Below are 115343 nucleotides of genomic sequence, written 5' to 3' on the forward strand. Positions count from 1 at the left end.
CGCCGCCTCGTCGGCTGGCACGACCTGACCACAATCAGCGAACAACCGGAGGCAGCGTAATAGCAAGTTGATACTTCAACCGCTCAACTCGTCGCCTGGCCGATGCTTACTGCTTTTCCACCACTTGACCGACACTACCCAATCTACCAGCCGCAATACTTAATCGATTCTCTTCCAGCTTTAAGCCCTCTAATGCCCAAAGCCTATAGATGACCTTATTGGTTGAGAAGACAAATTCTGGACAACTCCGGAAAATCATTCTCCGAACAGCCCCCGGCCCGCTCTTAGTTCTTGATTACCGCGTTGTCAGCTAATCTATTCCCCCCTTGTCGTACATCGTTCTATCTCCGATCGCGCGCCGCGACGATTGACGATCGCACGGCCACAGCGCGCCTTGCTTTCGAACTTGACAACGAGCCGATAACCACTACATGTGGACAGTTGAACATCTTCACAACCCCACATATCGGCATGAGGACATGTCCAAAAAGGTCACGGTAATTGGCGTTATCGGCCAGAAAGGCGGCGGCGGCAAAACCACCATCGCTATAAATCTGGCCGTGGCGGCCGCAAGGCAAAAACTGGCGGCGGTCATAATCGACCTCGACCAACAGACGAACTCAGCCAAATGGCGCCGACGCAGGTCGGACAACGTCGCGGTCGTGCCCACTACTGCGGGTCGAATCCAGGCAACCATCCAAACCGCCGTCACTCACAGTGCCGAATTCATCGTGATCGACTCGCCCGGCCACAATGACAGCGCGGCGACGGAAGCCGTGCGAGCCTCCGATCTCGTAATCCTGCCGGTGGAACCGCAAATGTTTCACTTCGATACCATGCCGGCGATGCGAGATATCGTCCGCATCGGCGGCGACAAGCCTACGTGGCTTGTCGTCAACAAGCTGCACCCCTCAGCCTCGGCACTGGCTGAGAGGCTCAAAAAGATAATCTTTGACACGTATTCTGTTCCCGTTTGTCCGGTGCACTTAAGCCGCTTTGACATTTACGCGACCTCGGCGGACGTGGGCCTGACGCCCGAAGAACAGGATTCAGGCAGCCGGGCTGCGCAGGAAATCCGCGCGCTCTACAAGTTCATAAATCAACAAGTCAACAAGTTGAGAAGTCCACATGTCCAAAAAAATGATGGGCTTGCAGCAAGCGCTTAACAGCGCGGCGACTGCGCAGACAGCAAGGCCGGAAAAGCCACCCCTACAACCTAAGCCCGCGCCCGATAGTACAACCAAGCCGCAAGGGAAGGCCCCGAGCCGGCAAGGTAAGGAGAACATCGGCACCTGGCTTCATCCCGATTTCAAGAAAAGCTTACGCCTCGTTCAGCTTCGCAAGTCCGACAAGGTTTATCTCGATGACCTCGTCGCCGAAGCCCTCAATGACCTTTTCCTGAAGTACAACGTTCCGACGGTTAACCACGACTAACTGCGGACATGTCAACATGCCGATATGTTCACATGTCGGCATGTCTAGGGGCATGGCAGTATCGAACCTTTCTCCTATGAGCGATCTTCATGCTGCGGTCGTCTTCTTGCTTGCATGCAGATATGATAATTTATCAATCAGCCGGGAGAACCCGGCCCATACATGAAGACATTTGGAGAATTAATCGCGGAAGGGCGGAAGCGCGCAAAACTGACCCAACGTGAGTTTGCCCAGCGCATCAAGATGGAGGACGGGCGGCCGATTTCCGCACCGTATCTCAACGATCTCGAGCACAACCTCCGCAAACCGCCCCGCGCCCATCTGATCGACCAATTCGCTGCCGAGCTGAATCTGGAAGGGGACCTGCTCTATTTTGCAGCGAGCCGCCTGACGCCAGATATCGAGCCGAAGGACGCATCCGAGGATCAGGTGCTTGCGGCCTATCGGGCATTCAGGAAAGAGCTCCAGCTGCCTGCGAGAAAGATCGCAAAACCGCGATCGTCCGCACCGAAGCGGTGAAATTGCGCCAAGGGCTGATTCCTTCTTGTTGGGGAGCGAGAGGTTTGTTAACATATCTGCATGCAAGCGGGCACGCCGGAAACCGGAATTAAAGCCCCGCTTGCCTTGCCCATGGCCACTCAGCCCATCATTGCTCCATGTAGCCCGAAACCCTATCTCTCGATTCGTGAGCTCGCCGGGTTCACCCCTTGGAGCGAACAGGCGATCCGGACGATGATGGCAAAGGGCATCTTCCGCGAAGGGGAGCACTTCTTTCATGTCGGCCGGCGCCCGGTCTTTAAATGGGAAGCCGTCGTGCTCTTTATCGAGCGCGGCAACGAACGCGTCGAAGTTTGCATACCCCTACGGCGCGGAGGGTTCGTAGGTGGCTCGCAAGCCTAGAAGGAGCCGACGAGGATGCTGGATCGAAGCGAACCGTAGCGGGTTGCTGCGGCTACGCTTCCGCTGGCGACTACCCGCATTGTCGGGTCTGCATAAGTTCTCGGAGACCACGAGCCTGCTGGATACGGCAGATAATCGAGTGCTGCTGGCGAAACAGGCCGCCATCGTCGGCGCGGAGATTCAGGCCGGCAAGTTCGATTACTTGCGCTGGTTTCCTAACGGGAGCAGGGCAGGGGCATTCGGGCCGCAGAAACTCCCGCCGAGGTCGCTTACTCCCCAACACGTCACAATTGGCAATTACTTCCCTTCGTGGGTAGAGCGAAAGGTCCCTCCTCTCGTGCGTACATCCCGTGCGCGGGATTACCGCAGGCATTTTCAAACCTACATTCTCCCGTTTGTGCAAAACCTTAAGCTCGCTGACCTGTCGGTCGACGATCTCGAATCCCTGAAAAAGCGATTGCTCGTGGAGCGGGGCTTAAGCCTCAAGACGGTTCGCAATGTGATCGACGCGTCGTTGCGAGCAATGATCCGCGATGCGCGCAAATCCGGGATTAACTCCGCTTTTCCCTTTGCGGACGTGGAATGGCCCAGACAAGTCGTGCCCGGACCCGATCCGTTTACGGAAGAGGAGCGGGACCGCTTACTTGAATATTTCGAGCACAAACGCTGGCGGGTAGGGCGATCGTCCGGCTCGTACAGAACAGCGACTTATTTTCCGTATTACGCCTTCCTCTTCACCCTTTTCTACACCGGCTTGCGCCCCTCGGAGGCTGTCGCGCTCAGGATTAAATCCCTCGATTTAGCGCACCACGCCTTATTCATCGAACGTTCGCGGTCTTTAGGCGCCGAGGCCGCTCCGAAAACATCGGCTGCAGCCCGGCTGGTCCGGCTGACACCCCGTAACGTCCAAGTCCTGCGGCAGCTGCAGGAGCCGTTGGCAGAACCCGATGATTACGTGTTCAAAAACATCCTCGGCGCACCCATCGAGCAACGGAGCTTCTACAACTTATTCCGCGCAGCTCAACGGCGGCTTGGTATCCGCTTGCGGGACCTCTACGCCACGAAAGACACGTACGTCTCTGCCGCACTCACCCGCGGGGTCAATCTGACCTGGCTCTCAGAGCAAACCGGGGTCGCCGACATCACGCTGCGCAAACATTACGGGAGGTTCATTCATTCGGACGTTGCGGACACCCTCGAACTTGCCAAGATCGAAGCGACCGCTACGGAAACGGTGCACTTTGCCCCTCGTTTGCCCCTCGCGGAGAGTGCTCTTGGTAAAGATGCCTTAATCTACAAGGAAAAATTGGTGGAGCAGAAGGGATTTGAACCCTCGACCCCCACGTTGCGAACGTGGTGCTCTCCCAGCTGAGCTACTGCCCCACCGAGCGAAGTATCTTACGCCAGCGCTTGAGCAGAGCCAACGCCCCGCGACAATAAGCTGCGGTCGAAGCGTCCGGCCATGAAATGGGTGAGGCGTCCGGGATTTTTGGACGCCTCATCTTGTTCGATTGCGCTGGTTCGATTCGCGCCGGTCCGCCGCGAAACGAACCTACGCGCTCTTCGATCTATTCAACCACGAGGCCTTCAAAATTATCCGATTCGCGCCAGTGCGCGAGCATTTCGTAAAAGGCCACCGCACCCTGCGGATATTGAGAATCAAGAAAACCCTGCTTGGAGTTTTGCCCCTCGCCGTTGTAGTAGCCGGGCGGCAGGTGTTCTGATAATCGGTGATGAAGCTCGGTCCGGTCACGATCTTGACCCATTCCGCCTCGGCCTCGGGAGTCGGTTCTACCGACTTCGCTTCGCGCGCCTTCACTTCGTTGACGACGTGAGCGATGTGCGTCGCCTGCCCCTCGAGCATATAGGTGAAGTTCGGGTCCTCATCCCATTCTTCCAATAATCCGAGAGAGGCCGGCCATTGCGGCCGAAAACCTCGAACTCAGCGCGCCGCGTGTATGAAGTTCCGACCTCGAAGCCGGTCGCGAAGATGAGGCAGTCAACTTCGTATTCGACGCCGTCCACTACCACCGCGTTCTCAGTCGCACGCAAGCGCTTGGCGCGTTCCGCCGCATAGCGTTGGCGCACTTCCGCTGGGTCGAAGCCTAACTGTTCGGGGGTGGGATTCCGCTCGGGCTGCCGTTGGATGCGGATTGCACTTCACTCATCGCGCTGCACTCCTCTTGATCCGTAATGCCGCTGTGCCTGCCGGCCCAATCTACTTCATGTCGATGTCAATCGACATGCTCCACACAGACCCTTTCTTAGCCCCCAAAACTGGCGGCGACGACGCGCTGATGGCCGGCGAGATCCTTGATCGTTGAAAGCGCCGTGGCGCTCCGGTCCTCGAATATGCTGATTATTGCGGCCGCCTGATCCGCCCCGACCTCGACCAAGAGCTGGCCATCGGAGCTCAGGTACGAGTGGAGCTCCGCGGCGATACGGCGATAAAAATCAAGGCCGTCCGCGCCGCCGTCGAGCGCAATGAGCGGTTCGTATTCGGCGATCTCGGGCGCGAGCGCCGCGAGCTCTGACCGCACGATATATGGCGGGTTCGAGACTACGAGATCGAACCGCGCCGCCATGTCGCCGATTGCAGGCCAGAGATCGGACGGCTCGAAACGGATCCTATCGGCGACGCCATGGCGGACGGCGTTGCGCGCAGCGACCGCGAGGGCCGCGCGGGAGATGTCGGTGGCGACGATTTCGACGCGCGGCTCGTTGACCGCGAGCGCGATCGCGATCGCGCCTGATCCGATTCCCAGCTCAAGCACGCGCATGACCGCACGAGTTTTGCCTCGACGCAGGGTTTCGAGCGCGGCGGCGACGAGGGTTTCGGTCTCGGGTCGCGGGATCAGGACGGCGGGGTTCACCTCGAACTCGAGCGAGAAAAATTCCTTCCGGCCCGTGATATAGGCGAGCGGTTCGCGCGTTGCGCGCCGCGCGACGAATGCCTCGAATCGATGCTGCGCAGCGGCCGGAAAATGCCCGGCGAAGATCAGGACTTGCGCGCGCGCGATTTCGAGCGCTGCGGCGGCAAGGATTTCGGCGTCGAGACGCGCGCTCTCGATCCCGGCGGCCGTCAGCGCCGCGGCCGCGGCACGGATCGCGAAACTGACCGAATGCTCAACTCTGATCGGCGGCCTCATGCAGCTATAAGCAATTCAGAGAATTCCTCGACATCAATCTCGACGAGCCGACGCAAGACGCCATCGCCGTTGTCACCGATTCTGTCTATTATGCATGTTAAGTGTTTGCTCGACGGGTCACGAAAACGATCGCGGAAACTTAACCGCCGAGACGGCATGGCTAATGGAACTCCGGAGCACAGTGCGATTGAGTCCCGAGCGTGCGCCGTGAAAAACTTTAACACAGTCATGCGGGCGAAAGCGTAAAGCGATTCGCATAGCGTTTTGCTTTAGCCGGCAGGACTGGATGGGGATGAGTCGCGAGTGGATGGCTCAGGCGTAGCGAGGGGTCACGATGGATGATGCAGCGCTGGGCAGCGGCGGCGAGGTTGGGGCGTTTCCGATCGCGCAGCCGGCGCCGAAATACGATCTCTCGGCGCCAGAGCTTTATCTCAATCGCGAGCTGACTTGGCTGAACTTCAATCGGCGCGTGCTCGCAGAGGCCGAGGACGCGCGCAACCGGCTGCTGGAGCGGGTCAAGTTTCTGGCGATCAGCGCCTCCAATCTCGACGAGTTTTTCATGAAGCGCATCGGCGGCCTCAAACAGCAGGCCGCCAGCGGCGTTCAGGATCTGACGCCCGACGGTCATAGCCCGGCCTGGCAGATCGCCCGCAGTTACGAGCAGGTGCGCGAGCAGGAGCGGCTTCAGCAGGCGGTCTTCAAGCGTTTGCTGGCGGAGCTCGCCGGTTTCGGTATCGAGATTTTGAGCTATGCGAGCCTGACGCTGAGTGAGAAGACGGCGCTGCGTCACAACTACTTTGCTAATGTGTTTCCGCTGATTACGCCACTCGCGATCGACCCGGCGCATCCGTTTCCGTTTGTTTCAAATCTCTCGTTGAACCTGCTGGTCAGCCTGCGCGGAATTCCCAAGGCGGGCGCGACTGACGGTGAAGGCGCGGCGCCGGAGCTCTCTCTGTTTCGGGTGAAAGTGCCGGTGGGCAGCGGGTTGCGGCGTTTTCTGCGCGTCGGCGAGACGCATCGCTTCGTCGCGTTGGACGAAGCGATCGCGAACAATCTGGATTTGCTCTTTCCGGGCGCCGAGATTGCCGCAGTCGAGCTGTTCCGCGTGACGCGCAACGCCAATACGGAGCAGAACGAGGAGGAGGCCGAGGACCTGCTAGCGCTGATCGAAACCGAACTGCGCGACCGCCGGGTCGCGCCGATCGTGCGGCTGGAACTGAGCGATCATTTTGATCCGGTGCGGCGCGGGATGCTCGCTGCGGAACTGGGACTCGACGAGCGCGCGGACGTCTTCGAGAGCGGCGGGATGCTGGCCGTGCGCGACCTGATGGAGCTGACGGCGCTCGACATTCCTGAACTGCGCGACCCGCCGCATCATCCAGTGGACCATCCGCGGCTGCGCGAGAAGCGCAACATTTTCCATATTATCCGCGAGGCCGGCGCGATCCTGCTCGAGCATCCGTATGAATCGTTTTCAAGCTCGGTCGAGCGCTTTTTGCGCGAGGCCAGCACCGATCCGAAGGTGCGCGCAATCAAGATGACGCTGTACCGCACTTCGCACGACGCCAGCCTGCTCGAATATCTGCTCGACGCCGCGCGCAACGGCAAGCAGGTCGCGGTAGTGGTCGAGTTGAAGGCGCGTTTCGACGAGGCGGCCAATATTCGCTTCGCCAATCAGCTCGAGGATTTCGGCATCCACGTCGTCTATGGCGTCGTCGGCCTCAAAACTCATTGCAAAGTGATCCAGGTGGTGCGCGAAGACTATACCGGGCTGCGCCGCTACGCCCATATCGGGACGGGCAACTACCATCCCGGGACGGCGCGGCTGTACGCGGACTTTGGGCTGCTGACGGTGGACGATCAGATCGGCCACGATCTCACTGAGCTGCTCAACTACCTGACGACCGGCTACCGGCCGGGACGTTCGTATCATAAATTACTGGCCGGTCCGGCGCTGCTGAAGCGCTCGTTGATCGAGCGGGTCGAACGCGAGATCGAGCTCAAACGCCGCAGCCCGGCGATGGATTGCCTGATTCAATTCAAGATGAACGCGCTCGAGGACGTCGACGTTACGCGGGCGCTCTATCAGGCTTCGCGCGCGGGCGTCAAAGTCGATCTAATCGTACGCGACACCTGTCGGCTGCGCCCCGGTCTGACGGGAGTTTCGGAAAACGTGCGGGTGGTGAGTATCATCGGGCGCTTTCTCGAACACGGCCGTATCTATTACTTCCGCAACGGCGGCGCCGAGGAGTATTACATCGGTTCGGCCGATTGTATGACGCGCAATCTCGAGAGCCGGGTGGAAGTGGTCGCGCCGGTTGAGAGCCCGAGTTTGCGCAGCGAATTGCGCGCGGTGATCGACGCCCAATTGCAGCCGAATCGATGCCGCTGGGTAATGCAGGCCGACGGTAGCTATACGCACGACGCTTCGGACGAAAGCTGCCAGCAATTGCTGATCGACCTCGCCGAGCGCTCTCGAAAACAGCGCCAGCGCAAGCGCCGTGGCTTCGCGCGGCGCAACCTGAAAAGCTAATCCCAGACGCCGGTAACGCGCCTGTCACGCGTGCGGATCTTTGCGTGCCCCAAGCGTGCGCGCGCAAAATCCTGTGGCTCATCGGCTGCAAGGGGAGCTCGATAATGGCGGAATACGACTACGACCTGGTAGTGATTGGTTCGGGACCGGCCGGTCATCATGCGGCGATCCAGGGGGCCAAGTTACGCAAGCGCGTGATGATCGTCGAGCGCAAGGCGATCGTCGGCGGCATCTGCGTCAATATCGGAACGATCCCGAGCAAGACCATGCGCGAAGCCGTGCTCTACCTGTCGGGCTATCGCGAGCATGGGGTCTACGGCGAATCCTACAAGGTGAAGGAAAAAATTACACTGGCGGATCTGCTGATGCGCGTGGATCCGGTGGTGCGCCACGAGATCGACGTGATGCGCCATCAGTTGCTGCGCAACAATATCGAATTGGTCCACGGCGATGCCGCTTTCGTTGACGCGCATACGCTGACGTTGAATTTCGGCGAGGGCCGCGGCCAGCGCAATGTGACGACGCAGTTCGTCCTGATCGCAACCGGCACCGAGGCGACGCGCGATCCCTTCCTGCCCGACGACCTCACCTGCGTTTATTCCAGCGACAACATCCTGCGCATGACCGAACTGCCGCAGACCCTGGCGGTGGTAGGGGCCGGCGTGATCGGCTGCGAGTACGCGAGCATGTTCGCGGCGCTGGGGGTGCGCGTGACGGTAGTGGACAAGCGGCCGCGCCTGCTGCCGTTCGTTGACGCCGAGGTGATTGAGGCGCTGCATTACCATTTGCGCGAGAAGCGCGTGATCCTGCGGCTCGGCGAAGAGGTTAACAACGTCGAGGTCATCGAGGAGGGGAACGGCAAGCGCGTCAAGACCAGCCTGGTCAGCGGCAAGCAGATCATCAGCGACAAGCTGCTGTCGAGTGTCGGCCGCACCGGCGCGACGCATAGCCTGCGGCTGGAAGCGGCAGGACTGGCCGCCGACGTGCGCGGGCGGCTGGCGGTGAATCAGGTGTTTCAAACCAGCGTGCCGAATATCTATGCCGCGGGCGACGTCGTCGGCTTTCCGAGCCTGGCCTCAACCTCAATGGAGCAGGGGCGGTACGCCGCCTGTCACGCCTTCGGCCAGGAGACGGTGCACGCGCGCGCTGTTCCCCTACGGCATCTACACGATTCCGGAGATTTCTTTCGTCGGTAAGACCGAAGAGGAATTGACCGAACAGAATGTGCCGTACGAGACCGGCAAGGCGCCGTATCGCGAGCTGCCGCGCGGCCAGATCGTCGGCGACAGCATCGGCTTTGTGAAGCTGCTGTTTCATCGCGAGACCCGCGAGCTGCTGGGCGTCCACATAATCGGCGAGGGCGCCGTCGAGCTCGTGCATATCGGGCAAGCGGTGCTGGCGCTGGGCGGCAAGGTGGATTATTTCTCACACCGTGTTCAACTATCCGACGCTCGCACAATGCTACAAAAATGCCGCGTTCGACGGCCTCAACCGCCTCGCGAGTTGAGAGCTGAGTCGGTCCCTCTATCTTTTACCTCGGAGTAGGGAACGCGTGCCGCCGGCTGATCCCTTAATTCACTGGCGTGAGTTTTATGCGTTGATCGGCGGCGCAGCGGCGACGCTCATCGGTCTGATGTTTGTTACGGCGTCGATCGGCGCCGGCGTCATCAGCGGTGAGCGACGAATCGGCATCCCGCTTTTTCTGTCACCGACCGTGGTGCATTTCGGGGCGGTGCTGGTGGTCTGCCTGATCGGCACGATACCGACCGAGAGCCGGGTATCGCTCGCCATTCTTCTGCTGCTCGGAGGGCTGTGTGGGCTCGGCTATGCGTTCTCGGTTCTGCGCCGTATGCGCAAGCATGGGGTGACGGTGAAGATCGACCTAATCGATCGGCTTTGGTACGCGCGCCTGCCGATCCTCGGTTACCTATTGGTCTGCGCCGCGGCACTCGGTTTCGCGACGCGCCGTGAAGGCAGTCCGAATCTGCTGGCGCTTGCCGTGATTCTGCTGCTCCTCGCGGGCATCCGCAACGCCTGGGATATGACCGTCTGGATTACCGAACGCCGTCAAGGTTAGTCTGCGGCCATGGCTGACGAGAATGCATCGGCGAGCCGATTCGCGCGTCTGACTGCGATCGTGCGCGAGCTGCGCGCGAAGTGCCCATGGGACCGCGAGCAAACCCTCGCGAGCCTCGGCAAGCATCTGATCGAGGAAGCCTACGAGGCCGCCGACGCGATCGTGGATGGCGCGCCCGAAGCGATCGCGGACGAGTTGGGCGATCTTGTGACGCAGGGAATTTTCGCAGCGATTATCGCGGAACAGGAAAAACACGCTTCCCTTGAGGCAATTCTTGATGGGGCCGCCGAGAAGCTGATCCGGCGGCATCCGCATGTTTACGCTGGGGCGCCGGCGGCGAATGCGGACGAGGTCATCGCCAACTGGAGCCGGATCAAGCAAGAAGAGCGCAGGAGCCGTGGCGCCAGTTCGGCGCTCGACGGCGTGGTGCGCGCGCTGCCCGCGCTGATGCGCGCAGAGAAGCTCGGTGCGCGGGCTCGCGATGCCGGCATGGACTGGGCGGATATCCACGCGGTGCTCGCCAAGGTGCGCGAGGAGATGGACGAGGTGGAGGGGGCGCTGGCGCGCAACGACGCGGACGCGGCGGCTGAGGAGTTGGGCGACATGCTGCTCGCGCTCGCTAATGCGCCGCGCTTCGTGGGCCATAGCGCCGAGGAGACGTTGCGGCGGGCCTGCGACAAGTTCACCCTGCGCTTCGGCAAGGTCGAGTCGCTGGCCGCGAGTCGCGGCGTCGTGCTCACGCAACTCGACGCGGAACAGCTCGACGAATTGTGGCAGGCGGCTAAGCGCTAGGGGAGCCTTCGCAGAAGTTAAGGTGTGGATTTTGCCGGGCGGCCGCAATTAAAGGATCAGGGATTCCTTGCTACCCTCAGATGACAAAAGTGACTTCGTGCTCGAGAACGCAGCAACGTCGGAATTGACCGGGGCGGCGGCCACTGTTAAAGGTTACGGGTCATGCCGCATATTCCAGTTCATCCCTCAGCCGAGAAGCGCCATCGCCAGAGCGTCAAGCGTCAGGCGCGCAATCGGGTAATCAAAACACGCGTCCGCACGGCCGCCAAGAACGCCGCCGAAGCGATCGCGGGCAGCGATCGCGAGAAGGCGCAGACCGCGTTGCGTACCGCCGCGAGTCTGCTGCAGAAGGCCGCCAGCAAAGGCGCGATTAAGCGCAACACGGCCGCGCGTAAAATCGCGCGCCTCTCCCGCCGGCTCCATCGCGCACAGGCGGCAGCGACTACCTGAGTTCCGGCGCCGCGAACTTGCTTCAGGCGCCGCCAGGCGTAATCAAATCGAGCAGCATCGCGGCGATCGCTGACTCCCGCTCCTTCAGCAGACCCGCTTTGAAGCGCTCGTCGAGCGCGCAGGCGCGGCTGTGCGCCGCGCGCAGCGCGACGAGTCCAAGGATGCGCGCGCCGGCGATCGCGCGCGTCATCATCGAGCTAGAGGGTGGCAGGCCCATCACGCTCGCGATCGCCGCCGGGCTCTCGCGCCGCGCCAGCATCGTGGCGGCAAGCAGCATCCGCCGGATCAGTGGAATTATTTCGACCGCGAGCAATTCGATCGGATCGCGGCCGGTCTGGATCGCGCGGCTCAAAAGGCCGAGGGCTTCGTTGGCGTTGCCGCGCGTGATGGCGTCTGCGAGCTCGAACAGGTCGGGGACCCGGCTCGCGCCCGAGGCGTCGAAGTCTTTGGCTGCCAGCGTCTGACCCTCGCGAGCTGTGATCGCCGCGCGATTGATCGCATTGGCGGCGGCGCAGAGGTCGCTGCCGTGACGTGCTCCCAGCAGCTCAATTGCGGAAGGGGCGAGCTTGAGGCCGGCGTTACGTGCGAAGAGCTCGGCATACTGTGCGAGCTGATTGTCGAAAGGGCGCGCACAATTGACCGCCACGCCGCGAGCCTCGAAGAGCCGGCGGAGCTTTGCCGGCGCTTGGTCGCGCTCGCAGACCAGGGCGAAGCGCACCGACGCGGGCAGCCGCTCGAGTGCGGCAATGAGGGCAGGCTCGCCGCCGGCGTCCGCGCCGCGGGAGCGATCTTCGGCAACATCTTTGGCCACTTCTTCGGCGCCGCCGCGCTCGCGCCAGGCGCGCGTCATGCGGCAGACAACCAGGCGTTTCGGCGCGAACAGATCGCCGCTTTCAAGCTCACCCGTGATCGCGCCGAGATCATCGCCGCCGCCGAGCTGAAAAATGCGGCGGGCGAAGCCTTCGCCGGCCAGACGCCGGCGTAGCGCATCGAGCGCGTACTCGCGGATGAAGACTTGCGGCCCGGCGAGCGCGACTAAAGGAGGCGGCGGGCGCTCCTGAGCGAGGGCGCGCAGGAAGACGAGGGCGGTTTCAGCCGGCACGGCGCGGTGGCTCGGAGCCCTCGAGCATGGCTAGAAGCCTTCACTCATCGAGGCGTAAAGATTCTGCGCCAGCAACTGCATCATCTCGCCCCGCCCGAAACTGCGCTGGGTCTGCGCCAACTGCAGATCGGGCAGCTTGGCGATATCCTGAGCGCGAAGGTTTTGTTGCAGAAAATACGGCGAGGTCGTGATGACCGCTCCGGCTACTACCGGAATCTGCTCGCCGGCATTGATCCCGCTGGATTGCCAAATCACTTGATGGGTGTGCGCATCGGTGAGCTTGGCGTTGGCGCCAATTGACTCCGTGTACGTGATCGGTTCGCCGACGGCGTTGGTGGCGAGCGGAATTGATTGCAGAGTGAGGACTTCGCCGGTCAGCACGAGGTCGGCGTCCGCGGAGGCGTCGACCACCGCCAGCCGCTTGCGATCGGCGATCTCGTCCTTGATATAGCGCATGAGCTGATCGTCGAGTCCGGTGTACTGAGTGTGGTTGTCAAATTTTTCGACGTAAATAGTTTTAGCTTGCGGCGGAAGGCTGCTGCCCGCCGCGCCGAACTGATAGCCGCAGCCGCCCGCCGCCACGACGATCAGAGCGGCGATCGCGATCAGCGCGCCGATCCGATCACGCCTTAGGCGGTTTCGCCGATTGACGCTTTTCACCCTTATCCTTGAGCGCGAGCCGCGTTGCGACCTGGTCGAGCACGCCGTTGACGAAGCGTCCGGATTGGTTGTCGCCGTACGCCTTGGCGAGTTCGATGGCCTCGTCGATCGTGACGCGGGCGGGAATGTCATCGAGGCGGAGCAGCTCGTATATCGCCATCCGCAGAATGTTGTGATCGACGCGTGAGAGCCGGCCGATGGACCAATGCTCGAGCGCGGCGGCCAGATGCTTGTCGAGCGTGGTCTGTTCGCGCCGTACGCCGTCGAGGAGTCGCAGCGCGAAGGTGCGGATGCGATCGTCAGCCGGGAAGGCGTCGAAGAACAGCGCGAGATCTTCGGTCGAGATGTCGCCGCGCATATCGGTCTGGTAGAGCGCCTTGAGCGCAAGCTCGCGGCCGGCGTGTCGAAGTCCCATCGCTTTGCGCCTGCCGCCGCTAGGTGACGACCCGCAGCCGCGTGAACAGATGACCGAGCTTCTCCTGCTTGGTGCGCAAATACTCGATATTGCCGCGATGGGGTGCGATCTCCAGCGGCTCACGGGTGACCTTCACGCCGTAGCGTTGCAGGCTCTCAATCTTGTGCGGATTGTTGGTCAGCAGCCGCACCTCGGCGACGCCGAGGTCGCGCAGAATCTGCGCGCCGATCCCGTAATCGCGCAGGTCCTCTTTGAAACCGAGTTCCAGGTTGGCCTCGACCGTATCGCGCCCCTGATCCTGGAGCGCGTAGGCCTTGATCTTGTTGCCGAGACCGATGCCGCGGCCCTCCTGATGGAGATAGATGATCACGCCCGCGTCGGCGGCCAGCACGCGCCTGATCGATTCGTTGAGCTGATCGCCGCAGTCGCAGCGGCTCGAACCGAAGACGTCGCCGGTGAGGCATTCGGAATGCAGCCGCACCAGAATCGGACGCGCTCCGGCGACCTCACCATGCACCAGCGCCAGATGCTCGCGGCCGTCAACGATATTGCGGAAGACGATCGCCTTGAGCTCGCCGGCCGGGACGCTGAAGCTGCTTTCGCCTACGCGTTGCACCAACAGCTCGTTGGTCAACCGGTAGGAGACCAGGTCGCGCAGCAGGGCAAAGGGCAGCGATTGCGTCTGCGCAAACTCGCGCAACTCCTCGAGCCGCGCGGTCTCGCCGTCGTCGCGCAGAATCCCGCACAACGCCGCCACCGGCCTCATCCCGGCCCCGCGCACGAGGTCGACGGCCCCCTCGGCGCGCCCGCTCCGCATCATCACGCCGCCGCTCAGCGCCATAAGGGGCAGCACGTGACCGGGCATCACGAGGTCCTTGGGGGTTGACTTGTCCGAGGCCAAAACCTGAATTGTCCGCGCGCGGTCGCCCGCCGAGATGCCGGTGGTGACGCCCTCGCGGGCTTCGACCAACGCCGCGGCCTGCTCGAGCGCATCGCCGGCCTGAGTCGAGGGCACCAGTGGGATGCCCAACTCGCGCATGCGCCGTTCCGGCAGCGCCACCGAGACGATCCCGCGGCCATGCTGCGCCATATAATTGACGTGCGCTGCGGTGATTTTTTCGGCGGCCATCACGAGGTCGCCCTCGGCGTCGTCGTTGTCCGACGACGCCATCACCACCATTTTGCCGGCGCGAATATGACTGAAAATGTCTTCCATCGAGATCGCCGATCGGCGGCGCCGATCGTCCGCGAATCAGGATATTACACCCGGCCCGGCGCCGGGCAAAGCCGGTTGGGCTGCGCTCGATCTGCAACTGGGGGTAGTGGCTTGTTGCAACGGACGACTGTGGCTACGCTGCGACCAGCATCCATGGCCCGAATCAAAAAATTGCTGATCGCGAATCGCGGCGAGATCGCTGTTCGGATCATCCGCAGCGCGCGCACCATGGGAATTCGCACTGTGGCGATCTATTCGGACGCCGACGCCGGCGCGGCCCACGCCGCGATGGCGGCGGAAGCGTGCCGAATCGGGCCGCCCGAACCGTCGGCCAGCTACCTGAATATCTCAGCGATACTCGAGGCCGCGCGCGCAACCGGCGCCGACGCGATTCATCCCGGTTACGGTTTCCTCTCGGAGCGCCCCGAGTTCGCACGCGCGGTCAGCGCTGCGGGCCTTATCTTCGTTGGACCGCCCGCCGAAGTGATGGCCGCAGTGGGCGACAAGCTCGCGGCGCGTCGGCTGGCGCTTGGCGCCGGCGTGCCGGTCGTACCTGGAATCGAGACCGCCGATCTTGATTCGGCGCGCTCGTTCGGCGCCAAGGCCGGCTTTCCGATCCTCGTGAAGGCGGCGGCGGGCGGCGGCGGCCGCGGCATGCGCGTGGTTGAGAGCGCGCGCGACCTCGAGGCCGCGCTCGAAGCGGCGTCGCGCGAGGCGGCTTCGGCCTTCGGCGACGGCCGGGTTTTCCTCGAGAAATATCTGGCGCGTCCGCGGCATATCGAGGTGCAAATCCTCGGCGATCATCATGGCGAGGTAATCGCGTTGGGCGAGCGCGAATGCTCGCTACAGCGGCGTCATCAGAAGTTGATCGAGGAATCGCCGGCGCCGGGATTATCCGATCAACTGCACGCGGCGCTGATTGAGGCCGCACTGCGCCTCGCGCGCGCCGCCGGCTATTGCAATGCCGGTACGGCAGAGTTCTTGGTTGACGGTGACGAGTTCTATTTCCTTGAAGTTAACGCGCGGCTGCAGGTCGAGCATCCGGTGACGGAAATCCGCTTCGGCCGCGACCTGGTCTGCGATCAGCTCGAAATCGCTGCCGGGGAGCATGTTACGCCGGCGGCGGCGCCCACCGCGCACGCGATCGAATGTCGAATCAACGCAGAGGACGCGGCGCATCATTTCCGTCCCGCCACCGGCACGGTGCTGCGACTGACTATCCCGGCTGGCCCCGGCGTCCGCGTCGATACCCATCTGGCTGCGGGCGCGGAAATTTCGTCTTACTACGACAGCCTGCTCGCCAAGGTAATCTGTTGGGGTGAGAGCCGCGAGCAGGCGCGCCAGCGGATGCTCGGCGCACTCGACGAATTTTCGCTGCTCGGTGTTCATCATAGCGCGGCTTTTCTGCGCGACGTCATTGCCAGTGAGCCATTCGCCTCCGCCGAGCTTTCGACCCGCTTCATCCCCGATCATTTTCCCGCCTGGCATCCGCACGAAGATCAGCTTAAAGCCGCGCTGATCGCGGCGGCGTTGCAAGGTGACGGCAGATCCGAACTAACGGCGGATCGCGCCGCGCCCGTGGCGGACGGCGCGCGTGCGGCGCGATCGCCGTGGACGCAACTCGGCCAGTTCGAGCCGTGGAGCCGCCGATGAAGCTCCGGCTGTCCGGCGATCCGCGAGAATTCGAGGTCGAAATCGTCTCGCGCACGCCGACATCAGCCCGCGTGCGAATCGACGGCGAGGAGCTCGAAGCGCAGCTTGAGTCGGCCGGGGGCGGTGACATCCTGCGGTTCGGCGGGGTTACTGCACGCGTGGCCGTCGCTAGCCGCCGCGACGCAATCCTCGTCGCCGTGGGACCCGCGCACTTCGAGTTCACCAGCGGCGCTGGCGCCGGCCGCCGACGCGGCCGCGGTATCGCTGCGCGCGAAGTCGTCGCGCCGATGCCCGGCAAGGTGCTGAAAATCCTGATCGCCGAGGGCGATCGGGTCGAAAGCGGAGCGGCCCTGATCGTACTGGAAGCGATGAAGATGGAAACCACGCTAGCCGCCGAAGGCCCGGCGGTGATCGGCAGGATTCGCGTCGCCGCCGGCGCGATGGTGGATCATGGCGCGGTCCTGCTCGAACTCAGTCCGCCGCCGTCAGATTCATAATCGAGCGAATCCGCTCGTCCAGTCCGCTGAGCCACTCAGCGAAGTCGGAGTCGCGTTCAACGACGATTTCGAGCTTGCCGCCGGCAAGTATCTTCATCCGCCCGGGGCTTTCCGTGCGCAGCGGGATCACCAGCGCCTCGCGCGATATACCGAGTGCGTCGGTAATCGTAAAAATTTGCTCAATCTCGTTGAGTGAAACCGCTTTCAGCAAAATCTTACACTCTTCTCGCGCGCTGCGTGAAAAGGCTGTCAAGTTGGAATCTTGACGCAGCTCGCAGACTCGCCTGCTCGCTCCGCTCCGCTTCGCTAGCGGCTGCCCTCTTTACATACGGCGCGCAGAGCCTAAGCTCAAGGAGTGGCGTTGCGGAGGCTCAAGTGTTCGGCACCATCAAGAAAATAATCAAGGACAAGGGCTTCGGTTTTATTGTCCCCGACGACGGCACCGACGAGGTGTTTTTTCATCGCTCGCGGCTCGGCCCGAAGATGTACTTCGAGGATTTGCGAGAGGGCGCGGAAGTCCAGTTCGAGGTTCGCCCGGGCGACAAGGGCCCGCAAGCCTTTAATGTGAGATTGCGCTGACACTATCCGGGCCAGGAGCGGCGGAGTCTGCGACGCGTGGGCAAAGTCAGTTACGACTGTGGCCTTCTCGTTTACCGCTCTAGCGCGGGAAGACGACTCGTTTGGCCTGCTCGAGTGGAAAATCCACCGCGCCGAGGTCATCTTTTCCTCCGATGTTCTGGTTTCCGTAGCCGTCCTCCGTCCCTTCGATTGTTTTGCCTCCAACTATCGTAACTCGAAGCTTGTACTTGGCGTTATCGGCTCCGAGAATATCTATCGCAGTTATCTTGGAATAATCGACCGATTGCCCGCTCTCTAAATGAAGTCCGTCGCCGTACGCGTTGAAGTAGAAGCCATCGTCGTAGACCCACATCGCGGTTCCATCAATTTTCGTGATCACCACGGACTTTGGCGGAGCATTAAGGTTCGGCGGAGGTGAGCTATCGGCGATCGTAGCGGCAGCAGCGCTCGCAATCACAGGTATCCGTTCGGCGAGCTTTTGCACGGTACCCGGCGCGTCGGCGGCGTCCTGATTGGCTTGCTGGGTTTTTTCGCCCACCAACTGCGCCTGTCCCTGCTGTTTGGCGTTGTTGACGGCGGCGACGTTGCTCGCCACCGCCGATACCTGAATCTCATAGCTCATCGTCGTCTTCAGGCAGTCCTGATATTGGGCCGCGTCGATCCGACCGCTCTGCTGCGCAATACAGCAGTTCTTACAGAGTATGCCGAGCCTTTGCGCGCCTTCCGTAAGATCCTGGATCTTGTCGTGCCCGATGACCACGTCGCCATTGGTCTTTAGGAAATGGAGACTCGTGTCGAGTTTGGGCGCCGTCTGCTGGAAGATGGCGTCGCATGGGCCTGGACGGTTGACGTAGATGAAAAACGCGATGACGCCAAGAACGCCCGCTGCGAGCGCGCTCAATAACAGCAGCCGTCCGGCGCTATGGTCGCGCGACTGAGGAGCGGCGTTTTGGGCAGGCGATGGTTGCGAAGGATTCAGCGACGCGCCGCAGTGGCCACAGAATCGAGCTTGGGGATTGGCAAGGTCCCGGCCGCAGTGAGTGCAAACCATCGCCGCACTACCTCCTCCCAAGCGGCCGCGCCGCGCGGCTTGCGGCCAGGTCTTATGAGCGCATCAGTTCGGCTTCATCCTGCGCGAGGGTTGCATAGACTTCGCGATCGATTTGGCGATAGCGCGCGAGGACCTCGTCGGCGCGCTCTTCGTTGCCTTCTTCGCGGGCGATTTCACGCATCTTCTTTTCGATCCAGGAGAGATGCCAAGTCTCGTCCTCGGTGACAGACTTAAGGGTCTCAAGCGTGGAGGCCTCGACATTCGGCAACGCGGCATGCGCCATATAGCGGCTCTGTGCGCGCTCCTCGACGATCACTGTCAGGCCGAGAATCTCGACGATACCCTTGGGCACGCCAGTGCGCAGACCGAGGCGGCGCTGGTAGCCGTCCGCCACTGCGACGGGTGCACCACCGAGGTCGGCAATCTGCCGGGTCCAGAGCCAGGCGTGGCGCGTCTCGTCGGACAGATGCTTCGACAGCTTGACCTGCGAGTCCGCATCCTTGATATGCCCGAGCAGATTAAAGAGTAAACGCGCGCCGCGCAGTTCCGCGTCGCGATAGAAGCTGAAAATCAATATCTGCTTTTCGTTGGCAGACATTGCACTCAAATCCATCAGATTAAGATCTCCTCCGCCACCCCTTTTGCTTGATGGTCTGTATGCTTGCTTGAGCGCCAAACCGTTGTTGCGCGTAGCAGATTGCGTTGCGCAGGTTGGGCGAACGCAGACAAGGCTGTTCCAAGATCAACTATGTGATCCAGCCGGGCCGGTCAATAATGGGTCCGCGCGGAATCCACAAGTTTGACCGGGCAGAAGCGGACGCGAGGCCATCGCTTGCCGCGCCGAAACTCGGAATAATGCCTGCACCCATGCGCTCGATGGCGATAACCTTTGCGAGCCTGACGCTGGTGTCCACCGGATTGGGCGGCCTCGCCGCGATTCGGTTTCGTGACCGGATGCATCTGCTTCTGGGTTTCAGCTCGGGAGCGGTAATCGCAGTGGCCCTGTTCGAGTTGCTGCCGGAGGTCTTCGCCCTCGACGGTGGAGCCCCGGTGATGCCCTTTGCGGCAGTAGGATTCCTTGCGCTGTTCGCGCTGGAGCGTTTCACCGCGATGCATCGGGCGCGCGAGCACGCCCACGCGCGGGAAGCCCACGCGCAGGAGATGGGGATCGTGGTCGCGGCGGGGCTGTCGCTGCATAGCTTTCTCGACGGCGTCGCGATTGGAGTCGGCTTTCAGACTAACGCTCACGTCGGCCTGCTGATCGCGCTCGCGGTGATCGCGCACGATCTAAGCGACGGCTTGAACACGGTGACCGTCGTGCTGGCGCACGGTAATCCGCTCAGACGCGCGTGGCGCTGGCTGCTGGTGGATATGGCGGCTCCAGTCCTGGGGACGGCCACTACGCTGGCGCTCCATCTCAATCACGGGATTCTGCCGTGGCTTCTCGCCTTCTTCGCCGGGTCATTTCTATATGTTGGAGCCTCTGATCTTCTGCCTGAAGCGCGCGAGCATGATTCGCCCCTGGTCGGGATCGCCACTGCCGCGGGGATGCTCGCGATGTATCTGACCACGCGATTGCTGCGCGGCTGAATTGCGCGCGATTTTTTATGGATTAGACGCATGAGGGTTGAACTCAGCGGCGCGGTACTTGCTTCTCGCTCACCTTGTTGTAGAAATACGCCTATCGAAACTTATGCGTTTTCAGGGTTGCAAAAATAAACTAATGGAGCGAGCGGACGAGTCTGCGCTGCATTCAAAGCAAGGATTGAGGCGGCTGTAGGATGGCCCCGACCGCAGACTCGTATTGGTTGGCGCTGCGGCGCGTGCACGGGATCGGTCCGCGCACCGCGCATATTCTGCTCGAGCGCTTCGGCTCGGCTGAGGCGGTTTTCCATCAGACTGAAGGAGAGATTGCCGGCGCCGGAATCTCGCGGACGGCGGCGCGCAATATACTCGAATTCGAGGACTTTGCGCCGCTCGAAAAGGAGCTTTGCGAGCTGCCCAAAATCAACGCCCGATTGGTTCGATGGACTGACGCGGATTATCCGATAAATCTCCGCCACATCGCCGATCCGCCACCCTATTTTTTCCTTCGCGGCGCGATTACCGCCGACGACCCCAAATGCGTCGCCGTAGTGGGGGCGCGCACTGCCAGTGACGGCGGGCGTCGTATGGCGCAAAGGCTTGGGCTGGAGCTCGCGGCGAAAGGTTTCACCGTGGTCAGCGGTCTGGCGCGCGGAATCGATTCCGACGCCCATCAGGGGGCGCTCGACGCGCGCGGCAAGACCATCGCCGTGCTTGGATGCGGGGTCGACGTGATCTATCCGCCTGAGAATCGCAAGCTGGCGGAGGCCATAATCGAAGGGAATGGGGCAATAATTTCCGAATTGCCGATCGGCACACCACCGATCGCCGAGAATTTCCCGGCGCGCAATCGTCTGATCTCCGGCTGGTGCCTCGGGGTGGTGATCGTCGAGGCGGCGGAGAAGAGCGGCTCACTGATCACAGCGCGGATGGCGCTTGAGCAAAATCGCCAGGTCTTTGCCGTGCCCGGCAGCCCGCTGACCGGGAAAACCCGCGGCAGCAATCGACTCCTCAAAGAGGGCGCGCGGCTGGTCGAATGTGTCGAAGACGTGCTTGAGGAGCTGCTCCCGCAATTGGGCGAAGCCGGGAAACTTAGAGCCGGAGGCGGGACCCCTGAGGGAGATCGCAGCAGGCTTGACGAGGGGGCGCTCAAGCAGGAATCGATGGAAGTTCAGAACATCCTGTTGCAGCTTAAGAGTGCTGACAGATTGCATGTTGACGCGCTTATTGAGGCGTGTCGGCTCAACGCGCAAACCGTGCTTAAGTTGATGCTCGAACTTGAGTTGCGCGGGATGGTCGTGCAACATCCGGGTAAGCTTTTCTCATTAGCCTAGGAATCGTGTTCTAGGAAGCTGAAGCAAGAGAGCTGAAGCGAAGGTCTGCGGTGGCAAAAAACCTCGTCATAGTTGAATCTCCCGCCAAGGCCAAGACGATCAAGCGTTACTTGGGGCGCGACTTTACGGTGGCGCCGTCTGTGGGTCACGTCGTCGATCTGCCGAAGAGCCGGCTGGGGGTTGACCTCAAGCACAATTTCGCTCCCGAGTATCAGGTTATCCCGGCCAAGGCCAAGGTGATCGAAGGGATCAAGGAAGCGGCGCAGAACAAGGACAATATCTATCTGGCCACCGATCCTGACCGCGAAGGGGAGGCGATCGCATGGCATATCGCCCAGCAGCTCGGCAACGTTTCCGGCGAAATCCATCGCGTGCTGCTCCACGAGATTACCGAGCGCGCGGTCAAGGAGGCGATCGCCCATCCGTCGCAAATTGACCAGAATCTGTTCGAGGCGCAGCAGGCACGCCGGGTGCTCGATCGTCTGGTCGGCTACCAGGTAAGTCCGCTCCTGTGGGACAAGGTCAAGCGCGGGATCAGCGCCGGGCGGGTGCAGTCGGTCGCCTTGCGGATCATCGTCGAGCGCGAAAAGGAGCGCGAGGCCTTTCGCTCTGAGGAGTACTGGACGCTCGACGCGAACCTGTCCGCCGCCAATCCCCCGCCCTTCAAGGCGCGGCTCTACAGCTACAAGGGCGAGCGCATCGACAACAAGGCGATCAAGCTGGCCAAGCCGGTCGCCGACGATATTATCGCGGCGTGCGAGCGCGAAGCTTTCACCGTCCGCAAGATCGAGCGCAAAGAGGTCCGGCGCAGCCCGACGCCGCCGTTTATCACCTCGCGGCTGCAGCAGGAGGCCTCGCGCAAGCTCTACTTTTCGCCCTCGCGCACGATGAAGCTCGCGCAGCGGCTCTACGAGGGCGTCGAGTTGGGCGACCAGGGCGCGATCGGCCTCATCACCTATATGCGGACCGACTCGCCGCGCGTCTCCGATGACGCTCTTACTTCGGTGCGCGGCTATATCGAAGGGCGCTACGGCAAGGAGTACCTGCCGGACAAGCCCAACTTCTATCGCTCGGGGAAGTCGGCGCAGGAAGCGCACGAAGCGATTCGGCCGACCGCCGTCGAGCGTGACCCGGAGTCGATGGCGCGCTATCTCGACAAGGATGCGTTGGCGCTCTACACGTTGATTTTCAATCGTTTCGTTTCGAGCCAGATGCCGCCGGCGGTTTACGATCGCACCGCAGTGGATATCGAAGCCGACGGCGCGGTCTTTCGCGCGACCGGCCAGGTGATGAAATTCGACGGCTTTATGCGCGTCTATCTCGAAGGTGAAGACGACGCACCCGCAGCCACCGACGAAGAGGCCAACCTGCCAGGGATGACCGAGGGCGAAGTGCTGAAGCTGCTGGGCTTTGTGCCGGAGCAGCATTTCACGCAGCCGCCGCCGCGCTTCTCGCAGGCGACGTTGATCAAGGAGCTCGAAGAGAAAGGGATCGGCCGCCCCTCGACCTACGCCGCGATCATGACGAGTATCCTGAACCGCGAGTACGTCGAAGAGGACGAGAGCAAGCGGCTGCGGCCGACCTCGCTCGGCCGCGTGGTCTGCGATCTGCTGGTCGCGGCTTTTCCGGATATTCTCGAAGCCGGCTTCACGGCGTCGATGGAGCAGGAGCTCGACGGCGTCGAAGAGGGGCGCGAGAACTGGGTCAAAACCCTCAAGCGCTTTTACGGCCCGTTCGAGAAGCGGCTCGGCGAGGCTAAAAAGAAGATGCCCGCGGTCAAGCGCAACGGCCTGCCGACCGATCTCAAGTGCGAGCAGGACGGCGGCGCGATGGTGATCAAGTGGGGCCGCAACGGCGAGTTTCTGGCCTGCTCGAACTATCCCAAATGCACCAACACGGGAGAATTCGGGCGCGACGAGCAGGGCAATATCGTGGCGAAGGCGCCGACTGCGCCGGTGCTCAGCGACGAGACCTGTGAAAAGTGCGGCCGTCCGATGATGCGCCGGCGCTCGCGCTTCGGCGAGTTTCTCGGCTGCTCGGGCTATCCAGAGTGCGACGGGATCAAGCGCACGCGCGCCGCCGCGGCTTCGACCGGAGTAAGTTGCCCGGACTGCAAGGAAGGCGAAGTCCTCGAGCGCCGCAGCCGGCGCGGCAAGCTGTTCTTCGGTTGCGGCCGCTATCCGAAGTGCAAATTCGCGAGCTGGGATCGCGTCGTGCCGAAAGCTTGTCCGAGTTGCGGCTCCGCCTACCTGACCGAGAAGGTGACCAAGCGGGACGGTGCGCGGCTGCTCTGCCCGAACAAGGAGTGCGGCTATCAGATCGCGGCCCCGGAACGCGCGCCCGAAGCAGCGGCTCCTCCGCCACCGCCAAGCGCATAAGCCCGCCACAATGTGCGCCGCGCTTGAGGTTGCGACCCCAAGCCAATCAACTGAAATCGACCCTTTGTGCTCTACATAGTGGCGACGCCGATCGGGAATGCCGAAGACCTCTCGGCGCGGGCGATCCGCGTCCTGCGGGAGGCGGAGCTGATCGCGTGCGAGGATACGCGGCGCTGCGGGCGCCTGCTCGCCGCGCACGAGATCCGCACGCCGACCGTCAGTTATTTCGAGCACAACGAGGAGCGGCGCACGCCCGAACTGGTTGCGCGGCTGGCGGCGGGCGCGATGATCGCGCTAGTAACCGACGCCGGCACACCGGCGATCTCCGATCCTGGCTATCGGCTCGTACGTGCCGCGATCGCAGCCGGGATCCGCGTGACCGCGATCCCCGGAGCGTCGGCGGTAGTTGCGGCGCTCTCGATCGCGGGTTTGCCGACCGATCGCTTCGTCTTCGAGGGTTTCCTTCCGGCGAAATCCGGTGAGCGGCATCGCGCACTCCAGCGGCTGGAGCGGGAGGCGCGCACGATGGTCTTCTATGAAGCGGCGCGGCGGCTAGCGGAGACGCTCGCGGCGATGGCCGCAGCTTTCGGCGGCGCACGCGCCGCCGTCGTGGTGCGCGAGCTGACGAAGACTCATGAGGAGACGGTCCGCGGTACGCTCGGTGAACTCACGGCCCGCTTCAAGCAGACCGCGGCGTTGGGCGAGGTGACGATCGTGGTTGCGGGCAACGACGCGAGCGCGAGCGAGGCCGGTCGCGTGGGTGGTCTCGATGAAGCGGCGGCGCTCGATGTGCTGCGCGCGGACGGCCTTAGCCTCAAGGACGCCAGCGCGGTGATCGCGAAGCTGACCGGCACGAGCCGTCGCGAAGTTTATCAGCGCGGGCTTCGTCGCCGGCCTGGCGAGTGATCTTATGCGCGGCGCTGAAGCAGTCTCCATCGCAGGTGAGTTTTGGATCGTCTCACCGGATCAAAACTGGACAATCTGACATGACCCGTGATTAGCTTCACGGGCATCCGAGAGCCGCTCTACAGCGAATAAACCGAAGTTAGGGGACAGATTATGAAAGCAATGGTGATGGAAGAAGTCGGCAAGCCGATGGTGGTGAAGGAATGGCCGGAACCCAAGTGCCCGCCTGACGGCGCGATCGTGCGCGTCGAGGGCAGCGGCATCTGCCGCTCGGACTGGCATCTGTGGCAGGGCGACTGGGGCTGGATCGGTTTCAAGCCGCGTCTGCCGGCGATCCTCGGACACGAATTCGCGGGCGTGATTGAGGAGGTGGGCACGGAGGTCAAGAATCTGAAGGTGGGGACGCGAGTCGTGGTCCCGCTGGCGCAAGGCTGCGGGGTCTGCGAGGACTGCCGCACCGGCCATTCCAACCACTGCATGGGCACCGGGATGACCGGTTATGCCCGCTACGGCGTTCTCAGTCACGCGGATTTTAACTGCGCGCCGCTGCCCGAACAAATCGGCTTCGTGGAGGCTGCGGCGATGGGCTGCCGTTACGTCACGGCCTTTCATGGAATTCTCGATCAGGGACACGTCCAGGCGGATGAAACGGTAGTGATTTACGGCTGCGGCGGCGTGGGCTTGTCGGCGATTCAGATTGCGGCGGCGCTGGGCGCGCGGGTAATCGCGGTCGATCTGGACGATCGCAAGCTGGAATTGGCCAAGCAGGTTGGCGCAACCGACGTCATCAATGGCAAGACGACCGATCCGGTGCAGGCTGTCAAGGATCTCACGCGCGGCGGCGCTGACGTGAGCGTCGATGCGTTGGGGATCGCCGTGACCTGCCGCAACGCGGTGTTGAGTCTGCGCAAGCGTGGGCGTCATGTGCAGATCGGTCTGACGACGCAGGGCGAAAAGGGCGAAGTCGCGCTGCCGATCGATCAGATTGTGTTCAAGGAGATCCAGTTCACCGGTTCTCTGGCGATCCAGTCGTTCCGTTATCCGGCGCTGTTGAGCATGGTCGAGCGGGGACGGCTGGCGCCGCGAAAATTGATCACCGAGACCATCCCGATCGAAAAGGCCTTTGGCGTGATCGAGCAGATGTCGAAATTCGAGAATGTCGGTATGAGCGTGATTAACCAGTTCTAAGGCGGATGGGCCGTCATCCGTGATCGGGTGACGGCCCGCGCAGCCATCTGACCTTGCCTACAGAATTCTCCCGCCGAGAGATCGCGGATCCCGCAGGGGCCAGCGTCCCGCTTCGACCTGATGCAGGAAGTCGGCGACCAGCGAGTTGAACAGGCCCGGCTCCTCGAGATTGAGGGCGTGGCCGGTGTCCGGCAGTATCACCAATCCCGCGCTTGGGATGGAACGCTTCATCAGGAGCGAGGTTTCGAGGCAAGGATCGTCTTCGTCACCCGCCATCACGAGCGCGGGTACGGTCATTCGCCGCATCGGGGCGACCAGATCAAAGAGGGATGGGCGGCGCTTCTGCACGCCGCGCAGAGTGAGCGCAGAGCCGCGCGCGGAATGCTCGGCGAGCATCCGGCGAAACTCCTCCCATCCGCGCGGGTCCTTGTTCTGCAACTGCACGCGGGTCGGCCCGGTCGCATAGCCGGCTACGGCTTCTTCGAGGCTGAGACTCTCGAAACGCTGCGCGGCCGCTTCCGCTTCATTCTGAAACTGCTCGCGGCGCGCTGGGTCGGCCCCGTAACCGCATCCGCCGATAACCAGTGAAAGGGCGCGTTCGGGATACGCGAGACCAAAGTGCAGCGTGGCAAAGCCGCCCATCGAGATACCGACGATATGCGCGCGTTCGATTGAGAGCTGGTCTAGCATCGCGCGGAGATCGTCACGCGCGCGGTCCTGCGAGTAGCGTTCCGGATCGTCGGGAACGTCTGAAGGCGGGTAGCCGCGAGCGTTGTAGGCGACGCAATGGTAACGGCGCGCGAAGTGACGCATCTGCGCCTCGTAGCTGCGATAGTCACCGGCGAATTCGTGGACGAAGATCAGCGCGGCGCCGTGGCCGGCCTCTTCATAATAGAGGCGGACTTGATCGTCCGTCGTGATGAAGGGCATGGCTCCTCCGGACTTTTGCGGGTGCGGTTCGCGCCGGTCAATCGCTTGATTAGCACAACTATCGACAGTTCAGCGAAGTCCGGCCGCGCGGATTCAAGCCGCCCCGAACGCTTGATGGTGGCGGTGGACTTTCGCGGAATGAAACGGTAAAAGATTTCTGAAAACCGCCCGGATAGCACCTGTCAAAAAACCCAACCAGCGGGTTTTTATGGTCCTTGCTTCCCGGCCTTAGACTCAAGGAGGGCAAGGATGCCCACGAAGTTGTATGTAGGCAATTTGGCCTACTCAGTGACGAATGAAGACCTGGAGGCGCTTTTTACGCAAGCGGGCAAGGTCGATAGCGCAACGGTAGTGATGGACAAATTCTCGGGCCAGTCGCGGGGCTTTGGCTTCGTCGAGATGGCGGACTCGAACGAAGCCGCGCGCGCGATCGAGGAGTTCAACCAGGCGGAACTCAAAGGACGGGCAATCCGCGTCAATGAAGCGCGGCCGCGCGAGGGCGGCGGTCCGGGCGGCCCGCGCGGGGGCGGCGGCGATCGTCGTCCGGGCGGGGGCGCCGGCCGGGGTGGCCGCGGCCGCGAAGGTGCTGGCGCGGGCGGTGGTGGTGGCAATCGCCGCTGGTAGAGAATGAGAAACGTATGAGTATCGGGCGGACACGGTGTCCGCCCGTCCTACATCCACTCTCCGTAATTGGCTGTTATCCCTGTGGAGACAGACCAGGAGTAATCAAGTGCTGAACGATACCGAACAGATCGAACATCTGGAGCTTACGGCCCGACATGCCGGACTGACGTTGCCCGAAACCGTCCTGCCGAAATCACACCATATCGTGATTCACGGGATGAGGTTTCATTACCTGGATTGGGGCGTCGCGGGGCGCCGTCCGATTTTGTTTCTGCATGGCGGCGGCCTGAACGCGCATACGTGGGACGTGGTCTGCCTGATGCTGCGGCGGCAATACCACTGCTTTGCGCTCGATCAGCGCGGTCACGGTGACAGCGAGTGGGAGCCGACTTCGGACTACAGCCACGACAGTCAGGTGCGCGACGTCGCCGGGTTCATCGAGCAGTTGGGACTCGAGCGGCCATTGCTGGTAGGCCATTCGATGGGTGGGTTCGCTGCGATCGGCTACGCGATCGCGCATGCGGCCAAGCTGGCGGGACTGGTGCTGGTGGACGTCGGGCCGGAATTAAGTCTTGACGGAGCTAAACGCATCCGCGATTTTATCGCGCTCGATCGTGTACTCGATTCGGTGGACGCTTTTGTCGAGCGGGCGATGTCCTTCAATCCGCGGCGCAATCCGACGCTCTTGCGGCGCAGTCTGATGCATAACCTGCGCAAGCTGCCGAACGGCAAATGGACCTGGAAGCACGATCCCAATCGAATGTCGATCACGCCGGACTTCGCCAACGAGAGGCTCGAACGGGCGAAACAGATTCAACAGGATCTCCATCGCATCAGCTGCCCGACGCTGATCCTGCGCGGCGAGCGCAGCGATGTCTTCTCGGACGAAAACGCGATCAAGTTCGCCGAGTCGCTGCCGCACGGGCGCTGGCTGAAGGTCCCCGATGCCGGTCACACGATCCAAGGTGACAACCCGCGCGGGCTGCTCGAGGCGCTCGCGCCGTTCATCAGCGAAATCGGCTTCTAGAGCACCGGCGCGCGCGGCGCTGTTCAGGCATTCCTGATCGTCAGGCCGCCGTCCACCGGGATGATCGCGCCGGTGATGTATGAAGCGGCCGGGAGGCAGAGGCTAAAGGTGATGTGTGCGACCTCCTCGGGGTAGCCGTAGCGTTTCAGGGCGGTGCGGCGCTTGGCAAAAATCTCCTTGTGCTCTTCGGGAATCGGATCGGTAAGACCGGTGCGAATCGGACCGGGACAGATGCAGTTGACCGTGATCTTCTCCGGGCCGAGGTCGACCGCGAGCGCGCGCGTCAGGCCGATTACGCCGGTCTTGGCGACGACATAGGGACTGTCGCCGGGGGTGGCGCCGAGGCCCTCGGTCGAGGCGATGTTGACGATGCGCGCGGCGTCGGATTTCCGCAGCCAGGGCAGGGCCGCACGCACCATCAGTTGCTGCGAGGTCAGGAGACCGGCGACTGCGCGTGTCCAGACGGCGTCGTAATTCTCTTCGTCGATACGGCGAAAGGCGGCGAATCCCGCATTGTTGATCAGGATGTCGAGGCGGCCGAAGCGCGCAGCGACTTCGCCGACGACGCGCGTGATCGCGGCGCCGTCGAGCACGTCGAGTGGCCAGCCATGCGCGACGCCACCCTCAGCGAGGATTTCGCCGGTGACCTGCGCGACGCCCTCGGCGCGAAGGTCCGTGACCGCGACCACGGCGCCTTCGCTCGCGAAGAGATGAGCAGTGGCGCGGCCCATCCCGCTCGCCGCGCCGGTAATTAATACGGCCCGGCCTTTCACCGAGCGATCAAGTTTTCTGATCGCGTCCATCGACGTTCTCCGTTATCGTGAGGCGAAATCGGCTTTAATCTATGGTGGAGCGGGCGTGGAAATCAAAGAGATCAAGATGTATTCCGACTACAAGAGTCCCTTTGCCTATCTGGCCTTCGAGCCCGGGCTGGCGCTGGCGCAGCGGTATAATGTGACGGTCCGCTGGATACCCTTCCAGTTGCGCATCAAGGATAAGGGCGAACGGAGTATCTATTCCGAATACAAGACGCGTTATTCATATCTCGACGCGCGGCGCGCGGCCAAGCTGCGCGGATTGGAGATCCACGGCCAGCCCAAAGTTTACGACACGCGGATCGCGCTAATCGGCGGTCTGTTCGCGCAGAAGCACGACCGGCTGCTGGCCTACAACCTGAAAGTGTACGAACTTTTCTGGAAGCGCGAGTTGCAGCCCGACGATGCGGAGCAGATCGCCGCGATCGTGGCGGGGTTGGGGCTATCGGCTGACGGCTATCGGGTGTATCTCGGCGGCGAGGGCGTCGGCGATTATCAGGCGGCTCAGGATGAAGCCGCGGCCGATCATATCTTCGGAGTGCCAATCTTCCTATTCGAACACGAGCCCTTTTGGGGCTACGACCGGATACCGATGCTCGAGCAGCGGCTCACCGAAGCAGGATTGAGGCTTTAGACGCTTAATGGCCGGCGGGGGCCGCACCGCGAGCCGTCTTTTTCAGGAACAAAAATCCCGGGATGAAAATGGCCGCCAGCAGCGCCAGAATCCGATAGATGTCGTTGTAGGCGAGCAGCGATGCCTGTTGCTGCACGCTGGCGTACATCAGCCCATAACCCTGATGCTGGCCACTGATCATACCTTGCATCAGGTTGAAATGGGGTGAACCGGGCATCAGCGGCGCGGTTTGATCGAGCTGCCATGAGCGGAACGGCGTCACATGCTCGGTGAGATAGGCCTGATGCAACTGCTCGCGACTGTTGAGCAGATTGGTGACGAGCGAGATGCCGATCGCCGAGCCGGTATTGCGCATCATGTTGTAAAGGCTCGAGGCATAGCCCATTCGCTCGCGCGAGACGCAGGCGAGCGCGGAGGCTGACATTGCCGGGAAGATCAGGCCGGAACCGAGGCCCGACCAGATCAGCGCCCAGCGCACTTCGGGGATGCCGACGTCGAGGCTCCAATGGCTCATCGACCAGAGCGCGTAGGCCAGGACGAAAAAGCCGACGCCGACGAGCCAGCGTACGTCAAAGCCGCGCCGCGAGAGCTGTCCGAGCGCAAACATACCAACCAGCGTGCCGAAGCCGCGCGGCAGCACCGCCAGTCCCGATTTCCACGACGAGTAACCGAGCAGCTCCTGGAAAAAGAGCGGGTTGAGCAGATTAAGGCCGAAAACCACCAGCATCATGGTCAGGATCATCGTGACGGAGACATCAAACAAGGGAATCGCGAGGATGCGCAGGTCGAGGATGGGTTCGGGGAAGGTTAACTCGCGGATGGCGAGGAGCACCAGCGCCAGCACCGCGACGCCGATAAAGACCCAGACCCAGGTGGCGGCAAACCAGTCGGAGCGCTGTCCGCGATCGAGCACGATCTGCAGCAGGCCGAGGCCGAGCGCCAGATAGATGATGCCCGGATAATCGATGCGGCGCGCGGCGGCCTGCGACTTGCGGATATGTTCGGGATCGTGGACGAAGACGATCACCATGATCGCGGCAAAAATCCCGATCGGCAGGTTGATGTAGAAGTTCCAGCGCCAGGTCCAGTTGTAGGTGATCCAGCCGCCCAGCGTCGGCCCGATCATCGGCGAGGTCAGCAGGCCCATGCCCCACACCGCCATCGCGAGCCCCTGCTCCTCGGGCGGGAAGGTCTCCATCATGATGGCCTGGGAAGAGGGAATCATCGCGGCGCCCGCGGCGCCCTGGAGGAGGCGGAAGATGACCATCTGCGTCAGCGACGTCGCGGCCCCGCACATCCCGGAAGTCACGACGAAGGCGACGACCGAGATGACGAAGTAGCGTTTGCGGCCGAAGCGCGCAGAGATCCAGCCGGTGAGGGGGATCATGATGCCGTTGGCGACGAGGTAACTGGTCAGGATCCAAGTGACTTCGTCGCGGCTGGCGGAAAAGCTTCCCTGCATATGCGGCAGCGAGACGTTGACGATCGAGGTGTCAAGCACCTCCAGTGTCGCTCCGAGCATCACGGCGATCGCGATCAGCCATTTGTGGGTCGCGGGCTTGTCGATTTGCGCGACGCCGCCTGAACTTGGTGTAGGCGAGGAAGCCATGTCAGAAACGCGCGCGCTCAAGCACCGGAGCTCTTTCCGGTGGGAGATTTATCACGGGAACGAGCGGGGGCAACAACGCGGCGGCCAGAGCTGGAGACCCGGCTGCGGCTGCCCGATCATGTTGTTGATACCGGTTCGGGCGCGGTTTCCCGCCAGGCCGGTACAAAGCGGAAGGAATCGCCCTGCTTGACGATCTTTCCGGCCGTGGGCGTCGCGAAGTGAGTGCCCAGCACGATTGTGCCGGTATCCGCGTAGCGCTCGCAGAAAGCGCGACGGGTCTTCTTCGCCTGCGCCTGATCGACGTCAAAATTATCATCCCACTCAGGATAGCGGCATTGAATGGGGTGATGCATCAGGTCGCCGGTAATGACGGCGTTTTGTCCCTGCGAGGAAATGCGCACGGCAAGGTGGCCGGGGGTATGGCCGGGCATCGCCTCGAGCGAGACTTCGTCGGTGAGCTTGCGCTTCTCGTCGACCAGTTCCGCGCGCCTCTGATCGAAAATCGGACGCACCGAATGCTCGACGGGCCCTTTGAAGAAGTCGTCGTTCTGGCGCGAGAAAAAATCCCACTCGGTGCCGCCGATCAGATAGCGCGCGTTGGAGAAGGTTGCGACCCACTTGCCGTCTTTGAGCGTCGTGTTCCAGCCGACATGATCGATATGCAGATGCGTGCAGAGGACGTGATCGATCGCTTCGCAGGAATAGCCAGCCTTGCGCAAGTCGGCGAGGAACGGCAGTTGCATCTTGTTCCAGTCAGGAAAGGCCGGGCGGACCTTGTCGTTGCCGACGCAGGTATCGACGATAATCCGTTTGTTCATCGATTCGATTACCAGCGCGTGGATGCTGAGCTTGATCTTGCCGCCGTCGTCGGTGAAGGCGGGATAGAGCCAGTCGCGTTCCTTGAGCAGATTCTCCGCAGTGGCGTTGGGCAGCAACTGAGTACCGTCCCAGGCGACCTCGGACTCGATTACCCGAGTAACTTTCACGTTGCCGATCTTCCATTGATTCATAAGTTATTCGAGTTCTCCTGCTATTCAATTTGGCTTGGCACGTACTCAACTCGACGAGGCCATCCGCGGCGGGGTGCCGGCCTCCTCGGTCTGCACATACCGGGTGATAAAACGGGGCCGGAAGGCGGAGACAAAGCTGGGCAGGATGATAACCCCGGTGATCGCGTTGGTGCACATCAGGAAGATCAGCAGTTCGGCCATGCGGACGTGGAAGTCAACTGGAGAGAAAGTCCAGATCGAGAGGCCGCCGATCATGACGAACAGGGTATTGAGCACCGCCTGCCCGGTCCCGCGCATCGCGGTGGTGATGGCGGTGGTGATTTCCGCGCCGCCTATCGCTTCGTCGCGGATGGCAGCCATCGTGTAGATGCCGTAATCGATACCTAGTCCGATACCCAGTGAAACGACCGGGATAGTATCGATAGTCAGAGTGAGGTTGCGGGCATTCATGTAGATGAACGCGCCGAAGTTGCCGAGAACACTGGCCGCGATGAAAAGCAGACCTGCGGCGGGCGAGCGAAACTCGATCGCGCAGCAGATGCCGACGGCGATCAAAGTCAAAGTAAGATTGAAGAAGTCGGTACGCTTGAGCACCTGATTAGCAGCGGCATAGAGGCCGGCGATGCCGCCCATGTAGGCGACATGTACCTGGCTCACGCCCGGGTTACCGGCCATGTGAGTACTGTTGAAGTCCCGGATTTCGTCGAGGACGCGATTCAGGGTGTCGTAGGTATGATCGCGCAAGAGCACGCGCACGCAGTTCGCGCGCGCCTGCGAGTTGGGGATAAAGCGCTCCATTTCGCCGGGGGCAGTGCCGGAGAGATAGAGATACCAGAGATTGCCGGAGAGCTGGACTGAATCCGGGACGCGCAGAAATTTGGGGTTCGCGTAGTGGAACATCTGGTTGAAGGGTTTTTCGATGTCCGAGGCGAACGAAATCACCTGCAGCACGTTAGGATCACGCTCGCGCAGGTAGTAGCGCAAATCGTCTGCGGCGCGCAGCGGATCGGGACCCAGCGAAGACTGCGGATTGGGATAACCGGGAGTTTCCAGCACCACCCAGCCTTCATCGACCGGGAACGATTTGGCGATCTCCTGGATGTCGCGGTTGACCTTCGAGTCGGGCCGATAGAGCGGCGTCCCGACAGTGCGATAACCGATTTCGGCGCGCTGGCCGGAGACCAGTCCGAAGACGATGAACGCGGCGGCGCCCCACAGGAGAGTGGTGCGGGCCCAACCCGGATGGACCGGAAAGGTGATGAAGTTGCGCAAGAAGCGGTCCATCAAACCTTCGAGGCCGCCGGAGAGATGCTCGTCGAGTTTTCCTTCGAGTGCAGGCGGCGGCAGATAGCTCATCACGATGGGCTGGAAGACGAAGACCATCAGGAGGCTCGAGGCCACCCAGACCGCTCCGGTCAGGGCTATATGGTGAAGCACCGGGATGCCGCTGAATGAGACGAAGATGATGCCGAAGATGTCGGCGAGGATGGAGACGAGTCCCGGCGGCAGCATCAGGCTAGTCGTGTTAACGACAGCAGTATGGACGTCGCCGCCGGTTTTCTCGATCTCGCTATAGAAGCGGCGCTGCCACTGGATACCGTGGCTGACGTCGCGCGCAGTGAGAATGAAGGGGATAACCAGCATCACGGGATCGAGTTGGTAGCCGATCAGCCCGGTGAAGCCCATGCCCCACAGTGCGGAGAAAGTTCCTGTCATCAGCGGCGCCCACCAGCGCGCGATACCGCGTATGCCGTAGTAATGCACCAGCACGATGACCGCGAGTGAGATGATGATAATCGCGAGGAGGCGCGGCAAATAGTGATAGCCGTAGCCGCGGACGATCGGCTCGCCGGCGACGAAGATTTCATTGTTGGCGTCCTGGTTATCCTGGACGATCTTCTGCACGTCCTTGAAAAACTCAGAGTAGTTGATCTCGGCGTCGTTGAAGGAAGCGGTAACCATCGCGCTCTTGAAATCACTACTCACAAGTTGGCGCAGAGCGTCCTGATGCACGATCACCTTATTCTTGAGCAGGGCGACCCCGTCCGCGGTTTTAGGCACGTCGGGAAACATGTAGGGTTTGCTGATCAGGGCGCCGGACTCGGCCTCGACATAATTGACGCGGAATGACGCGATCGAAAAAACCTCTTCGTGATTAACGCCGGGCAGGCTGTCCATCGCCTGAGTGAGACTTTGCATTTTCTTCAGCGTGGTCTCATTGAAGATATCCCCGTCCTTGACGCGGAGCATGATCGCAAGGGTCTCGGCGCCGCCGAAGGAGCGCTGATATTTCTCATTGAGCAGGATGTACTTGTGGTAGCTGGGAAAGAAGTCGACGAAGCGCGTGTTGATTTGCACGCGCGACGACGCATAGATCATGAAGACGGTTACGACCGATAGTAACAAGCCGATCGGTGCGCGAAAACGCAGGATAATTTTACCGATATTATTGGATGAATGTACCATTGTTATTGCTCAATTCGCCCGTACCGGGGCGGTGTTGCCGGCGTTCCACGCACTCCAGTGCTGGCCGCCATCTTCGCTGCGCATGATCGTACCCGACATCCCCACCGCCAGCCCCAGATGAGGGGAGAAGGCTAATCCGGTGATCGAGTTCGAGGTCGCGCTCTGCCCGGGCAGGACCTCGCCGCGCACCACGCGCGCCGCGACGCCGTCCTGGCCACCGATATAAAGCTCCCCGGAGTCACCTGCGGGCCGCGCCGTAGCGGCGTAAAATGAATGGTGCTGGCCGGCGAGCGCGCCGGGTTTCCAGCTCTTGCCCCCGTCGGCAGTCGTCATATCCTCGCCGTTGAGGCCGAGGACGAGGCCACTCGCGGCGTTCTCGAAAGCTATCGCGAAAAAGGGATCCGAGGTGAGATCACGCTTGCCGCCGGTCTGGAGATTCCAGCTCTTGCCGCCGTCAGTCGTGCGAAGGGTAGTGGCAAATTCGCCGACGACCCAGCCATTATTCGGATCGGTGAAAGCGAGATCGAAGAAGACGATGTCTTCCGGGAACTTGTAGGAATTCCAGCTGGCGCCACCGTCGGCGGTGCAAAGGACGACGCCGTGTTCGCCGGCGGTGCAGGCCTTCTGCGCGTCGATCGCGACCACTTTCAGCAAAGCCGAAGTTAGTTTCGAGTCTTGCGGCTTCCAGGTAGCGCCGCGGTCGTCCGAATGAAAAATCACGCCACCGTCGCCGACGGCCCAGCCGCTCGCGCCGTCGGGCGCGAAGGCCACGCTGTAGAGGTCGTACAGGTTGACGCCCTTCTTTAGCTGGACCCGCTGCCACGTGCGGCCGTGGTCGTCGGAGGTCATCACGAGGCCCTTGTCGCCAACGATTACGGCGCGTTCGGAGGGCAGAATTGCGACGCCGAAATAGTTCTCCCACGTGCGGTCGCGTCCGGCCTCGGCACTGGGCTGCGGGTTTTCCGCAAAGCTCGTCCCCGGTGAAAAGCCGAGCCATAGGGCTGCACACAGCGCGACGATCCAGGCTGATGGCGCGACCCCCATAATCCAACGAAGTCCCCTACTCATTCGTACTCCTAAGGTTTCGCCAAGCTTTTCCGCCGCGGTTCCCCGGACATGAGGCGGGTTGCTCCTTCGAACCGGTTGACTCTTACCTTTCCGCGTCCCTTTGCGTCAAGGTCGCCCAACTTATGATCCCAGGCATTCGCAGGAGGATTTTAGCTGCAAACGCTTCATGCTGATCCGCGCAATCCCATTCAGTCATGGACTTCGGAGGAATTCTCCGAATGAGCCCGCAGGCGGGTCCGGCTGAGCAATCACACCGACCTGGCGCAGATGCGACTGCTGCACGAGTTTGGGCCAAAGCTTTGCCGGTTCGGCGCTGAAGATCAGATCGATGTCGGCGGGCAGGGTTTCCCACGCGCCCTGCAGGATCTCTCCGTGGAGCTGATCGCTTGACCACTGCGCACGCCCCAGCATCAGCCGCTGATCGCCTGACGCGAGGGGCCGGGTCAGCGCAGCCGCGATAGTGCCGAGACCCGTGGCCGCATAGAGATGGCTCGCAAGGCGGGTCGCCCCGACCGGCGGATGGTCACTGCGCATCAGCAGGATCGGCTCGGTATAATCCACCGGTCCGCCGAAGTAGGCCTTATCGTCCGGATGCTTGAGGCCGTCGACTTCGCGGAAGACCTCGCCGACGGTCACTCGCGTCGGCTTATTGATGATGAAGCCTGCCACCAGCGGCGACTCCGAGGGCAATACGAGGATCACGGACTGCTGAAAGATCGGATCTGGGAGATCAGGCGTGGCGACCAGAAAGTATGGTTCAGAGGCGATGTTCGGCGCCGCCGCGGCGAACAGACGGGCGGACATCAGCGATGATCCGGCAAGCATGATCGTGAGTACCCACCGGAGACGGCTCGATCTCAACAGATTAACCTCGGGCATCAACTTATGCTCGGCTATGCAACGTATGTGGCCTGACGCGGATGATAGCCCGATAACCTTGCGAAGGAAAAAGCCTGCTCAAGTGCGACTTCGTATAGATGACGCGCGCGGCGCGAGCTTATTCATGAGGCGAGGTGCCGTGCCTGCGCAACCCTGTCGCGATGAATAGCTGGCGGCGATGGCTGGCGCCATATGGAAAACCGCGGGTCCTGCTCATCCTGCCGCTCGGCTTTGCCAGTGGACTGCCCCTGCTGCTGACCTTCTCGACGCTGTCGGCCTGGCTGGCGACGGTCGGTGTGAGCCGCAGCGTGATCGGCGCCTTCGCGCTGGTCGGCACGCCCTACGCTTTCAAATTCGCCTGGTCGCCGCTGCTCGATCGCCTGCCGCCCCCGCTTCCCCTCGGCCGCCGGCGTGGCTGGGGCGTCACGATCCAGCTCGCCCTCATCGCCGCCGTGCTCGCGCTCGGACGAACGGATCCGCACCGGGACCTCGCCACGATGGCAATCCTGGCGGTGACGGTGGCGTTCCTGTCGGCGAGTCAGGACGTCGTGATTGATGCCTGGCGCGTCGAGATTTTGACTGCCGAAGAGCAGGGTCCCGGCGCCGGGATGATTCAGGCGGGCTATCGGATCGCGATGCTGGTCTCGGGCGCCGGGGCGCTGCTGATCGCGGATCGCGCGGGGTGGTTTGCGGCCTATGCGACCATGGCGGGGTTTCTTACCGTCGGGCTGTGCGTCTTTCTGTTTGGTCCCGAACCGCCCGCACCGGTCATAGCGTTGAGTCAGGAGAGCGCCGGCGGTCTGAGTGCCGTGCAGGAATGGCTGGCGAGTGCGGTCGTCGCGCCATTTGCGGATTTCATGCAGCGGCCGCGCTGGGTCGCGATCCTGCTGTTCGTGATCGTCTTCAAGCTGGGTGAGGCGCTGGCCGGCGTGATGGCGACGCCGCTCTATATCGCGATGGGCTTTTCGTTGGCCGAAATCGCCGCGGTCTCGAAGCTGGTCGGCTTTGCGGCGACGATCGTCGGCTTGTTCGCGGGCGGTGTCGTCTGCGCGCGACTCGGCCTGATGCGCGGGCTGTTGATCTGCGGCTTGTTGCAATCGGCCGGCAACCTCTTCTATGTGGTGCAGGCGCTGGAGGGCCATCGGCTCGACTATCTGGCGCTGTGCGTCGCGATAGAGAACATCACCAGCGCGATGGCCGCGGTCGCCCTCGTGGCTTATCTCTCCGGGCTCTGCTCGCCTGCCTTCACCGCGACGCAGTATGCCCTGCTCTCCTCGCTGGCCGTGGTTGGACGAACGCTGGTGGCGTCGTCGGGCGGGATGCTGGCCGACGAGCTTGGCTGGGTGCGCTTCTTCCTGCTCTCGACCGTGGTGACGATTCCATCGCTGATTCTGCTCGTCTGGATCGCACGAGCGGCCGTGCAGCAGGATTCGTCGGGGCCGCGGCCGCCTCATGTCCGCCAGCTTACGTCGCCGTAAGAGGTGAATAACGAATATAGCGCTCTGAGGAGAATCGTGCTACCTGAAACTTCCAGTCGGATTTCTCGAATCCTGGGAGAGAGACCAATGCGTGCAGCTACCTACGACATCGTAACTATCGGCGGCGGACTCGCCGGCTCGGCATTAGCAAGGGCGATGGCCGACCAGGGTGCGCAGGTACTGGTCCTCGAACGTGAGACGCAGTTCCGTGATCGCGTTCGCGGCGAGAATGTTGCTCCCTGGGGCGTCGCGGAAGCGCGGCGGCTTGGCCTCGATGCGACTCTCCAGAAGGCGAATGTAAATCAGGCACGCTGGGTGATCGGGCTCGGACCAGATCGCGACCTTGTGTCATCCACGCCTCAGGGCCTGCCGTCGCTCACCTTTCACCATCCAACGATGCAGGAGGCGCTGATCGCGGACGCAGCCCAATCCGGTGCGCACATCCGCCGCGGTGTGAATGTGAAATTCGTCACGCCGGGCGCACCCGCGGCAGTTGCGTTCGATTCCGGCGGAGCGACCGAGACCGTCGCCGCGCGGCTCGTCGTCGGCGCTGATGGGCGCTCATCGAACGTGCGCAAATGGGGCAAATTCGCCGAGCGGCGCGATCCCGACCGGCTTACGATTGCCGGTGTACTGTTAGAGGGCGGAGAGGGTTACCGCAGCGATGCCGCCTACTTTATGGTCAATCCAATGATTGGCCAGGGATCGTTTGTCGCGCCACAGAGCGACGGTCGCTTCCGCGCCTATGTCGCTCATCGCACCCATGCCGATCTGCGGCTCCATGGTAGGGATTCGTTGCCGCGCTTCGTCGAGGGATGCATCCAGTGTGGTGTGCCACCGAATTTTTTCACCGGCGCCGACGCGGTCGGGCCGCTCGCCAGCTTCAGCGGAGCGGATAGCTGGATCGATCATCCCTATGCTGCGGGGGTCACACTGATCGGAGACGCGGCTGCATGCAGCGATCCCTCGTGGGGACAAGGACTGTCGCTCACACTTCGCGACGTCCGCGTACTTCGCGATGCGCTGTTGGCGGACAGCGACTGGGATCGCGCGGGTCACGCTTACGCCCGCGAGCATGACCGCTACTATCATTCAGTCCATACGTCGGAGGACTGGCTCACCACACTCTTTTATGATCGGGGCGAACTGGCTGATGCGCGGCGCGCCAAGGCGCTACCGCGGATCATGGAAGACCCGACGCGCGTTCCCGACCATCTGTTCAGCGGGCCTGAGCTGCCGATTGATGACGCGGTCCGAAGACGTTTCTTCGGTGAAGAATGAAGCAGGCGGGTCCGTCAGTTTGGCTCTTCTCAAGAAGTAAGCCGCCGCCTCCGGTTCACTTGCCAGTGAAGCGGCCTGGCCGACGCTCAGCGACGGCTTTTACCCCTTCCTTATGATCGTCGGTTTTCATCAGCCAGGTCTGCTCGTGGAGTTCGTGACGCGTCTGCGCCTCGACGGTATCGGCGAGCTTGTCGCGCAGGGTCGCGCGGGTCGAGATAATCGCGAGGGGAGCGCTCTCGGCGATCTCCGCCGCCAGCGCGTGGGCGTTGGCGCGGAGTCGATCGAGCGGTGAAAGCTGATCGGCGAGTCCCCACGCCACTGCCGTTTCGCCGTCGATCCGGCGCCCGGACAAGAAGAGCAGCGACGCCCGTTGCATCCCGATAAGCCGCGGCAGGGTGTAGGTCAGGCCAAAACCCGGATGGATGCCGATTTTGACGAAATTCGCGGCAAAGCGCGCCTCGGGCGCGGCGACGCGAAAATCCGCGACCAGAGAGAGCCCGAGGCCGCCGCCGATCGCTGGTCCCTGAATCGCCGCGACCACCGGCTTCTTGCAGCGAAAGAGCCGCACCGCTTCGAGATAAAGCGGGTTGCTGCCCTTTGGCGTCTGGCTCTGATTGAGCGGGTTGTTCTCCGGACGGCTCTGAAAGTTCGCGCCGGCGCAAAACGACTTGCCTTCGGCGGCGAGCAGGATGCCGCGGCAGCCGGCGTCCTGATCGAGGGCCTCGAAGGCGTCCGCGATGTTGCGGATCAAGGCGTCGTCGAAAAAGTTGTGCGGCGGCCGATGAATCTCGACGGTCGCTACATAGTCGTTGCCGATCTCGACGCTCACATCACCATACTTGTTCATCGGTTCACCGGTGCGCGAAAAAACTGTCCCAGCTAAGCGTCCGCTAGACAGCCTGTCAACCGCGCCGCCACGTTCAAACTTTTGCCGCGGGCTCGACCCAAGTGCGGCTCAGCCCTTCGAGCAGCTTGACGACCTCGGCTTCATTGGCCGGCGCCTGCTGGAACGCCGGCGTCAGGTAGAGCTCGTCCACGCCGGCGTCACGGTAGCGCTTGAGGTCATCGGGCGTGTTCGAGTTAGTGGGCGTAACCAGGAACTCGAAGGGCGTGGCCGCGCGGCCATGCTCGACCCGCATGCGGCGGATCTTCGCGATCGCCTCGGCGGTCTCGGCGGGAGTCAAATTGAATCCGCACCAGCCGTCGCCATAAACCGCGGCGCGCTTCAGCGCGGCCTCGCTTTGACCGCCGACTAGAATCGGCAGCGCGGCGCCGCTGATCGGCTTCGGATAGCTGAGCGCGCCCTTGAAATTGACGAACTCGCCCGCGTAATCATTCTGCTCGCCCCACAGCCCGCGCATCGCTTCGACGTATTCGCGTGTGCGCTTAGCACGCTTCTCCCACGGGATGCCGAGGGCGACGAACTCCTCGCGCAGCCAGCCGATACCGATTCCCAGGGCGAAGCGTCCGCGGCTCAGATAATCCAGCGACGCGCAGATTTTGGCGAGCAGCAGCGGGTTGTACTCGGGGACGAGGCAGATGCCGGTGGCGAGCCGAATCCTCGACGTGCGGGCGGCGGCATAGGTCAAGGCCAGAAACGGATTGAGCAGCGGGATCGTGGTCGGCACCGGCAGACTCTCGCCGCGCGCGTAGGGATAGTGCGAGGCCTGGCCTTCGACGAACAGCAGATGCTCAGGCGCCCAGAGGGTCGCGAAGTTGAGGCGTTCTGCATGGATCGCGGTGGCGGCGAGAATCTCGGGCTGCGCGAAGTTCGCGATCCCGACGCAAAAAAAGCCGATTTTCATTCTGGTCTTCTCCTTTGTTCTTACCCTTTGGTCTTGCCCGCTTTGAAATTTTCCCGAGCTTAGCCCAATTGTGTCTATTGTCGAAAGCTGGCGGCCATGCGCGCGCGAGTCGCTTCTAAGAATCCTGCGCCGATAGAGTAGCCTCTGACTTATTGAGAGGAGCGAAAGGCATGAAAAATCTTGCAGCCAGGGCGACAGTCACGATAGTGGCCTTGCTTGCCGTGTGGTCGATTGCAGCTCCGGCGCGCGGCAAGATTGTGTCGAAGACGATCACTCTCAACGCCGGCCAAATCGTCTCGCACAGTTTCCTGGTTTATGACGACAGCTTGAAGAGCCGCCGTCCCGGCGTCCTGGTGGTGCCGGAATTCTGGGGCCTGAACGACTACGCCAAAAGCCGCGCGAAGATGCTGGCGCAGCTCGGCTACGTCGCCCTGGCGGTGGACATGTACGGCGACGGGAAAGTCACGACGGACCCCAAGCAGGCGGGGGCGTGGGCCACCGCACTCGAGACCGGTGATCGCGCCGAACTGCGCCGGCGGATCAATGCCGCGCTCGACGAACTAAAACGCGATCCGCGCGTCGATTCCGCTAAAACTGCGGCGATCGGCTACTGCTTCGGCGGCACGACCGTACTTGAGCTCGCCCGCAGCGGCGCCGATCTCCAAAGCGTCGTCAGTTTCCATGGTCACCCGGGGACCGGGGCGGTTGCGCAACCGGGCGCAATCCGGGCGCGGATTCTGCTCTGCGCCGGCGCCGATGATCCTTACGTGCCGCCCGCACAGCTCGAGGCTTTTGAGCAGGAGATGCGAACCGCGGGTGCGAACTGGGAAATTGACATCTATAGCGGCGCGAAACACAGCTTCACAAATCCGGGCGCGGACCAATACCACGTCCCCGCGCTCGCCTATAACCGCGACGCTGATCAACGCTCGTGGGCAGCGATGCGGGAGCTCTTCGACGAGACTTTGCAGTAGTTCGTGCGGATGGTCATCGCGAAGTGATGGCTAACCGCATCGGCCCTGTCGACCAACTTTTTTCAGACTCTACTTATTCTGCCAATTGGGTTGACGCTTCTCGGCGAAGGCGAGGGCGCCTTCGCGCGCGTCGGCGGTGGTTTGCAGCCACTCATAATGTTCGCGCTCGAGGGCCAAGCCGTCGGCGAGAGGTTGATCGAGGCCGTCGAGAGCGACTCGTTTGATCCGCCGCACGGCGAGCGGTGCGCTCTTGCAGATTTCGCCCGCGATCGCTTCGCACTTGCCGATTAGCTGGTTCATCGGCACGACGTGATCGACCAAACCGAGGCGCAGCGCCTCCGGCGCGTCGATCCGATTGCCCGTGTAGAGCATCTCGAGTGCACGGCCGAGTGGGATCAGCCGCGGCAGCCGCTGCGTGCCGCCGCCCCCGGGCAGCCATCCGAGGCGCACCTCACCCAGTCCGAACTGCGCGTGCTCTGCGGCGACGCGGATATCGCAGGCCAGCGCCTGCTCGAGGCCGCCGCCGTTGGCGTGGCCATTGATCGCGGCGATGACCGGCTTGTCGAGCGCCAGCATCACCGGGAACAGCAGATTGTGCGGCTCCTCGCCCGGTCGCTCGACGTAGTTGCTTTTGATGTCGCTGCCAGCGCAGAAGGCGCGCTCACCCGCGCCGGTCAGGATGGCGACGCGGAGCGCGGCGTCCTCCTGAAATTCCGTCCAGACTTCGGCGAGCCGCGCGTAAGACTCGTGGTCGCAGGCGTTCAGCCGTTCCGGCCGATTGATCGTGACGTAGGCGAGCGGCCCGCGTTTGTCGAAGAGAATTTTCATCAAGCAACCTCGATCGGGAATTCGGGCCTAAGAATCCGACCAATGCCGGCGCGCAACGACGGCATCGTCGTTCTAGCGGAGCGTGCGGTAGAAGGCGCGGATGTCCTGCACCAGTTGTTCAGGCTCCTCGCTCGGCGCGAAGTGCCCGCCTGCGGTCATCGGCGTCCAGCGCTTGAGATTGTAGTAGCGTTCCGCCCAACTGCGCGGCGGGATCAGCAATTCGCGTGGGAAGACTCCGATCGCCGTCGGCGCTTCCACCACCGGGGTGCGTGCATGCGCCGGTTTCCATGGATCGTTGCGCGCCTCGTAGTAATAACGCACCGAGGTGACGAAACACTCGGTCACCCAGTAGAGCATCACATGCGTGAGCAGCTCATCTTTGCTGTAGCGCCGCTCGACGTTGCCGCCGCAATCGCTCCAGTTGCGCCGCCGTTCGATGAGCCAGGCGCACAACGCCACCGGCGAATCGTGCATCCCATAGGCCAGGGTCTGCGGATCTCGGGTCTGGACCGCGACATGGCTTACGATCGTCGGTTCGGCTTGCCGTGTCCGCGCCAGCGCGGCCTGATCGTCTGGACCGTAGTCGCTTTCACGCAGACCGCCACCGGTAAAGAAATCCATCGGAATCGCGAGGCTCAGATAGATCCCGATCAGATGCTGCGGATATTTGTGCCCGAGCTGCTCGGTCAGCAGTGCGCCCCAATCACCGCCCTCGGCCGCGAACTTCTGATAGCCCAAAACTTCGCGCATCAAAGTGACCCAGAGGTCCGCGGTGCGCCACCAGTTGATGCCGGGCTTGGTCAGCGGGGTCGAGAAGCAGAAGCCCGGCAGGGAAGGCACGACGACGTCGAAGGCGTCTGCGGGATCGCCGCCAAAAGTGGCCGGATCGCATAGCGGCCGAATCACCTTATGCAGATCCCAGAAGGTCCACGGCCATCCGTGCGAGAGAATCAGCGGGATCGGCTTCGGCCCTTTGCCGGGCTCGTGGATGAAATGGATCGGGACGCCAGCGATAGTCGTCTTGTAGTTGGCGAAGGAATTGATCTCGCGCTCATGCTTGCGCCAGTCGTAGCGATCGAGCCAGTAGTCGACGAGTTCTTTCAGATACGCGCGATTGGTGCCGTAAGCCCAGTTCTCGTTGTTGTAATCGATCGGCCAGCGGGTCCGCGCCAGACGCTCGCGCAGGTCAGTCAGGACGTCGTCGGGCACTGCGATCGTAAAGGGCTCTTTTTGCATGATTGATGCGGTCTCGAGGTTTGAGCCTGTCGAGTTGAGGTGACTTTAACTCACCGCTGAGGCGAGCCGGCTCGGTCGCGTCGAGGCGGCCTGCCGGGCTTCCGTGGCTTCTTCTTCGATACGCTTGTCGAGCAATCGCAGCAGCATCTCGGGACCGGCGTCGTGCACGATATTCACTAGATTGCCGTCGGGCCGCTCCTTCAAGTTCCGATGCTGCGCTTCGAGCACGATAGCGTCCTCTTGAAACGCTGCGTCCACGGTCTCGAAGAGCATGTCGCTCATCCCGGGCGCGTCGGTCGCTTTGCTCGCACCCCAGCTGAAGTAGTACTCACAGGTATCCTCATCGACGGGCGTAACCGCCTGCGACGAATAGCTGTCGAGGAGCATCTGGCCGTTGGACGGGCCGGACGTCGCGGTGCCGGGCGTGAAGACCTTGAAATGAATCACGAAGTTGCAGGGCAAGGTCATCTGCACATCGACGTGCCAATCGAACAGCGCGTCGGGCGGAAAGAGATGCTGGGCAAAGGACGGCGCCGGCACACTATAGAACCAGGCCTCGCTGTTGACGCCGAGTGGCGTCGGCGTGCGCGTCGGTTTTACATCGACCCAGGCGCGAGTGCCGCCAAGGGTTTTGCTGTGGATCCAGTTGGCGTGGCTGAGATCCATCAGATTGGCGATTTCTAGCCGATGATTGGCCTTCACCGTAAGTTTTCCGGTTTTGATATTCCAGTTCGGATCGCTGGGGCCGACTGCGAAACAGATCAGGTTGGGATCGGCGCGCGCGGGATCGCCCATCCAGACCCAAATCCAGTTGTCTTTCTCGACCACGGGTAAGGTGCGCACGCGGGCGCGGGCGGGAATCGCGCGCTGGCCGGGAATCTCGACGCACATGCCGTCGGGGCCAAATTTCATACCGTGATAGAGACAGCGGAGCGCGTCGCCTTCCTTGCGTCCGAGATGCAATGCGGCCTGCCGATGCGGGCAGCGATCTTCCATAGCGACGATGCCGCCGGCGGGTTTGCGATAGAGCACAATCGGTTCATTGGCGAGGCGGCGCGCGAGGAGGGCGTCGCGACCCTGGCTCAGCTCGTAATCCCATCCGGCGCAGTACCACAGATTCCTGGCGAACATCGTCCAGCCCTCCGGCTCCGTCAGATGTGCAAGAGCAGGAGGATTGTCGCCGATCGCAGCGCCTTTCTCAATCGCTGCGCGCTGCGGATTACGAGCGGCTCAGGGGCGAGCTTTCAGCTCGTCGGAGAACAAGGCGTCAGCGTATTGCCGAATCCCCAACAGGCGCTGAAGCCGTCCAAGGTCGAATTAGGAACGGATACATTCGAGTTCTGCCCGCTGGGATTGAACATGACGACGCTGTCGCCGGTGGCGAGATTGGCGGTGGCGCTATTGGCAGTCGAGAAGCTGAAAATCGCCGTGCCGAAGTCCGCCAGCGGCAGGATCCCGCTGAATCCCGTCGGCGCCTCTTCGATCCATTCCGCGGAGAGTTTCGAGGCCTTGTACGTGAAGGTCTGGCTCCAACTGCCACCGGTGGTTTCGTCGGTCATCGCGAGCGTCCACGATTGCTTGCCCTTGCACTTACCGGCGCAATTCAGCGAGGCAGTCATGACATCGCCGGGATTCACCGGCAGCGTGCTGATGACGATCGAAAAAGCCGGCAGCATCTCGTACCACGCATAATATTGGCTGCCGCCGCCGGCGAACGAGTCTGACTCGGTGCCGAGCTGAATCAGCTTGGCGTCGGCGTGCCGGCATTTCGCGCTTTTGCAGTAACCGCCGATCCCGACCCAGTTCGATGAAAAGCTATCAATCCCCTGAGAAATCGCCCCCGGAACCACCCAGGTCGATTGCGCCGCCGTGTAGTGCACCTTGGTCTCGAATTTCGGCAGCGCATAGCCCGACCAGTTGTTGCTCTGCATCTGATTATCGATCGTACGCAGCGCGTCGCCGTTGAAATCGCGAGCGACGTCGATCGGCATATGTTTGCGACCAACCACGGCCTGGCCGGCGCGCGCCGGTTGATAACCGCTCAGGATCGTCAGAGCCAGTAACAGCGCGGCGCCGATTGTACAGATGATCGTTTTCAATGATGAAGCCCCCCGTCAGTTGATCTAGTTGAGATGCCTCCTTACGCCTAGCCGAAAAATCGCGATGCAGCGAGTCGTGTCGGACAGCAGCGCGCTGCTTTGCAGTCGGCGCGCAACCTGAGCTAACGTCTCGCTGATTCGACCGCTGACGACCATCCCGCGACGCGGGACTGGACAGGAGGTGTTGCGATCGCGATGAGCGCTCCCAAACATATGCTCGAAGGCTTCAAAGTCCTCGACTTCACGCAGTTCGTTGCTGGGCCGACGGTGACCAAATTGATGGCCGAGATGGGCGCCGAGATCGTCAAAATCGAACTCGCGCCGGGTGGCGACCTGTGCCGCAACTTCCCCTACGTCAAGGACCTGCGCAGCGCCTATTTCGTCCAGCAGAACCGCGGCAAGCTCAGCCTCTGTCTTGATATCAAGAGTCCAGCCGGACGCGCGATCGTGCGCGAGCTGGTACCTAAGGTTGACGTGCTGGTGCAGAACTACGCACCGGGTGTAATCGGACGCATGGGTTTCGACTACGCCACGGTGCGCGAGCTCAACCCGCGCATCATCATGTGCTCGGTCTCAACCTTTGGCCAAAGTGGACCGCTCGCGCCCGAACCCGGCTACGATTTTATCGGCCAATCTTACGCCGGGGTGACCTCGCTCAGCGGCGAGGCCGACGGCGACTATTATCCCGCGGCGCTGGCGATTGGCGACGTCTCGACCGGGGTGCACGCCTATGCCGCCGTGGCGACCGCATTGTTGCATCGTGAGCGCACCGGCCAGGGCCAGCATCTCGACATTTCACTGCTCGATTCCTACTTCCACTATCACGACATGGCGGTGCAGTTGGTCAGCGCCAGCCACGGCGCGATGCGGGTAACCCGAATGGGTGCGCAAATCAGTACGCTGTCGCCAGCCGGCATCTTCAAGACCAAAACCGGCTCGATCTGGATCTTCGCCTTCCAGAACAATCACTGGGCGAGTCTCTGCGAGCTGATGGGCCGGCCGGAACTGATCAAGGATGTGCGGTGCCTCGAAAACAGTACGCGCGTGGCCAATCGCGACGTCGTCAACGGCGCGATTCAAAACTGGCTGATGACGCTGGCGGGCGTCGACGCCGCCGTCGCACTCCTGCGCAAAGCGCATATCGCCCATGCTCCTGTGCTAACGGTCGAGGAGGCGATGCAGCATCCGCATCTGCGCGAGCGCGGCACCGTGCGCACGGTGCATGATCGGATCATCGGGGATTTTCAGGTGCCGGGCTTCCCTCTGCGCTTCTCGGGCTTTCCCGAGAGTCTCGCGCTCGAGGCGCCCTTTCTGGGCGAGCACAATCGCCGCGTGCTATCGACCTATCTGGGCTACGGCGAGGCGCAGATCGCGAAACTGGAAGGCGAGGGCGTCCTGCACAGCGCCTCGTACTAAGAGAGGAGCCGAGGTAATCATGATTCGTTTGACTTTTGTTCTTAGACGACAGTCTCGTATGTCGCGCGCGGAGTTCCAGAATTACTGGCGCGAGACTCATGGTCCGCTGGTCGCCCGCCACTCGGTCACGCTGAACATCCTGCGCTATGTCCAGCTCCACACGCTCGATGATCCTGTAAACGACGCGCTGGCCGCAGCGCGCGGCGGCATGGAACCGCCGTACGATGGCGTCGCCGAGCTTTGGTGGACCACTCGCGAGGCTCTGGCGGGGAGCTTCGGCAATGCTGCGGGTAAGGCCGCGGCCTCGGAATTGCTCGAAGACGAAAAGCGCTTTATCGACCTTGCGAATTCGCCGATGTGGCTGGCGTACGAATATCCGCAGGTCAATCCGACGCCGGAAGATTTGGTCGCGCGCGAGCATAGTCCGCTGGTGAAGCTGTTTTTTTGTCTGCGCCATCCATCCAATCAGAGCTTGGCGCAGGCGCAGCTCTACTGGCGGACCAATCACGGGCCGATTATCCGCGGCGTGGCGTCCGCCATGCGCATGCGGCGCTATCTGCAAGTCCATCGCTGCGAAGATGATCTCGAACAGCAACTACGGGTCAGCCGCGGAACTCGCGTCGCGCCCTACGACGGCCACGCCGAGGCGTGGTTTGATCGCGCCGATCTGGCGACGCTCGCGGCTTCCGCAGAGGCGAAACGCGCCATGGAGATTGCAGTCGCGGACGAGACTAATTTTATCGATTTTCGGAACTCCGCGATGTGGATCGGGAAGGAGCGCGTCTTTATCGATCGCAGATGAGCGGGAAATGAAGACCATGAACGATTTGCTTGCGACGGCCGATCCCGCGCGCGTCGCGTTAATTGGGGTCGAGCCCGATCGATCTCTGACTTACCGCCAGCTTAGCCGGCAAATCGACAGATTGGCTGAGGCGCTCGCGGCGAGCGGACTCGAGCCGGGCGCGCGGGCCGCAATTGTTCTGCCCAACGGCCCCGAATTCATCGTCGTTTTCCTCGCAGTCCTTCGCGCGCGTCTGACCGCGGCCCCGTACAACGGGGCGCAAGCCGCCGAGTTGGCGACGCTGTGGGAAGATGCCGGAATTCGCGCGGTGATCGCGATGACGGATGACCGCGCATCGCTCGAGACGGCCGCGCGGCTCAACCTTCCGGCCTGGCCGCTTTCCGTCGATTCGAGCGGGCAAGTGCAGCTTGCGGTCCGCTCGCGCGGTGCAGCGACGCGCAAGCTCTCGGGCTCTGACCCAAATCCCGACGATGTCGCGCTCTTTCTCCACACCAGCGGCACCACCAGCAAGCCCAAAGGCGTGCCGCTGACCCATGCCAATCTGATGGCCTCGATCGAGAATATCGCAGGCGGTTACCGGCTGACGGCCGACGATCGCACCCTGCTCGTGATGCCGCTGTTCCACGTCCATGGCCTGATCGGCGCCGCCCTCTCGACCTTGTACTCGGGTGGAACCGTGGTTGCGCCGAGGCGTTTCAGCGCCAACGCATTCTGGCCGCTAGCACGATCTACGGGCGCGACCTGGTACTCCGCCGTGCCGACGATTCATCGCACGCTGCTGCTCCGCGCTGACTCCGATGCACCGTCCAACAGTGGGTTCCGCTTCATCCGATCATGCTCGGCCGCGCTGGCGCCTGCCATGCTCGCGCAGATGGAGGATCGCTTCCAGGCCCCGGTGCTCGAAGCCTATGGCATGACCGAGGCGGCTCATCAGATTGCGACCAATCCACTCCCGCCGGCGCCGCACAAGGCCGGCAGCGTGGGTCTCGGCGGGCGCGTGGAAGTCGCGATCCTCGACGACGGCGGCCTGCCCCTGCCGCCGGAGCGCGAAGGCGAGGTCGCAATCAAAGGTGCCAATGTGATGGGCGGTTACGACCGCAATCCGGCCGCGAATGCCGCGGCTTTCGTCAACGGCTGGCTGCGCACCGGTGATCGCGGAAAGCTCGACGCGGAGGGCTACGTCAGCCTGGTTGGCCGGATTAAAGAGTTGATAAATCGCGGCGGCGAGAAGGTCTCGCCAGCGGAAATCGACGCGGTCCTGCTCGCGCATCCGGCCGTCGCCGAGGCCGCGAGCTTTGGCGTCCCCGACGAAAAGTACGGTGAGGAGGTGAGCGCCGCGATCGTGTTGAAAGGATCGGCGACAGCAAAAGACCTTCAGGCGTTTTGCCGCGAAAGCCTCGCCGATTTCAAAGTCCCGAAGGTGCTCCACATCGTCGCCGAGTTGCCCAAGACCGCGACCGGCAAAGTCCAGCGCAATGTCCTGACGCGAACCTTCACGCCCGCGTAGCCAAAGCCGTAGCTCACAAGCGCACGGGCAAGCTAGGTTCCGATAAATTAACCGTGGCGGTCAAATCTAATCTGTTCGAGGCGGTGTTAAATTACGCCGGCAATGATGGCGGGTTCTGTCGCCGGACTTTGCCGATCTACGACGCCCGCGCCGTCGCGCAGTTGGCGCTCGATCGCGAAGGCTTCGTGTTGGAGCACCGCGCGACCGCCGTCCGCAACTTCTACGATCCTGACGAGGTTCGCGCAGTCTACTACCCCGGGGTCGAGCAATTGCTCCGAGAGGTTATGGGGGCCGCGATGGCCTGCGCCTTCGAACACGACGTGCGCCGCGCCGAGCCTGCGGCGGCGAGCGGTCAGGCCGCGCGCGAACCGGTGCGCGTCGTCCATGATGACTACACCGAAAAGTCGGCGCCGGAGCGCGTTCGCCTGTACCTGCCCGACAAAGTTGATGGCCTGCTCAAGCGCCGCTTCGCGGTGGTCAATGTCTGGCGGCCGCTCCGCGGTCCGGTGCGGGATACGCCGCTCGCAGTCTGCGATGCGCAGACCCTCGCGCCGCAGGATCTCGTGCCGACGTCAGAGGGCGTCAAGCACGAAGTCTATCTGTTCAAATTCCGCCCGGCCCATCGATGGTTCTACTTCCCCGAGATGCAACCCGACGAAGCGATCCTGCTCAAGTGCTTCGATTCAATCAGAGACGGCCGCGCGCGCTTTACCGCGCATACCGCCATCGATCTACCACTAACTCAGCCGCCACCGCCACCGCGCGAAAGTATCGAGGTGCGCGCGCTGGTTTTCTTCTGATTCCTACAGCTCCGTTCCTACAGTTTCATCGACGGCTCGACGAACTCCTTGGCCATGCGTTCGAGGCGTTTCGTCAATTCCGCGACGGTGGGCGGAATATCGAAGACCACGTGCACCACTTCGTCAGCGCCCGCGTCGCGGTAGCGCTTCATGTCGTCGGTGGTCACCGGCTTGTTGTAGGGCGAGACCGAGAGATAGACGTCGGAGCGCTTGCGACCGCCAGCCTTGAGAAGCTCCTCAATCTGGCGGATTTTCACCGCGGCTTCGTCCGGCATCAGGCGAAAGCCGATCCAGCCGTCGCCGTATTCGCCGACGCGGCGCAGCGCCGGACCGCTCTCCCCGCCGAACCAGACCGGAATACTGCGGCCGTTGTGCGGCTTCGGAAAGCTGCGCACTTCCGGGAAGCTGACGAACTCACCGCGATGCGTGCTTTTGGGCTCGCTCCACAGCTTGCGCATCACGTCGATATATTCGCGGGTCCGCTGTGCGCGCCGCTCGAACGACAGTCCCAGCGCCTGAAATTCCTCCGCCAGCCAGCCGATGCCAGTGCCGAGAATAAAGCGGCCGCCACTCAACTGGTCGAGCGTGGCCGCGGTCTTCGCGAGAATCAGCGGATTATGCTCGGGTACCAGGCAGATGCCGGTGGCGATCTTGATCCGGCTGGTGCAGGCCGCGGCAAAGGCCAGCGTGGTAAACGGGTCGGCGAACGGCACATCGGTCGGCATCGGAAACTCGCCGGCCGAGTAGGGGTACTTCGAGCTGAACTTATCGATCAGCACGACGTGCTCGGGCGCCCAGATACTCGAATAGCCGAGCCGCTCGGCGGCCATCGCGACCGGCCTGATCCATTCAGGCGTGGTCAGCGGTCCGATCCCCAGTGCGAAATAGCCAATGTCCATCGTCAATGCTCCTCAGAAATTGTCCTGGTCGGTGTCGTACTGGCGTCAGCCGCTGAAAGCTATGCGCCCACTAAAGCCGCGCGGCGGGCTCAACCCAGTCGCGCGCGATCTGATCGAGATCTTTTTTGCTTTCCTCGGCGGCGCGCGGCGGCCGCAAATTCACCAGCACTACTTCATCGACGCCCGCGTCGCGATAGCGCTTGAGATCATCGGCGGTGATCTTCTTGGTGTAGGGCGAAACTGCCAACTCGACGTCGGAGCGCTTGCGTCCGTTGGCCTTGAGCAGCTCCTCGATGCGCCGGATTTTTGCCGCGGCCTCGTCCGGCGTGAGATTGAAGCCCACCCAGCCGGTGCCGTATTCGGCGACGCGGCGCAGCGCCGGACCGCTCTCTCCGCCGAAGAAAATCGGGACGTTGGCGCCGCTTGCCGGCTTGGGGTAACTGCGGACGTTGCTGAAGTTGACGAAATCGCCGCGATATTCGCTGATTTGCTCGCCCCACAATTTGCGCATCGCCGCGATACACTCGCGCGTGCGATCGGCGCGCCGCTCCCACGGAATTCCGATTGCCTGAAATTCCTCTTCGAGCCAGCCGATCCCGACGCCCAGCACCACCCGTCCACCGCTAAGGAAATCGAGCGTCGCAACGACTTTTCCCAGCACCAGCGGATTATGCTCCGGCACCAGGCAGATGCCGGTGGCGAGACGAATCGTCGAGGTCGCCGCGGCCATCATCGCGAGCGAGATAAAGGGATCGAAGATCGGCGCGTTGGTCTGCGCGGGCAGCGCGCCGTCGGGCGAGTAGGGATATTTTGAGGCATACTGCTCAAGCAAAACGACGTGTTCGGGAACCCATAGCGTCGCGATTCCAACCTTTTCCGCGTGCGCCGCAACTTCCTTGAGCAGGCCGCCACCCGCCATCTTTCCCGTTCCTATCGCAAATAATCCGATCTTCATTTTTAGCGCTCCAATTGAAACCCGCCTTGAGATTGATGCGAGCTTTACTACGACCCTTGCCGCGTCGGCAAGCAGGAGGGTCAGATGCGATTGCGCAGAATCACTCCGCGGGATGGGGCTCCAGATAGACTTGGCCTTCGAGGTAGGCGATCGCGAAGCGCCGCACGTAGTGGCCGATAAGCGTGACCGGAACGATCACTGGAACAATGCCGTTAGTATTCGAATGGTGTTCCGAAGTACGTCAGGATTGCCAGTGCGACAAGGTAAACGCTGATCAGGGACTGTACGCCCGACACCACCCGAACCCATCCGGTAGCTTGCAGAGAATATTGGCGCCGCTGAATCCGCGTGGATCCAGGTGCCGACGTTAAACTCGCGCCAGCCGATACGCGTCGCGGAGAGCAAGCTGAAATAGAACGCCAGCAACAGGAAGCTGAAGTCTGAACTAGCTGATGGAAACCCGTCGGTCAGTTGCTCGGTTCTTTGCTCCCTTCAGCCAGTTTGATGCTGTGCTCGTCCCAGACTGCCCAGATGCCCGCGTTCGGTCCGGGATCGATTTGAGCAAATATATAAACAATTGACAGCATCATCGCCAAGGCGGCGACTATCAAAATTGGACGTCCCGGCGAAATGCCGTACTGGCAAGTCCAATCAAAAAACAAGGTATTGAAGGTTCGTTCGGACCAGCTATGGACGTAGGGTCCACCTGGTTGTTGTGGGTCTCTTCGGCTTAATTCCGAGCGTCTGATGGCGTATGTGAGCTGGTTCTCTTGAGTGCGCAAACCCAGATCTTTGAACTCGCCTCGCAGCTTAACCAGCCCGGCCGGTTGTTCGGTAAATTTGACGAGTTGCAGATTCCGGGCGGTATAAAGGCCAGGAACCGCCTTAGGCGGCGAATTTACGTCAAAGTCGAAGTCTGCATCGGCGACATTCGCAAATGACAGATCCGCGTTGTTCAGGTGTGCATTGTTCAGATGTGCGCCTTCCAGGTGCGCAGATGCCAGATTCGCACCAGTCAGGTCCGCGTTACGCAGGTCTGCGTCGTTTAGGTGCGCGGCCCACAACTGTGCGCCGGTCAGGTCTGCGCTTCCCAGCTCCGCGCCGATCAAGTACGCATTGATCAAATAAGCATCGTTCAGGTGCGCGCCGACCAGCAGCGCGCCTTCCATGTGCGCGCCGGCTAGAACCGCGCCGGTTAGGTAGGCACCCTCCAAGTTCGCACCGTCCAAGTGCGCTCCCGTCAGAACGGCACCATCCATCGCCGCGCCACAAAGATTCGCTCTCCTAAGGTCGGTGAATAGTTTAATATCTAGGAAGCTGTCACCTTTCAACAACTCGGCGCGCTTCTTTAAAATGTCCGCCAGTTCGTCAGGTGAAAGTTTAGGACGGTTTTTGGTATTTGCCGTTGCAAACCGGCATCCCAACGCCCGGCGTGGCGACTTCTGGCGTCAGCGTCGCCGCCATTAGCGTAGCCTGAAAAATCAGCATAACCCCAATGACGAGTAGCTCGATGCGCGAGTTTGCCATGAGGTAGATTCATAGCCGGACGGGCGCGGTCGCGTCGAGCGGCGGCGCCGCTGATTCGCATCGCGACCCGCGGATCGGCGAGGATGGCCGTCAGGTCGTCCGAAGGCGGCGACTCCAGCGTGAGATCATCGGAGCGCGTCGCGCATGGTGTCGCGATCGAATCCCGCGACGATTGCTTTGCCCGCGACCAAAATCGGCCGTTTGAGCAAGTTCGGTTCCTTGGCCATCAGCGCGATCGCCCCGTCGGGCGTGAGGCTCTTGCCTTTTAGGCCTAGGGTTTTGAAGACCGGACTCTTCGGGTTGATGAAGTCGCGCGGGTCGCGTCCGCGAAACAATTCTTCGAGTTCGGCGCGGCTCAGCGGGATTTTGGCATAATCCCGCTCGTCAGCCTCGACCTTCATCTCATCGCGCAAGAAACTTCTTGCGTTGCGGCAAGTTGTTCAAGTGGATTTCCAGAGGAACCGGGTCTTTCTGACGGGACTCATTTGCCGCTCCGCCGCTCCAGCTTTATTCGATCCCGCTGTCGGGAGCTGGTGCGCTCTTTTGAACGGGCAGCGCGCGGCCAACCGGACCGGCGCCGCTATCGATTGGACTCGGCCCCGAAGCGCCCTGCGCCGGAGCAATCGCCGGGGACGACGGCGCACTCGATCCGGAGCGCGCGAAACTGAGGCCGCTGCCGCTCGGATCGCCGCCCGTTGAGGCATCCGATTGCGCCGTCTGCGTGGGCCCGCTGAAATGGACTGGCTTTTTGCCGGTAACCATGTCGGGCGTCAGCACGTAGTCACCGCCCAGCGAACTCCGCCAGATGGTATCGGAGACCTGCTGGTTCCCGCCGGTCAACGCATAACCCGCGCCGCCGGCGATTCCGCCGAGGATACCGTAGACGAGCTTGGCCGGCACGTATAGGACATTGCCGGCGACCGTGCCCGCGCCAACGCCGACGCCCTTCCAGTTCACTCCGCCCTGATCGGGCTGAGCGACCTGAGGCGTGTTTGGTGCGGGCGCGCCCGCACTTTGTGCCATTGTCACCGGAGCGGATCCGGCCAGCAGAGCGATCGCCAACACAGAAATAACTTGGGATTTGAACCGCATGATCTTCCTCCTCTTTCCCCGCCCCTCCCTTCAAGCCACCTGGCTTGAGCTACTCTATTTTCACCACCGCGTCGCGCGGGAGCAAGCCCATCAGATGGTTAAATGCACTATCCAGATAATTGCGATCTTTGGACTCAAGGGTCAGTTTCACCCGATATTCGGGGTCGCCGAGGCGTGGGTAGGAACCAAGCAGCAGCTCGGGATAAGCCCGCATGCAGGCGTTGAGATGCTCGGCGATAACACCCTCGCCGGCGCTGGTATAGATGACGCGAAGGAAATAGGGATCGGTCGCGAAACGATCGAGCAGCGCGGTGAGCTTACGCTGAAAAATCTGCGGAATCCCCGGCAGAATATAGACGTTTTCGACCTGTACCGTCGGGAAGCGCAGATCGTCGGTATCATTGAGAACGGCGCCCTCGGGGACTTCCGCCATCTTGAGCCCGGTCGCGAGGCGCTCGGTGAAATGCGCGCGAATCAGCCGCTCGAGTTCAGGATGCATGACGAGCTTGCGCCCAAACGCGATCGCCACCGCTTCCATCGTGATGTCGTCGTGGGTCGGGCCGACGCCGCCCGAAGAGATAACGAAATTGTGAGTGCGCGCGGCCTGTGCGATTTCTTCGGCAATCGTTTTTAGCTCATCCGGGACGACCGCAATGCGATCAAGCGTCACGCCAATCCGTCGCAGCTCCCGCGCGGCGAAGTAGGAATTGCTGTCCTGGACCTTGCCGGAGAGGATCTCGTTTCCCACGACAATTATCGCGCACGTCCGCTGCCGCATCACCGCCGCCGTTGGCTCCATTATCGCTGCTCGCTCGAAGGTTCCTTAAATCCCTGATGCCCTGACGCGCGCGTCCCCGCCGACAGCGATCATGCGCGCGGCGCGATTCCGGCGATTCGATACGCCGGATGGTCCGCCAAGAGCCGTCGATGCCCGGCGCCGAAGAGGCTTTCGCGCAGGGTCGTACCGTTGATGCCGGTGCGGAGACGCCCGCGGCGGCGCAATTCGGGTATCACGAGATCGGCGAAATCGGTGAAACTGCCCGGCTGCTCGATCGGGACGAGGTTGATGCCGTCAACGTCGGCGTTGTCGGCCCATTGTTCGAGTTCGTCCGCGACTGCGCTCGGATCGCCGACGATCAGACGGATGAGGCTCGCCAGTTTCATCTTCTCCCGCGCGTCGGCCAGAGTGACGCGGCGGCCGAGCTTATCCGCAGAAAACCATCGCGCGGCAGCCTTGATGCCCTCGGAATCGAGCCCTTCGAGGAGCTCGTCGTCGCGATATTGCGCAAGGTCGATCCCCGTCCATCCGCCGAACAGCGCGAAGCCGCCGTCGGGACTGGCGTAGCTGCGCAGGCGATCTTCTTTGCGCCGCGCCTCTGCCGCGCTCTCGGCGACGATCACCGCGACGCCGGCCATCACCTTGACGTGGCGCGGGTCGCGGCCTTCGGCCGCGGCGGCCTCGCGAATCCGCGCGACGCGCGAACGCGCCGCCTCGAATGTCGGATAGGTGACGAAGATCACCTCCGCGTGGCGCGCGCCAAAGCGAATTCCGCGGCCCGATTGCCCGGCCTGCAGGATCAGCGGCGTGCGTTGCGGCGAGGGCTCACACATGTGGGGCCCCGCGACCTCGTAGTACTCGCCGCGATGGTTGATCGGATGGACTTTGGCCGGGTCCGTATGCATGTCGCGTGCGCCGTCGCGCACTACCGCGTCTTCTTCCCAACTCGCCTCCCAGAGCTTGTAGACCACCTCCATGTATTCTTCGGCGCGATCGTAACGCTCGTCGTGCGCGATCATCGGGCCGAGGCCATTACGCGCCGCGCTGCTGAGATACGAGGTCACGACATTCCAGCCGACTCGCCCGCCCGTGAAATGATCGAGCGACGAGAAGAGCTTGGCGGTGTGAAACGGCGGATAGTAGGTGGTGCTGTAGGTCGAGATGAAGCCCAGATGACGCGTCGCCTGCGCCATCGCCGGGAACAACAGGGTCGGATCGTTGCCGGGAAACTGCACGGCGTGGCGAATCCCGGCCTCCGCAGTGCCCCGATAGACATCGTACGCGCCGTGGACGTCGGCGAAGAAAATCGAGTCGAAGCCGCCCCGTTCGAGCCGCTGCGCCAGTTCAACCCAGTGCTCCGTATGCGTATAGCCGGTCGAGGTATGGTCGCGCGGATTGCGATACTGGCCGAACGACTGTAGCGCCGCCGCGCACTGGTTGAAGGCGGTGAGATGAAGCAGTTTCATCAGGATTCGGCGTGCATCAGGATTCGGCGTGATCGATATCGCCCGCGCGCTCCTGGATGAACTCGCGCAGCCGCACCTTCAGCCGCGCTTCGATCTGACGCACGCGCTCGCGGCTCACGCCGAAGCGCGCGCCGACCTCCTGCAGGGTCGGCGGATCTTCGGTCATCAGGCGCGCCGCGAAAATCTCGCGCTCCTTGTCGCTGAGCGTCGCGGCGAACTCCTCGACCTGCTCGTGGGCGAACTTGCGCCACTCGGCGCGCGCCGTGCGCTCCTCGGGATTGAGCTCGGCGGCCGGCAGCAGGTCCATCAGGCTGGTCTCGTCGCCCGGGGTGGCGGGCTGATCGAGCGAGACCTCGTTCTGCCCCATCCGCTCCTGCATCTCGCGCACCTCGCTCTCCTTGACCCCCATGCGCTGCGCGATCAGTTTGGGCTGCGGGGTAAAGCCCTCGGTCTCGAGCCGCTCGGTTTCCTTGCGCAGGTTGAAGAAGAGCTTGCGCTGGGCCTGCGTGGTGCCGATTTTAACCAGCCGCCAGTTGTTGATCAGATAGCGGTAAATGTAGGCGCGTACCCACCAGACCGCATAGGACGGAAAACGGATACCGCGATAAGGGTCGAAGTTCTTGACCGCCTCCATCAGCCCGACATTGCCTTCCTGGATGAGATCGAGCAGATTGCGCGAGGCGCGCGAAAACTCGTTGGCGATTTTAACTACCAGGCGTAGATTTGCGGTCACCAGCCGGTAGGCGTCGGCAGGGTCGTGATGCTCGGCGTAGCGCTGTCCGATGATAACCTCTTCCTCGCGGCTGAGCAGCGGAAAGCGGCGGATCTCGCTCAGATAGCGGCCGAGGGGGTCATAGGGGATGATCGCACTGTCGGGGTCCTCTTGCGCGCCGTCGGCGCCTTCGTCAGCGCCGGCCACGCCGGTATCGTCATCATCGAGGCCCGGCAACCGGCTCTCCGCCACGGCGCTCTCCGCCACCTCCTCGGTGTCGTGGTCGAAAGGAATCGCGGGCGCGCTACCGCTAGCGACATCCTCGACGACTTCGACCGGCACGGCGAGAGTCTCGATTACTTCATCGCGCACGTTCCGGATCGCCGCCTGCGCGCGGCGCCGGGGCTTTTTCGCGATCGGAGGGCTGACGCCTCGTTTACCGCCCGCTTTCCGCGCCATCGTGAAATCCTTGAGGCTGCGTTCGAGGCTCGGGGAACTGTTTAACCGCGTGAATGCGGCGTTACGCGGCTCTTCCGCGCCGTCACTTCGCTTCGGGTTCGACCAGGATGGCCTTGCCCGCGGCGATTTCGCGCAGTGCCGTCACGACTTCTTTGTTTTCCGATTCAACCAGCGGGCGCGCGCCCTTGAGCAATTGTTTGGCTCGGCGGGCAGCGCCCAGCACCAGTTCGAAGCGGTTGGGAATTCGTTCGAGGCAGTCTTCTACAGTGATTCGCGCCATGATCGCTCAATTCTCCGGTCCGCCGCCGCGCTTGTCAAACAGCGGGCGGCGCGCGTCAGCACTCCACTGAAAAACCCATACTGGTCCATTTCGCCCATGAGCCGTCGAACAGCCGCACGTCGTATCCCGCCGCGCGCAAGGCGAGATAACCCAGCGCCGCACGGGGTCCGGATCTGCAATAAGCGACGATACGATCGCTGCTCATGACGCCCGCGCGCGCGATCAGCTCCTCGATTTCACCGCGCGGCTTAAGGATCAGCTCCGGCGGATTCGCCAGATCACGCCAGATCAGGTTGACCGCCCCCGGAATATGTCCCGGCGTGTCCTCGCCGATCACGCGCACGCCGGAAAACTCCTCGCGGCTGCGAAAATCGACGAACTTCATCCCGCTCGCCGCGGTCGCTTCCTCGGCCGTGACCCGAATCGCCGGATTCAAGCGAGCGCTGAAGCGCGTCGGCGCACCGACCACGGGTCGATAGCGAACCTCGCGGCCCGCCGCCTTCCAGCCCTCGTAGAGATTTTCCATGATGTGCACATCGGTGCGTCCGAGATACTCGAGGATCCAGGCGAGCATCGCGGCGTTCTGCCCCTCGGGCGAGTCGTAAAGCACCGGCGTCGCCGCGTCGCCGAGCCCGGCTCCGCCGATAAACTCGGTCAGCGCCTCGGGCGCGAGCAGTCCGCCGTCGGCCCCAAAGGCCTTGTACACCGGCAGATTGATCGCCTCCGGCAGATGGCCCGCGAGATATTTCATCGGGCGTCGCGGGTCGATGACCGTCACGCCGGCGCGCCCGATTTGTCCGGCAACCCACTCAGCTTTCTCCAATTTGGCCACAGCAACACCCTCTATCGACGATCCGGTATTTCGACGGCGCACGCCCAAGGACTGGACGCGCGCCGCCCAACTCTCCTAACCTGCGGACTTGGGCTTAACGCAATTACGCATCATTGCCTGGGAGGGCGCTTCATGGAATTGCTGAAAGATCGAGTCGCGATGATCACCGGCGGAACCGGCGCGCTGGGACGCGCGGTCGCCGACCATTTTCTTGCCAACGGCGCCAAGGTGGTCGTGCCCTGGATCGTCGAGGCCGAGATCCCGCTGTTCCACAAGCGGATGGGCGGCCGCTATCCCGACGCGAACATCATGCTGGGCAAAGTTGATCTTGGCAACGAGACCGAGGTCGCGAAGTTCGTCGGCGAGGCCACGCAGCGCTTCGGGCGCGTCGACGCGCTGGTCAACCTGGTCGGCGGCTTCTGGGGTTTCAAGACCGTCGCCGAGACCACGCTGGCCGAGTGGCAGGCGATGTTCGATCTGAATCTCAAGCCGACCTTCCTCTGCTGTAAGGCGGTCGTGCCGATCATGCAGAAGAACAAGTTCGGCCGGATCGTCTCGGTAAGTTCGCGCACCGGGCTCCTCGGCGCTGGCGAGTTCGCCGCCTACGCCGTCGCGAAGGGTGCGATCCGCACCTTCACTGCGTCACTGGCCGAGGAGGTACTGACCGACAACGTTCTGGTCAACGCGATCGCGCCGAGCACGATCGACACCGAGGCGAATCGCACGGCGATGCCCAAGGCCAAGCACGAGAACTGGGTCAAGCCCGAGGATATCGCCAAGACGGTCGCATTCTTGTGCTCGGATCAGAATCAGGTGACGTCGGGAGTGGTCGTGCCGGTCTACGGCCGCGCCTGAGATTTATCAGGCGGGTCGGTTCAGTTCGTCGAGCAGAGCAGGAGAGGTCATGGCTGAGATCGCTCATCGATTCGTCACTACCAACGGCATCAAGATGCACTATGCGGAAGCGGGAAGCGGTCCGCACGTTCTGCTTTGCCATGGCGCTCCCGAATCCTGGTATTCGTGGCGGCATCAACTTCTGGCGCTTGCCGAAGCGGGGTTCCATGCTATCGCGCCGGACATGCGTGGGTACGGCCAGACCGCACAGCCGAAAGAGGTCGAGGCCTACGATATCTTTCAACTTACGGGCGATCTTGTCGGCTTGGCCAATGCGCTAGGTGGCGATCCGGTGGTGATCGTCGGACATGATTGGGGTGCGTGGATCACTCAGTTCGCCGCGCTCTTCCGGCCCGATCTCTTCCCCGCTGTCGGGCTGCTCAGCGTGCCGTTCCTGCCACGGTTGTCGATCAGCCCGAGCGCGTGGGAGCAGGAGAAGTATCCTGGCAAGATCTTCTATCAGCAAATTTTTCGATCGCCCGGAATGGAAAAGCGCATGGAGGCCGATGTGTATGGCACGATCGTGAACGCACTCTACTCTGCGTCCGGCGAGCCGCCTGTCGAGGAGCGATGGAAGTTTGCGATGGATCCGAAGGACATGGCTAGCATAGGGCTGGCTCCGACGCCGAAGAAACCGACCTTCGTGACTGATGCGGATATAGAGTTCCTGGTCGGCGAATTCAAGCGCAGCGGTTTCGCGGGCTGTCTCAACTATTATCGCAATGTCGATCGCAACTGGGCGCTGACGCCCTTCCTCGACGGGGCCAAGCTCCGCCAGCCGGCCCTCTTTATCGCGGGTGATCGCGACGGCGTTCTCGGTTTCTGGGGCGAAGAGGTCAATGCGATGGAGCGCCACGTGCCTAATCTCAAGCGCAAGGTCATCCTGCCGGGTATCGGCCATTGGACGCAGCAGGAAAGCCCTGACGCCGTGAATCGCGCGCTAATCGAATTTCTGCGCAGCGCCTAACTGTTCGCAAAGTCATATTCGCAAAGTCATATAAGTGCAGCGAAGAATTTCCGGCGTTCACAGCTAGAGACCTTGTGCCTCTGCTAACATGCTCGGAAAGGATAATGCCCGAGGCGAAACTCGGGCGCTCCATGAGCGGATGATTGTTGCGGGAAGGCAATGAAACCGGCGTATGAGAGAATGCCATTAGCCTGCCCGCGAGTCATTTTCGGAAGTCGATACTAGCGCGCGCAGGCGCGCGCGATCAAATCTGGAAGTCGATCGCTTTGCGGCGGCGCTCGCTGAGTGATTGCAGCGTCGTCCGTGCGAGGATCGCGGTGACGTTGTCGCGCACCTCGCGCCAGACCTCGCGCATCGCACAGCCGTCGCCGGGCTGGCAGAGCGTCCCCGCGGCGCCGTCCTCGAGACACTCGACCGGGGTGTAGTCGCCCTCGATAAGGTGGACCACGTCCGCCATCGTGATGCGCGAGGGATGGCGCGCCAGGAGGTATCCTCCGCTTGGGCCCTTCTGGCTGGTGACCAGCCCGCCGCGTTTGAGTTCGATTAGGAGCCGGCGCAGGTAGTTCTCCGGGATGCTCTGAGTCGTCGCGATCTCCTCGACGCGCTGCGGCTGCGCCGTGGGGAAACGGTCGGCCAACATTAACAGCGCTTTCAGACAATAATCGATGCCGACGCCAAATTTCATCTGACCCTTGAGTTTTATAGCATGATCGAGGGTCGAACGGAATAGCGGACTAAGTTAGTGATCTAATTAGTTGACTGATTTAGTCTACTAAGTTATCTTCTGTTTCTAGCCTGCCGAAAAGGCTGTCGAGGAACAGGTCCACCCTCATGCCCAAACGCGAACCGCCGTCCCGGGAAATGGTGCTGAAGCGCAATTCAGTCGAGCGCCTCAAGCACGAGCTTTTCCCGACTGAGCTGGCCGGGCAGTGGCAGCGTTTGGTTGACACGTCCTACGAAAAATTGCCCGAAGAGGACATCGTTCGGCTCCAGTGGTTCGGGATGTATCACGACAAGCCGAAGATCGGCACCTTCATGATGCGCGTGAAGATTCCAAGCGGGATCCTGAGCCCGGCCGGATTGAACGCGATCGGCGAGATTTCCGAGCGCTGCGGCCGCGACCAGGGGGAACTGACGACCCGCCAAAATATCCAGTTGCACTATATCACGCTGGATCGCTTTCCCGAGATTCTCGACCAGCTCAAGGCCGTCGGCCTGACCACGATGGGCGGATGCGGCGACGTCGTGCGCAATATCACCGGATGCCCGGCGGCGGGAGTCAGCGCCGACGAGTTGTTCGACGTGACCGGGCTGGTCGCCGAAGCGGCGGCATTTTTCTACAATAATCGCGACTATTCCGATCTGCCGCGCAAGCACAAAATCACGATTTCGGCCTGCTCCTTCCAGTGCAACGCGCCTGAGATCAATTGCGTCGCGCTGATCGCGACGGTCAGGGACGGCCGCGAAGGTTTCGCGGTGCGGGTCGGCGGCGGCCAGTCCTCGACGCCGCGCCTCTCGCGTCATCTGGGGGTCTTTGTTCCGCGTAGCGAGACGATCGCGGTCCTGCGCGCAATTATCGACGTCTGGCAATCGACCACCGAATACCGCATCTCGCGCGTCAAGGCGCGGCTCAAATTCATGATCGACGATTACGGGGTCGAGGAGTTTCGTCGCCTGGTCGAGGCGCGCCTCGGCGGCGCCCTTGAGGATCTGCCGGAGATGCCGCTACCCGACGCCGAGAGCGACCATATGGGCGTGCACGAGTCTCGCGATCCGGGACTGCTCTATGCCGGCTTTCCGGTCTATCTCGGCACGATGAGCGGACAGCAGATGCGCGAGATAGCCGATTTAACCGCCAGCTTCGGCGGCGATATCCGGCTGACCCGCCGGCAGAACTTTATCCTGACCGGGATTCCTCGCGAACGGTTGGACGAGATTCTCGGGCGCGTCGCCGAGATCGGTTTTCCGATCGATGCCAACGGACTTTATGGCTCCTCGATCGGCTGTATCGGTGATCCGCATTGCAACTATGCCGTGACTCCCACCAAGGAGAAGCTGGCGTCGATAATCGCGCGGCTGGTCGGCCAGTTCGGCGACGCGGTCGGCGGCCTGAAGGTAAATCTCGACGGCTGTCCGCACGCCTGCGCGCAGCATTGGACCGGCGATATCGGTCTGCAGGGCACCACCGGGCGCGGCCCTAGCGGCGAGCCGCTCGAAGCCTTCGACGTGATTTTGCGCGGCGGCCTCGGCCGCGACGCCGCGATCGGCCGGCCGCTGCTGCGCCGCGTGCCGTCGGCGAAGGTCGAAGAGACCGTCGCGCGCCTGTTCGCCGGCTATCTCGAAGAGCGGCTGGCGGGCGAGTCCTTCACGCAATTCTGCGTGCGCACGCCCGACGCCGCGCTGGTCACGATCGGCAGCGCGGAGGTCTCGACCAGTCTCGAACAGGCCCACCTATAAAGCCGAGCGCCAAGACGAAAGAGACGTGATGGAAACACATACCGATACCGAAGCAATCGTGATGGACGAACTCGAAGCCGGCGAGGCCGCGGTCGAGCTCGACAGCCAGGAACCGCAGGAAGTGCTTGCCTGGGCGATCGAGAAATTCGGCCGCCGCGTGGGGCTCTGTTCGAGCTTTCAGGCCGACGGCGTCGCGCTGATCGATATGGCTTGGAAGATCGATCCGGGAATCCGCGTCTTCACGATCGATACGGGACGGCAGCCTGAGGAGACCTATAAGCTAATTGATCAGATTCGCGACAAGTATGGCATCAGGACCGAGGTTTTCTTCCCTGACACCAACGTCGTGCAGAATATGGTCACGAAGCACGGCAACAATCTCTTTTACAACGCGGTCAACTCGCGCCTACTCTGCTGCCAGGTGCGCAAGGTGCTGCCGGTGCGGCGCGCCCTGATGAACTACGACGCCTGGATCACCGGCCTCAGGCGCGATCAGTGGGCCACCCGCTCGAATATCCGCAAGCTCGAAATCGATCACGATCATGGCGGGATCGTCAAATTCGCGCCGCTGGCCGATTGGACCGACGAAGAGGTCTGGGACTATATCCGCGCCAACGATGTTCCGTACAACGAGCTTTACGACAAGGGCTTCAAATCGATTGGCTGCGCGCCCTGCACGCGCCCGGTGGCGGACGGCGAAGATCCGCGCAACGGCCGCTGGTGGTGGGAGACCGGCGCGCCCAAGGAATGCGGGATGCACTGCGCGATCGAAACCGGCGGCTTCGAGCACGAACTCGCCGCCCTGCTCGGCCACAACGGCCACGAAACTGCGCTCACCAACGGCGCAGCTTAGTGGCGCGGGCTGTCCGCTCAAGAGAATGATCCGGCAGGCGATCCGGTGCACTCATCAAGCGCGGTAATGCGCGTCCGCGTCTCTGATCAGCCTCCTCGCCGCGTGCGAAAAAGAGATCGTAATGCCACTGCATGACGATTCTCGCAGTCGTGAAGAATTCGTCATGCGCAGAAGCATAGCTGTGCGCCGCGCTGTTCCAATCGTCGCTCTCGTTTTCGGCCAGCGCGCGGGCGCCGCGCAGGGTCAGGCTCAACCCCTGACCCCAGGTCGGGTCACTTGCTCCGGCGGCATCGCCGAGCAGGGCGACACCATCCTGATATGGGTGATCCACCCAAGGTTCGGTCATATCGAAGCTCGCGAGCGGTCCGGCGGTGCGCGCGCCGATGTAGAGCTCCGCCGGCATTCCGGACGCAACGGTTTCGCTGATGAAACGCTCAATATCACGGCTACCGCGCGGCGGTTCTACGTCAGGCCCGTGAAAAAGAGAGGCGCGCGGCGCTCAACCGAAACCACGGCTGGATAACGCAACGCAGGGCGCACGCCGCGACTCCACGCCATCCTTCCGCACCCGCCGTTCGGGCGCTATCGAGCACGGTTTCCTGCATCGCAGGATGAAAGAGCGTTAGGGCAGAAAGTCGCTGCGCTGTAGTTGCTCTGAGGTCGCGCGGCGACTGTCCGATCCCTTGCCAGTAAGGTCTCGTGCCCACAACGCTCAAGGAGGATGGTATACAAGCCTAGCTTCTGTGCCTCCAACCGCCCCACGGTGGGATCCTCGCCTCGCACACGATCCTTGAACTGAGTCCGCGTTCGAGCACCAACACGCGCTTCCCGTTTTCACCCAGCGCCTTCGCGAGCGCACCACCGCCCAGGCCACCACCAATCGTTATCACGTCATAATCGACATTCATCGCGATTTCTCCCTGATGCTGCCGCTGTGATGCAATCCTAGCCTGATTGTTGGCGAGTCGGTCTTAAGTTAGCTCATCACGCCCGAATTGGGAAATATCGTTGCGAGATTCCAGCGAAAATTTTATCCTTCTGCGTGACTCGATTCCGCGAAACGCGGCAGGAAAATCCGATGAAGGCGATAATTTTCGATGAGAACGGCGGCGGCGAAGTGCTCAAGTACGCCGACACGCCGACCCCGACAGCGGGCCCTAATGACGTTGTGATGCAGGTCAAAGCCTCGGCGTGCAATTTCAACGATATCTGGGCGCGCCGCGGGATTCCCGGGATGAAGACGATCTTCCCGCATATCTCGGGCTCTGATGCGTCGGGCGTCGTGGTCGAGGTTGGCAGCGAGGTGCACAACGTCAAGCTCGGCGATGAGGTCGTCGTGCATTGCGGAATCTCTTGTCGTCAATGCGATTATTGCACGCGCGGCGAAGAGTTCTTCTGTCCGGAATTCAAGATCTGGGGCTTCCAGACCGGACCGCTGGACGGCGCGCACGGCGACTATTGCCGCGTGCCCGCAGTCAACGTCCTGCCCAAGCCGAAGAATCTCACTCATGTCGAAGCCGCGACGATGCCGCTGGTGCTGGTCACGGTGTGGCGGATGCTGGTGACGCGCGCGCGAATCCAGGCCGGCGACTTCGTGCTGGTGTGGGGCGCGGCCGGCGGCCTCGGCGTGATGGCGATCCAGATCGCGAAGCTTTACGGCGCGCGGGCGATCGCGGTGGCGTCGAGCGACGACAAGCTCGAACTCTGCCGCAATCTCGGCGCCGAGTACGTGCTCAATCGCAAGCAGCACGACGTTTTCCAGGAAGTTCGCAAAATCACCAACGGCCGGCGTGCGGATATCGTGTTCGAGCATACCGGCGCCGAGACCTGGCCGATCTCGATGCAGTGTCTCAAGTGGGGCGGCACGATCGTGACTTGCGGCGCGACCTCAGGTTTCGATGCGCATCTTGATATTCGTTTGTTGTGGAACAAGCAGCAGAATTATCTGGGCTCGCATCTGGGCAACAAGGGTGAGTTGATGGATGCGATGCGGTTCGTCGCAAGCGGGCAGATCAAGCCGGTGGTCGGCAAGGTGCTGCCGCTGCGCGAGCTGGCTCACGCGCAGGAGCTGATGGAAAAAGGCACGATCGCCGGCAAGATCGCGATGCTCCCCCCCGCCGCCGCGTAGCGAACGAGTTTGCAAGTTTCCGGGCTCCTAGCCGAGGACGTAGGAGCTTCACTCCCTGCGGAACTCGTTCCTCATCGAATGATTGGAAACACGTATTGATCCAGTATGCCCGGAACCCATTCCTTATCGCCTTCCTTCAATTCTCGAACGATCAGATCGTGAAAGATTAAGTTAATGTTATATCCATTGGTTAGGATGTTTACCTCGTGCATCGGCTTACCTAAACGCTCGCTCCAGTTTCGCGCCGCCGTCGAGTTCTCCACGTACTCGGCCCCTGGATAGGCCAGTGACCAGCACACACCCCAAACATAGCCCTCCGGGCAACCCTCGCGTTCCCACGCAGGATAATCTGTGAACAGATCGTCCCACGACCGTGGCCAGACGTCGTCGCGTACTGCGGTTGTCACTGTCGCGGAGGTACAGTGGGTAAAGCGGTAATGAAATTGGTAATTTTCTATCTGCGCTATGAGATCGTAGTCCCGAAAAAATGGGGCAAATCCGTGCTTGACGATGGCACTGTCAAAAAGTGGATGTTCCAGAGCCTTTCGCAACTCTTCCAGGTCCATTGGGGCTCACCTTCCGAATCGTCCGGAGAATAATCGGTCGTCTGTCATTGCGTCGTTCCCGCGGCGACCATGCAAACAAAGAGATATTCCGATACGGGCGGCGCGGTGCTCAATCGTCGTCTTCGCGGAGTTTGGCGAGGACCGACAGATCTTCGAGGGTGGCGGTGTCGCCGAGGGTCTGATCGCCCGCCGCGATCTGGCGCAGCAGCCGCCGCATGATCTTGCCGCTGCGGGTCTTGGGCAGCGCGTCGGAGAAACGGAGGTCGTCGGGTCGCGCGAGCGCGCCGATCTCCTTGACCACGTGCTGCTTGAGTTCATCGCGCAGCTTGGCGTCGCCCTTGCGCCCGCCCTCGAGCGTGACGAAGGCGAAGACCGCCTGTCCCTTCATCTCGTCGGGCCGGCCGACGACCGCGGCTTCGGCCACTGCGGGATGCGAGACCAGCGCACTCTCGATTTCCATCGTGCCGAGGCGATGTCCCGAGACGTTAATCACGTCATCGACGCGGCCCATGATCCAGAAGTAGCCGTCGTCGTCGCGGCGCGCGCCGTCACCGGTGAAGTACATGCCGTCGATCTGGCTGAAATACTGCTGACGATAGCGCTCGGGGTCGCGGAAGATCGTTCGCAGCATCCCGGGCCACGGCCGCTTGATGACGAGCAGGCCGCCCTGATTGGCGCCGACGGACTGGCCCTCGCGCGTGACGACGTCGGCGGCGACGCCGGGCAGGGGCCGGGTGGCGGAGCCGGGCTTGGTCGCGATCGCCCCGGGCATCGGCGCGATCATGATCCCGCCGGTTTCGGTCTGCCACCAGGTATCGACGATCGGACAGCGGCCGCCGCCGATAACGTTGTGGTACCAGATCCAGGCCTCGGGATTGATCGGTTCGCCGACGGTGCCGAGCAGCCGCAGACTCGTCAGGTCGTGCGGCTTGACCCACTGTTCGCCCCATTTGATGAAGGTGCGAATCGCGGTCGGCGCGGTGTACAAAATGTTGACGCGATACTTTTCGATAATCGACCAGAAGCGATCTTCGTGAGGAAAATTCGGCGCCCCCTCGTACATCAGGACCGTCGCACCGGCGGCCAGCGGCCCATAGACGGTGTAGCTGTGGCCGGTGATCCAGCCGATGTCCGCGGTGCACCAGTAGATGTCTTCTTCCTTGAGGTCGAAGATCCACTTCATCGTTATCAGGGTGTGCGTGAGATAGCCGGCGGTGGAGTGCACCACGCCCTTGGGCTTGCCGGTGGTGCCGGAGGTGTAGAGAGTGAAGAGCGGATGCTCGGCCCCTACGGGTTCGGCCGGGCAGTCAGAGCTTTGTTGCGGGACGAGCTCGTGCCACCAGAGATCGCGGCCGGGCTGCATCGCGACCGAAACGCCGACGCGATTCAGGACCAGGCATTTTTCGACCGAGGGGGTGCGCTTGAGGGCCTCATCGACGTTGCGCTTGAGCTCGACCTTTTGCCCGCGACGCCATCCGGCGTCGGCGGTAATTACGAGGCGGGCCTCCGCGTCATTGATACGATCGACCAGCGCCTCGGAGGAGAAGCCGCCGAAGATGACCGAATGGATTGCGCCGAGACGCGCGCAGGCGAGCATCGCGATTACGGCTTCGGGCACCAGCGGCATATAAATCGCGACGCGATCGCCTTTGCGCACGCCGAGTTCCTTGAGCGCGTTGGTGCACCGTGCGACTTCAGTCGCGAGCATCTGGTAGGTCAGGACGCGCGAATCGCCGGGCTCGCCCTCCCAGATGAGGGCAGCCTTGTTGCGGCGCGGTCCGCTCAGATGGCGATCGACGCAGTTGTAGGCGGCGTTGAGTTCGCCGTCGGCGAACCACTTGGCGAAGGGGAATTGCCAATCGAGCACCTTGCTGAAGGGTTTCGACCAGGCGAGTTCGCGGGCGCAGCCGGCCCAGAAGCCTTCGGGATCTTCCTCGGCGCGCCGATAGAGCGCTTCGTATTCCGCGAGGCCCTTGACGGCGGCGCGCTGGGTGAACTCCGCGCTCGGCGGGAACTTCCGCCCCTCGCGCAGCACGGACTCGATATTGAGGCTGGGTTCGTTCGCGGCCATCTATCCTCTCCCGCGCAGGTTAGGCTCTCCCGCGCGCTTCGCGCGTTTTGAGGCTCAAATATAACGAGGCGGCATCGCCGCCATGATTCGAGTTGATTTGACGCAGGCGCTCAAGCAACTCGAGCTCGACACTTCGGCTTTGCTCGCCGGCGAGTTCAAGCGCGCGCGCAGCGTAACGCAGCACGATACGTCCTTCAAGGCCGGCGAAGTCGTCGAAGAACCAGCCGCAACTGGTGAGCGCGGCGTGCGCCGCCCGCTCCATCTCGAACAGGCGCAGGAGGCGATCGCGAGCGGCCCCGTCACGCAGCTTGTGGCGGCGGCCAAACTCTTCGAGCGTGGCGGGCCGGGAATCGGCGAACAGGCGGCCGGCCTCACGCAGTGCCTGAGAGCTGTCGGCAACGAGGCCGGAGGCGAACCGATCATAGACGGCGTCGGCGTGATGCAGCACGAAGGCCATCGCGTCGTGCAGGGGTCCGCGCCACTCCTGGTTCGAGTGGCTGTCGAGGCGGCATCCGCAGTTGGCGCGCCAGCGCTCGATGCCGTGGCCGCAACTCCATGAGGAGGGCTGGTCGAGTTGAAAACTCCCCGACGGCGGATGCTCCGCCAGATAGGCGGCGCAACTCATGACGACGATGTCGGCGCGCGTCTCGAGCTGGCTGAGTGCGCGGGCCAACTCGGCCGCGCCGGCGCGCTTGTGATGGCCGAAGGTTTCGCCGTCGGTTGCGACGAGGAGAGCGGCGCCGGGCGCCAGCGCGAGTGCGGCGCCGGCGAGGCCGTCGGCGAACTTGGCGCCGTCGGCGAGACCGTCTCCGAACGAGATCCAGCCCGCAAGCTCGCGGTCGAAACGGAAGATCGCCAGGTTCAGATCAGCGCGACGCCAGACAAAGGGCCCGGCTTCGCGGCCAGTGCTGCTGAAACGCCCCTGGTCGGCACCGAGGATGACGAACTTAATGCCTGCGCGCGCGACCGCGGCGAGCGTTTCGTCGTCGGCGGCGCATTCGGGCAGCCACATGCCTTCGGGTAGATGGCCGAAGCGCACGACAAAATCCTCGATGCCCCAGGCAATTTGGATCTCACGGCCGCGCGCGTCGAGCAGCGGCAGAATCGAATGGTTGTAGGCCTGCGCGATGGCGTTGCCGTGTCCTGCGTGCGCGAGCCGGCTGGTGTCATTGGCGCGCCGGATCGCGCGGCAGGCATTGGTTCCGTGCGCCTCGAGCCAGCCGTGCAGGGTCGGACCGAAATCGAAGTTCAGCGCCTCGTAGTTGTTGCGAATATAAGCCACCCGCCCGTTCATCGTATGAGCGCGGGCATTCGCGGCGTAGCACTCACTCAGAATCCGTTCATTCCAGTTGGCGAACGGCGCGGCGCTCGCTTCGGACGCGGTCAAGCCGGTCCAGGGATTCTGGCGCGGCGGCTGATAAAAATGACCATGAAGGATGATATAGCGTGGCTCGTCCATCAGGTTTCAGGATATTTTTCTCGGACGCGAATGGATAGTCCGCCGGCGCTGCGACTGGCTGGCGAAACTGGCGGCGTTGGCCTAGGTTGTCAGATCGAAATCGATTGTAAGTCGAGGGTGTCCGATATGAGCGAGGCGACGATCTCTGCAGCCGACCCGCATCCGCGCAAACGCGTCAATGTCGGAGCGACCGAGATGTCTTACGTCGAGGTCGGAGAGGGTGCGCCGATCGTCTTTCTGCACGGTAATCCGACCTCGTCGTACTTGTGGCGCAACATTATCCCGCATCTGGCGCGGCTGGGCCGATGCCTCGCGCCGGATCTGATCGGGATGGGAGCCTCGGGTAAGGCGCCGGACGGTTCGTACCGCTTCGTCGATCACTCGCGTTATCTGGACGCGTGGTTCGATGCGCTCGGCCTGAAGCAGGAGAAGGTGACCCTGGTGGTGCATGACTGGGGCTCGGCGCTAGGATTCCATTGGGCGAAGCGTAATCCCGCCGCGGTCAAAGGGATCGCCTATATGGAGGCGGTCGTGATGCCGCTGACATGGGCGGAGTGGCCGGATGCGGCGCGTGGGATTTTCGAGGCGATGCGGAGCCCGGCTGGAGAAGAGCTGGTTCTCAAGAAGAATATCTTCGTCGAGAAGATCCTGCCGGCGAGCGTGATGCGCCGGCTGACCGAGGCCGAGATGGCAGTGTACCGACGGCCCTATACCGAGGCGGGCGAATCGCGCCGTCCGATGCTGACATGGCCGCGGCAGATTCCGATCGACGGGGAACCGGCGGACGTGGTAGCGATCGTAAAGGATTATGGCGCTTGGCTCGCGACTTCGCCGATCCCCAAGTTGTTCGTCAATGGAGAGCCGGGAATGATCGTAGCCGGGCGGGCGCGCGAGTTTTGCCGCGGATGGCCGAATCAGCGCGAAGTGGCGGTCAAGGGGTTGCACTTCCTGCAGGAGGATTCGCCCCGCGCAATCGGTGAGGCGATCGCGAGTTGGTACGGGACCCTAAAGTAGATTCGGTCGATCTAGACGAAGAGTCGCGGGAGAAAAAAATGTCAGTACTGCTTTACGAAGTTCGTGACCATGTGGCGCATCTCACGCTCAACCGGCCGGAGGCGGCCAACGCGCTGAATTACGAACTCGCGGCGGCGCTCGAGGAGGCGTCGCTCAAGTGCGGCGAAGATCCGGCGGTGCGGGCCGTCCTGATAACCGGCGCGGGCAAACTGTTTTGCGGCGGCGGCGACCTCAAGTCATTTGCGGCGCAGCCGCCCGCTGAGTTGCCCGGCCATTTGAAAAAGGTCACGCTTTATTTGCACGCAGCGATCCAGCGTTTTGCACGGATGAAAGCGCCGGTGGTAATCGCCGTTAACGGCAATGCGGGCGGCGCGGGACTGAGCATCGCGCTGACCGGAGATCTAGTGTTGGCGGGCGAATCGACGCGTTTCACCGTCGCCTATACGCGAATTGGACTGACGCCCGACGGCTCGAGTTCATATTATTTGCCGCGGCTGGTCGGGCTGAAGCGGGCGCTCGAGCTGATGCTCACGAATCGCACCGTCACGGCGCGCGAAGCCGAAGTGATGGGCATGATCACGCGGGTCGTGCCGGACGCCGAGCTGCTCAGTCAGGCCGAAGTGCTCGCGCGCGAGTTGGCGCAGGGGCCGACGCAAGCTTTTGGCGGCGTCAAGCGGCTGCTCTACGCGTCGTCGAATAATCCGCTCTACGAGCAGATGGAGCTCGAGACCGAGGTGATCGCCGATCTAAGCCGCACGGCGGACGCGCGCGAAGGGATCGCGTCGTTCCTCGGCAAGCGCGCCGCCAAGTTCAACGGCAACTGACGAAGCTTAACGCAGCGGCCCGGGACGAAGGAGTCTTCACGATGCAAATAGGATACTTCACCGAACGGCCATATCGCTGGCTGCCCGAAGAAGAGATTCTCAAGAATCGGGCGTTCTTCGCCATCTCGAATAAACTTTTCGACCGCGAAAAAGCTGCCGACGATTACAACTACTATCTCGACGAGAACTGCTACGCCGAAGACCTGGGCTTCGACGTCGTCGCGCTCAACGAGCATCACGGCAATCCGATCTGCATGGGCTCTGTGATGAACGTCGAGGCCGCAATCCTAGCCTACCGCACCAAACGTGCGCGCCTCGTGTTGATCGGCAATCCGCTGCCGGTGATCAAACATCCTTTGCGGATGGCGGAGGAGTTGGCCGAGATCGATCTGATATCGCGCGGCCGCCTGGTCACCGGATGGGTGCGCGGCGCCGGCTCGGAGCAGTTCTTCAACAACGCCAATCCCGCTTACAACCGCGAGTTGTTCAACGAAGCCCACGACTTCATCGTGCAGGCCTGGACGCGGCCCGGCCCTTGGCGCTACGAGGGCAAACACTTCCATTATCGCCACGTCAATCCGTGGGCGCTGCCGTATCAGAAGCCGCATCCGCCGATGTGGATCCCAGGCACGCTAAGTCCCGAAACCGTGCAGTGGTGCGCGGAGCATCGTTATCCGTATATCGGACTCGGCACCCAACTCGCGCCGACCTGCGACCTCTGGGACTTCTATGCGGACGAAGCCGCGAAGCATGGCTACCAGGCCGGCCCGGAAAATTTCGGCTACATGGTCGCGACCGCCGTGGGCGAGACCGAGGAGAAAGCCCAGGAGGTCGCGGCCGGCTTCGTTTATGGCGGCGGCCAGAATGCCTTCTCGGCGCCGGAATTTACGATGCCGCCGGGCTATAACTCGAAGGCCGCAATCCGTGTGCTGGCCAAACAGCAGACCAGCGCCTGGCTGGGAATCAGCGGCGAGAAGATGAGGGAGCAGATGCACGGCGGCGACAGCGGCCAAATCGATTACACGGAGGTCCGCGGCAAACTGCACGCCGCGTTGCTGCGCGGTCAGAAGAACCTGCAAGTCATTGTCGGTACGCCCGCAACCGTTAGCTCCAAGATAAAATCGATCATGAGCGTGTTGCGGACCGGCATCTTCATTATCTTGAGCATCCAGGGTCCGGCCGGTAATGAAGAGCGACGGGCCAGTATGCGATTGTTTGCAGACGAAGTGATCCCGGCGCTCAAGGCCCATGCGAAAGCGCTCGACCTGCGTGATCCGTTCGAACGCACGCCCGGCTCGGTAAAGCTCGCTGCGGGAACCAAGCGCGCACCGGTAGTCGATCGCAGCCCGCTCGCTGCTCTAGGCTTCAAGTAGCGTGGGTTCTTTCTATTGAGACTGATCGTCGCACGGGAGGCCTGAGGGGACGCCTCGACTGTGGGGAACGGGATCTTGAGCGCAGGGCCAGTCTCGATCTTGACGGCGGCGTGCACTAGCGTAGCCACTGGTGCCCGGGCAACGAAGAAAAGAAGCGGAGGAACTTCTATGGGTGTGAAATTCCCGGTCGAGCGGGCCGAGAAACGGCGATTCCTTCTCGAGGCTGTTGCCAATGTGCGTGACACTTTGGCTGCTCATGCGGAGGAAGGTGAAACGCTGAGAACGCTGCCTCCGGCTTCAGTGGCTGCACTTACGGACTCCGGTCTGTTTGCAATGAAGTGCCCGGCTGAACTGGGCGGGGCTGAGGCGGACCCCGTAACCCAGATCGAGGTGATCGAGGCGACGAGCTATATCGATCCTTCGGCCGGCTGGTGCCTCTCCATTTGCAACGGCACCGTGTCCGTTATGGGATCTTGTCTCCCCCAAGAAGCGATCGAGCGATTGTTCGCGGGCGATCGGCCTCCCCGCGTCGCCGGTTCGCTAACGCCCGGCAAGGCGATTCCCGTGGAGGGCGGCTATCGCGTCAACGGACGATGGTCGTGGGCCAGCGGAATCCGCCATGCCGAGTGGATCGGAGGTTTGACGTCGGTCGAATTGAACGGCGGCGGCGCTGCATACCCGCGTATGATGGTATTCCCGGTTGCCAAGGCTCAAATCCATGACAATTGGAACGTCGCCGGACTCAAAGGCACGGGGAGCTGTGATTTTTCTGTCACGGACCTTTTTGTCCCGGAAGCTTTCACCTTCAACATGCGGACGTGGGAGCCGAAGCGCGGCGGTCCGCTGTACCAGCTAGGCCTGCCCGGGCTCGTCGTTAACGAGATGGCAGGGTTCGCTTTAGGAGTCGGACGCCGCGCGCTCGATACCATCATTGATCTCGCGAAAACCAAGCGGCGAGGCTATGGCAAACAAACCCCGCTCGCCGAGCGCGAAGTGTTTCAACGGACGATCGGGGAATGCGACTTGCGGCTGAAAGCGGTGCGGGGACTCGCCTTCGAGGTCTTTGAGCGAGCCTGGGCGACGGTCTGCGCAGGCCAAAGACCGACTCCGCAGCTTCAGGTTGAGATGCGCACCATCACCACGTTGGTCACCGATGTAGCGCTCGACGTTACCACGAAGGCCTTTCGCTACGGTGCGGGGAGCGCGATCCATCTAAACAATATCTTGCAGCGCTGTCTGCGCGATCTACAGGTGGAAGCGGCACACTTATTCGTCAGTGACTCGACCTATGAGTTATACGGGCAATGTCTTCTCGGGATACGGGAAGTGGACCCAATGGGCTAAGGAGAGCTCGCGCGGTGAGCCTGCCGGTACCGCAGATGGCGTTTATCAGCACTCGACTGATTCAGTCGCAGGATTGAATTTCGCGCACACCTTTTCTCGGCGTAGTGAAGCAGGGACCAAACGACCCAAGACAAGATTGAATGAGTTTAGTCGGTCCTCCCGATAGAAGTGTGAGACTCGCTCTTCTGCGGATGAATCGGCGGCTGAGATCGCTGATCGAAACTAAATTGCACTGATCTCGTCGCACGGGAGGTATGAGGGGTGAAACGATTGGAGTCGCTGACAAAACACATCGTGATTGTGGCGTCGCTGGTTTTGGCTCTCGCGGCGCCCGCCTGGGCGGATCCGCTTGCGATCGCGAAGGCGCATGACGACGCTTTCGACGCGGCTACCTGGAAGGGTGGCTGCGATCCACAAAAGGGTCTCACTTTCTATGATAAGGGCGCCATCGCAGTCTATCCGGGGCAAGGCGAAGAATCTGACACCAAAGCCGGTATTGAGAAGCTGATCAAGAGCTTCATCGCTCCGTACTGTGGCGAAGGACATAAACCACCGAAAATCGTGAACTACCAGATTCGAGCGATAGGTTTGGGTCCGGACTATGTCATGATCGTTCGGAGCGGCGATGTAGGGGAAGGCAATGACCTCACCCATGTTCGCGCCACAGAACTGATCCACAAGTCAGGCGGCAAGTGGCGGTACCTGGTTGACCATGCGTCTATCGGAGTGCCGCCGTCCGCCGCGGCTACGACATCGAAAAAATAACTTACAACGGAACCTTGCCGAGGAGCCCTTCCTCTGAGCGAGCGGGCGCGGGGACGCAGCGAGAGCCAGTCGTCGATTGCGGCCCGTTCGCACTGTTGGGCTTCAAGTAGGGCGCGACACCGCGCGGGGCTTTCAGAGGCCGAGTTCGCGCAGGAATGGATTCATCGCGTCGAGCAGGCCGCGCGGATTGTCGCCCTGGATGTTGTGGCCCGCCTCCTCGACGCGCACCCATCGCGCGCGCGGCAACATCTTTGCGAAGCGCTCTGCGGCTTCGTCCGAGAGTACGTCGCTCTTGGCGCCGCGGACGATCAGGGTCGCACAGCTAATCTTCGAGACCTCGCGCACGAGCCGCTCGCGCTGATCGGTGGCAATCCGCCAGGCCGCCTCGGAAGCGCGGCGCTGGTCGTGCTTGAGCGACCATTTTCCGCTCGGTAATTGCCGCAAGTTATAAAAAAGACTCCGCCGCAGCACTCGCGGATCTCTGATGGGATTAAACTTTACGGCGCGCTCGAGGAAAGCCTCGGGCGATTCGAGCTCAGGCGTGCCTGAGAATTCGCGGATCCGCTGCGTACCCTCTGAGTTGACTTCCGGCCCCACATCGACAACCACCAGCGCCTTCATCTTCGCACTGTGGCGTATCGCGTAGGCAATCGAGTTCAACCCACCCATCGATTGGCCCACCAGCAGCGGATTATCGACGCCCAACTTTTCGATAAAGCCCTCGATGTCGCACACCTGAGTCTCGACGCCGTAATCGATTGCGGGCGACCATTCACTGTCGCCATGGCCGCGTTGGTCGAGCGCGACGCAGCGGTACCGCTCGCGTAGCATCAGGCATACGACGTCCCAAGTGTGCGCGTTAATGCCGCCGCCGTGGAGAAAAAGAATTGGCTGCCCGCTGCCGCCCCAATCGAGGTAATGAAAGCGCATCGCGCCGACGATCACATGATGGTCCTCGGGAAGGACAACCTTCGCCGGCTGCAAACCCGCGATTTCCGTCACTGCGCGCAACTGTTCGATTTCCCACGCCGTGTCCATCGAGAATGCTCCTCTCTTCAGCCGCCTTGGTCCGAGAATAAGCGCCGATAGTCCCGCAGCACCAGCGCTCAGGACGCGGCCGCCGATTGACCCGACGGATTGCTTTCGAGGTACTGCCGGACCGCGGTTTCAACCGTGGTGTCCTTGAAGAAATCCGCATTGAGGCTGGCCCAGAGCTTCGCGGCGTTGCCAAAAGTGAAGGCGTTAAAATCCTCCTCCGACAGGCCCTTTTCTTCGACCAGCTCCCAGGCCTCTTCGAGCACCTGCGTCATGTCCGGGACGTCGAAGTGGCTGATGTCCGAGCTCAGCACCGCGCCGAGCTTGGCGCCGAACGGATTGGCCGCGGCGAACGCGTAGGTGACCGTCGGATCGTCGGATTCGCAGCCGAAGAAGAAATTCGGCACGAAGCGCTCGCGCAGATCGGCTTTGCGTTCGATATGCGCCGCCGCAAAATCATCGAGCTCCGCCGGCGCCGCGTGACCCGAGCCACCCATCAGCATCGTCCGCTCGAACTCGGCGAATTTTTCCCACATCTTTGTGCTGCCATATTGCTTAAAGAGCTCCGCCAGCTTCGCGCGATCGGTCTTCGAGGGGTCCAACTCCAGGATCGCTTTGCCGTTGCGCTTTTCCCAGTGCGAGAGCAGATCCGCCAGCAGACTGCATCCCCAGGCGACCCCGCCCTCGAGAAAGGCGAACTTGAGCCGGGGAAACCGGTAGGTCACTCCGCCGATAACCAGCGCCTTGGCGACCGCGTTACCGGCCTCGCCGAAATGGCCTATATGGTTGTAAACGAAATTGCTGATCGAATTGCGCAGGCCGAAGTTCGAGGCCGCCGAGTGAAACGTCACCGGGTAGCCGAGTTCCTCGCACTTGCGCCAAACCGGATCGTAGTCATAGACGCTGTCGATGCCGAGGACGTCGAGCCAGCAGGCGTAGCGGCGGCTGACGCCCAGACGCTCAGCCTCGGGGATCGAACGCCGGATCAAGCTGCCGAGGGCGACCGCCTTGATCCCGATCGTTTTGCAATGTTCGAGTTCCGCGATCGCCTCTTCAGGCGTATGCATCGGAATCGCCCCGATCGGCGCCACACGATCGGAGTAGTCGGCCCAGGTCTCCGCGGCGTAGCGATTGAACGCGTGGCATCCGGCGCGGCGCAACTCCTCGTCGCCGATGTAGGGCGCGAAGAGTTGGCAGTGGGTCGGATAAAGGATCGCGAAATCGAGACCCATCTGTTCCAGCCGCTCGTGCATCAGGCGCGGGAGGAACGAGGTCGCGACGTCGAGGGTGTTCTTGACCGGCATGCCCCACCAGGCGGGCTGACTCGCACGACGATCGAGTCTCTGCGCGACGGTCAACTTCGTGAAGTCCGCCTCGCTCAGGAAGCGTACGCGAGAGCTCCAGCGTTCGACGGCCTTCGCCCCCGCAGTCTCTTTGAGATAATCGAGCGCGATCGGCTCGAACTCGCGCCAATGACCGTCGGAATCAATCACCGGATGGCCCAGGCGAGCATGGATCATTTGCGATTTGGATTTTGTTGCCATCTGTACAACCTCGATCAGCGATCGCGAGCATATCGCCGAGCTGTCATCAACTTATCGGAGATTTGCGCCGGAGATTTCCTGATAGACCATAGTTCTACACGACGTTTGCCGACAAGCGCCGTGCCAATCGCTTGCCTTGCGCGCGCATGGGTGCAATTTGTTGCGGCGCGAATAGGAGGCGCAAGCCAGATGGCCGTGAACTCGCAGCTCATGCTCGAAGGCTACCGCGTACTCGACTTTACCCAGGTCCTCGCCGGACCGACGACGACCCGCTATCTGGTCGAGATGGGCGCCGAGGTCATCAAGGTCGAATTTGCACCCCAGGGCGATATCGCGCGAGCGGTGCCCTATCTGCGCGATGGCCGCAGCGCCTATTACGTCCAGCAGGCTCGGGGCAAGCGCAGCCTCTGCCTCGACCTCAAAAATCCGGCCGCGACGACGATTATCAAAGAGCTAGTTCCCAAGTTCGATGTGTTGGTCGAAAATTTCGCGCCGGGCGTGATCGGCCGCCTGGGTTTCGGCTACGAGGTGGTCCGCGCGCTCAATCCGAAGATCATCATGTGTTCGATTTCTGCTTTCGGGCAGGACGGGCCGCTCGCCGACCGGCCCGGCTATGACTTCATCGGCTGCGCCTATTCGGGCGTGCTGAGCATGATTGGTGAGCCCGATCGCACACCGGTATTGCCGCAAGTGGGCATCGGGGACATCACCACCGGGGTGCACGCGGTTACCGCGATCACCGCCGCCCTGCTCCATCGCGAGCGCACGGGCGAAGGCCAGTTCGTCGAGACATCGCTGCTCGATTGCTACTTCAGCTACTGCGATTTGATCGTACACGCAGCTAGCTTAAGCGGCGGTACGTTTCTTCCCCGGCGCAGCGGCTCCCGACATTACGCGGTCGCGCCGCTCGGCATCTTCAACGGCAAGCTCAATCCGATTCTGATCATGGCCGGCGCCGATCATCAATTTCCTTACCTGTGCCGCGCGATGGGGCGGCCGGAGCTGGCCAGCGATCCGCGCTACAAAACCAACGCCGACCGCTTCCCTCGCGTCGACGAGCTGACCCAGCTCATCCAGAATTGGTTCGACGCGATGCCCAACGACGACGAAATCTACCGCCTGTTCGATGAATATCGCGTCCCGTACGCTCCGGTGCTGACGATCGAGCAGGCGATGGCGCATCCCCATCTGCGCGAACGCAGCATCGTGCGTACGATCAACGATCGCTTTCTCGGCGAGTTCGAGGTCCCGGGCTTTCCGATCCGCTTTTCGCAATATCCCCGCCATCCGGAGCTCGACGCGCCGACGCTCGGCGAGAATAACGCGGCGGTTCTGAGTGAATATCTCGGCTATTCGCCCCAACGAATCGCCGCGCTCGAAGCCGCGGGCGTGCTGCAGCAGGGCCCGAGATAATTCTCGCGGAAACGATGACGCCGCGATCAAGGATGCGCTGCGGTGGACGGCGGCGGCGTTCTCCAGTAGATCGGATTGAACTTGAACTTTGAGGAGTAGCAGATGAAGTCAGAGACCATCGAGTATCGCGACGGCGATGTCACGCTGAAAGGTTTCGTCACGTTTGACGACAGCAAAGTGGGAAAACGGCCCGGCGTGCTGGTGAATCCGGAGGCCTTCGGGCTCGGACCTAATGCCAAGGGGCGGGCTGAGCGGCTGGCCAAGCTCGGCTACGTTGCGCTGGCGGCCGACCCCTACGGCAACGGCGCGATCGCCAAAGATTTGAACGAAGCGATGACGCTCGCGACGCCGTTGTTTTCAGATCCCGCCAAGCTGCGCGCGCGGGCGCACGCCGGACTCAAGACGCTGGCGGCCCATCCGCAGGTCGACGCGAACCGCATCGCCTCGATTGGCTACTGCATGGGCGGAACGTTCTCCCTCGAGCTGGCGCGCGATGGCGCCAACCTGCGCGGAATCGTTTCGTTTCACGGCGGATTGCAGACCCAGCGTCCCGCCGCACCTGGCCAGATCAAGGCGAAAATTCTGGTCTGTAACGGCAACGATGATCCGTTCGTGCCGGCTGAACAGCTTCAGGGCTTTCTCGACGAGATGACGAAGGCCGGAGCGAACTGGCAGGTCATCAACTACGGCGGCACGGTCCACAGCTTCACCAATCCGGAGGCCGATAGCCTCGGGAATCCCGGGCTCAAATATAACAAACTGTCTGATGAGCGCTCATGGAAGGCGATGACGGATTTCTTTGAAGAGATTTTCGCTGCCTGAGTGGCGCAAATCGCGTATCGATCTCGATTGCCGCGCGCGTTGGCCGAGCTGACATAGGCTCGCCAACGCGCGTTGCGCTTCAGTCTTTAATCGGGACGATCATCATCATGCGCGGGCCGTCGCCGATCGCCCGCGTCGTGTGACCCTTGCCGGTCAAATCCTCCGCCAGAATTCCTTCACCGGGTCCAAAACGATGCAACGAGCCGTCGCCCAGCCCGATCTCAACGCCGCCGGCGAGCGTGATGACGTACTGCCGGCGCGGTGCGTTATGCCAATCGACGAACGCTCCCGGCGCCATCCGCGTGAACATCACGCCCGTCGCCGGTTGCAAAGGCGTCTGCTCGGCGAATGGCCCCGGCGAAAATGACATCTTTAGTTCTTCCAGATGGGATTGCTGATCATCACTGCTATAGAGCCGAAAGAGTCGCATTTGTATGACCTCGGCGGACAGGCTTCCAATCCCATACCGCGACCTCCGGTTGAGGGCAAGGTTACGGCGCGCCGCTGCCGTGGTCTGGCGCGCGGAAGATCGCTAACCTACCCCAACGGAACGCAGATGACCACAGATGACTCGCTACGGGAGGCGTCACATGAGCCAAAAAGAGCTTCGACTGGACAAGACCAAGCGGCTCTCAACGCAATCCGCCAAAGGCCACAATCGATGGCATCCGTCGATAGCGCCCGTGCTGAAACTGGATCCGGGTGACGAGGCCGTGCTCGACACCCTCGACGCCCTCGATTGCCAGATTGGCGCGGATAAGGGCGTGGCCGATGCGGCGGCGTGGGATCTGAACGCGGCCCATCCGCTCACCGGTCCGATATGGGTTAATGGCGCGGCGCCGGGGGATCTTCTGGAGGTAACGCTGCTCGAAATTCTTCCGAGTGACTGGGGCTGGACGGCGCAATTGCCGGGCTTCGGCTTTCTGCGCGACCTTTTCCCGCAGCCCCATCTGGTGCAGTGGCGCTTGCATGCGGGATACGCGGAAGCTTCCGAGTTGCCGGGTGTGCGCATTCCGGAAGCCGCGTTTCCGGGGGTGATCGGGGTGGCGCCGTCGCTCGAGCAGCTCGAGCGCATCACGATCCGCGAGCGCGAGACGGCGGCCCGCGGCGGGGTGGTGATGCCGCCCGAGCCGCGATCGGCGATTCCGAACATCGAGCCGATCGCCTCCCAAGGTCTCCGCACGATCCCGCCGCGCGAAACCGGCGGAAACCTCGACGTGAAGCAGCTCGTCAAGGGCACGACGGTCTATCTGCCGGTCTGGACGGAAGGGGCGCTCTTTTCGATCGGCGACGCGCATTTCGCCCAGGGCGACGGCGAGGTCTGCGGCAGCGCGATCGAAATGGCCGCGACATTTACGCTGCGTTTTGATCTGCAAAAGGGGGCCGCGCGGGAGCGCAAGCTTCGCGGCGTGCAATTCTCCGGCAGCGAAAGAGCGGGCGCGCGCCGCTATCACGCCACGACCGGGCTCTGCATGCGCAGCGAAGACGTGCAGGAGTCGGAAGACGCCACACTCGCGGCGCGCAATGCGCTGCTCGCGATGATCGATTATCTGGAGCAGCAACGCGGTTTCAGCCGCCAGCAGGCTTACGCGATTTGCAGCGTGGCAGTTGATCTGCGGCTCAGTGAAGTCGTCGACGTCCCGAACTTCGTCGTCACCGCCTTTTTACCCTTGGACATCTTTGTGGCCTGAGGCGTCAGGGCCGTCTTGCGCACCTGATCAGATAGCGCTGGTCGCCGTCGCGGCTACGGCCTCTTGAAAGCGTGCGCGGAAGGCCTCCGGCGCCAGGTTCGTATAGACCGAGAGCCGGGATAGAGACGGTTCTTCCAGATCATGCGGCTCGAGACGGATCATATAGCTGCGCGCCACCCGATATGACTCGGTTGACGTATCCACCGTGCGGATCCGCACGCGGCCGGTCGACGGATCAAGCAGGTCCGCGAGCTGAACTGGGGTGACGCGGCCGCCGGTGATTGCGATCAGCGCACCGGAGCCGCCGCTGAGTAAATAGCGCACCGCGCCGTAACCCAGCGTGCGGGTGTATTCCACGTCGAACGCCAGCGGCTTGGCGCAGCGCAACTCGTAGCCGATGTCCTTGTTGACGACGGTGGCGTCGATCCCGAGCTCCTTCAGCGCCGCGCGCACCTGATCGCGCAACAGCATCCCGAGCGGGATGTCGGCGATATGTACGTGGCCATAGGCGTCAAAGCTGCTTTCGGCAACATGACTCAAATCGGTGCGCTCGGCGATGCCTTCGGCGATCACCGCGACGCCGTTGTCGCGGCCCGATGCGCTGCGCTTGATGATGGCGCCGACGATCGTATTTACGATCACACCCAGGTCGAGCTTACCGCCGCTGAATTCTTCGGGAATCACCGCAAGGGTCGCGCCCGCCGACTTGCACATGCTGAGCGCCAGCGAGCCGGACTTGCGGCCCATCGAGACCGCCAGATACCAGCGGCTGGTGGTGCGCGCGTCTTCCATCAGTGATTCGATAATCGCGGCGCCGACGGCGCGGGCGGTCTCGAACCCAAACGTCGGAGCGTTTTCCGGCAGCGGCAGATCGTTGTCGATAGTTTTCGGCACCGTGACGACGCCGATCCGACCGCTCGTCCGCTCGGCGATTTTCGTCGCGCCGTAGGTCGTGTCGTCGCCGCCGATACAGATCAGATAGCGCACGTTGAGCCGCAACAGACTTTCGATCACGCGCGCGAGCGTTGCTTCGTCGCGCGCCGGATTCGTGCGCGACGTGCGCAGGATTGAACCCCCGGTAAAATGGATCCGGCTCACGTCGTCGATGCTGAGTTTCACGATATGAGAGAGGTCGCCCGCGGCGAGCCAGCGGTAGCCGTCGCGCAAGCCGATCACGTTGCGGCCACTGTTGATCGCTTCGATCGTGGCCGCCGCGATAACTCCATTGATCCCGGGTGCCGGGCCGCCACCTACCAGTATCGCCAGAGTCTGCTGCGAACCATCCTGCGGCATCGGATTATGAACCTCGCGGCAAATTTTCGCTCGTACACATTGTCAGCGGTCAGCTCTCAGGAGTCCACCGTCACCGAAATCGGTTGCGCTTCCCTTGCCGTTCTCCCCGGACAGCGATAGAAGCACTAGCGAAGCGCGTCGCCGCGCGAAGCGAGCAGGCAGCCTGCCCTCGAAGGGCAAAGCCCGAAGGGAGTCCGCGAGCTGCGTTTCGAACATGTCCGTCAAGCGCCTTTTACCGAAGTAACACCACTTCTCGAATCGAAGCAAAGCGGCGATTATCCGGCGACGCCTTGCAGATGGAGTGGTGCGCTGGAGTCCGGACCAAATTCGTACGGAGGAAATCAAAATGGCCGCATCCCCAAAATCATCACCGTCCCCTTTGGAGCCCCTACGCCCGATCGTGCCGAAGCTGGTTGATCTCACTGAAAAGGTGCTTTTCGGCGACGTCTGGGAACGTCCCGAGCTCTCCAAGCGCGACCGCAGCTTGATAACCTGCGCGGCGCTCGTCGCGCTGCAGCGGCCCGATCAACTGCGGGGTCATCTCAAACGCGCGCTGGGCAACGGCGTTACCAAGGACGAGCTCAGCGAACTCATCACGCATCTGGCCTTCTATTCGGGATGGCCGACCGCGGTGACGGCGGCGGCGATCGCCAAGGAAGTCTTCGAGAAGCCCTAACTCTGCGAAAAATACAATGAGATCATTTGCACGTCCATTTTTCGCATCGCTGGTTGTGATTGGGTTCGGGGCGCTGGCCGGACCATCCGGCTTCGCCGCCGCAACCAGCGACACTACGTTTCCCGCGATGCCGCCCGCTGTGAACGCGTCGTCCGGCGCCAACGGTGGACAAGCGGCGGTGGCCGCGGCCCCATCGATTCCGCTCGGCACCACTATAACGACCGCGAATTGGCGCCAGTATCGGCAATTCATGCCGGACGGGATGGTCACATTATTTGAGGGGCAATCATCCTGGAAGATGCCCGATGATATCGCGATGACCATCGGTCCGACCATGATTCATCCGTTACCGGCGGGCTATCTTGCCGCCACGGAAAAGTACGGTCCCGCCACCAAGCTGGTTGAGTTGCCTGATGGCAGGCTCACGATAAGTGGCTATCAGGGCGGTATACCGTTCCCGAATCCGACGGAACCTCATCGCGGATGGAAGCTGCTTGCCGACTTCTGGTACCGCTATATGCCGCATATCGTGGTCAATACGCCGGACAATCCGGGCTTTGAGTGCACGCTCGACGGTTACGCCGACGTCAACTGCACCAAAGGTCTGTGGGTGGCTCGTCAGCTCTCCTTCAACACTGATCCGGGTACGCCGTCCACGTTCCCGGGCGCTGCCGGCAAGTACTATACGACCTGGTTTATGCTCGAGGAACCCGAACAGCAGCGTTACTCCACCACTCTGACGATGGAGTACACCGATTTGACCCTGCCGGAGGATGTTTACGTCTTTCTGCCGGCGATGCGCCGGACCCAACGTCTGTCCGCGGCCGCGCGCTGCTCGAGTTCGGGCACCGAAATGACGCCCGACGATGGCCGCTTTGCCTTCGACAGTACGATTCCGGATTTCAGCGCTGAGCTGGTCGGCACGCGCAAGATTCTCAACGAAATGGACGTCAAATCGGCCGGTGCAAACTTCCCTGCAGATTACGACATGCCGCTCGGATGGCCCAAACCTTCTTGGGGTCAATGGGAACTGCGCGACTCCTATATCCTCGACATTCGCAAGCTGCCCGCCAAGGCGTCGGGTTATTGCTATGGCAAGCGGATTCTTTATATCGACCAGCAGTTCTTCGGCCCTTTGTGGACTGATCTCTATGATCCCAAGATGCAATTGTGGAAAGTTGCGCTACTGCAACCGATAGTCACTGATATTCCGCGCATCGGGCCGCAGAACTCGACCGGCGCCGCATTTTCTCACTGGTGGGATTTGCAAAGTCATCACGCGACATTTCAGGGACCCAACGACGGCCACGGCTACAACATACTGGTCAACGATAATGTCCCGGCATCCTATCTCGACCTTGAGCGTTACACGACACCCGGCGGCCTCAACGCGGTAATGCGCTAGTCAGATGCCAAGGCAAATCTCGCTGGCGGCCCGATTACTGGTTCGCTGTTGCTCATTTAGGAGAGTTTGTCTCCTAGCTGTAAAACCGGAGGACACGATAGTCCCGACTTCTTGGGATCATCTCCGAAATGGCATCGTCCGAAAGGCCCATTTGCCTGAGGAAACATATTTGTATCGCGAGCCGCAATTTTCTGGTCGCGAGCCAAAGTGGCAAGCCCGTCAGCGCTGCTGATTCCAGCGCGGGTGAATGATGAATGAGGTAGTTCCGAGTATTTATTATCGTTCCAACGAACTGACTCTTGTTGCCGAGGAGCCTCGCGACGCTGTCGGGTTGTTCATCATACAGCTGTTTAAGCCGAGACCTCATGCTTACTTCGTTACTATATTCCAACTTGGCTTTGAGCCATTCGCGGTGTTCCGGCGGAGTCCTCTCCAGCGCCTGCACCAGCCGCAATTGATGGTCCGCCTCTGGTAGATCGAACTGTTTTTTCCCAACTGCCCTATGATAGCTCTCGAATGCGTTGATAGAGCTCAAGAAGTGATGCTCGGTCGCCACGTTGCTGTCAGACTCCGTGTCTAACGAAAAATAGAAATCGAGAGAAGACCGAAAGGCGTTGAATCCCAAGTGCCACTGGCTCACAGACTTGCGAAGATCCCCTGCACCAGTGAGAGTAAAGAGGAAACTCATTGGATGCTCGCGGTCCGGAAGCGGTAGCACTCGCTTTTGGCTGAAGAAAATTTTCGAGGCGGGCAAAAAGGGCCTTCCTCCGGCTATATTCATCACGGCGGTTCGGGGAGTCTGAACGTCAAGCCTGACGCATGGCACGCGACGACCGAGCGCTAGACACATAAGTTGATGAAGCGAGGCCAATGGGGCGGTCAGTATGCTTTCAAAATGGGTTTCCTTATCCGGGGTGAGAGTCAGCCATGCGTGCTGTAGGATTTGTCGCTCGTGAAAAGCATCGCCGCTAGTCTGAGCAGACAATTCCGCCTTCACAGCAACATCATCAAGTTGCATCGCGAGAGGTTCAGGAAATCTGTATTCGATCGAGATACCCGAGGTCTGTTGGAATCCTTGCAGACTGATGACTCCTCGAGGTTGTGGAAATTAACCGATACCGTCGTATAGCGCGCGTCCTTAAATGTTGTTAGATGTTCCCCGACAATCGTCCAAAGGGCGTGGTATCGAGAAGAAGGATTCGCAGAGAAAAGGCTCATTCCGGAGGGTGTACATTTCAAAAGCGTCACTTTCGTGCCATCGCTTGCAACGCCGTGGATCACTTCTTTGTGCGGAGGCAAAGCGAAGGGGCCACTCTTCAACTCGTCTAGCAGGCCATTTATTTCCAGTCTGGTGCCGTTTTCCGGGTCGAACTGGAGATGGCCGGGTACATACAGATCATTTTTCCAATCGGGAAGACCCCAACGACCGTTCAGTTCAAATGAATCCAGAAGGGTGTACTCAAACGACACAGTTAGCCTCGCTCAACGTTGCTTCGAAGTCCGTTCAAAACCGCGCTGCGGACCTTCGAGCTTAGTATTTCTTATTTGAAATGATTAGGCGGGATCGGCGGCCTCGAGCGTCACTTCGCGCAGACGGCGCAACCCATCGAGCAGCTTTGGCACAAGCGCGAGCGGGTAGGAGTTGGGTCCGTCGCTGAGCGCGCGATCCGGATCTTCGTGTACTTCCATGAAAATCGCGTCAGCGCCCGCCGCCACCGCCGCCCGCGCCAACGGTGCGATGAACTCGCGTTGCCCCCCCGAGCGCTCACCACCGGCCCCGCCCCCGGGCAGTTGCACCGAGTGGGTCGCATCGAAAACCACCGGATAGCCGAAGCTGCGCATCACCACCAGCGAGCGCATATCGGAGACCAGGTTGTTGTAGCCGAATGAAAAACCCCGCTCGGTCACGAGGATCCGTCGGTTACCGCAGTTTTCCGCCTTGCCGACGACCGCCTTCATGTCCCATGGCGCGAGGAACTGGCCCTTCTTGAGATTCACCACGGCGCCGGTTTTGGCCGCCGCCGCGACCAGATCGGTCTGACGCGAGAGCAGCGCCGGAATCTGCAGAATATCGACGACGCGAGCAGCCGCTTCCGCCTGGTTCGGCTCGTGAACGTCGGTGAGGATCGCCAGGCCGGTGGCGCCTTTCACCCGTTCGAGGATGCGCAACCCTTTATCCAGACCGGGTCCGCGAAACGCTGCGTGACTCGTGCGATTCGCCTTGTCGAACGAGGATTTGAACACGATCGCGACGCCGGTATCGCGCGCGATCCGGCCTAGTCGTTCCGCATGACGCAGGGCCGACTCGGCGCTCTCGATCACGCAGGGCCCGGCGATTACGGCGAGTTCGCGGCCGCCGAAGATCACGCCACCCGCGTTAATCTCGATCACGACGCGCTGCGCAGCGCGCGCACCTTGGATCGATCAGGCGTGCGTGCGGCCTTGCGGGCGAGCGCCGCCTTAATCAGGCCGCGAAACAGCGGATGGCATTCGAGCGGCCGCGACTTGAGCTCCGGATGGAACTGGCAGCCGAGGAACCACGGATGGCCCGGCAACTCCATGATTTCCACCAGCGCGCCATCGGGCGAAGTCCCCGTCGCCTTGAGGCCAGCTTTTTCCAGCGCGGCGCGATAGACGTTGTTGACCTCGAAGCGATGGCGATGGCGCTCCGAAATCCGGCTCCGGCGGTAGAGGCCGGCGGCGAGCGAGCCCGTGCGCAGCTCGCAGGGGTAGGCGCCGAGGCGCATCGTGCCGCCCTTCTTGTCCACCTCGCGCTGGGCCTCGAGCATATCGATCACTGCATCGGGCGTGCGCGGATCGACTTCGCGGGTGTTCGCCTGCTTGAGCCCCAGCACGTTGCGCGCATACTCGATCACCATCATCTGGAGCCCAAGGCAGATGCCCAGGATCGGCACGCCGCTTTCGCGCGCGAAGCGCACCGCGCGAATCTTGCCTTCAATCCCGCGATCGCCGAAGCCGCCCGGCACGATGATCCCGTCGGCGTTGGCGAGCCGCTCTGACGGATTCCCTTTTTCGAGCTCTTCCGCCTCGACGTAATCGATCGAGACGCGCGCCTCGTTGGCAATCCCGCCATGGGCGATCGCCTCGTGCAGGCTCTTGTAGGAATCGACCAGGTTCACATATTTGCCGACCACCGCGATATTAACGGCAGTCTTGGGATTCTGCGCGGTCTTCACCACGCGCCGCCATTTCGCGAGATTCGGCTCGCCAGTCCAGATATTGAGCTTTTCGACGACACGTTGGTCGAGTTCTTCTTCGTGGAAGCGCAAGAGCACTTCGTAGATTGAATTGACGTCCTCGGCGGCGATCACGCAGTTCTCCTCGACGTTGCAGAAGTGCGCGATCTTGGCGCGAAACTTTTTTTCCAGCGGCCGATCACAGCGGCAGAGCAGGATGTCGGGCTGGATGCCGAGTCCCGTCAGCTCCTTGACGCTGTGCTGTGTGGGCTTAGTCTTGAGCTCACCGGCGGCCGGGATGAAGGGCACCAGCGTCAGATGCACGTAGAGTACGTTCTCGCGGCCGAGGTCCCAGCGAAACTCGCGAATCGCTTCGAGAAACGGCAGGCTCTCGATATCGCCGACCGTGCCCCCGACCTCGACGATACACAGATCGTGGCCTTCGGCGGCCAGCAGGATGCGCCGCTTGATCTCGTCGGTGATATGCGGAATCACCTGCACCGTCGCGCCCAGATAATCGCCGCGGCGTTCGCGCTGGATCACCGTGTCGTAAATCTGGCCGGTGGTGCAGTTGTTGCGCCGGCCCATCGTGGTGTGCACGAAGCGCTCGTAATGGCCGAGATCGAGATCCGTCTCGGCGCCGTCGTCGGTGACGAAGACCTCGCCGTGCTGCAGCGGCGACATCGTACCGGGGTCGACGTTGATGTACGGGTCCATCTTGAGCATCGTGACCTTGAGGCCGCGCGCTTCGAGCAACGCGCCCAGCGAGGCCGCCGCCAGCCCCTTGCCCAGTGATGAGACCACGCCGCCGGTCACAAAAATAAATTTCGTCTTGCCCCGTTCCATACGACTACTTCCCCCCTTTTTACCGTTTCACTCTTCTACTGCTTCACGCCTGCAAGGAGTTCGCGCGTCTCAAATCATCCGGCGTATCGACTTCGAGCGAGGGCGCGACCGAGCGCACGACGCTAATCCGATAGCCCCGCTCCAGCGCGCGCAACTGCTCGAGCTTTTCGATCTGTTCGAGCCGCCCCGGCGGCCACGCCGCGAACTCCAGCAGAAAATCGCGCCGGTACGCATAGACCCCAATATGGCGCAGCGCGGATTTCGGTACGCCGGTGTGGTCGCGCCAAAATGGCATCGGGCTGCGCGAGAAATAGAGCGCGTCGCCGCGCGCATCGCAGACGACCTTGACCACATTCGGATTGCGCCACTCCTCATCGTCCACGATCGGCGTCGCCAGCGTCCCCATCGGAATCGACGCATCGGCGATTATCGGTGCTGCCAGCGCGTCGAGATCATCAGGCGCAATAAAGGGCAAGTCGCCCTGCACGTTCAGATAGATGTCGGCGGGGATCCGCCGCGCGATCTCCGCGATCCGATCGGTGCCGCTCGGATGCGCGTCCGAGGTCATCTCGGCAACGCCGCCGGCCTCGCGCACGACCCGCGCGATCCGCTCGTCATCGGTCGCCACTAGCGTATGCGTCAAGCTCCGCGCCTGGACCGCCTGCCGCCACACCCGCACCACCATCGGGACGCCGCCGACCTCCGCCAGCGCCTTACCCGGCAAACGCGACGAGCCATAGCGGGCCGGGATGACGGCGATTACCGACACCGAATCCTTGTGATCTTATATGTTCCCGAACGACGTAAGCGCGAGTGCACTTTTTACTGTTAACGCAGCTCGCAGACTCGCCTGCCTGATACTGCTGCGCTCTGCCTCGCGTAAGCGTAACCGCCCGATGCGGGCGCTGTCAATTCGGGTGGACGGCGGGATCCGTTGTCCGGTCGAGACGCTCAGACTCGCGACCTCCGGCCCCCGCGCGGTGTCATCCGCGAGTTTGTCGGCTAGTTGCCGGTACCCGTCAAGTTGACGATCTGCGGACTTCCCGAAGCGTTGTCGGTGAACGTCACGGTGCCGGACTGCGCGCCTGTGCTGATCGGCGCAAAGGTCACCGAGACATTACAAGAGGTCAGTGGCGGGAGCGACGCGGGACACTGACTCGCCGCGGAGAATGGCGGGCCGGAAGACGCAATGCTCTCGATATTGAGCGAGACATTTGAGGACGCATCGTCGACCCCGAGCGTTATCGTCTTGATAAAACCTTGCTTGACCGTCCCGAACGCGATCGGGTTGGGCGTTAGCGTGATCACCGACGTCGGAAATGGGGTCGGCGTCGCGGTCCGCGTAGGGGTCACTGTGGGTGTGGGTGTGCGCGTCGGCGTGGGTGTCCGCGTCGGGGTCGCCGTCGGAGTGGGCGTGCGCGTTGGAGTCGCCGTCGGGGTGGGCGTCGGTGTGGGTGTCAGCGTTGGCGTGGGTGTCGCCTCACTCAAAGTGAACTGCTTGAACCAGCCCGCACCGCCGCTGCCCCCGCCTCCGGCGCCGGATCTACTATTTCCGCCCGCGCCGCCGTGTAGCAGGATGGCGCCGGCATGCGCGAGGTATTTGGGGGTCGCGACCAGGACCACGCCGCCACCGCCGCCACCGGAGCCGCCGGCATAGATCGCCCCCGGCCGCGCGTTCGAACCGGGGCCCCCGCTCACGTCGATCGTACCGGTAAGGTTGATCGAATCGGCGCAAATCAGGACTACCCCTCCGCCACCTCCGCCGCCTGCGGGGCCCGTATTAGTGCCGTTGCCGCCCGCGCCGCCGGCGGAGCCACCCAGCACGAGTTGGTCAGCAGTCATCGAGATCCACCTCTGCGAGGCAGCCGTGGCGACGCTGCCGGCGGTGCCGCTCTGTCCGACTGCGCCGCCAAGCCCGCCGACCGTCACGTGCAATTGATTGTAGTCGGGGTTCGTGTTGAACGGTCCGGTGGCGAAGGTATTGTCGGCGCCGAAAGCATTGCCAGTAAGCCCATTGAGACCAGGCATCCCACCCGGCGCCGCGCCGCCGCCGCCGCCGCCCGAGCCGCCGCCGTCAGCGTAACCAAAGACGCCAAAGTTGCTGTTCGCAGCAAAGATCGTGCCGACAATCTCACACGGCCCATTGACGTAGGCGAGCCATTCGCCACGTGGCAGATTCGGCGACAAGACCTTATTGGCGGTGAAGTTGGTCACCTGCACAGTCACGCCGCTTTGGACGGTTAGACTCGAGTAGCAGTGCGCGCCTTGAACCGCGATGTTGTGGCTCGGATTCGGGTCGGGCTCCTCGCCGTCGCAAAAATAATGCAGCCACGGCGGCCCATCCAGCAACGAAAGCGTTTGCGTCTGCGCGGCGGCCGGCGCGGCCAGCGCAAATCCTGTAAATACTGCAAATACTGCGGCGAGCAACCACAGCCGCGCTCTGACATGCGCCCATCTGCGTGATTGCGACCCGCGCATTTAAGCTGCCCGCTCTCGTCGCATTTCAATTCAGAGTGAACTGCTTGAACCAACCATTACCGCCACCGCCGCCAGCGCCCGCGCCGCTATCGCCCGCGCCGCCCGCGCCACCATCGAGATTCACCGTCCCGCTGTTGGCGGTGTAGCTGGGCGCAGCCATCATCACGAGGCCGCCGCCGCCACCGCCGCCACCGCCGCCACCTTGCGAACCGGTCGCGCCGGCGCCGCCGTTAACGTTGATCGTGCCCTCGAAATCGATCGTCGCGCAGACCAGCACCACCGCACCACCGCCGGCGCCGCCACCCGCCGCTACACCCTGGCCAATACCGCCCGCACCACCCGAGCTTCCGCCCGGCACGCCGAGGGCGAGCCCGGTGTTCCAAATCCACTTCTGCGACGAAAGCGTCGGGCTGCTGCCTGCCGCCCCGCTCAGCTCAGCCTTGCCGCCGAGGCCGCCCGCCGCCGTGGTCACAAAAGCGCCATTGCCGAAAACTGCCGAGAACAGTCCCACCTGCCCGGCATTTGCGGCGGCACCGCCCCCGCCGCCGCCCGAACCACCGCCGTTGCTGTAGCCGGTATTGCTCGCCGTCGCATTGATCGTCCCGAGCACACTGCACGGACCATTGACGAAGGCCAGCAGCGCACCGCGCGGCGAATTCTGTGGCGCCCCAGCTGCGCTTAAAAGATTGGTCACTGTGAGGGTCGCGCCGCCCGGCACCGTCAGGCTCGGGTAGCAATGCAGCCCTTGCAATGAGGCCGAGCCGTTGGGGTCTGGCTCGGAACTGTCGCACAGATAATGGGTCCAGAGCGGCGCGTCGGTGAGGAAAAGCGAAGTCTGCGCCACCGCCCGGCGCACCGCGATAAGGAGCAGGATGAGCGTGAGAAGTCCGAGGAACGATTTCCGATCGCAGGTCTTGACCAAACGCGCTTTTGCCGCGAACCGGTTTGCTTTGCGGCATCGCGACGCGGCTATCGAGCCAGGGTTATTGAAGGACAAACTGTTTGAACCAGCCATTGCCGCCGCTGCCGCCATTGCCCGCGCCGCCGGCGCCGAGGCCGCCACTACCACCATTGACCGCGATCGTTCCGCTATTGGCCAGATAGTTGGGTGAGACCGTTAGCACGACTCCACCACCGCCACCGCCTCCGCCGCCACCCGTGCCGCTGCCGGCTGCTCCGCTCCCGCCGTTCGCGCTGATCACCCCGGTAAAGCTGAGCGAACCACAGATAAGCGCGACGCCTCCGGCACCCAGCCCAGCAGCGGCCGATGGCTTGCCGCCGCCTGGGCCACCAGTAGAGCCGCCAAACTCGCCCAGCGCTAAGGCGTCACCGACCACGAATATCTGCGTCCCCACGCTCGGCCCAGTCCCGTTGGCGCCGCTGTTGCCAGCCCCACCACCGGCTCCGCCCCCCGCCGCGCGCACACTACTCGCGCTGCCCATAAGGGTCCCGTCCGCGCCTACGTTGCCGGAATCGCTCGGCGAGCCTCCACCCCCGCCCCCGGACCCGCCGCCATTACCCTCTAACGGATTAATTGCGTTCGAGTTAATTGTGCCTGCGATCGTGCAGGCGCCACTCACGAAGGCGAAGAACGCTCCCACGGGTACATCCTGCGGGACGCCCGACTTGGATGTCACTGCGCTGACGCTCAGGGTCGCGCTGGCCGGAACCGTCAAATTTTGATAGCAGTGCGCGCCCTGTACGGTGAGCGAGCCGTCAGGGTCGGGTTCCGAACCGTCACAAAAGTAGTGTAACCAAGTGGGAGCATCTGTTAGATAGAGACTAGTAGGCTGTGCGGCGCTGGACCGCGCCAGAGCCATGGTTGCGCTGAGCAGGACAAGGGCGAATTTGCCGCGCGCAACCACACAACCTCGAGATTACTGAACGATAAAAGGCTTACTTGACCACAGTGTGTTCCTTTTTGTCAGTTTAGAGGATTAAAGTCAATCAAATTTTGGTCAGAGCTAGAAATGACTACAGACGGCGGCCCTAAGAGACCAGAGGCCTAGCGCATAATCAGGTTCAGTCCGGCTGCCGTCGTATAGCGAGCGTCGTCGTTGTACTCCTTGGGGGCCTCTTCATTGATGTAATAGGGATGGCCCTGATACGGTTCGCTCGCAAAGGTGGAATGCTTGTGCTGAAGGTCCCACCAGGCCTCGACATCCAAAGCTCCCGTATTGATCGGACCGACCCCCGGGACCTGCGCCTCGATCGGAAAAATCCCCGCGACCTTCCAGAGCTTCAGATCTGTGTCGTATAGCTCTTCCCATAGCGGGGAGCTGAAATGACTGTCGGCGTAGATCACCCGCTTGCCATAGCAGTAGCCTGAGGCCTTGGCGGGAACTTTCTTGACTGCAAGGACGTCGACGAGGCGCAGTTGCCAGTTTCCCCATGACGGTGTTGGGAAGCCGAGCGGCATCGCGACGTCTGCCGGAAAGGCGCCGGTGGGCGGCTTCGCGTCGACCAAGGCGATTATCTGCCGTTGCCCGAGATATTCGACATCGAGCTGCGTCAGGTCGGTATCCAGGCCGTTGTGGAAATCCTCATAGGTTTGATCGAGGCCGGCGCTCTCCGAACATCGCGCGGCGGTGGCGACGGGTTGATAGCGACGCAGCGAGGGCAGGAAGATAAACTCGTCTTCGGGCTTGGTCGGGTCGGCATAGTTGACGGTCAGATAGGCGGTGTATTTGTCCTGCTCAGGCTCGATCGTCATGAACCATTCGGTGAAGTAGCGGGCCGAGGGTCCGGCAGCTTCCGGCGGCGCGTTGACGTCGGTGTTGTAGGCCAACTGGCGTTTGACGCCGACGTAGACCTGGCAGTTGGCGTTGCCGCTGCCGTCAATGCCGCAGCCGGAGCCGGAGGTGTCGACCACCAGATGGGGAATGTAGCGATACCAGAGATTCGCGAGCGTCTTCCAGCCCTTATGCGGCTCGGCCGGGTTCGGAAAGGGGATGCCGCCGTTATAGTTCTGAAGCGAAAGGCCGCCGTCGCGGAGCTCGATCAGCTTGACCTGTGCGGCATATTTTTCGGTCGCGGCGAGATAGGTCTTGGGCAACGGATGAAGCGTCGTCGGACCAATTTCCATGCGGACATCAGCCGGCATTTTCAGCGGATCTTGGCCGGCGAAGAGCCTCGCCATCCCTTCGGGCATCAGGTCCTTGTACTGGCTCCAGTTAGCCATCGTGATTGCCGTGCCGGGCGCGATCGCAGCCGATGCGACAGCCGCCGGCGCAATCGTTGCCGTCGTCCCGGCGGGCTTGACCGCGCCGCTGCCGCCGTCGTCGGCCAGCGCCACGCGAGCGCCGAGCAGGCCAACGATAGCGATCGCGATAATGCTTCGCCTCAATCCGTTCAATCTATCGCCCTCCATCTCTCAGCATTCAATTCCAAGGGTCGTGGAATCGCTAGCACGGTAGTCGCTTGACGTTCAAACGCGATCGCCTTCGCGCCGTTGCGAAAACCCGGACGTCAACAGCTTGCCGAGGTCACGCAACTGAACTAAGAGCTAGATGAGGCCGCTGCGCTCGAGTCGCGCTGAGAGGACCGGGGAGCAGCGTGCCGAAGGAGAACTACGATGCTGAAGACCGGACGGGTCAATCATATCGCCTTCAAAGTTACTGACGTCGACAAGTCGCGCGAATTCTACGAGACCGTCGTCGGCCTCAAAAAAATCCCGCGTCCCAAGATCAATATTCCGGGAGAGTGGTATCAGCTCGGCGAAAACGCACTGCATCTAATCGGCGGCCAGAGGAAGCCCGCCGGCATCGATCCGACCGGGCCGCACGTCGCGATTCAGGTTGATGACATCGACGAGACCAAGCGCACACTCGAGGGGCTGGGCATCACCTATCTTGACGCCGCGGCCTTGATGAAGGACCTCAAGCTGTCGCCCGAGCAGATGAAGATGGTCGGCAAGCAGGTCTGGGTGCAGGATCCCGACGGTAACGTGCTCGAGCTGCAGCAGCGCCTCGAGTAGACGCGGGCTTACCGCGCTGCACAAATTCTCGCTGAGCCGGCGCGCCTGCTAGGATGCATCGTACGGCGCTGAGCGCCGTACGATAGAGGTAATGCTGCGGCTCAAGATAATCGACCGTTACGTAGCGAGCGAAGTCGTCGCGCCGTTCGGGCTTGGCGTGCTCCTGCTGACCTTCGCGCTGGTCACCGGCCGCCTGCTGAAACTCACCGAGATGGTGGTTAATCACGGCGTCACCGTGGGTGACGTGCTGGGGCTTATCGGCTTCATCATGCCGGCTTTTCTCGAGCTGACCTTTCCGATGGCGGTGCTGCTCGGCGTCTTGATGGGCTTCGGACGGATGTCGGGCGACCGCGAATTGACCGCGGCGCGCGCCTGCGGAGTCAGTCTTTACCGGCTCGCGCTACCGGTTCTGGGCGTGGCCGCGGTGGTGTACGCGGTATCGAGCTGGCTCGCCTTCTCGGTCCGGCCTTGGGCCAACTCCCATCTGCGCGAACAACTCTTCGAGTTGACGCAGACGCGCTCGACCGCCGGGCTCAAGGAAAAGGTCTTCAATCGGAACTTTCCCGGTCTGGTGGTTTATGTTGACGAGATTTCGCCGAGTGATGAAGGGCTCAAGGGCGTATTGATTTCGGACGCTCGCGATCCCAAGCAGCAGAGCACGATCATCGCGCGGTCCGGGATGATTATTCCGGACGCCGCGGCGAAGTCGATCACCTTGCGCCTGTTCAACGGCTCGTTGTTTGGGGTCGAGGCGGTCAAGAATACGAGCCATGTGACCAGTTTCCACACCTACGACCTGAGCGTGCATCCGGAGGAGGGGCTGGGTCTTGCGGGTCAGGATCCCGAGGAGATGAGTCTGGGAGAGTTGCGCGCCGATATCGCTGCGGCGCGCGCGACCGGCAAACCTGATCGCGACGCCGAGACCGAACTCGCGAGCAAGTACACGCTGCCCTTCACAACGATTTTGTTTGCCTTGTTGGGTATTCCGCTGGGATTGAAGCCGGCGCGCGGAGGTCAGTCGGAGCGCTTCGGGGTCGCCATCGCGCTGTTCTTCCTCTATTACTCGCTGATGCGCGCGGGCGAGGCCTTGGCCCAGCGCGGAGAGCTTGGCGCGTTCGCCGCGATGAGTATTCCCGACGTGGCGTTTGCGATCCTGGCGGCGTGGCTATTCTGGCGCGCGGCCGGCGATCGCGGCGATCAGGGCCGCGGCGCCGGCGACTTTCTGTGGGATTTTATCGAGCGTTTTGAGCGCCGGAGCGAAGTGGCGACGTGAGTGCGCGTCCGCGCCTCTCGCCGACGCTCGATCGGTTTCTGGCCGGGCAGTTTTTCGGGCCGTTTCTGGTCTGCCTCGCCGCCTTTACCATCGCCTATCTGCTGGGTGACGTCTTCGATCGCTTCAACGATTTAATTCATTACGGCGGCTTTGGGCTGCTGGGGCTCGAGTACTTTGCGCTCAAGGTGCCGTTGATCGTCTCGCAGCTACTACCGGTCGCCTGTCTGGCCGGTGTTCTGCTCGGTTTTGCGCTGCTGAACCGCACCGGAGAGGTGTTGGCGTGTCAGCAACTTGGCATTAGCCGACTCGAAATGACCACGCCGGTGCTGGTGGTCGCGGCCGTCGTCGTCGTCTTCAATTTTATCCTGAACGAAACGGTAGTGCCGCTTTCGACGCGTCAGGCGCGCTATCTTTATGAGGTCGAGCTCAAGAAGCGGCAGATCAAAGGCGTCTTCGCCAATGAGCGCATCTGGGTGCGCGATCGCAGCGGCTTTCTTTCCGCCGATCACTACGACGCGCGCCATTTGAAACTGCGCGGCGTAACGCTCTATCAGCTCGGCCCGGATTATGCTCTGCGCGATATCGAGCACGCCGCAACGGCGACCTGGAACGGCCAGGGCTGGGTGCCGGACCATCCGACCAGCTTCCGCGTCGCGGAAAGCGGTCAAGTCACGAGCGCGGCGAGCACGGCGCTGTTCGGGCAATCGCTCAAGCCTGACGACCTTGGCCTGCTCAAGCTTGACCCCGAAGAGTTCAGTCTGTGGGAGCTGGATCGCTACATCAACAACCTGCGGCTCAAGGGTCTCGATCCTGGCGGCTACATTGTCGATCGCGATCTCAAGTTCGCGATGCCCTTGGCGTGCCTCATCATGGTCGCGCTCGGGATTGCTCTGAGCCTCGATCCACTGCCGCGCAATCTGAGCCTGGGGCGCAGTTTCGGACTTGCGATCGCGATCGGCTTCGGCTACTGGCTCGCGTTCGGGCTGACCTCGTCGCTGGGCCGCTCGGGGATTATCCCGGCGATGGTCGCGGCGTGGACGCCCAACCTGATCTTCTCGATGCTGGCGTTCGCGATCTTCCTCTTCGGCGAAGAACGCTGAGCGCCGAGCTGCGCAGATTTCAGATCTGCGCAGCTCTCGAAAGTCGTCGCTACTGAGTGATCGAGCCCTTGAGCGTCAGCGTTTCCACCTGCGTGGTCTTGTCAAAGGTGCCGGTAGCCGTGCCCCATCCCGTGGCCCCGTTGGAAGCGCCGGCTTCGATTCCGAAGCCTCCGGTGACGGTGGCCTTACCTCCCGTCTTCAGTTCATGACAACTGACGGTGAGCAGGCTGACGGTTTCGGTGAGCGGGGTTTTCTTCAGCGTCGTCGTGAGCACGGCGTCGACATACTCCGGATTGCACTGATGCGGCAATCCTGTGGTCGGAACTTGGTTTCCGAAGTCCTCCGTGACGAAAACGTCCGCCGTACCCTTGCCGGCCATACTGCCTGAGACCGTCACGCCGCTCAGGCTAAAACATTCGCAATTGCCGCTCGGACATCGGCTCGCAAAGCCGGCGTCAATGCACTCACCGGCAGTCGGTACCGGAAAAACCCCAGTGGTGACCTTCGCGGTGAGAGTTTTGGTGGTCGGCCCGGAATTGGCGTCCTGCGCGTGCGCCGGCGCCAGTCCAAGCGTTAGAGCAATCGCTATGAGGCCGAGAATCGGTTTGTTCATCAAATCCCCCTTCGAAGAATCGCTGCATCAAATCAGACGAGCAATACCAAAGCAATGCCCTCCGCTGCGGGTTGAAACCTTCGCCGACTTGCCCGATCCTGAGATCGTTATGGCAGAGCAGACGCGACCGGCGCTCGACGATCCCGCGGTGCGCGAGTTCCTGCGGCTCGAGCGGATTGCGCATCTCGCGACCGCCGACGCGGGCGGCGCCCCGCACAACATCCCGCTCTGCTTCTGGTTCGACGAAACCTCGCGCTTCTACTTCGTCATCGACGAAAAGCCCAAGCGCGTAGCCGGCGTCGGGATCAAGCGGATGCGCAATATCGCCGCGAATCCGCGCGTCGCCCTGGTCATCGATCATTACGAGGAAGAATGGGCGTTTCTGGCTTACGTGCTGATCAGTGGCGAAGCCGCGGTCGTCGAAGATGTCAACGAATATCTGCTGGCGCTGCGCAATCTGCGCGACAAATATCCGCAGTATCGCACGATGGCACTGAGCGCTGACAAGAATCCGATCGTGCGGGTCGAGGCCCGCCGCGTGCACGCGTGGGGCGAACGTTTTCGGCGAACCACGATCTGATGGATAGATTCTGATGGATCGCTTCGAGGAAATTTCGCGCGCGCTCGCCGAGGCCGGCCTCGATGGCTGGCTGTTCTACGATTTCCGCCTGAGCGATCCGCTGGCCTACCGGATTTTGGGTCTGCCCGAGACCGGCTTGGCCACCCGGCGCTGGTTCTACTTCGTGCCGGCCGCGGCCCTGCCGCGGGCATTGGTCTCGGCAGTTGAAGCTCATCGTCTCGACGCGCTGCCGGTCGGGATGCGGATAGTTTATCGCTCGGAGCGCGAGATGATCAGCGGCCTCGCGCGCCTGGTCGAAGGATGCCGCCGGATCGCGATGAACTATTCGCCGATGTGCGCCATTCCCTACGTCTCGCGCGTCGATGCCGGGACGCTCGAACTGGTGCGGGCGACCGGCGTCGAGGTGGTGAGCGCGGCTGATCTGATCCAGCGTTTCGAAGCGGTTTTGACGGCCGCGCAGCTTGCGGGTCATCGCCGCGCCGCACTTCATCTGCGCGCAATCGTGGACGAGGCCTTCGGCGAGGTCGCACGGTGCGTCCGCGAGAACCGCTCCTGCACGGAGTACGGCCTGCAGCGCTTCGTGCTCGAGCGTATCGGTGCGCGCGGGCTGCGCACCGACGAAGCGCCGATCGTCGCGGTCAACGCGCACGCCGCCAACCCGCATTTTTGTCCAGGCGCGACGCACGACACCGCGATCAAGCCGGGCGATCTCGTCCTACTCGATTTGTTCGCCAAGGAGACCGCGCCAGACAGTATCTATGGCGATCTCACCTGGATGGGCTATGTCGGCGACGCCGTGCCGGAGCATCTCGGAGCGGCGTTCAAAATCGTGGCTGAGGCGCGCGACGCCGCCGTCGATTTGGTCCGCAGCCGGGTCGCTGCGGGCGCTCCGGTCACTGGCGAGGAGGCTGATCGCGCTGCCCGGCATGTGATTGAAGCGGCCGGTTACGGCGAGCAGTTCGTGCATCGCACCGGCCATTCGATCGGCCGCGAGGTCCACGGCACCGGCGCTAACCTTGATTCGCTGGAGACGCGCGACCATCGCAGCTTGATCGAAAACACCTGCTTTTCGGTCGAACCAGGGATTTACCTGCCAGAGCGATTCGGGATTCGGAGCGAGCTCGATATGACGATCGAAGCCGGGCGCGCGGAAATCAGCGGCGGCCCGCCGCAAGTCGAAATTATCGCGATGACAGCGCGATTCGCAGAGCGCCAGTGATTTATCGAGGCGCCGTGGGAGCATAGCGCCTACTACAGGTAGCTAATGTTGCGCCGCAGGCGCAGCCGCGCATAGGCGCTCAACGCGAAGACCGACAGGATTAGGATCAGTGCGCCGCCCCAGGCCTGTTCGTGCCACTCCTTGTAGGGCGAAATCGCGTAGGTGAAGATTTGCAGCGAAAGTTCGGCCATCGGATTCGCCGGGTTGAGTTCCCAGAATTGACTGCCGAATGCGGTGAAGAGCAGTGGCGCGGTCTCACCGGTGATGCGCGCGAGCGCCAGCATCAGGCCGGTGATCACGCCCGGCCACGCGACCGGCAGGACGAAGCGGCGGGTGGCGTGATACTCGCTGGCGCCGAGCGCAAGCGCGGCTTCGCGAACTTCGTAGGGCACGCCGCGCATCGCCTGCTCTGTGGTCCGGATGATCAGCGGCATCATCAGCACGGCAAACGCGAACGAGGCCGAAATCGCGGAGAAGTGGCCGAACGGCTGGACCAGCAGAGTGTAGGCGAAAAGCCCGATCGCGATACTTGGGATGCTGGCGAGAACATCGCACAGGAAGCGAATCAGATTGGCGCCGGGTCCGCGGCCATAGGTGGCGAGAAAGATTCCGGTCAGCAGCCCGACCGGAAAAGCCATCAGCGCCGCCAGCCCGACGATAATCAGGCTGCCGACGATTCCGTTCGCGACGCCACCGCCGGCGATGCCGACCGGATGTGGAAGCTGCGTCAAAAAGGGAATCGAGATCGCGCGGAAGCCCTGCGCGGCCACGTAACCGAGGATCAGGATCAGTACAGTCGCGACGCCGCCCGCACACAATCCGCTTAACGCGACGGGCAGCAACTCACGCCATCGCCGGCGTCCGCCCGGCGTCGGATCAGCTCCTGCCTGATTCATGATTCTGATTCGTCATTTGGCGGGTCTGACTATTGACCAGAGTAACAGGCGCGCCAGCCCATTGACGATCATGCTGACGATGAAGAGCAGCAGCCCGAGCTCGACCAGCGCACTGAGGTAAACTGTAGTAGTAGCTTCGGTGAATTCGTTCGCGATGACGCTCGACAAAGTGTAGCCGGGCGCAAACAGCGAGGCCGAGATCACCGGCCGGTTACCGATCACCATCGTGGTTGCGATGGTCTCGCCGATCGCCCGCCCCAGGGCCAGGATGCAGGCGCCGAAGATGCCGATGCGCGCCGTCGGCAGCACCACGCGGCGGATGACCTCCCAGCGCGTGGCGCCCAGCGCGAGCATCGCCTCGCGCTGCGTCTGCGGCACCGCCGCGATTACGTCGCGCGAGATTGCGGCGACTGTCGGCACGATCATCAGCGCCAGAATCAGTACTGCCGCCAACATTCCGACGCCGTAAATCGGGCCGGTGAAAAGCGGCAGGAAGCCAAGCCCATGCTGCAGAAATGGCCCGAGAATATTTCTGATAATCGGCGCGAGGACGAAGAGTCCCCACAGACCGTAAACTACGCTCGGCACGGCGGCCAGCAGCTCGATCAAAAAACCGAGCGGGGTGCTGACCCAGTCCGGCGAGAATTCGGCCAGGTAGATCGCCGCCAGCACGCCGATCGCGCCCGCCAGCACAATCGCAACAGTCGAACTCACGACGGTGCCGTAGATGAACGGCAACGCGCCGAACTTGCTCGCAACCGGATCCCAACTGCTTGACCACAGGAAGCTCAGGCCAAATGCCCGAATCGACGGCAGTGAATTGAGCAGCAGCTCGAGGAACAAGCCGATGACCAGTGCGAGAAAAATTCCGCACGCGAGATACATGGCGCTGACAAAGAGCTTCGCCGCGAGCCGATCCGGGTAGCCGCCCCATCCGGCTGACTCCGCCGCGTGCTGCCGCATTCGCGCGCGGCTCTGCGCGGTCGCCGTCTCGATCCCGGCCGGATCGGTCATAAGGTTATTCTGATCCACAACCGCGCCCGCCACGAGCTAACTGGTCTTCATCTGCTCGAGGACTTGAACCGCCTGCTGTTGGACATTTTCCGGCAGAGGCACATACGAAACCGCCTCCGCGGTAGCCTGACCCGTGGTGACGAGCCAGTTCATCAGCGCCTTGAGCGCGGCGCCGCGCGCCGGATCGGTGGGGTTCTGATAGAGTATCACCCAGGAATAACCGCTAATCGGGTATGAGTTCGCGCCCGCAGCGTCAACGATCGAGAAATCCGTCGCGCTTACATTCGGCTTGGTCGCCGCGGCGCTCTTGACTGTCGCGATCGCGGGATAAACGTAACTTCCTGCTTTGTTTTGCACCAGCGCGTAGGTCGTCTGATTTTGCAGTACATACGCCAGCTCAACATAGCCGATCGCGCCCGGAGTCTGGCTGACGAGACCGGCGACTCCCTCATTACCCTTGCCGCCGACGCCGACCGGCCACTGCACGCTCTTGCCAACTCCGACCTTTTGCTTCCACGCCGGTGAGACCGCGCTTAGAAAATCGGTGAAGATGTAGCTGGTGCCCGAGCCGTCGGAGCGATGGGCCACCACGATTGGCAAATCCGGCAGCTTGAGCGCGGAGTTGTTTTTTTGGATCGCCGGATCTTTCCAGTTGACGATATTGCCGAGAAAGATCTCGGCGATATTTTCGCGTGTGAGCCGCAGCCCGCTGGGAATTCCGGGAATGTTGTACGCAATCGCAGCGCCGCCGAGCGTCACCGGAATCTGCAGAACCGGCGCGCCCGCATGCGACAGTTCGTCGGCATTCATCGGCACATCGCTGGCGCCGAAATCGATCGTTTTGGCGATGAACTGCTGGATCCCACCGCCGCTGCCGATCGATTGGTAGTTGACCGTCACGCCGTCATGCTGCTGCGAGTAGTTGTAGAAGGCGCGCGAGAAGAACGGATAGTCGAAAGTCGAGCCCGCACCGGTAAGCTGAATCCCGGCGCCGGCCGAACCCCACCCCGCGATGACCAAGCCGACCACCGCCAGCAGAGACAATACGAGAGATCGGTCGCGCAAAACCCTGAAGCTCGATCGCATCCTGATTCTTCTCCATTTAAGATTATTCCACTAAGTCTAGGACCTGAGTTGCGCGGTCGCGCTAGGAAAGTATTAAGAATGTGTTAATTGTGACCCCGGCAAAGATCAGGGTTCACGCGTCATCTCCCCGATGCCGCGTGACTCCGGTGCGTCCCTCTTTCAAGTTGGCGGCGCCGTCCCCTATAGTCCTGAAAACCGCGGCGGCCAGGGATCGAACGCGACAGCCAAGGATCGAAAATAGATGGGAGCATTGACTGACAAGTATTGCATCGTCGGTGTCGGTGAGACTCCGCATATGCGGCCGTCGAATCGCACGACGCTCTCGATGGCGTGTGAGGCGGTGACCAAGGCGATCGCCGACGCCGGGCTCAAACCCTCCGACATCGACGGCATGACCAGCTACCAGATCGGTGACTCGACCTCGGCCGCGCACGTCGCGACCGCGCTGGGTTGCCGCCTCAACTACTCGCTCGACATCTTCGGCGGCGGTTCAAGCACCGAAGCGCTGGTCGCGCACGCGATCGGCCTGATCGAAGCCGGTTACTGCGAGACGATGGTCTGCTTTCGCTCGATGAACGGGCGCTCGGGACGCCGCATGGGCGGTCAGATCCCGGGCGGTCCGATCCCGGTTGCCAACGCTGCCGGCGACGACCAGTTCAACATGGGCTGGGGCTGGACGACGCCCGCGCAGCGCTTCGGTATGTCCGCGATGCGCTATCTGCGCGACACCGGCTGTACGACCAAGGCCTTTGCGGAAATCGCGGTGGCGCATCGCTATCACGCCAGCCTCAATCCCAAGGCGCGCCATCGCACGCCGATCACTATCGAAGACCATCAGCGCTCGCGCTGGGTGGTGAAACCCTTTCGCCTGCTCGATTGCTGCCAGGAGACCGATGTCTCGGCGGCGATCATCGTCACCTCGCGCGAGCGCGCCTACGACCTGCGCCATCCGCCGGTCTTCATCATGGGCGGTTACGCGCGCACGATGACCGAAAATCCGCAGTGGAACTACTCGCGGCCGGTGCTCCACTACGTCGCCGGCAACTACGGATGGAAGCGCGCGTTCGGCATGGCCGGCATCGCGCATCGCGACGTCGATTTCGTCTCATGCTACGACGCCTTCACCTTCACGACTTTGATCCAGCTCGAGGCCAACGGTTTCTGCGGGCCGGGCGAGGCGGGCGATTTCGTCAAGGGCGGACGGCTGCAGATCGATCACGAACTGCCGAGCAATCTCTCGGGCGGCCATCTCTCCGAGGGCTACACCCACGGGGTGCAGATGGTGATCGAGAACGTCCGCCAACTGCGTCATCGCGCCGACGACGCCTGCCCCGGCTGGGCCGAGGGTAAACACACTTACGATCGTGCCGCCGGATGCCGGCAGGTCAAGCGCGCGCGCCTCTGCTGCGGCATGGCTTGGGGCTACGAAAACATGGCGAGCTGCCTCATTCTGCGAGGCCTAGCTGCGTGAGAATGATGAAGAAGACCGGGATTCTTCGCTGCGGAAGCCCTGCGCTCAGAATGACACTAAGGTTTTGATCGGAGAGCAAGTTTGTCATTCTGAGCGAAGTCTGCGAAGCGAAGAATCCCGGATTGCTGACGGAACAACCCCATGTCTAAAACAATTGACTATTCCAAACTCCGTATCATCCCCGACTTCGACACCCGCGAATGGTGGGATGGCGCGCGCGAGCACAAATACTTAGTCCGCCGATGCAACCGCTGTGGCCATAAATGGTTTCCGCCGACCTTCCCAGCCTGTAGCAAATGCACTTCGATGGACCTCGGATGGTTCGGGACCTTAGGCAAGGGCGTGATTCACAGCTACGTCGAGGTGGTGCAGCCGATCGTCGGCGCCTTCGTCGGCATCGTGCCGTATGTCGTCGCGATCATCGAGCTCGAGGACTGCAAGGAAGCCGATGGAGCGCTGACCCGTGTTGCCGGCGTGCTGACGAACGAGCCGAGCGAAGCCGCGATCGGCCTGCCCTGCGAGGTGCTCTTCGAAGCGACCTCCGACCCGGCGATCGTGATGCCACGATGGCGTATCACCGGCTCCGCCGCCAACCCTTGGAACTTCGACGCCCACGAAGCTTCCGGCGGGTCTCGGCGGTAGTCCGGCGACGGGCCACAAAGTGAATTTGTTGGGAAATTTAAGACTTCAAGCAGAACGCGGCCGTGCTAATCAGTTAGAGGCGTGAGCCGCTGGAACCATTCGAACACTTTGGATAACGCGATTGATCTCTGCCTGCGAAATCTCACGTCGTCGATTACGAAAAATGAAATGAAGATTATCCTCACGTCCGAATAGATAATCATCAATCTCACTCGGGCGGCTGCGAGGCTCCCCATACTGGAAGCCGCGAAAATACTTTGTTTGCAAAAAGAAGATGCCTGATTCTGCTCTCGGCATCACGCCAAGTAAGGTGGACTTCATCAAGAGTAACGCAGTGCCGTGATTGGCCGCGATCGGATTGAATAGACATATGTCCGCTGGGGTTGTACCCAATGCAGCGCGGACAAGCGCATAGTCCGACCGCGATGCCTCGTGGCCCCAAGCTAATAACAGTTTGAACCTCACCCGGTGACTCTGACTTCTCGGGGTATGCACAAACTCCCCGGTCGGATGCTTCGAAATGAAGATCGTCATTCCGGTACGAAGGCAGATCATTACCAACGATCCGGCAACCCTAGTTCTTTGCGGATCGAGGGCGTCTCGGGGCACATCGAATTCATATCCCAGATAGGAAAGCGTTTCGCCGGGCGCGCTGGGCCGTGATGAATCTTGCAAGGCGGTCGGGATCTCCCAGAGCGCGGGATCGTGCCGGGTCAGTTTGCCCACATGATTGGCAAACAAAATCGCGTCGCTGAACATTATAAGATAGGTTGCGAGGCCCCAAGCTGCACTCCAGATTAGTGCGCGACGCCCTCTCTTACCTAATTTGAACCAGCCCAGAGCCCCTCGGAGCTGCATCTATATGCTCCCTTAAAAGAGGATTTAGCTCTGGTGGCCGTGAATTGCCACGAGACGCGAGCGCTATTTGGGGCGGTGTTGGAAGATCGTGGCCGCCAACGAGGTTACCGCGATTACGCCGGTGACGAGTGCGCCCACCACCGGACTCGTTGCGCGGCTGACACTCGCATCGCCTGCCGTCGTCCCGCATCGGGCGCAGAAGCGCGTGCGCGCCGGAATCATCTCAGCGCAGTTCGCGCATTGACGCTCGCGATCCGACCATACGCCCATCGCGAAACTTGACGGCGCAGGCAGTTGCCCGCTCAGCCCGCGGCCGCAGTCGGCGCAATACTTCGCCCACTCTTCGTTTTCCTGCAAGCATGCCGGGCACGTCATACGTTAATGATGCGCGCCGCGACGCAGTTTTGGCAAGGATGTTTTTGTTACACGCCGGCTAATTTTCGCGCATAGGCCGCGACCGTTTTGAAGTCGTACTCGCGATAGGCCTGCAGCTTCTCCGCCTCGAAGCCGCCCTCGGCGTGGACCGCGAGCACCTCCTGATAGCCGCCGTAATCCGAGGCCGTCAGATCGGCGATCAGGTTCAACAGGCGGACGCGATTTTCGGCATCGTGGCCTTTCGCGCCGCCCAGATACTTCGTCACGTAGGCGCGCGTCGCCTCGCTGGTAAAATCCTCCGCCGCCGGACCCGTCACGAGGATGCCGCCGGCGAGATCCTGCACTATCTGCACCGCCTGATGATAATTGTGGGCGAAATGATACTTGGCGACGTTCGTGATTAGCGTGTTGGGCACCGCGAGACCGTCCTCAATCGTGCAGGTCGCCGCCGCGTGTTCGATCAGCCCGCGCACCGTCGTGTGATACGCCGCCAGGTGGGTCAACTTGTCGCGCACGTGGCCCGCGCGTGCGATCCCGTTGGCCTCTGCGATCGCGGCTCCCGCCCCAGCCATCAGCTCGAGCAACGGCAACTTGTAGGAGACTGCGGTGAAGCGATGGAAACGGACGAAGGTCAGCGCCAGCAAGCCGGCGAACTCGATCTCGCCGTTCAGGAAAATCCGCTCGTTGGGCACGAAGACGTCGTCGAACACCGTCAGCGTCTCCATCATCTTGTGGCGCGCGCTGATCGGATGCTCGAACGGATCTTTTTTCGCGCTGCCGTGCGGGCTCGCGATGAGCTTGAGGCCCGGCGTATTGATCGGAATGGCAAAGGCGATCGCGTAGGGCTTGTCCTCGGCGCGCATCGCGCGCGTCGGCAGCACGATGACTTCGTTGGTGTTGGTCGAGACCGAGGTATGGACCTTGGCGCCGCGCACGACGACGCCGCCGGGCCGCTCCTCGACCACCCGCACGTAGTAGTCCGGATGATCCTGCGCGGTGGGTCCGAGCGAGCGATCGCCCTTGACGTCGGTCTGCGCGACCGCGATCGCGAGATCGTTGTCGCGGCATTGGCGATAATAATTGTGGATGCGCTCGCGGTATTGCTGATGACCCGCCGCGGCCAACCGCTCGCCGATAATATGCAGCGCCAGCAGCGCGTCGGTGCCGATCTCCTTGATCAACACCACCAGCGTCGCCCCCTCGCGCGTCGAGGCCGCGATCAGCTCGCTGCGCTGACGCAGATCGTCGCCATTGCGCGGGAGATGGAAGTAGCGGCTGTACTCACCCGCGCCCTCCTTGATCACCGCGAGGCCGCGATATGCCGGATCCTCGGTCATCCGGTAATCGATACAGGCGTGCTCCACCGCGATGCCGATAACCGGATGGGTGGTGACGTCGTTGACCTTTTCGCCGCGGAAAAAAACCGCACGGCCGTCACGCAACGACTGTTTGTACTGCTCAGGCGTTCTGAGTCCCATGACATCCCCCTGTCGCTGTGAATGAACCGGTGCTTCGCGACCTCGCTGTGAGACGTTGCAGCCGAGAGCCTCCGGCAAGTCAATATAGAGCGGCGGCGAACGAAGTCCAATCGTCCGCAATTGCGGTTCACAGACTGGGCCGCGCCGCGGCCTGTTGCGCGATCTGACTGATGAGCTCCACCAATGTGTTCGTCCCGCCGTCGCGGCACGCGAGGAGAACCAGGAAAAACGCTACAAGCAGTAGTGCAGTCAGGCGCTTGAGCGCGCCTACCGCGGTCACTTCACCTTGCCCTTCAACGAAATCGAAACGCTGTTGCTGTTCGCACCGTAGGTAAAGTTATAGGCGAGCGTGCCGGGGAGCGTCCCGCTGGTTCCCGTAGCCGGCGCGAATTCAAGCGATACGACGCATTTGCCCTTGGCCGCGAGCGCGGTGTTCGCGCAGGCGTCGCCGCCGGAGGCGATCTGAAAATTCGCACTGAGGCTTGCCGCACCGATCTGAACAGTAGCAGTGCTCTTGTTGTGGATCGTGATTTTCTTCGCTTTGCCGACTGACCCGGCCGCGACAGATGGGGCCGTCACCGACTTGGGCGCGGACAACGTCACCGCGATGCCATTACCTTCGAGCGTCTCGCTCGGGCTCGCGCCGTTGTAAGGAATCACGAGCGTCTCGCTCACGCTGCCGACCGCCGTCGCAGGCGCGAAGGCAAAATCAACGGTGCATTTCTTCTTGGGCGCGACGGTCAGGTTCGAGCAGTTGTCGCTTGAGAGCGTAAACGAGCTCGGCGGGGCGATCTGGCCGATCGTCGCCGCGTTCGCGCCCTTGTTATGCAGCGTCAGCTTCTTGGTTTTGCTGGTCGCCGTAGCGTCGACGTTTTTGAAGTCGAGCTTGGCGGGCGACGTGGTCAGCGTCGTGGTCACGACCGGCGTCGGCGTCGCGGTTGGGGTAGGGGTCGGGCTGGCCGAGACGGGAGTATCATTCAGGAAAAGCGTATCGATCGCAAAGTCCGAGCAATCAGCCTGTCCACATGCGGTGATCTGATATTCGATCGAGGCGATGTTCGCGCCCGAGCTGTCCATCAGACCGAGGTAAGTCGCGTCACCATTGGTGTCACTGGTCTCGCTGAAACTTCCAAGCGTACCGCCGCCGCTGCCGAACGCGGTGATCTCGACCGTAAACTGTCCCGGAACGTCCGATTGGATTAGCGCGCCGGCACCCGAGATTGGATTGGCAAAACTCAGAGTGAGCGGCCCGGTGCCGCTGTTGCCCGCGTCCGACGTCCAAACCAGCGTATCGCCGCCCGCGAAGCTGTCGGCCCAACTGCACGACGGGCTGGCCGGACAGACCACCGCCACGAGGCTGTTAGGACCGCTCAGGGTACCGGTCACACTTCCCCCGGCTGAATTGGCATTGAAGGTACTGGCGGACAGGACGGCGCCATCGCCCCCGAGTTGCGACCAGCTCACCGAATCGTTGGCGCTTTGCGCGCTCTCGCTGGTCACCTCGACGAGCGAGTCAGTCCAGCCGGAGAGCCGCACCAGAAGAACCAGGAAAAATCCCACAAATGCCAGCGGAATTATGCGCTTGATATGTTTCATTCAATCTCTCGCCTGAGCTTTTCGGCCCAGTCTTTGGGTTCCGTCCGAGATTCGAGTTGCGATCGGCCAGGCGGTGCTCAGCAAACCGACGGTTGGCCAGCGGTGAAGGTGCCATTGTTGGAAAACCATCCGTTCACCCCGAGCCCGGGAGGAGTCTGGCGATAGAACCACGAAAAGAACGCCAATTCCTGCAGGTTATAGGCAAAGCCGTTGGACTGCGTCACTGGCGGAAGAACCGTGCCGCTGAGCGGATCGCCGTTTTCCAGGTTTCCCTGGCATCCGCTCACCTGACCGATATTGCCCCAGAGCGGGGTTGGATTAGTGCCCAGCGGGTCGTCAGTCAATTCGCCCACTTCATGGGCCATCACCGAGGTGTCGCTGGTGATCGATCCGCCGCCCGTGAATATCGTCGTGGTGTCGAAATCGGAGATCCCATAGACCTGCACCGCAGCGCCGACTGCGTTGTGATACCCGAGGATGCAGCAATTAGAGGGGCCAATACTGTCACCCGCAACGCCCTGCACAACATTGTAGACCAGAAACAGCGGCAGCGTAGTCGGACCAACTCCGCTCGACTTGAGTGACGGCAGCACCGTGTTCTGGAGGATTCCGTCGAAAGTGTTGTTGTCCATCACTCCGATATTTCCACATCCGCCGAACATGGTAGCCGCGTTGTAAGTCGCGCCCTGACCCGCGGGAATATTAACCGTAACCGCCGGCAACGTGGTCACCGGACTTAACATCGTGTGATAGCTGTTGCCAGTAGTCACGACGTTGGTGTTCCAGAAGTTGCCGCGCTGGAACGCATCGATATATTGGGTGTCGCCGACGAAGGTGGGGCCGAAGGTGAAGCTGGCGTTGGTGAGAATCGGCGACTGCTGCATCAGGGTCGACGCGACGTCGTTGGGCGCTGTCAGACAGTTCTTGTCGGCCTTGGTCGGATCGAAGACTCCGCCGTCCGGCAGATTTATGATCAACGGCACCAGAAAGGTCGGGATATTGGTGGTGCGGAGGCCATGAAAGTATGGGCTGCGCCCGATCATCGTTCCCGTGTAGGTCTTGCTGTCCAGCGGCGAGACGACGCTGTAATCCCACATCGGGATCGTGCTTGACGCCGCGACCGCCGCGCGAACCTCTGCGTGAGTAACGCCCTGGAGCGGCTTCACGATGGTATAGCCGTGCAGCCGCGGCACCTGATCCGCGGTCTGCGCCTGAACGGCCGCGGCGATGGACATCGCGAGCGCAAACATGAGCCCGGCAAACATAAATCCGGCGACCGTCCTCGGCCTTATCCCCGCAACTTGCATCCTTGAAGCCTCCCTGACACCATCTGCCGCGCACGAGCGCGTGGTTCGATTAAAATGCTTGCTGACATCTTGCTAACATAATGTTTACTGACGGCGGCAGCACTTTCGTTTTCGCCGTTGCTCCCCAGAGTAGGTGGATCGCGCTTTAAGACGCAATCCATTTTGGCGGGCAGCCGGCATAAACTTGTGGAGGAGTAATGCAGCATGACCAAGCCAATGGCAACCTCAAATCGGCTGTTTGATCTGACCGGCCGGGTCGCGATGGTCACCGGTGGTAATCGCGGTATTGGGCGCGGTCTCGCCCTGGCGCTGGCCGAAGCGGGCGCGGCGGTCGCGATCCTCGCGCGCGACGCCGACAAGAACGCGGCGACCCTCGCCGATTTGCGCGCGCTCGGCGCGCCGGCGATCGCGTTGCAGATCGATCTGGCCGATCGCGCCGCGCTCAAGCCTGCTCTCGACAGCGTCACGCGTGAGCTCGGCGACGTCGATATTCTCGTCAACAACGCCGCCTTCGCGATCCTCAAGGGTATCCTCGAGCAGACTCCCGAGGAGTGGGACAGCGTGATGGCGGTCAACCTCAACGCCGGCTTTCTGCTCTCGAAGTATGTGGCCGAAGCGATGGTCCGGCGGGGTCGCGGCGGCAAGATCATCAATGTCAGCAGTATCGTCGCCAATGCCGGCACCCCGATTTTTCCCTCTTATGCCGTCGCCAAGGGCGGGATTCAAACTTTGACCCGCTGCCTCGCGCTCGAGCTTGCGCCGCACAATATCCAGGTCAACTCGCTGATGCCCGGATGGTTCGATACCGATATGACCGACTGGATTCGCAACGGCCCGGAATATGCCGAATTGCTGAAGGAGATGGTGACGCGGACGCCGCGCGGACGCTTCGGCGAGCCGCAAGAGCTCGCCGGCGCCGTGGTCTTCCTGGCCTCGCGCGCCTCGGATCATATGACGGGTGCAGATCTGATTATCGACGGCGGCTTTTCCGTGCGCTAAGACGCCCGCTCGCTCAAGTAAAGTCGCTTATCCAAAGTGCAACGATCGCGTATCATGCGCTCGATGGCATCGCGCAAAGGCGCATCAAGGGTGGGATCGCCGACCGCCGAGCTGATGGCTGACCTGATGTTCCCCGACGTTAAGCCGCTGCGGATCGTGGTGGCCGGCGAGGTCATTCTCGACCGCTACGTCTGGGGCGACGTCGAGCGGATTTCGCCCGAAGCTCCGATTCCCGTCCTGCGCACTCATCGGCGCGAGGAGAAGCCCGGCAACGCCGGCTTCGTGATGGCGAATTTGTGCGCGCTCGGCGCGCGTCCGGCGGCGCTCACCGTGATCGGCGCCGATGCCAACGGTGAAAAGTTGCACGAGATTTTCCGCAATCTCGGCATCGATACCCGCACATTGATGGTTGATCCGGAGCGCCCGACCATCGTCAAGGAGCGCTTGCTCGGTTCGGTGCAGTCGGCCAATCGCGGCACCCAGCAACTGTTGCGCGTCGATCAGGAAGACCTGCGCCCGCTCACCCCGAAGCGCGAGCAAATGTTTACCGCGCGCATCGCCGGGGCTTTGCAGCGCGCCGACGCGGTGCTGGTCTCGGACATCAACAAAGGCCTTTTGACCCCCGCAGTGCTGCGTGCGCTGATTGACGCCGCCAACCGTCGCGCGATCCCGATTATCGTCGATCCGCGCCTCAGCGACGATTATTCGATCTATCGCGGCGCAACCGTCCTGACCCCCAACCGCTACGAAACCGAGCGCGCCACCGGCATCAAGCTGACGGATCGCGACGCCTGGCGCACCGCGGCCGAGAAACTGATCGACCAGCTGCAGCTTAAAGCCTGCCTGATCACGCTCGATCGCGAGGGCATGTACCTGGCTGAGCGTGGCGGCCGCAGCCAGTATCTGTCGACCTCGCCGCGCGAGGTCTTTGACGTTACCGGCGCCGGCGACATCGTGCTGACCTTCTTCGGGATGCTCGCCGCGGCCGGGCTGAGTTATGCCTCGGCGGCCGCGATCGCCAACCTCGCCGCGGGCCTCGAGGTCTCGCGAATGGGCGCCGAGATTATCTCGCGCGAGGATCTGGTGCGCGCGCTGCAACCTGCCTATAGCAGTCACGAGGTCAAGATTCTTTCCGCGCGCGAGCTCGACGGCGCCCTCGCGCGCGAACGCCGCGCCGGCCGCAAAATCGTCTTCACCAACGGCTGCTTCGACCTGCTGCACGCGGGTCACCTGCAGATCCTCGGGTTTTCGCGCGCGCAGGGCGATCTCGTCGTGGTGGGGCTCAACAGTGATCGTAGCGTGCGCCAACTCAAAGGCGCCGATCGGCCGATTCACGCCGCCGCCGACCGCGCGCGCCTGCTCGCGGCGCTCGAGATGGTCAAATACGTCGTCATCTTCGACGACACGCGCGCCGAGGAGATCATCCGCCGCGTGCGCCCCGACGTGCTCGTTAAAGGCGAAGACTACCACGGTCAAATCGTGGACGGCCAGAGCTTCGTCGAGTCCTATGGGGGCCGCGTCGCCCTCGCGCCGCTGCTCAAGGGCCACAGCACGTCGAT

111 protein-coding genes, 1 tRNA gene and 2 pseudogenes (1 of these 114 running past the window's edge) are annotated in these 115343 nt (G+C 62.1%); 52 read left to right on the plus strand and 62 right to left on the minus strand.

The window, feature by feature from the left end; translation table 11 throughout:
- Positions 1-479: 479 nt before the first annotated feature.
- The 4 genes from VKS22_12330 to VKS22_12345 all read left to right on the plus strand — a co-directional run bounded on the left by VKS22_12330 (position 480) and on the right by VKS22_12345 (position 2334).
- On the plus strand, positions 480-1166 hold the full coding sequence (locus tag VKS22_12330; protein ID HLW71397.1) for a ParA family protein: 687 nt from the start codon (positions 480-482) through the stop codon (positions 1164-1166).
- Positions 1129-1434, plus strand: a complete 306-nt coding sequence (locus tag VKS22_12335) for a ribbon-helix-helix domain-containing protein (protein ID HLW71398.1) — start codon at positions 1129-1131, stop codon at positions 1432-1434. Before VKS22_12330 ends, VKS22_12335 begins: the two co-directional genes overlap by 38 nt.
- Before the next feature lie 243 nt (positions 1435-1677).
- Positions 1678-1953, plus strand: a complete 276-nt coding sequence (locus VKS22_12340; protein HLW71399.1) for a hypothetical protein — start codon at positions 1678-1680, stop codon at positions 1951-1953.
- A 60-nt stretch (positions 1954-2013) separates the two neighbouring features.
- The gene (locus VKS22_12345) at positions 2014-2334 is read left to right on the plus strand and encodes a hypothetical protein (GenBank protein HLW71400.1); all 321 of its coding nucleotides are present in this window, start codon (positions 2014-2016) and stop codon (positions 2332-2334) included.
- Between the two features lie 1307 nt (positions 2335-3641).
- On the opposite strand, the gene VKS22_12350 is transcribed toward VKS22_12345, so the two are convergent.
- From VKS22_12350 to prmC, 3 genes are all read right to left on the minus strand, one after another.
- Positions 3642-3717: transfer RNA gene (locus tag VKS22_12350), tRNA-Ala, on the minus strand.
- Between the two features lie 185 nt (positions 3718-3902).
- Entirely contained in the window at positions 3903-4100 is a 198-nt protein-coding gene (locus VKS22_12355; protein ID HLW71401.1) for a hypothetical protein, read from the minus strand.
- 498 nt (positions 4101-4598) lie between these two features.
- Complete coding sequence (prmC, locus tag VKS22_12360) at positions 4599-5483, minus strand: peptide chain release factor N(5)-glutamine methyltransferase (GenBank protein HLW71402.1); 885 nt, start codon at positions 5481-5483, stop codon at positions 4599-4601.
- Positions 5484-5817: 334 nt separating this feature from the next.
- Between prmC and ppk1 the strand changes: the two genes are divergently transcribed.
- The 6 genes from ppk1 to rpsT all read left to right on the plus strand — a co-directional run bounded on the left by ppk1 (position 5818) and on the right by rpsT (position 11335).
- Complete coding sequence (gene ppk1 / locus VKS22_12365) at positions 5818-8016, plus strand: polyphosphate kinase 1 (protein HLW71403.1); 2199 nt, start codon at positions 5818-5820, stop codon at positions 8014-8016.
- A 104-nt stretch (positions 8017-8120) separates the two neighbouring features.
- Entirely contained in the window at positions 8121-9212 is a 1092-nt protein-coding gene (locus VKS22_12370; GenBank protein HLW71404.1) for an FAD-dependent oxidoreductase, read from the plus strand.
- A 13-nt stretch (positions 9213-9225) separates the two neighbouring features.
- Entirely contained in the window at positions 9226-9561 is a 336-nt protein-coding gene (locus VKS22_12375; protein ID HLW71405.1) for a hypothetical protein, read from the plus strand.
- A gap of 7 nt (positions 9562-9568) precedes the next feature.
- Entirely contained in the window at positions 9569-10093 is a 525-nt protein-coding gene (locus tag VKS22_12380) for a hypothetical protein (protein HLW71406.1), read from the plus strand.
- Between the two features lie 9 nt (positions 10094-10102).
- Positions 10103-10885: a nucleoside triphosphate pyrophosphohydrolase gene (gene mazG, locus VKS22_12385; protein HLW71407.1), complete on the plus strand. Its 783-nt coding sequence runs from the start codon at positions 10103-10105 to the stop codon at positions 10883-10885.
- Between the two features lie 162 nt (positions 10886-11047).
- A complete protein-coding gene (gene rpsT / locus VKS22_12390) occupies positions 11048-11335 on the plus strand; it encodes a 30S ribosomal protein S20 (GenBank protein ID HLW71408.1) in 288 nt (95 codons plus the stop codon).
- A gap of 22 nt (positions 11336-11357) precedes the next feature.
- On the opposite strand, the gene VKS22_12395 is transcribed toward rpsT, so the two are convergent.
- The 4 genes from VKS22_12395 to ribA are packed head-to-tail and all read right to left on the minus strand — an operon-like array spanning position 11358 to position 14728.
- On the minus strand, positions 11358-12437 hold the full coding sequence (locus VKS22_12395) for a hypothetical protein (GenBank protein HLW71409.1): 1080 nt from the start codon (positions 12435-12437) through the stop codon (positions 11358-11360).
- Positions 12438-12467: 30 nt separating this feature from the next.
- Positions 12468-13097, minus strand: coding sequence for an LptE family protein (locus VKS22_12400; protein HLW71410.1), 630 nt, complete (start codon positions 13095-13097; stop codon positions 12468-12470).
- Complete coding sequence (gene nusB / locus VKS22_12405) at positions 13060-13512, minus strand: transcription antitermination factor NusB (GenBank protein ID HLW71411.1); 453 nt, start codon at positions 13510-13512, stop codon at positions 13060-13062. Before nusB ends, VKS22_12400 begins: the two co-directional genes overlap by 38 nt.
- A gap of 19 nt (positions 13513-13531) precedes the next feature.
- Positions 13532-14728 (minus strand): GTP cyclohydrolase II, encoded by a 1197-nt coding sequence (gene ribA, locus VKS22_12410; GenBank protein HLW71412.1) that lies wholly within the window; start codon positions 14726-14728, stop codon positions 13532-13534.
- 153 nt (positions 14729-14881) lie between these two features.
- On the opposite strand from ribA, the gene VKS22_12415 reads away from it, so the two are divergent.
- Positions 14882-16381, plus strand: a complete 1500-nt coding sequence (locus tag VKS22_12415) for a biotin carboxylase N-terminal domain-containing protein (GenBank protein ID HLW71413.1) — start codon at positions 14882-14884, stop codon at positions 16379-16381.
- Positions 16378-16878, plus strand: coding sequence for a biotin/lipoyl-containing protein (locus VKS22_12420; protein ID HLW71414.1), 501 nt, complete (start codon positions 16378-16380; stop codon positions 16876-16878). Before VKS22_12415 ends, VKS22_12420 begins: the two co-directional genes overlap by 4 nt.
- On the opposite strand, the gene VKS22_12425 is transcribed toward VKS22_12420, so the two are convergent.
- The gene (locus VKS22_12425) at positions 16853-17089 is read right to left on the minus strand and encodes a hypothetical protein (protein HLW71415.1); all 237 of its coding nucleotides are present in this window, start codon (positions 17087-17089) and stop codon (positions 16853-16855) included. The two genes, VKS22_12420 and VKS22_12425, sit on opposite strands and share 26 nt — an antisense overlap.
- A gap of 164 nt (positions 17090-17253) precedes the next feature.
- Between VKS22_12425 and VKS22_12430 the strand changes: the two genes are divergently transcribed.
- A complete protein-coding gene (locus tag VKS22_12430) occupies positions 17254-17457 on the plus strand; it encodes a cold shock domain-containing protein (GenBank protein HLW71416.1) in 204 nt (67 codons plus the stop codon).
- A 79-nt stretch (positions 17458-17536) separates the two neighbouring features.
- On the opposite strand, the gene VKS22_12435 is transcribed toward VKS22_12430, so the two are convergent.
- Entirely contained in the window at positions 17537-18358 is an 822-nt protein-coding gene (locus VKS22_12435) for a hypothetical protein (protein ID HLW71417.1), read from the minus strand.
- A gap of 202 nt (positions 18359-18560) precedes the next feature.
- Positions 18561-19121, minus strand: coding sequence for a hypothetical protein (locus tag VKS22_12440; GenBank protein ID HLW71418.1), 561 nt, complete (start codon positions 19119-19121; stop codon positions 18561-18563).
- Between the two features lie 242 nt (positions 19122-19363).
- On the opposite strand from VKS22_12440, the gene VKS22_12445 reads away from it, so the two are divergent.
- The 5 genes from VKS22_12445 (at position 19364) to VKS22_12465 (ending at position 25898) form a co-directional block, all read left to right on the plus strand.
- Positions 19364-20098, plus strand: coding sequence for a ZIP family metal transporter (locus VKS22_12445; GenBank protein ID HLW71419.1), 735 nt, complete (start codon positions 19364-19366; stop codon positions 20096-20098).
- A gap of 191 nt (positions 20099-20289) precedes the next feature.
- The gene (gene dprA, locus VKS22_12450) at positions 20290-21426 is read left to right on the plus strand and encodes a DNA-processing protein DprA (GenBank protein HLW71420.1); all 1137 of its coding nucleotides are present in this window, start codon (positions 20290-20292) and stop codon (positions 21424-21426) included.
- A gap of 50 nt (positions 21427-21476) precedes the next feature.
- Positions 21477-23804 (plus strand): type I DNA topoisomerase, encoded by a 2328-nt coding sequence (gene topA, locus VKS22_12455; protein ID HLW71421.1) that lies wholly within the window; start codon positions 21477-21479, stop codon positions 23802-23804.
- 78 nt (positions 23805-23882) lie between these two features.
- Positions 23883-24710 carry a 16S rRNA (cytidine(1402)-2'-O)-methyltransferase gene (gene rsmI / locus VKS22_12460; GenBank protein ID HLW71422.1) on the plus strand — a complete coding sequence of 276 codons (828 nt, stop codon included), beginning with the start codon at positions 23883-23885 and terminating at the stop codon, positions 24708-24710.
- 153 nt (positions 24711-24863) lie between these two features.
- Entirely contained in the window at positions 24864-25898 is a 1035-nt protein-coding gene (locus VKS22_12465) for a zinc-binding dehydrogenase (GenBank protein ID HLW71423.1), read from the plus strand.
- Positions 25899-25955: 57 nt separating this feature from the next.
- On the opposite strand, the gene VKS22_12470 is transcribed toward VKS22_12465, so the two are convergent.
- Positions 25956-26828: an alpha/beta hydrolase gene (locus VKS22_12470; protein ID HLW71424.1), complete on the minus strand. Its 873-nt coding sequence runs from the start codon at positions 26826-26828 to the stop codon at positions 25956-25958.
- Between the two features lie 249 nt (positions 26829-27077).
- Between VKS22_12470 and VKS22_12475 the strand changes: the two genes are divergently transcribed.
- Positions 27078-27452: an RNA-binding protein gene (locus tag VKS22_12475; GenBank protein ID HLW71425.1), complete on the plus strand. Its 375-nt coding sequence runs from the start codon at positions 27078-27080 to the stop codon at positions 27450-27452.
- A 106-nt stretch (positions 27453-27558) separates the two neighbouring features.
- A complete protein-coding gene (locus VKS22_12480) occupies positions 27559-28479 on the plus strand; it encodes an alpha/beta hydrolase (GenBank protein HLW71426.1) in 921 nt (306 codons plus the stop codon).
- A gap of 23 nt (positions 28480-28502) precedes the next feature.
- On the opposite strand, the gene VKS22_12485 is transcribed toward VKS22_12480, so the two are convergent.
- Positions 28503-29282: an SDR family NAD(P)-dependent oxidoreductase gene (locus VKS22_12485; GenBank protein HLW71427.1), complete on the minus strand. Its 780-nt coding sequence runs from the start codon at positions 29280-29282 to the stop codon at positions 28503-28505.
- Positions 29283-29337: 55 nt separating this feature from the next.
- On the opposite strand from VKS22_12485, the gene VKS22_12490 reads away from it, so the two are divergent.
- Positions 29338-29928 (plus strand): DsbA family protein, encoded by a 591-nt coding sequence (locus VKS22_12490; GenBank protein ID HLW71428.1) that lies wholly within the window; start codon positions 29338-29340, stop codon positions 29926-29928.
- Between the two features lie 4 nt (positions 29929-29932).
- On the opposite strand, the gene VKS22_12495 is transcribed toward VKS22_12490, so the two are convergent.
- The 5 genes from VKS22_12495 to VKS22_12515 form a co-directional block, all read right to left on the minus strand.
- Positions 29933-31537, minus strand: a complete 1605-nt coding sequence (locus VKS22_12495; GenBank protein HLW71429.1) for an MDR family MFS transporter — start codon at positions 31535-31537, stop codon at positions 29933-29935.
- A gap of 116 nt (positions 31538-31653) precedes the next feature.
- On the minus strand, positions 31654-32547 hold the full coding sequence (locus VKS22_12500; GenBank protein ID HLW71430.1) for an MBL fold metallo-hydrolase: 894 nt from the start codon (positions 32545-32547) through the stop codon (positions 31654-31656).
- A gap of 45 nt (positions 32548-32592) precedes the next feature.
- Positions 32593-35013 carry an MMPL family transporter gene (locus VKS22_12505; GenBank protein HLW71431.1) on the minus strand — a complete coding sequence of 807 codons (2421 nt, stop codon included), beginning with the start codon at positions 35011-35013 and terminating at the stop codon, positions 32593-32595.
- 9 nt (positions 35014-35022) lie between these two features.
- Positions 35023-36081, minus strand: coding sequence for a YCF48-related protein (locus VKS22_12510; GenBank protein ID HLW71432.1), 1059 nt, complete (start codon positions 36079-36081; stop codon positions 35023-35025).
- A 192-nt stretch (positions 36082-36273) separates the two neighbouring features.
- Positions 36274-36906 carry a YqgE/AlgH family protein gene (locus VKS22_12515; GenBank protein HLW71433.1) on the minus strand — a complete coding sequence of 211 codons (633 nt, stop codon included), beginning with the start codon at positions 36904-36906 and terminating at the stop codon, positions 36274-36276.
- Positions 36907-37121: 215 nt separating this feature from the next.
- Between VKS22_12515 and VKS22_12520 the strand changes: the two genes are divergently transcribed.
- Both VKS22_12520 and VKS22_12525 read left to right on the plus strand, forming a co-directional pair.
- On the plus strand, positions 37122-38438 hold the full coding sequence (locus tag VKS22_12520) for an MFS transporter (protein HLW71434.1): 1317 nt from the start codon (positions 37122-37124) through the stop codon (positions 38436-38438).
- 87 nt (positions 38439-38525) lie between these two features.
- A complete protein-coding gene (locus VKS22_12525; GenBank protein ID HLW71435.1) occupies positions 38526-39719 on the plus strand; it encodes an NAD(P)/FAD-dependent oxidoreductase in 1194 nt (397 codons plus the stop codon).
- A gap of 55 nt (positions 39720-39774) precedes the next feature.
- Here VKS22_12525 and VKS22_12530 read toward each other — a convergent pair whose 3' ends face one another.
- Complete coding sequence (locus VKS22_12530) at positions 39775-40566, minus strand: enoyl-CoA hydratase/isomerase family protein (GenBank protein HLW71436.1); 792 nt, start codon at positions 40564-40566, stop codon at positions 39775-39777.
- Positions 40567-40639: 73 nt separating this feature from the next.
- Positions 40640-41524: an LLM class F420-dependent oxidoreductase gene (locus VKS22_12535; GenBank protein ID HLW71437.1), complete on the minus strand. Its 885-nt coding sequence runs from the start codon at positions 41522-41524 to the stop codon at positions 40640-40642.
- Positions 41525-41694: 170 nt separating this feature from the next.
- On the opposite strand from VKS22_12535, the gene VKS22_12540 reads away from it, so the two are divergent.
- Entirely contained in the window at positions 41695-42498 is an 804-nt protein-coding gene (locus tag VKS22_12540) for a dienelactone hydrolase family protein (GenBank protein HLW71438.1), read from the plus strand.
- Between the two features lie 69 nt (positions 42499-42567).
- Here the strand turns inward: VKS22_12540 and VKS22_12545 are convergent, their stop codons facing one another.
- The 4 genes from VKS22_12545 to VKS22_12560 all read right to left on the minus strand — a co-directional run bounded on the left by VKS22_12545 (position 42568) and on the right by VKS22_12560 (position 46661).
- Complete coding sequence (locus VKS22_12545) at positions 42568-43326, minus strand: enoyl-CoA hydratase-related protein (protein ID HLW71439.1); 759 nt, start codon at positions 43324-43326, stop codon at positions 42568-42570.
- 72 nt (positions 43327-43398) lie between these two features.
- A complete protein-coding gene (locus VKS22_12550) occupies positions 43399-44562 on the minus strand; it encodes an epoxide hydrolase (protein HLW71440.1) in 1164 nt (387 codons plus the stop codon).
- 45 nt (positions 44563-44607) lie between these two features.
- Positions 44608-45693, minus strand: coding sequence for an aromatic ring-hydroxylating dioxygenase subunit alpha (locus tag VKS22_12555; protein ID HLW71441.1), 1086 nt, complete (start codon positions 45691-45693; stop codon positions 44608-44610).
- 113 nt (positions 45694-45806) lie between these two features.
- Positions 45807-46661 carry a G1 family glutamic endopeptidase gene (locus VKS22_12560; protein ID HLW71442.1) on the minus strand — a complete coding sequence of 285 codons (855 nt, stop codon included), beginning with the start codon at positions 46659-46661 and terminating at the stop codon, positions 45807-45809.
- Between the two features lie 195 nt (positions 46662-46856).
- Here VKS22_12560 and VKS22_12565 point away from each other — a divergent pair, with 195 nt between their 5' ends.
- The 4 genes from VKS22_12565 to VKS22_12580 are packed head-to-tail and all read left to right on the plus strand — an operon-like array spanning position 46857 to position 51186.
- Positions 46857-48077, plus strand: coding sequence for a CoA transferase (locus VKS22_12565; GenBank protein HLW71443.1), 1221 nt, complete (start codon positions 46857-46859; stop codon positions 48075-48077).
- Positions 48078-48135: 58 nt separating this feature from the next.
- Positions 48136-48879, plus strand: a complete 744-nt coding sequence (locus tag VKS22_12570) for an EthD domain-containing protein (GenBank protein ID HLW71444.1) — start codon at positions 48136-48138, stop codon at positions 48877-48879.
- A gap of 7 nt (positions 48880-48886) precedes the next feature.
- On the plus strand, positions 48887-50386 hold the full coding sequence (locus VKS22_12575; GenBank protein ID HLW71445.1) for an acyl--CoA ligase: 1500 nt from the start codon (positions 48887-48889) through the stop codon (positions 50384-50386).
- A 53-nt stretch (positions 50387-50439) separates the two neighbouring features.
- Positions 50440-51186 carry a CmcJ/NvfI family oxidoreductase gene (locus VKS22_12580; protein ID HLW71446.1) on the plus strand — a complete coding sequence of 249 codons (747 nt, stop codon included), beginning with the start codon at positions 50440-50442 and terminating at the stop codon, positions 51184-51186.
- A gap of 17 nt (positions 51187-51203) precedes the next feature.
- Here VKS22_12580 and VKS22_12585 read toward each other — a convergent pair whose 3' ends face one another.
- The 11 genes and pseudogenes from VKS22_12585 to VKS22_12635 form a co-directional block, all read right to left on the minus strand.
- On the minus strand, positions 51204-52085 hold the full coding sequence (locus VKS22_12585; protein ID HLW71447.1) for an LLM class F420-dependent oxidoreductase: 882 nt from the start codon (positions 52083-52085) through the stop codon (positions 51204-51206).
- Between the two features lie 70 nt (positions 52086-52155).
- A complete protein-coding gene (locus tag VKS22_12590; GenBank protein ID HLW71448.1) occupies positions 52156-53040 on the minus strand; it encodes an LLM class F420-dependent oxidoreductase in 885 nt (294 codons plus the stop codon).
- A gap of 100 nt (positions 53041-53140) precedes the next feature.
- On the minus strand, positions 53141-53248 hold the full coding sequence (locus tag VKS22_12595) for a DUF1722 domain-containing protein (protein ID HLW71449.1): 108 nt from the start codon (positions 53246-53248) through the stop codon (positions 53141-53143).
- A gap of 259 nt (positions 53249-53507) precedes the next feature.
- Positions 53508-54464 (minus strand): pentapeptide repeat-containing protein, encoded by a 957-nt coding sequence (locus VKS22_12600; protein HLW71450.1) that lies wholly within the window; start codon positions 54462-54464, stop codon positions 53508-53510.
- A 228-nt stretch (positions 54465-54692) separates the two neighbouring features.
- Positions 54693-54995: pseudogene (locus VKS22_12605) on the minus strand (ArsC/Spx/MgsR family protein).
- Positions 54996-55074: 79 nt separating this feature from the next.
- On the minus strand, positions 55075-55659 hold the full coding sequence (locus VKS22_12610) for a hypothetical protein (protein ID HLW71451.1): 585 nt from the start codon (positions 55657-55659) through the stop codon (positions 55075-55077).
- Positions 55660-55708: 49 nt separating this feature from the next.
- Positions 55709-56407, minus strand: a complete 699-nt coding sequence (locus VKS22_12615; protein ID HLW71452.1) for a competence/damage-inducible protein A — start codon at positions 56405-56407, stop codon at positions 55709-55711.
- 119 nt (positions 56408-56526) lie between these two features.
- Complete coding sequence (locus VKS22_12620; protein HLW71453.1) at positions 56527-57903, minus strand: NtaA/DmoA family FMN-dependent monooxygenase; 1377 nt, start codon at positions 57901-57903, stop codon at positions 56527-56529.
- Positions 57904-57919: 16 nt separating this feature from the next.
- Positions 57920-59074: an RNA polymerase factor sigma-32 gene (locus VKS22_12625; GenBank protein HLW71454.1), complete on the minus strand. Its 1155-nt coding sequence runs from the start codon at positions 59072-59074 to the stop codon at positions 57920-57922.
- Between the two features lie 124 nt (positions 59075-59198).
- Positions 59199-59354: pseudogene (gene rpoZ, locus VKS22_12630) on the minus strand (DNA-directed RNA polymerase subunit omega).
- 55 nt (positions 59355-59409) lie between these two features.
- Positions 59410-60186: a rhodanese-like domain-containing protein gene (locus tag VKS22_12635; GenBank protein HLW71455.1), complete on the minus strand. Its 777-nt coding sequence runs from the start codon at positions 60184-60186 to the stop codon at positions 59410-59412.
- A gap of 132 nt (positions 60187-60318) precedes the next feature.
- On the opposite strand from VKS22_12635, the gene VKS22_12640 reads away from it, so the two are divergent.
- Complete coding sequence (locus VKS22_12640; protein HLW71456.1) at positions 60319-61041, plus strand: SDR family NAD(P)-dependent oxidoreductase; 723 nt, start codon at positions 60319-60321, stop codon at positions 61039-61041.
- Between the two features lie 49 nt (positions 61042-61090).
- Entirely contained in the window at positions 61091-62047 is a 957-nt protein-coding gene (locus tag VKS22_12645; protein ID HLW71457.1) for an alpha/beta hydrolase, read from the plus strand.
- 244 nt (positions 62048-62291) lie between these two features.
- Here the strand turns inward: VKS22_12645 and VKS22_12650 are convergent, their stop codons facing one another.
- The gene (locus VKS22_12650) at positions 62292-62732 is read right to left on the minus strand and encodes an Rrf2 family transcriptional regulator (protein HLW71458.1); all 441 of its coding nucleotides are present in this window, start codon (positions 62730-62732) and stop codon (positions 62292-62294) included.
- Between the two features lie 146 nt (positions 62733-62878).
- On the opposite strand from VKS22_12650, the gene VKS22_12655 reads away from it, so the two are divergent.
- Positions 62879-64504, plus strand: coding sequence for a nitrite/sulfite reductase (locus tag VKS22_12655; protein ID HLW71459.1), 1626 nt, complete (start codon positions 62879-62881; stop codon positions 64502-64504).
- Between the two features lie 28 nt (positions 64505-64532).
- Positions 64533-65357: a phosphoadenylyl-sulfate reductase gene (locus VKS22_12660; GenBank protein ID HLW71460.1), complete on the plus strand. Its 825-nt coding sequence runs from the start codon at positions 64533-64535 to the stop codon at positions 65355-65357.
- On the opposite strand, the gene VKS22_12665 is transcribed toward VKS22_12660, so the two are convergent.
- Complete coding sequence (locus tag VKS22_12665) at positions 65338-65760, minus strand: hypothetical protein (GenBank protein HLW71461.1); 423 nt, start codon at positions 65758-65760, stop codon at positions 65338-65340. The genes VKS22_12660 and VKS22_12665 overlap by 20 nt on opposite strands.
- Positions 65761-66435: 675 nt before the next feature.
- Between VKS22_12665 and VKS22_12670 the strand changes: the two genes are divergently transcribed.
- The gene (locus VKS22_12670; GenBank protein HLW71462.1) at positions 66436-67485 is read left to right on the plus strand and encodes a zinc-binding dehydrogenase; all 1050 of its coding nucleotides are present in this window, start codon (positions 66436-66438) and stop codon (positions 67483-67485) included.
- Between the two features lie 71 nt (positions 67486-67556).
- On the opposite strand, the gene VKS22_12675 is transcribed toward VKS22_12670, so the two are convergent.
- The 3 genes from VKS22_12675 to VKS22_12685 all read right to left on the minus strand — a co-directional run bounded on the left by VKS22_12675 (position 67557) and on the right by VKS22_12685 (position 71581).
- Positions 67557-68051, minus strand: coding sequence for a hypothetical protein (locus tag VKS22_12675; GenBank protein HLW71463.1), 495 nt, complete (start codon positions 68049-68051; stop codon positions 67557-67559).
- A 109-nt stretch (positions 68052-68160) separates the two neighbouring features.
- Positions 68161-70122, minus strand: a complete 1962-nt coding sequence (gene acs / locus VKS22_12680) for an acetate--CoA ligase (protein HLW71464.1) — start codon at positions 70120-70122, stop codon at positions 68161-68163.
- A gap of 19 nt (positions 70123-70141) precedes the next feature.
- Positions 70142-71581 carry a DUF3536 domain-containing protein gene (locus tag VKS22_12685; GenBank protein ID HLW71465.1) on the minus strand — a complete coding sequence of 480 codons (1440 nt, stop codon included), beginning with the start codon at positions 71579-71581 and terminating at the stop codon, positions 70142-70144.
- 126 nt (positions 71582-71707) lie between these two features.
- Between VKS22_12685 and VKS22_12690 the strand changes: the two genes are divergently transcribed.
- The 5 genes from VKS22_12690 to VKS22_12710 all read left to right on the plus strand — a co-directional run bounded on the left by VKS22_12690 (position 71708) and on the right by VKS22_12710 (position 76901).
- Positions 71708-72595 carry a haloalkane dehalogenase gene (locus tag VKS22_12690; protein HLW71466.1) on the plus strand — a complete coding sequence of 296 codons (888 nt, stop codon included), beginning with the start codon at positions 71708-71710 and terminating at the stop codon, positions 72593-72595.
- Positions 72596-72633: 38 nt separating this feature from the next.
- Positions 72634-73419: an enoyl-CoA hydratase-related protein gene (locus VKS22_12695; GenBank protein ID HLW71467.1), complete on the plus strand. Its 786-nt coding sequence runs from the start codon at positions 72634-72636 to the stop codon at positions 73417-73419.
- 41 nt (positions 73420-73460) lie between these two features.
- On the plus strand, positions 73461-74792 hold the full coding sequence (locus VKS22_12700; protein HLW71468.1) for an LLM class flavin-dependent oxidoreductase: 1332 nt from the start codon (positions 73461-73463) through the stop codon (positions 74790-74792).
- A 168-nt stretch (positions 74793-74960) separates the two neighbouring features.
- The gene (locus VKS22_12705; protein ID HLW71469.1) at positions 74961-76136 is read left to right on the plus strand and encodes an acyl-CoA dehydrogenase family protein; all 1176 of its coding nucleotides are present in this window, start codon (positions 74961-74963) and stop codon (positions 76134-76136) included.
- Between the two features lie 261 nt (positions 76137-76397).
- Positions 76398-76901: a hypothetical protein gene (locus VKS22_12710; protein HLW71470.1), complete on the plus strand. Its 504-nt coding sequence runs from the start codon at positions 76398-76400 to the stop codon at positions 76899-76901.
- Positions 76902-77033: 132 nt separating this feature from the next.
- Here the strand turns inward: VKS22_12710 and VKS22_12715 are convergent, their stop codons facing one another.
- Together VKS22_12715 and VKS22_12720 are read right to left on the minus strand one after the other, a co-directional pair.
- Complete coding sequence (locus VKS22_12715; GenBank protein HLW71471.1) at positions 77034-77939, minus strand: alpha/beta hydrolase; 906 nt, start codon at positions 77937-77939, stop codon at positions 77034-77036.
- Between the two features lie 68 nt (positions 77940-78007).
- Entirely contained in the window at positions 78008-79480 is a 1473-nt protein-coding gene (locus tag VKS22_12720) for an amidohydrolase family protein (protein HLW71472.1), read from the minus strand.
- Between the two features lie 189 nt (positions 79481-79669).
- Here VKS22_12720 and VKS22_12725 point away from each other — a divergent pair, with 189 nt between their 5' ends.
- Both VKS22_12725 and VKS22_12730 read left to right on the plus strand, forming a co-directional pair.
- Positions 79670-80893 carry a CaiB/BaiF CoA-transferase family protein gene (locus tag VKS22_12725; protein HLW71473.1) on the plus strand — a complete coding sequence of 408 codons (1224 nt, stop codon included), beginning with the start codon at positions 79670-79672 and terminating at the stop codon, positions 80891-80893.
- 102 nt (positions 80894-80995) lie between these two features.
- On the plus strand, positions 80996-81715 hold the full coding sequence (locus VKS22_12730) for a dienelactone hydrolase family protein (GenBank protein HLW71474.1): 720 nt from the start codon (positions 80996-80998) through the stop codon (positions 81713-81715).
- A 79-nt stretch (positions 81716-81794) separates the two neighbouring features.
- Here the strand turns inward: VKS22_12730 and VKS22_12735 are convergent, their stop codons facing one another.
- Positions 81795-82145, minus strand: a complete 351-nt coding sequence (locus VKS22_12735) for a hypothetical protein (protein ID HLW71475.1) — start codon at positions 82143-82145, stop codon at positions 81795-81797.
- Between the two features lie 160 nt (positions 82146-82305).
- Between VKS22_12735 and VKS22_12740 the strand changes: the two genes are divergently transcribed.
- Positions 82306-83406, plus strand: coding sequence for an acetamidase/formamidase family protein (locus VKS22_12740; protein HLW71476.1), 1101 nt, complete (start codon positions 82306-82308; stop codon positions 83404-83406).
- 27 nt (positions 83407-83433) lie between these two features.
- Here VKS22_12740 and pfp read toward each other — a convergent pair whose 3' ends face one another.
- A complete protein-coding gene (pfp, locus tag VKS22_12745; protein ID HLW71477.1) occupies positions 83434-84699 on the minus strand; it encodes a diphosphate--fructose-6-phosphate 1-phosphotransferase in 1266 nt (421 codons plus the stop codon).
- A 400-nt stretch (positions 84700-85099) separates the two neighbouring features.
- On the opposite strand from pfp, the gene VKS22_12750 reads away from it, so the two are divergent.
- Positions 85100-85375: a carboxymuconolactone decarboxylase family protein gene (locus VKS22_12750; GenBank protein ID HLW71478.1), complete on the plus strand. Its 276-nt coding sequence runs from the start codon at positions 85100-85102 to the stop codon at positions 85373-85375.
- Between the two features lie 16 nt (positions 85376-85391).
- Complete coding sequence (locus tag VKS22_12755; GenBank protein HLW71479.1) at positions 85392-86780, plus strand: DUF1329 domain-containing protein; 1389 nt, start codon at positions 85392-85394, stop codon at positions 86778-86780.
- Between the two features lie 73 nt (positions 86781-86853).
- Here the strand turns inward: VKS22_12755 and VKS22_12760 are convergent, their stop codons facing one another.
- The 9 genes from VKS22_12760 to VKS22_12800 all read right to left on the minus strand — a co-directional run bounded on the left by VKS22_12760 (position 86854) and on the right by VKS22_12800 (position 96656).
- On the minus strand, positions 86854-87798 hold the full coding sequence (locus VKS22_12760) for a HEPN domain-containing protein (protein ID HLW71480.1): 945 nt from the start codon (positions 87796-87798) through the stop codon (positions 86854-86856).
- Entirely contained in the window at positions 87774-88250 is a 477-nt protein-coding gene (locus VKS22_12765) for a hypothetical protein (protein HLW71481.1), read from the minus strand. The genes VKS22_12760 and VKS22_12765 overlap by 25 nt, the downstream gene beginning before the upstream one ends.
- A gap of 84 nt (positions 88251-88334) precedes the next feature.
- Positions 88335-89171, minus strand: a complete 837-nt coding sequence (kdsA, locus tag VKS22_12770; protein HLW71482.1) for a 3-deoxy-8-phosphooctulonate synthase — start codon at positions 89169-89171, stop codon at positions 88335-88337.
- Positions 89168-90823, minus strand: coding sequence for a CTP synthase (locus VKS22_12775; GenBank protein ID HLW71483.1), 1656 nt, complete (start codon positions 90821-90823; stop codon positions 89168-89170). Before VKS22_12775 ends, kdsA begins: the two co-directional genes overlap by 4 nt.
- A gap of 43 nt (positions 90824-90866) precedes the next feature.
- A complete protein-coding gene (gene kdsB, locus VKS22_12780) occupies positions 90867-91592 on the minus strand; it encodes a 3-deoxy-manno-octulosonate cytidylyltransferase (GenBank protein HLW71484.1) in 726 nt (241 codons plus the stop codon).
- A gap of 233 nt (positions 91593-91825) precedes the next feature.
- Positions 91826-93250, minus strand: coding sequence for a hypothetical protein (locus VKS22_12785; protein HLW71485.1), 1425 nt, complete (start codon positions 93248-93250; stop codon positions 91826-91828).
- A 76-nt stretch (positions 93251-93326) separates the two neighbouring features.
- Positions 93327-94223 carry a hypothetical protein gene (locus tag VKS22_12790; protein HLW71486.1) on the minus strand — a complete coding sequence of 299 codons (897 nt, stop codon included), beginning with the start codon at positions 94221-94223 and terminating at the stop codon, positions 93327-93329.
- Positions 94224-94284: 61 nt separating this feature from the next.
- Positions 94285-94938, minus strand: a complete 654-nt coding sequence (locus tag VKS22_12795; GenBank protein HLW71487.1) for a hypothetical protein — start codon at positions 94936-94938, stop codon at positions 94285-94287.
- A 368-nt stretch (positions 94939-95306) separates the two neighbouring features.
- Complete coding sequence (locus VKS22_12800; protein HLW71488.1) at positions 95307-96656, minus strand: DUF1329 domain-containing protein; 1350 nt, start codon at positions 96654-96656, stop codon at positions 95307-95309.
- 219 nt (positions 96657-96875) lie between these two features.
- Between VKS22_12800 and VKS22_12805 the strand changes: the two genes are divergently transcribed.
- The 3 genes from VKS22_12805 (at position 96876) to lptG (ending at position 99650) form a co-directional block, all read left to right on the plus strand.
- Complete coding sequence (locus tag VKS22_12805; GenBank protein HLW71489.1) at positions 96876-97277, plus strand: VOC family protein; 402 nt, start codon at positions 96876-96878, stop codon at positions 97275-97277.
- A gap of 91 nt (positions 97278-97368) precedes the next feature.
- The gene (gene lptF, locus VKS22_12810) at positions 97369-98550 is read left to right on the plus strand and encodes an LPS export ABC transporter permease LptF (protein HLW71490.1); all 1182 of its coding nucleotides are present in this window, start codon (positions 97369-97371) and stop codon (positions 98548-98550) included.
- The gene (gene lptG / locus VKS22_12815; protein ID HLW71491.1) at positions 98547-99650 is read left to right on the plus strand and encodes an LPS export ABC transporter permease LptG; all 1104 of its coding nucleotides are present in this window, start codon (positions 98547-98549) and stop codon (positions 99648-99650) included. Before lptF ends, lptG begins: the two co-directional genes overlap by 4 nt.
- A 49-nt stretch (positions 99651-99699) precedes the next feature.
- Here lptG and VKS22_12820 read toward each other — a convergent pair whose 3' ends face one another.
- Positions 99700-100263, minus strand: coding sequence for a hypothetical protein (locus VKS22_12820; protein HLW71492.1), 564 nt, complete (start codon positions 100261-100263; stop codon positions 99700-99702).
- Positions 100264-100372: 109 nt separating this feature from the next.
- Between VKS22_12820 and VKS22_12825 the strand changes: the two genes are divergently transcribed.
- Together VKS22_12825 and VKS22_12830 are read left to right on the plus strand one after the other, a co-directional pair.
- On the plus strand, positions 100373-100843 hold the full coding sequence (locus VKS22_12825; protein HLW71493.1) for a pyridoxamine 5'-phosphate oxidase family protein: 471 nt from the start codon (positions 100373-100375) through the stop codon (positions 100841-100843).
- A gap of 13 nt (positions 100844-100856) precedes the next feature.
- Positions 100857-102062 (plus strand): M24 family metallopeptidase, encoded by a 1206-nt coding sequence (locus tag VKS22_12830; protein HLW71494.1) that lies wholly within the window; start codon positions 100857-100859, stop codon positions 102060-102062.
- Between the two features lie 32 nt (positions 102063-102094).
- On the opposite strand, the gene pstA is transcribed toward VKS22_12830, so the two are convergent.
- Genes pstA through pstS form a run of 3 tightly spaced genes read right to left on the minus strand, consistent with a single transcriptional unit; the run spans position 102095 to position 105016 of the window.
- Entirely contained in the window at positions 102095-102958 is an 864-nt protein-coding gene (gene pstA, locus VKS22_12835) for a phosphate ABC transporter permease PstA (protein HLW71495.1), read from the minus strand.
- Positions 102959-102970: 12 nt separating this feature from the next.
- Positions 102971-103990: a phosphate ABC transporter permease subunit PstC gene (gene pstC / locus VKS22_12840; GenBank protein ID HLW71496.1), complete on the minus strand. Its 1020-nt coding sequence runs from the start codon at positions 103988-103990 to the stop codon at positions 102971-102973.
- An 18-nt stretch (positions 103991-104008) separates the two neighbouring features.
- Positions 104009-105016: a phosphate ABC transporter substrate-binding protein PstS gene (pstS, locus tag VKS22_12845; GenBank protein ID HLW71497.1), complete on the minus strand. Its 1008-nt coding sequence runs from the start codon at positions 105014-105016 to the stop codon at positions 104009-104011.
- Positions 105017-105299: 283 nt separating this feature from the next.
- Between pstS and VKS22_12850 the strand changes: the two genes are divergently transcribed.
- Together VKS22_12850 and VKS22_12855 are read left to right on the plus strand one after the other, a co-directional pair.
- A complete protein-coding gene (locus tag VKS22_12850) occupies positions 105300-106529 on the plus strand; it encodes a hypothetical protein (protein HLW71498.1) in 1230 nt (409 codons plus the stop codon).
- Between the two features lie 141 nt (positions 106530-106670).
- A complete protein-coding gene (locus tag VKS22_12855) occupies positions 106671-107171 on the plus strand; it encodes a hypothetical protein (protein HLW71499.1) in 501 nt (166 codons plus the stop codon).
- A gap of 69 nt (positions 107172-107240) precedes the next feature.
- On the opposite strand, the gene VKS22_12860 is transcribed toward VKS22_12855, so the two are convergent.
- The 6 genes from VKS22_12860 to VKS22_12885 all read right to left on the minus strand — a co-directional run bounded on the left by VKS22_12860 (position 107241) and on the right by VKS22_12885 (position 112743).
- A complete protein-coding gene (locus tag VKS22_12860) occupies positions 107241-107930 on the minus strand; it encodes a hypothetical protein (protein HLW71500.1) in 690 nt (229 codons plus the stop codon).
- Between the two features lie 162 nt (positions 107931-108092).
- Positions 108093-108404 (minus strand): zinc ribbon domain-containing protein, encoded by a 312-nt coding sequence (locus tag VKS22_12865; protein ID HLW71501.1) that lies wholly within the window; start codon positions 108402-108404, stop codon positions 108093-108095.
- Between the two features lie 47 nt (positions 108405-108451).
- On the minus strand, positions 108452-109882 hold the full coding sequence (locus VKS22_12870; GenBank protein ID HLW71502.1) for a 4-hydroxyphenylacetate 3-hydroxylase N-terminal domain-containing protein: 1431 nt from the start codon (positions 109880-109882) through the stop codon (positions 108452-108454).
- A 127-nt stretch (positions 109883-110009) separates the two neighbouring features.
- Positions 110010-110162 carry a hypothetical protein gene (locus VKS22_12875; GenBank protein ID HLW71503.1) on the minus strand — a complete coding sequence of 51 codons (153 nt, stop codon included), beginning with the start codon at positions 110160-110162 and terminating at the stop codon, positions 110010-110012.
- Positions 110159-111478, minus strand: coding sequence for a hypothetical protein (locus VKS22_12880; GenBank protein ID HLW71504.1), 1320 nt, complete (start codon positions 111476-111478; stop codon positions 110159-110161). Before VKS22_12880 ends, VKS22_12875 begins: the two co-directional genes overlap by 4 nt.
- 77 nt (positions 111479-111555) lie before the next feature.
- A complete protein-coding gene (locus VKS22_12885) occupies positions 111556-112743 on the minus strand; it encodes a hypothetical protein (protein HLW71505.1) in 1188 nt (395 codons plus the stop codon).
- Positions 112744-112989: 246 nt separating this feature from the next.
- On the opposite strand from VKS22_12885, the gene VKS22_12890 reads away from it, so the two are divergent.
- Both VKS22_12890 and VKS22_12895 read left to right on the plus strand, forming a co-directional pair.
- Positions 112990-113784 carry an SDR family oxidoreductase gene (locus VKS22_12890; protein ID HLW71506.1) on the plus strand — a complete coding sequence of 265 codons (795 nt, stop codon included), beginning with the start codon at positions 112990-112992 and terminating at the stop codon, positions 113782-113784.
- Positions 113785-113874: 90 nt separating this feature from the next.
- Positions 113875-115343, plus strand: partial view of a PfkB family carbohydrate kinase gene (locus tag VKS22_12895; GenBank protein ID HLW71507.1) — the 5' portion only. Its footprint extends 43 nt past the window's final position; 1469 of the gene's 1512 nt are visible here — the first part of the coding sequence; its start codon is at positions 113875-113877; its stop codon lies off the right edge, out of view.

It is taken from the genome of Candidatus Binataceae bacterium (assembly GCA_035308025.1).
Taxonomy (GTDB): domain Bacteria; phylum Desulfobacterota; class Binatia; order Binatales; family Binataceae; genus JAJPHI01.

Excerpts from the sequence above, each read along its gene's own strand:
- VKS22_12330 (HLW71397.1), top strand. The coding sequence starts at position 480 with ATGTCCAAAAAGGTCACGGTAATTGGCGTTATCGGCCAGAAAGGCGGC.
- VKS22_12335 (HLW71398.1), top strand. The coding sequence starts at position 1,129 with ATGTCCAAAAAAATGATGGGCTTGCAGCAAGCGCTTAACAGCGCGGCG.
- VKS22_12340 (HLW71399.1), top strand. The coding sequence starts at position 1,678 with ATGGAGGACGGGCGGCCGATTTCCGCACCGTATCTCAACGATCTCGAG.
- VKS22_12345 (HLW71400.1), top strand. The coding sequence starts at position 2,014 with ATGCAAGCGGGCACGCCGGAAACCGGAATTAAAGCCCCGCTTGCCTTG.
- VKS22_12355 (HLW71401.1), bottom strand. The coding sequence starts at position 4,100 with ATGGGTCAAGATCGTGACCGGACCGAGCTTCATCACCGATTATCAGAA.
- prmC (HLW71402.1), bottom strand. The coding sequence starts at position 5,483 with ATGAGGCCGCCGATCAGAGTTGAGCATTCGGTCAGTTTCGCGATCCGT.
- ppk1 (HLW71403.1), top strand. The coding sequence starts at position 5,818 with ATGGATGATGCAGCGCTGGGCAGCGGCGGCGAGGTTGGGGCGTTTCCG.
- VKS22_12370 (HLW71404.1), top strand. The coding sequence starts at position 8,121 with ATGGCGGAATACGACTACGACCTGGTAGTGATTGGTTCGGGACCGGCC.
- mazG (HLW71407.1), top strand. The coding sequence starts at position 10,103 with ATGGCTGACGAGAATGCATCGGCGAGCCGATTCGCGCGTCTGACTGCG.
- rpsT (HLW71408.1), top strand. The coding sequence starts at position 11,048 with ATGCCGCATATTCCAGTTCATCCCTCAGCCGAGAAGCGCCATCGCCAG.
- nusB (HLW71411.1), bottom strand. The coding sequence starts at position 13,512 with ATGGGACTTCGACACGCCGGCCGCGAGCTTGCGCTCAAGGCGCTCTAC.
- ribA (HLW71412.1), bottom strand. The coding sequence starts at position 14,728 with ATGGAAGACATTTTCAGTCATATTCGCGCCGGCAAAATGGTGGTGATG.
- VKS22_12415 (HLW71413.1), top strand. The coding sequence starts at position 14,882 with ATGGCCCGAATCAAAAAATTGCTGATCGCGAATCGCGGCGAGATCGCT.
- VKS22_12420 (HLW71414.1), top strand. The coding sequence starts at position 16,378 with ATGAAGCTCCGGCTGTCCGGCGATCCGCGAGAATTCGAGGTCGAAATC.
- VKS22_12440 (HLW71418.1), bottom strand. The coding sequence starts at position 19,121 with ATGGATTTGAGTGCAATGTCTGCCAACGAAAAGCAGATATTGATTTTC.
- VKS22_12445 (HLW71419.1), top strand. The coding sequence starts at position 19,364 with ATGCCTGCACCCATGCGCTCGATGGCGATAACCTTTGCGAGCCTGACG.
- dprA (HLW71420.1), top strand. The coding sequence starts at position 20,290 with ATGGCCCCGACCGCAGACTCGTATTGGTTGGCGCTGCGGCGCGTGCAC.
- VKS22_12465 (HLW71423.1), top strand. The coding sequence starts at position 24,864 with ATGAAAGCAATGGTGATGGAAGAAGTCGGCAAGCCGATGGTGGTGAAG.
- VKS22_12470 (HLW71424.1), bottom strand. The coding sequence starts at position 26,828 with ATGCCCTTCATCACGACGGACGATCAAGTCCGCCTCTATTATGAAGAG.
- VKS22_12475 (HLW71425.1), top strand. The coding sequence starts at position 27,078 with ATGCCCACGAAGTTGTATGTAGGCAATTTGGCCTACTCAGTGACGAAT.
- VKS22_12485 (HLW71427.1), bottom strand. The coding sequence starts at position 29,282 with ATGGACGCGATCAGAAAACTTGATCGCTCGGTGAAAGGCCGGGCCGTA.
- VKS22_12495 (HLW71429.1), bottom strand. The coding sequence starts at position 31,537 with ATGGCTTCCTCGCCTACACCAAGTTCAGGCGGCGTCGCGCAAATCGAC.
- VKS22_12500 (HLW71430.1), bottom strand. The coding sequence starts at position 32,547 with ATGAATCAATGGAAGATCGGCAACGTGAAAGTTACTCGGGTAATCGAG.
- VKS22_12505 (HLW71431.1), bottom strand. The coding sequence starts at position 35,013 with ATGGTACATTCATCCAATAATATCGGTAAAATTATCCTGCGTTTTCGC.
- VKS22_12510 (HLW71432.1), bottom strand. The coding sequence starts at position 36,081 with ATGAGTAGGGGACTTCGTTGGATTATGGGGGTCGCGCCATCAGCCTGG.
- VKS22_12515 (HLW71433.1), bottom strand. The coding sequence starts at position 36,906 with ATGCTTGCCGGATCATCGCTGATGTCCGCCCGTCTGTTCGCCGCGGCG.
- VKS22_12520 (HLW71434.1), top strand. The coding sequence starts at position 37,122 with ATGAATAGCTGGCGGCGATGGCTGGCGCCATATGGAAAACCGCGGGTC.
- VKS22_12525 (HLW71435.1), top strand. The coding sequence starts at position 38,526 with ATGCGTGCAGCTACCTACGACATCGTAACTATCGGCGGCGGACTCGCC.
- VKS22_12530 (HLW71436.1), bottom strand. The coding sequence starts at position 40,566 with ATGAACAAGTATGGTGATGTGAGCGTCGAGATCGGCAACGACTATGTA.
- VKS22_12535 (HLW71437.1), bottom strand. The coding sequence starts at position 41,524 with ATGAAAATCGGCTTTTTTTGCGTCGGGATCGCGAACTTCGCGCAGCCC.
- VKS22_12540 (HLW71438.1), top strand. The coding sequence starts at position 41,695 with ATGAAAAATCTTGCAGCCAGGGCGACAGTCACGATAGTGGCCTTGCTT.
- VKS22_12545 (HLW71439.1), bottom strand. The coding sequence starts at position 43,326 with ATGAAAATTCTCTTCGACAAACGCGGGCCGCTCGCCTACGTCACGATC.
- VKS22_12550 (HLW71440.1), bottom strand. The coding sequence starts at position 44,562 with ATGCAAAAAGAGCCCTTTACGATCGCAGTGCCCGACGACGTCCTGACT.
- VKS22_12555 (HLW71441.1), bottom strand. The coding sequence starts at position 45,693 with ATGTTCGCCAGGAATCTGTGGTACTGCGCCGGATGGGATTACGAGCTG.
- VKS22_12565 (HLW71443.1), top strand. The coding sequence starts at position 46,857 with ATGAGCGCTCCCAAACATATGCTCGAAGGCTTCAAAGTCCTCGACTTC.
- VKS22_12570 (HLW71444.1), top strand. The coding sequence starts at position 48,136 with ATGTCGCGCGCGGAGTTCCAGAATTACTGGCGCGAGACTCATGGTCCG.
- VKS22_12575 (HLW71445.1), top strand. The coding sequence starts at position 48,887 with ATGAAGACCATGAACGATTTGCTTGCGACGGCCGATCCCGCGCGCGTC.
- VKS22_12585 (HLW71447.1), bottom strand. The coding sequence starts at position 52,085 with ATGGACATTGGCTATTTCGCACTGGGGATCGGACCGCTGACCACGCCT.
- VKS22_12590 (HLW71448.1), bottom strand. The coding sequence starts at position 53,040 with ATGAAGATCGGATTATTTGCGATAGGAACGGGAAAGATGGCGGGTGGC.
- VKS22_12610 (HLW71451.1), bottom strand. The coding sequence starts at position 55,659 with ATGCGGTTCAAATCCCAAGTTATTTCTGTGTTGGCGATCGCTCTGCTG.
- VKS22_12620 (HLW71453.1), bottom strand. The coding sequence starts at position 57,903 with ATGAAACTGCTTCATCTCACCGCCTTCAACCAGTGCGCGGCGGCGCTA.
- VKS22_12625 (HLW71454.1), bottom strand. The coding sequence starts at position 59,074 with ATGGCGCGGAAAGCGGGCGGTAAACGAGGCGTCAGCCCTCCGATCGCG.
- VKS22_12640 (HLW71456.1), top strand. The coding sequence starts at position 60,319 with ATGGAATTGCTGAAAGATCGAGTCGCGATGATCACCGGCGGAACCGGC.
- VKS22_12645 (HLW71457.1), top strand. The coding sequence starts at position 61,091 with ATGGCTGAGATCGCTCATCGATTCGTCACTACCAACGGCATCAAGATG.
- VKS22_12650 (HLW71458.1), bottom strand. The coding sequence starts at position 62,732 with ATGAAATTTGGCGTCGGCATCGATTATTGTCTGAAAGCGCTGTTAATG.
- VKS22_12655 (HLW71459.1), top strand. The coding sequence starts at position 62,879 with ATGCCCAAACGCGAACCGCCGTCCCGGGAAATGGTGCTGAAGCGCAAT.
- VKS22_12660 (HLW71460.1), top strand. The coding sequence starts at position 64,533 with ATGGAAACACATACCGATACCGAAGCAATCGTGATGGACGAACTCGAA.
- VKS22_12665 (HLW71461.1), bottom strand. The coding sequence starts at position 65,760 with ATGCCGGCGGAGCTCTACATCGGCGCGCGCACCGCCGGACCGCTCGCG.
- VKS22_12670 (HLW71462.1), top strand. The coding sequence starts at position 66,436 with ATGAAGGCGATAATTTTCGATGAGAACGGCGGCGGCGAAGTGCTCAAG.
- VKS22_12675 (HLW71463.1), bottom strand. The coding sequence starts at position 68,051 with ATGGACCTGGAAGAGTTGCGAAAGGCTCTGGAACATCCACTTTTTGAC.
- acs (HLW71464.1), bottom strand. The coding sequence starts at position 70,122 with ATGGCCGCGAACGAACCCAGCCTCAATATCGAGTCCGTGCTGCGCGAG.
- VKS22_12685 (HLW71465.1), bottom strand. The coding sequence starts at position 71,581 with ATGGACGAGCCACGCTATATCATCCTTCATGGTCATTTTTATCAGCCG.
- VKS22_12690 (HLW71466.1), top strand. The coding sequence starts at position 71,708 with ATGAGCGAGGCGACGATCTCTGCAGCCGACCCGCATCCGCGCAAACGC.
- VKS22_12695 (HLW71467.1), top strand. The coding sequence starts at position 72,634 with ATGTCAGTACTGCTTTACGAAGTTCGTGACCATGTGGCGCATCTCACG.
- VKS22_12700 (HLW71468.1), top strand. The coding sequence starts at position 73,461 with ATGCAAATAGGATACTTCACCGAACGGCCATATCGCTGGCTGCCCGAA.
- VKS22_12705 (HLW71469.1), top strand. The coding sequence starts at position 74,961 with ATGGGTGTGAAATTCCCGGTCGAGCGGGCCGAGAAACGGCGATTCCTT.
- VKS22_12715 (HLW71471.1), bottom strand. The coding sequence starts at position 77,939 with ATGGACACGGCGTGGGAAATCGAACAGTTGCGCGCAGTGACGGAAATC.
- VKS22_12720 (HLW71472.1), bottom strand. The coding sequence starts at position 79,480 with ATGGCAACAAAATCCAAATCGCAAATGATCCATGCTCGCCTGGGCCAT.
- VKS22_12725 (HLW71473.1), top strand. The coding sequence starts at position 79,670 with ATGGCCGTGAACTCGCAGCTCATGCTCGAAGGCTACCGCGTACTCGAC.
- VKS22_12730 (HLW71474.1), top strand. The coding sequence starts at position 80,996 with ATGAAGTCAGAGACCATCGAGTATCGCGACGGCGATGTCACGCTGAAA.
- VKS22_12735 (HLW71475.1), bottom strand. The coding sequence starts at position 82,145 with ATGCGACTCTTTCGGCTCTATAGCAGTGATGATCAGCAATCCCATCTG.
- VKS22_12740 (HLW71476.1), top strand. The coding sequence starts at position 82,306 with ATGAGCCAAAAAGAGCTTCGACTGGACAAGACCAAGCGGCTCTCAACG.
- pfp (HLW71477.1), bottom strand. The coding sequence starts at position 84,699 with ATGCCGCAGGATGGTTCGCAGCAGACTCTGGCGATACTGGTAGGTGGC.
- VKS22_12755 (HLW71479.1), top strand. The coding sequence starts at position 85,392 with ATGAGATCATTTGCACGTCCATTTTTCGCATCGCTGGTTGTGATTGGG.
- VKS22_12760 (HLW71480.1), bottom strand. The coding sequence starts at position 87,798 with ATGCAACTTGATGATGTTGCTGTGAAGGCGGAATTGTCTGCTCAGACT.
- VKS22_12775 (HLW71483.1), bottom strand. The coding sequence starts at position 90,823 with ATGGAACGGGGCAAGACGAAATTTATTTTTGTGACCGGCGGCGTGGTC.
- VKS22_12805 (HLW71489.1), top strand. The coding sequence starts at position 96,876 with ATGCTGAAGACCGGACGGGTCAATCATATCGCCTTCAAAGTTACTGAC.
- lptF (HLW71490.1), top strand. The coding sequence starts at position 97,369 with ATGCTGCGGCTCAAGATAATCGACCGTTACGTAGCGAGCGAAGTCGTC.
- VKS22_12820 (HLW71492.1), bottom strand. The coding sequence starts at position 100,263 with ATGAACAAACCGATTCTCGGCCTCATAGCGATTGCTCTAACGCTTGGA.
- VKS22_12825 (HLW71493.1), top strand. The coding sequence starts at position 100,373 with ATGGCAGAGCAGACGCGACCGGCGCTCGACGATCCCGCGGTGCGCGAG.
- VKS22_12830 (HLW71494.1), top strand. The coding sequence starts at position 100,857 with ATGGATCGCTTCGAGGAAATTTCGCGCGCGCTCGCCGAGGCCGGCCTC.
- pstA (HLW71495.1), bottom strand. The coding sequence starts at position 102,958 with ATGAATCAGGCAGGAGCTGATCCGACGCCGGGCGGACGCCGGCGATGG.
- VKS22_12850 (HLW71498.1), top strand. The coding sequence starts at position 105,300 with ATGGGAGCATTGACTGACAAGTATTGCATCGTCGGTGTCGGTGAGACT.
- VKS22_12855 (HLW71499.1), top strand. The coding sequence starts at position 106,671 with ATGTCTAAAACAATTGACTATTCCAAACTCCGTATCATCCCCGACTTC.
- VKS22_12860 (HLW71500.1), bottom strand. The coding sequence starts at position 107,930 with ATGTTCAGCGACGCGATTTTGTTTGCCAATCATGTGGGCAAACTGACC.
- VKS22_12865 (HLW71501.1), bottom strand. The coding sequence starts at position 108,404 with ATGACGTGCCCGGCATGCTTGCAGGAAAACGAAGAGTGGGCGAAGTAT.
- VKS22_12870 (HLW71502.1), bottom strand. The coding sequence starts at position 109,882 with ATGGGACTCAGAACGCCTGAGCAGTACAAACAGTCGTTGCGTGACGGC.
- VKS22_12880 (HLW71504.1), bottom strand. The coding sequence starts at position 111,478 with ATGAAACATATCAAGCGCATAATTCCGCTGGCATTTGTGGGATTTTTC.
- VKS22_12885 (HLW71505.1), bottom strand. The coding sequence starts at position 112,743 with ATGTTTGCCGGGCTCATGTTTGCGCTCGCGATGTCCATCGCCGCGGCC.
- VKS22_12890 (HLW71506.1), top strand. The coding sequence starts at position 112,990 with ATGACCAAGCCAATGGCAACCTCAAATCGGCTGTTTGATCTGACCGGC.